Source organism: Pseudomonas sp. N2-3-1-14, from assembly GCF_041228395.1.
Lineage (GTDB): Bacteria > Pseudomonadota > Gammaproteobacteria > Pseudomonadales > Pseudomonadaceae > Aquipseudomonas.
In genome coordinates, this window is sequence record NZ_CP166199.1 from 4,505,985 (window position 1) to 4,619,489 (window position 113,505).

The 113,505-nt window shown below is 60.0% G+C and carries 99 protein-coding genes, 2 pseudogenes and 1 riboswitch (1 of these 102 cut by a window edge); of the genes and pseudogenes, 34 read left to right on the forward strand and 67 right to left on the reverse strand.

The window, feature by feature from the left end; all coding sequences use genetic code 11:
* The 8 genes from AB5I78_RS20790 to AB5I78_RS20825 all read right to left on the reverse strand — a co-directional run.
* Positions 1–1,388, reverse strand: the 5' portion of a protein-coding gene (locus tag AB5I78_RS20790) for a flagellar hook-associated protein 3 (protein ID WP_145158896.1). The gene continues 196 nt to the left of window position 1, outside the view; only the first 1,388 of its 1,584 coding nucleotides appear in the window; it begins with the start codon at positions 1,386–1,388; its stop codon lies beyond the left edge, outside the window.
* Between the two features lie 14 nt (positions 1,389–1,402).
* A complete protein-coding gene (gene flgK / locus AB5I78_RS20795; protein ID WP_242195637.1) occupies positions 1,403–3,439 on the reverse strand; it encodes a flagellar hook-associated protein FlgK in 2,037 nt (678 codons plus the stop codon).
* A gap of 10 nt (positions 3,440–3,449) precedes the next feature.
* A complete protein-coding gene (gene flgJ / locus AB5I78_RS20800; protein WP_242195639.1) occupies positions 3,450–4,718 on the reverse strand; it encodes a flagellar assembly peptidoglycan hydrolase FlgJ in 1,269 nt (422 codons plus the stop codon).
* A gap of 3 nt (positions 4,719–4,721) precedes the next feature.
* The gene (locus AB5I78_RS20805; protein ID WP_145159575.1) at positions 4,722–5,810 is read right to left on the reverse strand and encodes a flagellar basal body P-ring protein FlgI; all 1,089 of its coding nucleotides are present in this window, start codon (positions 5,808–5,810) and stop codon (positions 4,722–4,724) included.
* A gap of 27 nt (positions 5,811–5,837) precedes the next feature.
* The gene (flgH, locus tag AB5I78_RS20810) at positions 5,838–6,533 is read right to left on the reverse strand and encodes a flagellar basal body L-ring protein FlgH (protein ID WP_003214607.1); all 696 of its coding nucleotides are present in this window, start codon (positions 6,531–6,533) and stop codon (positions 5,838–5,840) included.
* Positions 6,534–6,586: 53 nt separating this feature from the next.
* Positions 6,587–7,372, reverse strand: coding sequence for a flagellar basal-body rod protein FlgG (gene flgG / locus AB5I78_RS20815; protein WP_005790105.1), 786 nt, complete (start codon positions 7,370–7,372; stop codon positions 6,587–6,589).
* Positions 7,373–7,443: 71 nt separating this feature from the next.
* Positions 7,444–8,184: a flagellar basal body rod protein FlgF gene (gene flgF, locus AB5I78_RS20820; protein WP_369301262.1), complete on the reverse strand. Its 741-nt coding sequence runs from the start codon at positions 8,182–8,184 to the stop codon at positions 7,444–7,446.
* A gap of 252 nt (positions 8,185–8,436) precedes the next feature.
* A complete protein-coding gene (locus AB5I78_RS20825) occupies positions 8,437–9,999 on the reverse strand; it encodes a sigma-54-dependent transcriptional regulator (RefSeq protein ID WP_369301263.1) in 1,563 nt (520 codons plus the stop codon).
* 257 nt (positions 10,000–10,256) lie between these two features.
* Here AB5I78_RS20825 and phhA point away from each other — a divergent pair, with 257 nt between their 5' ends.
* The 3 genes from phhA to AB5I78_RS20840 all read left to right on the forward strand — a co-directional run bounded on the left by phhA (position 10,257) and on the right by AB5I78_RS20840 (position 12,703).
* Complete coding sequence (phhA, locus tag AB5I78_RS20830; RefSeq protein WP_145158906.1) at positions 10,257–11,048, forward strand: phenylalanine 4-monooxygenase; 792 nt, start codon at positions 10,257–10,259, stop codon at positions 11,046–11,048.
* A 105-nt stretch (positions 11,049–11,153) separates the two neighbouring features.
* A complete protein-coding gene (locus AB5I78_RS20835; RefSeq protein ID WP_106576439.1) occupies positions 11,154–11,510 on the forward strand; it encodes a 4a-hydroxytetrahydrobiopterin dehydratase in 357 nt (118 codons plus the stop codon).
* Positions 11,510–12,703: an amino acid aminotransferase gene (locus tag AB5I78_RS20840; RefSeq protein ID WP_369301265.1), complete on the forward strand. Its 1,194-nt coding sequence runs from the start codon at positions 11,510–11,512 to the stop codon at positions 12,701–12,703. The genes AB5I78_RS20835 and AB5I78_RS20840 overlap by 1 nt, the downstream gene beginning before the upstream one ends.
* Before the next feature lie 125 nt (positions 12,704–12,828).
* On the opposite strand, the gene AB5I78_RS20845 is transcribed toward AB5I78_RS20840, so the two are convergent.
* Positions 12,829–13,638 (reverse strand): UDP-2,3-diacylglucosamine diphosphatase, encoded by an 810-nt coding sequence (locus AB5I78_RS20845; protein ID WP_145158911.1) that lies wholly within the window; start codon positions 13,636–13,638, stop codon positions 12,829–12,831.
* A 138-nt stretch (positions 13,639–13,776) separates the two neighbouring features.
* On the opposite strand from AB5I78_RS20845, the gene AB5I78_RS20850 reads away from it, so the two are divergent.
* Both AB5I78_RS20850 and AB5I78_RS20855 read left to right on the forward strand, forming a co-directional pair.
* Positions 13,777–14,526, forward strand: a complete 750-nt coding sequence (locus AB5I78_RS20850) for an AraC family transcriptional regulator (RefSeq protein WP_369301267.1) — start codon at positions 13,777–13,779, stop codon at positions 14,524–14,526.
* A 92-nt stretch (positions 14,527–14,618) separates the two neighbouring features.
* Complete coding sequence (locus AB5I78_RS20855; protein ID WP_145158915.1) at positions 14,619–15,503, forward strand: DMT family transporter; 885 nt, start codon at positions 14,619–14,621, stop codon at positions 15,501–15,503.
* A 3-nt stretch (positions 15,504–15,506) separates the two neighbouring features.
* Here the strand turns inward: AB5I78_RS20855 and AB5I78_RS20860 are convergent, their stop codons facing one another.
* On the reverse strand, positions 15,507–15,794 hold the full coding sequence (locus AB5I78_RS20860; protein WP_242195653.1) for a SelT/SelW/SelH family protein: 288 nt from the start codon (positions 15,792–15,794) through the stop codon (positions 15,507–15,509).
* A gap of 82 nt (positions 15,795–15,876) precedes the next feature.
* On the opposite strand from AB5I78_RS20860, the gene AB5I78_RS20865 reads away from it, so the two are divergent.
* Positions 15,877–18,066, forward strand: coding sequence for a patatin-like phospholipase family protein (locus AB5I78_RS20865; RefSeq protein WP_145159577.1), 2,190 nt, complete (start codon positions 15,877–15,879; stop codon positions 18,064–18,066).
* 67 nt (positions 18,067–18,133) lie between these two features.
* Here AB5I78_RS20865 and AB5I78_RS20870 read toward each other — a convergent pair whose 3' ends face one another.
* Entirely contained in the window at positions 18,134–18,568 is a 435-nt protein-coding gene (locus tag AB5I78_RS20870; protein WP_106576432.1) for a MarR family transcriptional regulator, read from the reverse strand.
* 121 nt (positions 18,569–18,689) lie between these two features.
* Complete coding sequence (recQ, locus tag AB5I78_RS20875; protein ID WP_053258024.1) at positions 18,690–20,816, reverse strand: DNA helicase RecQ; 2,127 nt, start codon at positions 20,814–20,816, stop codon at positions 18,690–18,692.
* A 274-nt stretch (positions 20,817–21,090) separates the two neighbouring features.
* Between recQ and AB5I78_RS20880 the strand changes: the two genes are divergently transcribed.
* From AB5I78_RS20880 to AB5I78_RS20890, 3 genes are all read left to right on the forward strand, one after another.
* Positions 21,091–21,678: a YecA family protein gene (locus AB5I78_RS20880; RefSeq protein WP_106576431.1), complete on the forward strand. Its 588-nt coding sequence runs from the start codon at positions 21,091–21,093 to the stop codon at positions 21,676–21,678.
* A gap of 20 nt (positions 21,679–21,698) precedes the next feature.
* The gene (locus tag AB5I78_RS20885) at positions 21,699–22,088 is read left to right on the forward strand and encodes a YbaN family protein (RefSeq protein WP_145158921.1); all 390 of its coding nucleotides are present in this window, start codon (positions 21,699–21,701) and stop codon (positions 22,086–22,088) included.
* Positions 22,089–22,312: 224 nt separating this feature from the next.
* A complete protein-coding gene (locus tag AB5I78_RS20890) occupies positions 22,313–25,783 on the forward strand; it encodes a PAS domain-containing hybrid sensor histidine kinase/response regulator (RefSeq protein WP_145158923.1) in 3,471 nt (1,156 codons plus the stop codon).
* 105 nt (positions 25,784–25,888) lie between these two features.
* On the opposite strand, the gene rmuC is transcribed toward AB5I78_RS20890, so the two are convergent.
* Positions 25,889–27,253 carry a DNA recombination protein RmuC gene (gene rmuC / locus AB5I78_RS20895; RefSeq protein ID WP_178119661.1) on the reverse strand — a complete coding sequence of 455 codons (1,365 nt, stop codon included), beginning with the start codon at positions 27,251–27,253 and terminating at the stop codon, positions 25,889–25,891.
* Positions 27,254–27,428: 175 nt separating this feature from the next.
* Complete coding sequence (locus tag AB5I78_RS20900; protein WP_043293316.1) at positions 27,429–27,752, reverse strand: hypothetical protein; 324 nt, start codon at positions 27,750–27,752, stop codon at positions 27,429–27,431.
* 458 nt (positions 27,753–28,210) lie between these two features.
* Between AB5I78_RS20900 and AB5I78_RS20905 the strand changes: the two genes are divergently transcribed.
* Positions 28,211–28,516 (forward strand): hypothetical protein, encoded by a 306-nt coding sequence (locus tag AB5I78_RS20905; RefSeq protein ID WP_145158927.1) that lies wholly within the window; start codon positions 28,211–28,213, stop codon positions 28,514–28,516.
* 114 nt (positions 28,517–28,630) lie between these two features.
* Here the strand turns inward: AB5I78_RS20905 and AB5I78_RS20910 are convergent.
* The 10 genes and pseudogenes from AB5I78_RS20910 to cobO form a co-directional block, all read right to left on the reverse strand.
* Positions 28,631–29,074, reverse strand: a pseudogene (locus tag AB5I78_RS20910) (adenosylcobinamide-GDP ribazoletransferase); the annotation flags it as partial.
* A gap of 2 nt (positions 29,075–29,076) precedes the next feature.
* Positions 29,077–29,652 (reverse strand): alpha-ribazole phosphatase family protein, encoded by a 576-nt coding sequence (gene cobC, locus AB5I78_RS20915; RefSeq protein ID WP_369301270.1) that lies wholly within the window; start codon positions 29,650–29,652, stop codon positions 29,077–29,079.
* On the reverse strand, positions 29,649–30,704 hold the full coding sequence (cobT, locus tag AB5I78_RS20920) for a nicotinate-nucleotide--dimethylbenzimidazole phosphoribosyltransferase (protein ID WP_369301271.1): 1,056 nt from the start codon (positions 30,702–30,704) through the stop codon (positions 29,649–29,651). The genes cobC and cobT overlap by 4 nt, the downstream gene beginning before the upstream one ends.
* On the reverse strand, positions 30,701–31,222 hold the full coding sequence (gene cobU / locus AB5I78_RS20925) for a bifunctional adenosylcobinamide kinase/adenosylcobinamide-phosphate guanylyltransferase (protein ID WP_369301272.1): 522 nt from the start codon (positions 31,220–31,222) through the stop codon (positions 30,701–30,703). Before cobU ends, cobT begins: the two co-directional genes overlap by 4 nt.
* Before the next feature lie 232 nt (positions 31,223–31,454).
* Positions 31,455–32,906: a cobyric acid synthase gene (locus tag AB5I78_RS20930; protein ID WP_369301273.1), complete on the reverse strand. Its 1,452-nt coding sequence runs from the start codon at positions 32,904–32,906 to the stop codon at positions 31,455–31,457.
* Positions 32,903–33,892, reverse strand: coding sequence for a threonine-phosphate decarboxylase CobD (gene cobD / locus AB5I78_RS20935; protein WP_145158945.1), 990 nt, complete (start codon positions 33,890–33,892; stop codon positions 32,903–32,905). Before cobD ends, AB5I78_RS20930 begins: the two co-directional genes overlap by 4 nt.
* Positions 33,885–34,793, reverse strand: coding sequence for an adenosylcobinamide-phosphate synthase CbiB (gene cbiB, locus AB5I78_RS20940; protein WP_369301274.1), 909 nt, complete (start codon positions 34,791–34,793; stop codon positions 33,885–33,887). The genes cobD and cbiB overlap by 8 nt, the downstream gene beginning before the upstream one ends.
* Positions 34,790–35,440, reverse strand: a complete 651-nt coding sequence (gene bluB / locus AB5I78_RS20945) for a 5,6-dimethylbenzimidazole synthase (protein WP_369301275.1) — start codon at positions 35,438–35,440, stop codon at positions 34,790–34,792. Before bluB ends, cbiB begins: the two co-directional genes overlap by 4 nt.
* Positions 35,437–36,828: a cobyrinate a,c-diamide synthase gene (locus tag AB5I78_RS20950; protein WP_369301277.1), complete on the reverse strand. Its 1,392-nt coding sequence runs from the start codon at positions 36,826–36,828 to the stop codon at positions 35,437–35,439. Before AB5I78_RS20950 ends, bluB begins: the two co-directional genes overlap by 4 nt.
* The gene (gene cobO / locus AB5I78_RS20955) at positions 36,825–37,436 is read right to left on the reverse strand and encodes a cob(I)yrinic acid a,c-diamide adenosyltransferase (RefSeq protein WP_369301279.1); all 612 of its coding nucleotides are present in this window, start codon (positions 37,434–37,436) and stop codon (positions 36,825–36,827) included. Before cobO ends, AB5I78_RS20950 begins: the two co-directional genes overlap by 4 nt.
* Positions 37,437–37,515: 79 nt before the next feature.
* A riboswitch (cobalamin riboswitch) is annotated at positions 37,516–37,766 on the reverse strand.
* A 99-nt stretch (positions 37,767–37,865) separates the two neighbouring features.
* Between cobO and AB5I78_RS20960 the strand changes: the two genes are divergently transcribed.
* Positions 37,866–39,179 (forward strand): sorbosone dehydrogenase family protein, encoded by a 1,314-nt coding sequence (locus AB5I78_RS20960; RefSeq protein WP_369301280.1) that lies wholly within the window; start codon positions 37,866–37,868, stop codon positions 39,177–39,179.
* Positions 39,180–39,252: 73 nt separating this feature from the next.
* Here the strand turns inward: AB5I78_RS20960 and AB5I78_RS20965 are convergent, their stop codons facing one another.
* The 5 genes from AB5I78_RS20965 to AB5I78_RS20985 form a co-directional block, all read right to left on the reverse strand.
* The gene (locus AB5I78_RS20965; protein WP_145158957.1) at positions 39,253–39,792 is read right to left on the reverse strand and encodes a C40 family peptidase; all 540 of its coding nucleotides are present in this window, start codon (positions 39,790–39,792) and stop codon (positions 39,253–39,255) included.
* 145 nt (positions 39,793–39,937) lie between these two features.
* Positions 39,938–40,567, reverse strand: coding sequence for a C40 family peptidase (locus AB5I78_RS20970; RefSeq protein WP_106576408.1), 630 nt, complete (start codon positions 40,565–40,567; stop codon positions 39,938–39,940).
* A 213-nt stretch (positions 40,568–40,780) separates the two neighbouring features.
* On the reverse strand, positions 40,781–41,485 hold the full coding sequence (hda, locus tag AB5I78_RS20975; RefSeq protein WP_017134884.1) for a DnaA regulatory inactivator Hda: 705 nt from the start codon (positions 41,483–41,485) through the stop codon (positions 40,781–40,783).
* Between the two features lie 202 nt (positions 41,486–41,687).
* Positions 41,688–42,761 (reverse strand): AI-2E family transporter, encoded by a 1,074-nt coding sequence (locus AB5I78_RS20980; RefSeq protein ID WP_242195687.1) that lies wholly within the window; start codon positions 42,759–42,761, stop codon positions 41,688–41,690.
* 42 nt (positions 42,762–42,803) lie between these two features.
* The gene (locus AB5I78_RS20985) at positions 42,804–43,844 is read right to left on the reverse strand and encodes a DUF2066 domain-containing protein (RefSeq protein WP_242195690.1); all 1,041 of its coding nucleotides are present in this window, start codon (positions 43,842–43,844) and stop codon (positions 42,804–42,806) included.
* 354 nt (positions 43,845–44,198) lie between these two features.
* Here AB5I78_RS20985 and purM point away from each other — a divergent pair, with 354 nt between their 5' ends.
* The 4 genes from purM to AB5I78_RS21005 all read left to right on the forward strand — a co-directional run bounded on the left by purM (position 44,199) and on the right by AB5I78_RS21005 (position 47,195).
* Positions 44,199–45,257 (forward strand): phosphoribosylformylglycinamidine cyclo-ligase, encoded by a 1,059-nt coding sequence (purM, locus tag AB5I78_RS20990; RefSeq protein ID WP_145158963.1) that lies wholly within the window; start codon positions 44,199–44,201, stop codon positions 45,255–45,257.
* Positions 45,257–45,907 (forward strand): phosphoribosylglycinamide formyltransferase, encoded by a 651-nt coding sequence (gene purN, locus AB5I78_RS20995; protein WP_145158965.1) that lies wholly within the window; start codon positions 45,257–45,259, stop codon positions 45,905–45,907. Before purM ends, purN begins: the two co-directional genes overlap by 1 nt.
* 8 nt (positions 45,908–45,915) lie before the next feature.
* Complete coding sequence (locus AB5I78_RS21000) at positions 45,916–46,629, forward strand: DUF3108 domain-containing protein (RefSeq protein WP_106576404.1); 714 nt, start codon at positions 45,916–45,918, stop codon at positions 46,627–46,629.
* Positions 46,630–47,006: 377 nt separating this feature from the next.
* The gene (locus AB5I78_RS21005) at positions 47,007–47,195 is read left to right on the forward strand and encodes a hypothetical protein (protein ID WP_145158967.1); all 189 of its coding nucleotides are present in this window, start codon (positions 47,007–47,009) and stop codon (positions 47,193–47,195) included.
* Between the two features lie 134 nt (positions 47,196–47,329).
* Here the strand turns inward: AB5I78_RS21005 and AB5I78_RS21010 are convergent, their stop codons facing one another.
* The 7 genes from AB5I78_RS21010 to AB5I78_RS21040 form a co-directional block, all read right to left on the reverse strand.
* The gene (locus AB5I78_RS21010) at positions 47,330–47,875 is read right to left on the reverse strand and encodes a DUF2058 domain-containing protein (protein WP_014719402.1); all 546 of its coding nucleotides are present in this window, start codon (positions 47,873–47,875) and stop codon (positions 47,330–47,332) included.
* Positions 47,876–47,900: 25 nt separating this feature from the next.
* Complete coding sequence (gene mazG / locus AB5I78_RS21015; RefSeq protein WP_369301283.1) at positions 47,901–48,734, reverse strand: nucleoside triphosphate pyrophosphohydrolase; 834 nt, start codon at positions 48,732–48,734, stop codon at positions 47,901–47,903.
* Between the two features lie 150 nt (positions 48,735–48,884).
* Entirely contained in the window at positions 48,885–51,128 is a 2,244-nt protein-coding gene (gene relA / locus AB5I78_RS21020) for a GTP diphosphokinase (protein WP_017134872.1), read from the reverse strand.
* A gap of 138 nt (positions 51,129–51,266) precedes the next feature.
* A complete protein-coding gene (gene rlmD, locus AB5I78_RS21025) occupies positions 51,267–52,619 on the reverse strand; it encodes a 23S rRNA (uracil(1939)-C(5))-methyltransferase RlmD (RefSeq protein ID WP_369301285.1) in 1,353 nt (450 codons plus the stop codon).
* Positions 52,619–53,521 carry a cysteine synthase CysM gene (gene cysM, locus AB5I78_RS21030; protein WP_369301286.1) on the reverse strand — a complete coding sequence of 301 codons (903 nt, stop codon included), beginning with the start codon at positions 53,519–53,521 and terminating at the stop codon, positions 52,619–52,621. The genes rlmD and cysM overlap by 1 nt, the downstream gene beginning before the upstream one ends.
* Positions 53,522–53,733: 212 nt before the next feature.
* On the reverse strand, positions 53,734–54,339 hold the full coding sequence (locus AB5I78_RS21035) for a tRNA-uridine aminocarboxypropyltransferase (RefSeq protein WP_369301288.1): 606 nt from the start codon (positions 54,337–54,339) through the stop codon (positions 53,734–53,736).
* Between the two features lie 4 nt (positions 54,340–54,343).
* Positions 54,344–55,237 carry a LysR family transcriptional regulator gene (locus AB5I78_RS21040; RefSeq protein ID WP_049712094.1) on the reverse strand — a complete coding sequence of 298 codons (894 nt, stop codon included), beginning with the start codon at positions 55,235–55,237 and terminating at the stop codon, positions 54,344–54,346.
* Between the two features lie 297 nt (positions 55,238–55,534).
* Here AB5I78_RS21040 and speB point away from each other — a divergent pair, with 297 nt between their 5' ends.
* The 4 genes from speB to AB5I78_RS21060 are packed head-to-tail and all read left to right on the forward strand — an operon-like array spanning position 55,535 to position 59,850.
* Positions 55,535–56,485 carry an agmatinase gene (gene speB / locus AB5I78_RS21045; RefSeq protein ID WP_064453522.1) on the forward strand — a complete coding sequence of 317 codons (951 nt, stop codon included), beginning with the start codon at positions 55,535–55,537 and terminating at the stop codon, positions 56,483–56,485.
* Complete coding sequence (locus tag AB5I78_RS21050; RefSeq protein ID WP_369301289.1) at positions 56,485–56,907, forward strand: nuclear transport factor 2 family protein; 423 nt, start codon at positions 56,485–56,487, stop codon at positions 56,905–56,907. The genes speB and AB5I78_RS21050 overlap by 1 nt, the downstream gene beginning before the upstream one ends.
* A gap of 21 nt (positions 56,908–56,928) precedes the next feature.
* Positions 56,929–58,443 (forward strand): cytosine permease, encoded by a 1,515-nt coding sequence (locus AB5I78_RS21055; RefSeq protein ID WP_369301290.1) that lies wholly within the window; start codon positions 56,929–56,931, stop codon positions 58,441–58,443.
* 24 nt (positions 58,444–58,467) lie between these two features.
* Positions 58,468–59,850: a sodium:solute symporter gene (locus AB5I78_RS21060; RefSeq protein ID WP_106576395.1), complete on the forward strand. Its 1,383-nt coding sequence runs from the start codon at positions 58,468–58,470 to the stop codon at positions 59,848–59,850.
* A gap of 197 nt (positions 59,851–60,047) precedes the next feature.
* Here AB5I78_RS21060 and AB5I78_RS21065 read toward each other — a convergent pair whose 3' ends face one another.
* A complete protein-coding gene (locus AB5I78_RS21065) occupies positions 60,048–60,170 on the reverse strand; it encodes a PA1414 family protein (RefSeq protein WP_256347311.1) in 123 nt (40 codons plus the stop codon).
* A 142-nt stretch (positions 60,171–60,312) separates the two neighbouring features.
* Complete coding sequence (locus AB5I78_RS21070) at positions 60,313–61,206, reverse strand: LysR family transcriptional regulator (RefSeq protein ID WP_119742222.1); 894 nt, start codon at positions 61,204–61,206, stop codon at positions 60,313–60,315.
* Between the two features lie 103 nt (positions 61,207–61,309).
* Between AB5I78_RS21070 and AB5I78_RS21075 the strand changes: the two genes are divergently transcribed.
* The gene (locus AB5I78_RS21075) at positions 61,310–62,527 is read left to right on the forward strand and encodes an MFS transporter (protein ID WP_369301292.1); all 1,218 of its coding nucleotides are present in this window, start codon (positions 61,310–61,312) and stop codon (positions 62,525–62,527) included.
* Here the strand turns inward: AB5I78_RS21075 and AB5I78_RS21080 are convergent.
* The 3 genes from AB5I78_RS21080 to AB5I78_RS21090 all read right to left on the reverse strand — a co-directional run bounded on the left by AB5I78_RS21080 (position 62,439) and on the right by AB5I78_RS21090 (position 65,427).
* Entirely contained in the window at positions 62,439–63,881 is a 1,443-nt protein-coding gene (locus tag AB5I78_RS21080; protein WP_369301294.1) for an NCS1 family nucleobase:cation symporter-1, read from the reverse strand. The two genes, AB5I78_RS21075 and AB5I78_RS21080, sit on opposite strands and share 89 nt — an antisense overlap.
* Positions 63,882–64,079: 198 nt before the next feature.
* Complete coding sequence (locus AB5I78_RS21085) at positions 64,080–64,478, reverse strand: DUF2177 family protein (protein WP_369301296.1); 399 nt, start codon at positions 64,476–64,478, stop codon at positions 64,080–64,082.
* 112 nt (positions 64,479–64,590) lie between these two features.
* On the reverse strand, positions 64,591–65,427 hold the full coding sequence (locus AB5I78_RS21090) for a S1 RNA-binding domain-containing protein (protein ID WP_017134857.1): 837 nt from the start codon (positions 65,425–65,427) through the stop codon (positions 64,591–64,593).
* 324 nt (positions 65,428–65,751) lie between these two features.
* On the opposite strand from AB5I78_RS21090, the gene AB5I78_RS21095 reads away from it, so the two are divergent.
* From AB5I78_RS21095 to AB5I78_RS21105, 3 genes are all read left to right on the forward strand, one after another.
* Positions 65,752–65,931 carry a hypothetical protein gene (locus AB5I78_RS21095; RefSeq protein WP_003193095.1) on the forward strand — a complete coding sequence of 60 codons (180 nt, stop codon included), beginning with the start codon at positions 65,752–65,754 and terminating at the stop codon, positions 65,929–65,931.
* Between the two features lie 221 nt (positions 65,932–66,152).
* A complete protein-coding gene (locus AB5I78_RS21100) occupies positions 66,153–66,875 on the forward strand; it encodes a TorF family putative porin (protein WP_369301297.1) in 723 nt (240 codons plus the stop codon).
* A gap of 66 nt (positions 66,876–66,941) precedes the next feature.
* On the forward strand, positions 66,942–67,808 hold the full coding sequence (locus AB5I78_RS21105; protein ID WP_369301298.1) for a DUF6279 family lipoprotein: 867 nt from the start codon (positions 66,942–66,944) through the stop codon (positions 67,806–67,808).
* 52 nt (positions 67,809–67,860) lie between these two features.
* Here AB5I78_RS21105 and AB5I78_RS21110 read toward each other — a convergent pair whose 3' ends face one another.
* On the reverse strand, positions 67,861–68,250 hold the full coding sequence (locus AB5I78_RS21110; RefSeq protein WP_145158993.1) for a transcriptional regulator: 390 nt from the start codon (positions 68,248–68,250) through the stop codon (positions 67,861–67,863).
* Positions 68,251–68,404: 154 nt separating this feature from the next.
* Between AB5I78_RS21110 and AB5I78_RS21115 the strand changes: the two genes are divergently transcribed.
* Positions 68,405–68,680 (forward strand): hypothetical protein, encoded by a 276-nt coding sequence (locus AB5I78_RS21115; RefSeq protein ID WP_262208326.1) that lies wholly within the window; start codon positions 68,405–68,407, stop codon positions 68,678–68,680.
* A gap of 49 nt (positions 68,681–68,729) precedes the next feature.
* Here the strand turns inward: AB5I78_RS21115 and AB5I78_RS21120 are convergent, their stop codons facing one another.
* Positions 68,730–70,076, reverse strand: a complete 1,347-nt coding sequence (locus AB5I78_RS21120) for a DEAD/DEAH box helicase (RefSeq protein ID WP_369301299.1) — start codon at positions 70,074–70,076, stop codon at positions 68,730–68,732.
* A gap of 193 nt (positions 70,077–70,269) precedes the next feature.
* On the opposite strand from AB5I78_RS21120, the gene AB5I78_RS21125 reads away from it, so the two are divergent.
* Positions 70,270–71,568: a mechanosensitive ion channel family protein gene (locus AB5I78_RS21125; protein WP_119742212.1), complete on the forward strand. Its 1,299-nt coding sequence runs from the start codon at positions 70,270–70,272 to the stop codon at positions 71,566–71,568.
* 110 nt (positions 71,569–71,678) lie between these two features.
* Here the strand turns inward: AB5I78_RS21125 and AB5I78_RS21130 are convergent, their stop codons facing one another.
* From AB5I78_RS21130 to AB5I78_RS21140, 3 genes are all read right to left on the reverse strand, one after another.
* On the reverse strand, positions 71,679–72,545 hold the full coding sequence (locus tag AB5I78_RS21130; RefSeq protein WP_369301300.1) for a carboxylate/amino acid/amine transporter: 867 nt from the start codon (positions 72,543–72,545) through the stop codon (positions 71,679–71,681).
* Positions 72,546–72,748: 203 nt separating this feature from the next.
* Positions 72,749–73,348 carry an FMN-dependent NADH-azoreductase gene (locus AB5I78_RS21135; protein ID WP_145158999.1) on the reverse strand — a complete coding sequence of 200 codons (600 nt, stop codon included), beginning with the start codon at positions 73,346–73,348 and terminating at the stop codon, positions 72,749–72,751.
* Positions 73,349–73,499: 151 nt separating this feature from the next.
* Positions 73,500–73,814 (reverse strand): 3-phosphoglycerate kinase, encoded by a 315-nt coding sequence (locus tag AB5I78_RS21140; RefSeq protein ID WP_145159001.1) that lies wholly within the window; start codon positions 73,812–73,814, stop codon positions 73,500–73,502.
* Positions 73,815–73,863: 49 nt separating this feature from the next.
* Here AB5I78_RS21140 and AB5I78_RS21145 point away from each other — a divergent pair, with 49 nt between their 5' ends.
* The 5 genes from AB5I78_RS21145 (at position 73,864) to aqpZ (ending at position 79,098) form a co-directional block, all read left to right on the forward strand.
* Entirely contained in the window at positions 73,864–74,787 is a 924-nt protein-coding gene (locus AB5I78_RS21145; RefSeq protein WP_145159004.1) for a LysR family transcriptional regulator, read from the forward strand.
* A 14-nt stretch (positions 74,788–74,801) separates the two neighbouring features.
* Complete coding sequence (locus AB5I78_RS21150) at positions 74,802–75,605, forward strand: alpha/beta fold hydrolase (RefSeq protein ID WP_369301302.1); 804 nt, start codon at positions 74,802–74,804, stop codon at positions 75,603–75,605.
* A gap of 3 nt (positions 75,606–75,608) precedes the next feature.
* Positions 75,609–76,172, forward strand: coding sequence for a peptidylprolyl isomerase (locus AB5I78_RS21155; protein WP_106576379.1), 564 nt, complete (start codon positions 75,609–75,611; stop codon positions 76,170–76,172).
* An 82-nt stretch (positions 76,173–76,254) separates the two neighbouring features.
* Entirely contained in the window at positions 76,255–78,087 is a 1,833-nt protein-coding gene (locus AB5I78_RS21160; protein ID WP_370003523.1) for an ABC transporter ATP-binding protein, read from the forward strand.
* A 309-nt stretch (positions 78,088–78,396) separates the two neighbouring features.
* A complete protein-coding gene (aqpZ, locus tag AB5I78_RS21165; RefSeq protein ID WP_369301304.1) occupies positions 78,397–79,098 on the forward strand; it encodes an aquaporin Z in 702 nt (233 codons plus the stop codon).
* 11 nt (positions 79,099–79,109) lie between these two features.
* On the opposite strand, the gene AB5I78_RS21170 is transcribed toward aqpZ, so the two are convergent.
* Positions 79,110–80,234 (reverse strand): GNAT family N-acetyltransferase, encoded by a 1,125-nt coding sequence (locus AB5I78_RS21170; protein WP_369301305.1) that lies wholly within the window; start codon positions 80,232–80,234, stop codon positions 79,110–79,112.
* 281 nt (positions 80,235–80,515) lie between these two features.
* Between AB5I78_RS21170 and AB5I78_RS21175 the strand changes: the two genes are divergently transcribed.
* The gene (locus AB5I78_RS21175) at positions 80,516–81,838 is read left to right on the forward strand and encodes a putative porin (protein ID WP_369301306.1); all 1,323 of its coding nucleotides are present in this window, start codon (positions 80,516–80,518) and stop codon (positions 81,836–81,838) included.
* Positions 81,839–81,957: 119 nt separating this feature from the next.
* Here AB5I78_RS21175 and AB5I78_RS21180 read toward each other — a convergent pair whose 3' ends face one another.
* The 5 genes and pseudogenes from AB5I78_RS21180 to aceK all read right to left on the reverse strand — a co-directional run bounded on the left by AB5I78_RS21180 (position 81,958) and on the right by aceK (position 90,088).
* Positions 81,958–82,191: an anti-sigma factor gene (locus AB5I78_RS21180; RefSeq protein WP_369301307.1), complete on the reverse strand. Its 234-nt coding sequence runs from the start codon at positions 82,189–82,191 to the stop codon at positions 81,958–81,960.
* A pseudogene (locus tag AB5I78_RS21185) lies at positions 82,185–82,798 on the reverse strand (RNA polymerase sigma factor). Before AB5I78_RS21185 ends, AB5I78_RS21180 begins: the two are co-directional and overlap by 7 nt.
* A 130-nt stretch (positions 82,799–82,928) precedes the next feature.
* Complete coding sequence (locus tag AB5I78_RS21190) at positions 82,929–84,050, reverse strand: beta-ketoacyl-ACP synthase III (RefSeq protein WP_262208335.1); 1,122 nt, start codon at positions 84,048–84,050, stop codon at positions 82,929–82,931.
* Positions 84,051–84,390: 340 nt separating this feature from the next.
* Positions 84,391–88,302 (reverse strand): ATP-dependent RNA helicase HrpA, encoded by a 3,912-nt coding sequence (gene hrpA, locus AB5I78_RS21195; protein ID WP_369301308.1) that lies wholly within the window; start codon positions 88,300–88,302, stop codon positions 84,391–84,393.
* Positions 88,303–88,372: 70 nt separating this feature from the next.
* A complete protein-coding gene (gene aceK, locus AB5I78_RS21200) occupies positions 88,373–90,088 on the reverse strand; it encodes a bifunctional isocitrate dehydrogenase kinase/phosphatase (protein ID WP_369301310.1) in 1,716 nt (571 codons plus the stop codon).
* Positions 90,089–90,540: 452 nt separating this feature from the next.
* Here aceK and AB5I78_RS21205 point away from each other — a divergent pair, with 452 nt between their 5' ends.
* From AB5I78_RS21205 to AB5I78_RS21215, 3 genes are all read left to right on the forward strand, one after another.
* Entirely contained in the window at positions 90,541–92,103 is a 1,563-nt protein-coding gene (locus tag AB5I78_RS21205) for a methyl-accepting chemotaxis protein (protein ID WP_370004795.1), read from the forward strand.
* A gap of 64 nt (positions 92,104–92,167) precedes the next feature.
* Positions 92,168–93,064: a DMT family transporter gene (locus AB5I78_RS21210; RefSeq protein WP_369301312.1), complete on the forward strand. Its 897-nt coding sequence runs from the start codon at positions 92,168–92,170 to the stop codon at positions 93,062–93,064.
* A 91-nt stretch (positions 93,065–93,155) separates the two neighbouring features.
* Entirely contained in the window at positions 93,156–94,724 is a 1,569-nt protein-coding gene (locus AB5I78_RS21215) for a hypothetical protein (protein ID WP_369301313.1), read from the forward strand.
* Positions 94,725–95,168: 444 nt separating this feature from the next.
* On the opposite strand, the gene AB5I78_RS21220 is transcribed toward AB5I78_RS21215, so the two are convergent.
* From AB5I78_RS21220 to AB5I78_RS21290, 15 genes are all read right to left on the reverse strand, one after another.
* Positions 95,169–95,588, reverse strand: a complete 420-nt coding sequence (locus tag AB5I78_RS21220; RefSeq protein WP_242196394.1) for a GtrA family protein — start codon at positions 95,586–95,588, stop codon at positions 95,169–95,171.
* On the reverse strand, positions 95,588–96,541 hold the full coding sequence (locus AB5I78_RS21225; protein WP_242195768.1) for a WxcM-like domain-containing protein: 954 nt from the start codon (positions 96,539–96,541) through the stop codon (positions 95,588–95,590). Before AB5I78_RS21225 ends, AB5I78_RS21220 begins: the two co-directional genes overlap by 1 nt.
* Positions 96,528–97,478, reverse strand: coding sequence for a glycosyltransferase family 2 protein (locus tag AB5I78_RS21230; protein ID WP_242196395.1), 951 nt, complete (start codon positions 97,476–97,478; stop codon positions 96,528–96,530). The genes AB5I78_RS21225 and AB5I78_RS21230 overlap by 14 nt, the downstream gene beginning before the upstream one ends.
* The gene (locus AB5I78_RS21235; RefSeq protein WP_369301315.1) at positions 97,475–98,572 is read right to left on the reverse strand and encodes a DegT/DnrJ/EryC1/StrS family aminotransferase; all 1,098 of its coding nucleotides are present in this window, start codon (positions 98,570–98,572) and stop codon (positions 97,475–97,477) included. The genes AB5I78_RS21230 and AB5I78_RS21235 overlap by 4 nt, the downstream gene beginning before the upstream one ends.
* Positions 98,573–98,585: 13 nt before the next feature.
* Positions 98,586–99,212 (reverse strand): hypothetical protein, encoded by a 627-nt coding sequence (locus AB5I78_RS21240; protein ID WP_369301316.1) that lies wholly within the window; start codon positions 99,210–99,212, stop codon positions 98,586–98,588.
* Positions 99,209–100,474, reverse strand: a complete 1,266-nt coding sequence (locus AB5I78_RS21245; protein ID WP_369301318.1) for a hypothetical protein — start codon at positions 100,472–100,474, stop codon at positions 99,209–99,211. Before AB5I78_RS21245 ends, AB5I78_RS21240 begins: the two co-directional genes overlap by 4 nt.
* A 51-nt stretch (positions 100,475–100,525) precedes the next feature.
* Positions 100,526–105,373 carry a glycosyltransferase gene (locus AB5I78_RS21250; protein WP_369301319.1) on the reverse strand — a complete coding sequence of 1,616 codons (4,848 nt, stop codon included), beginning with the start codon at positions 105,371–105,373 and terminating at the stop codon, positions 100,526–100,528.
* Positions 105,366–106,724, reverse strand: coding sequence for an ABC transporter ATP-binding protein (locus AB5I78_RS21255; RefSeq protein WP_262208346.1), 1,359 nt, complete (start codon positions 106,722–106,724; stop codon positions 105,366–105,368). Before AB5I78_RS21255 ends, AB5I78_RS21250 begins: the two co-directional genes overlap by 8 nt.
* Positions 106,714–107,541, reverse strand: coding sequence for an ABC transporter permease (locus AB5I78_RS21260; protein WP_262208347.1), 828 nt, complete (start codon positions 107,539–107,541; stop codon positions 106,714–106,716). The genes AB5I78_RS21255 and AB5I78_RS21260 overlap by 11 nt, the downstream gene beginning before the upstream one ends.
* Positions 107,541–108,086 (reverse strand): dTDP-4-dehydrorhamnose 3,5-epimerase, encoded by a 546-nt coding sequence (gene rfbC / locus AB5I78_RS21265; RefSeq protein ID WP_242195789.1) that lies wholly within the window; start codon positions 108,084–108,086, stop codon positions 107,541–107,543. The genes AB5I78_RS21260 and rfbC overlap by 1 nt, the downstream gene beginning before the upstream one ends.
* 103 nt (positions 108,087–108,189) lie before the next feature.
* Positions 108,190–109,074: a glucose-1-phosphate thymidylyltransferase RfbA gene (gene rfbA / locus AB5I78_RS21270; RefSeq protein WP_106576359.1), complete on the reverse strand. Its 885-nt coding sequence runs from the start codon at positions 109,072–109,074 to the stop codon at positions 108,190–108,192.
* Positions 109,075–109,076: 2 nt separating this feature from the next.
* The gene (gene rfbD / locus AB5I78_RS21275; RefSeq protein ID WP_242195795.1) at positions 109,077–109,973 is read right to left on the reverse strand and encodes a dTDP-4-dehydrorhamnose reductase; all 897 of its coding nucleotides are present in this window, start codon (positions 109,971–109,973) and stop codon (positions 109,077–109,079) included.
* Complete coding sequence (rfbB, locus tag AB5I78_RS21280) at positions 109,970–111,025, reverse strand: dTDP-glucose 4,6-dehydratase (RefSeq protein WP_370003539.1); 1,056 nt, start codon at positions 111,023–111,025, stop codon at positions 109,970–109,972. Before rfbB ends, rfbD begins: the two co-directional genes overlap by 4 nt.
* 4 nt (positions 111,026–111,029) lie before the next feature.
* Positions 111,030–112,004 (reverse strand): glycosyltransferase family 2 protein, encoded by a 975-nt coding sequence (locus tag AB5I78_RS21285; RefSeq protein ID WP_369301320.1) that lies wholly within the window; start codon positions 112,002–112,004, stop codon positions 111,030–111,032.
* Positions 112,005–112,306: 302 nt separating this feature from the next.
* On the reverse strand, positions 112,307–113,167 hold the full coding sequence (locus AB5I78_RS21290; RefSeq protein WP_369301321.1) for a DMT family transporter: 861 nt from the start codon (positions 113,165–113,167) through the stop codon (positions 112,307–112,309).
* Positions 113,168–113,505: the final 338 nt, after the last annotated feature.

Sequence of the window (113,505 nt, forward strand, 5' to 3'; positions counted from 1 at the left end):
GCGCCAATCGAGCCACGCACCTGGTCGATCTGCGCCGAAGCATTGGCCAGGTTACCGATGGAGGTATTGATCACGTCCTTGAGATTGTTCATGGCAACCGGGTCGCCATCGGCCGGGGTTTCCAGCGCCTTGCGCAGTTGGCCCAGCGTGTCCAGGGCGTTCATGTTCTTGTTGCTGGTGGCATTCACCGAAAACTGATCACCCGCCCCCGGCGCACCGCTCACATCGAAGGTCACCCCGGCAGCCGTGATCGACGTCGCGCCGGTGGCCATGGTGCCCGTGGCAATTGACTTGCTGTTCGCCGAGTACGGCTGGGCGTACACCTCATAGTCATTGCCGCTGGTGAACTTGATCACCGCGCCCGAGTTCGGAAAGGTGCTGGCGTAGGCCGCCTGGTCGGTGACCCGGCCACCGGTCAACTGCGCCGTAGACGGATTACTGGCTGTACGCGAACTGCTGAACGTGTCCGGCTTGCTCTCCAGCGTAAAGGCCTTGCCCGCCACCAGCGCGTCAGACGGCGCGCCCGAGGCCACATCAGACCCAAGGTTCAGGCTGATGTCGAACTTGACCCCGCGCAGGTTGACGCTGGACGCGCCTTCCTTGGTGGAATCAAATGTGCCGTTACCGGAGATCTCGGACGTAACGTCGTTGCCGTCCTTGTCGGTCACGCTGTATTGGGTACTGCTGGAGAAGGTCAGCTTGTACGGCTGGCCATCGGCAAAATTCTTCGTGTAAGCGGTGCCCGAGGTGACCAGGCCCGCCGAAATCGCGATTTTGCCGTCGTTGACCGCCGGCGGCAAAATCGTCGCCTGAGTGCGACCGGTGTTGCCGGAGCTTTCCAGCAGCGTCTTGCCGGTATCGCCCGCGGCAACCGTCAAGTTGCTCGACACTTGCAGGCTCAGCGGCGTCTCATCACCCTGGTAGGTGTAGGTGCCATCGTTGTTACGGCTGTAGGGCGGCGTGTCGGTCTTGGCCCCGGAAAACATGTAGTTGCCGCTGGAATCCTTGGTGTTGAGCAGGCCCAACACCTGGTCTTCGAGCGCGCCGACCTGAGCGGCGATAGCCTTGCGGTCGTCATTGCTGAGCTTGAGGTTACCCGCCTGCAACGCCAGGCCGCTGGCGGTTTGCATGGCCGTGTTGATGCTCGACAACACGCTTTCCTCGTTGGTCAGCGAGTTTTGCAGGCTGGTGATGTTGCCGTTGTACTGGCCCAGCATGTCTTTCTGCTGTTGCAGCATCAGCAATTGCGCGGCGGCTACCGGATCATCCGAAGCGGTCTGCACGCGCACGCCGGAGCTGGCCTGGTCCTGAGCCTTCACCACACCCGAATAGTTATCCTGATATTTGGCGGAGCTGGTGTCGAAATACTGCTGTGTAGAGATACGCATCGTTCCAGACTCCTTTAAAGGGCGTTGATCAGTGTGCTGAAGGTTTCTTGCGCGGCCTTGATGATCTGCGACGACGCGGTGTAGTACTGCTGGAACTTGATCATGTCGCCCGCCTCCTCATCCAGGTTGACCTGGGACACCGAGTCGCTGGCCGCCTTGTTCGCGGCCAGCAATGCGCCGGTGGCGGTGCTGTCGGTGTTGGCCTGAGCAGCCTTGGAACCGACTTGGGACACCAGCCGGCTGTTGGCGCTGACCAGGCTCACGCCCGCATTGCCATCTACCGCGCCGACCGTCGCCTTGGTCTGCAAACCCAGCAATTGCTGAGCGTTGCGGCCATCGGAGGTGGCGCCGCTGTTGAACGAGAAAGTCGTGCTGTCGCCGTTGGCGGGTGCGCCCGCCACCGTGGTGTCGAAACTGAAGCTCTTGCCTGGAATCAACGTGCCGCTGGCATCACGCATTGGCACACTGATAGAGACCTTGTTGCCCTGGCCCGGAATGATGCTGCCGGTGCCGATCGAGTTGCCCTGGGCATCGCTCACTGTGTAGGACTGGGTGCCGTCTGCCGCAGGCTTGCCAAACACCATCTTCACTGGCATCGAGTTTTCGATCCCGGTGCGCAATTGCGCGCTGGCGGCGCCGCCATTGATATCGATCGGCAGCGTCAATGTCGGTGGTGTGAACGTGCCGGTGCCGGTGTTGGTAGTACTGGAATTACCGGCCAGTGGCGCCGCGAACGCGAGCTTGTTCGGGTCCTTGAGGTCGACACTGATGTTGCTGGCCCCGGTCGCCGTCGGGCTGACCTTGAAGCTGTCACCGGCAGCCATCGGCCCCTTGCCATCCAGTGCCAGGGTGAAGCCGTCGATCACGGGCGGCGGCGTGGTGGTGGTGTCGAACGAGCCCATGGCTTTGCCGTCGGAGCGCACCACGTTGTACTGGTTGCCGCTGGTGAAGGTGACTTTGTAGTCGAAGGTCGAGAGCTTGCTGCTGTCGGCAATCGTCACATTCAGGTTGCCCGAGCCTGCGCTGTTGCCCGAGGCTGCCTGGCTACGCTGGGTGATGGCCGCGGCGCTGTTGATGTCGCTGAACAACGAAGAACCGAAATCGCTGTTCAGGTCCAGGCCCTGGCCCAACTGGCTGTTGACGCTGTCAGCGGTGGCAATGGCAATGCGGCCCAGGTCATTGATGGCCGGCATCAGCGCATCACTGCGATAACGCAACAGGCCGCCGATGCTGCCGCCGGACACCACGTTGCCGATGTCCATCGGCGTGTCGCCCATGTTGAGCTGAATGGTGTACTGGCTGTTGTCGGTTTTGCTCGGCACCGCCGAAATCGTGTTGGCCACACCGCCTTCGACCAGCGACTGGCCGGTGCCGGTGGTGATGCTGAACTGGCCGTTCTTCTCGGTGGCCGTTACGCCGATCAGCTCGTTGAGCGAACGCACTGCCTCGTTACGCGCATCCAGCAGGTTGGCCGGCGCACTGGTCGACGAGCCCTGGGCGGTTGAAATTTGCGTGTTCAGCGAGGCAATCGACGAGGTCAGCTTATTGACCTGATCACTCATGGTGCTCAGCTGACTGTTGATGCTTTCTTTTTGCTGGGTCAGTTGGGTGGAGATCGCGTTGAAGCGGTCGCTCAAGGTCTGGGCGCTGGTCACCAGCAGCTGGCGCGCGGACACGTCGCTGGGGGTCGCTGCCGCGGTCTGCAGGGACGCGAAAAACGCGCTGAGCACGGCAGACATGCCGGTGGACTTGTCAGACAGGGTCTTGTCAATCGCAGCCGCCTGGCCCGCGTAGGCGGTGGCGTCGCTGTTGAGGGCCGTGCTGCTCTGGTAAGCGGCGCCCAAGAAATCGTTATAGATGCGGCGCACATCCGCCAGGGTCGTGCCGCTGCCGATGTACACGCCACCGTACTGATTGCTGGCGCTGGCGTTCTGGGTGGTCTGCTGACGCGAGTATCCCGGGGTGTTGACGTTGGCAATGTTGTTACTCAGGACCGACAACGATCCTTGAGCGGCGTTGAGCCCCGACATCCCGATATTGAGCAAACTCATGATTCAGACCTTATAAATGAGTGGAGGCGCCCGCGGCAGCGTAATCCTGGTAACTGTTCATCGTTTTGGCGATCTGCGAAATCTTGCTGGCGTAGTCCGGGTCGGTTGCATATCCGGCTTTTTGCAACTCGCGCACAAACTGTTCCGGGTTGTCGGCTGATTTCACAACTTCTTTATAGCGATCATTGCTTTGCAGCAATGTGACCAGATCGTGGAAGCTGTCCTGATAGGAGTTGTAGGAACGGAACTGCGCCGTTTCCTTGACCATCGACCCATCACGAAACTCGCTGGTAATTGCACGCGCCTGGCCGCCCTGCCAACTCTGCCCGGCCTTGATGCCGAACAGGTTGTGACTGCTGCTGCCGTCCTCGGCGCGCATCACCGATTTGCCCCAACCGGTTTCCAGCGCGGCCTGGGCCACCAGGTACTTGGGGTCGACACCGATGCGCGCGGCGGCCGCCTTGGCCATCGGCAGCATGGTGGCGACAAATTCATCCTGCGAGCTGAAGGCTTTCTTCGCCGGCGCCAGCGGTGGCTGGGCGATGGCGCGGCCATACACCTGCATGCGCCCGCTCGGTACGGCAATGCTGCGCGCGCTGCTGTTGACCACGTTGTCGGCGGCGGCGCTGTTACGCAGCGGCGCGCTCTTGGCATCGATGGCGACCGGCGCGTTCGGCACGATACCGGCCAACAGACGGTCAGTCAGCTTGCTCGGCAAGGCGATACGGCGCTGGTTCATCAGCTCCATGTCGTTGGCGTGCGTACTCGCGCCTTCAGGCACGGCCACGCGATAAGCCCACAGCGGACGCTGACCGTTGGAGCGGCCCAACGGCCCTGCGGCCTGGGTGCCTGCGGCGATTTCCGTCGGCACATCGACCTTCTTCGCCGGCGCTTGCGCCGCCTCCGGGCCCTGCAACGTGGCCGCCTGGGCGTCCACCGGCTTGTTCTTCTGCATCTGGCGCATCAGCACGTCGGCCAGGCCAATGCCACCGCCTTCGCGAGACATCGAAACCGCCAACTGCTGGTCGTACATTTCCTGGTATTGCTTGGCCGCCGGCGTATTCAGCGGGTTGTCCTTGCCCAGCGCTTCCGTGGCCGAGCGCATGGACTTGAGCATCTCGCTGAGAAACAGCGACTCGAACTCCTGCGCGACTTTGCGCATGTTGCCTTCGCTGTTCTTGTCGGCGCCGACCTTGAGCTGGTTAAGCCGGTTCAGGTCGGAGTAAGACCCCGAATCTGCCGTGCTGCTGATCCCGCTCTGGCGCATATCCATGACCATGGCTCAGATCACTATCAGGTCGGCTTGCAAGGCGCCGGCCTGTTTCAGCGCTTCGAGGATCGCCATCAAGTCGCCTGGGGCTGCGCCCACCTGGTTCACCGCGCGGACAATCTCGTCCAGCGTGGTGCCGGGGCCGAACTTGAACATCGGCTTGGCTTCTTGCTGAGCATTCACCCGCGAACGCGGCACCACCGCCGTCTGGCCATTGGACAAGGGCCCAGGCTGACTGACGATCGGGTCTTCGGTGATGGTCACGGTCAGGCTGCCGTGGGTCACGGCCGCCGGCGATACCTTGACGTTCTGACCGATCACGATCGTGCCGGTACGCGAATTGATGATGACCTTGGCCACCGCCTGGCCTGGATCGACCTCAAGGTTTTCCAGGATCGACAGGTAATCGACGCGCTGGCTTGGGTCCAGTGGCGCGGTGACGCGGATCGAGCCGCCGTCAATGGCCTGGGCGACGCCAGGGCCGAGCATGTCGTTGATCTTGTCGACCACGCGCTTGGCGGTGGTGAAGTCCGAACGGTTGAGGTTCAAGGTCAGGCTGTTGCCCTGGTTGAAGCCGCTGGGCACGGTGCGTTCCACCATGGCGCCACCTGGAATTCGTCCGGCAGACGGCACGTTAACGGTGATCTTCGAACCGTCACGGCCCTCGGCGTCAAAACCACCGACCACCAGGTTGCCCTGGGCGATGGCGTAGACATTGCCGTCGATACCCTTGAGCGGCGTCATCAGCAACGTGCCGCCGCGCAGGCTTTTGGAGTTACCGATGGACGAGACGGTGATGTCCACCACCTGACCCGGCTTGGCGAACGCCGGCAAGTCGGCACTGATGGACACGGCCGCAACGTTTTTCAGCTGCACGTTGCCCGAGCCCGCGGGCACCTTGATGCCGAACTGCGAGAGCATGTTGTTGAAGGTCTGCAGGGTGAACGGGGTTTGGGTGGTCTGGTCACCCGTGCCGTTAAGCCCCACCACCAGGCCGTAGCCGATCAGTTGGTTGGAGCGCACGCCGGAAATACTGGCGATGTCTTTCAACCGCTCAGCAAAGGCCCCTGTGCTCAAGGCCAGCAACAACGCGGCAGCCATCAGCTGTTTGAGTTTCAAAGTGGCCACCTAGAAAGGGAACAGCGGGCTAAGGAAGAAACGGTCGAACCAGCCCGGCTGACTCGCATCAGCAAACGAACCCGTACCCGAGTAGGTAATGCGCGCATCGGCAATCCGCGTCGACGGCACGGTGTTGTCGGTGGAAATATCATCGGCGCGGACCATGCCCGCAATGCGCACCAGCTCGTCGCCGGTGTTGAGGGTCATCCACTTTTCACCGCGTACGGCGATGATGCCGTTGGGCAATACATCGGCGACGGTCACGGTGATCGAACCGGTCAGGCTGTTGCCCTGCCCCGCCGCACTTTTGCCGTTGGTGGCGCGGTCGCCGCTGTAGCCGGCGTCCAGGCTCAGGTCGCCACTGCCCAGCGGGTTGTTGGTGTTAGGCACGCCACCGAACAGCGACGTCAGACCAATGCTGGTCTTGCTGGTCTTGCCGATCTGCGAGTTGGCGTTTTTGCTGGCCTGGGTTTTCTCGTTCAGGGTGATGGTGATGATGTCACCCACGCGGAACGCCTTGCGGTCGCTGTACAGGTTCTGTTCGAAACCGGCCTGGTAGATCGAGCCATTGTTGGCCGCCGCCGGCAACGGCGTGCGCGGCAACACCGGCGCGTAGTACGGGTCATTGGGTTTTGGCGTCGGGGCGACACAGCCCGCGAGCACGGCGATCCCACTCAATGCCAGAACAGAAACATAGCGATTCATGACCCTTACCTCACGGTGTTGCAGGCGCCGTCGATGGCGCCCCATAGACTTGATTACAGATTCTGCGTTACGAACGAAAGCATCTGGTCGGCGGTGGAAATCACCTTGGAGTTCATCTCATAGGCGCGCTGAGTGGTGATCATGTTGACCATCTCCTCAACCGTGCTGACGTTGGAAGTTTCCAGGGTGCTTTGCAGCGTGGTGCCAAAACCGTTCAGGCCAGGGGTGCCGATTTGCGGCGCGCCGCTGGAGGCGGTTTCCAGGAACAGGTTGTTACCCATCGCTTGCAGGCCGGCCGGGTTGATGAAGTCGGCGGTTTGCAGGTTGCCGATCACTTGCGACGCCGGGTTGCCGGCCACGGTGATCGACACAGTGCCGTCGTTGCCGACGGTGAAGGTCTTGGCGTCCGCTGGAACCACAACAGCCGGCTCCAGGGCGAAACCGTTGGCCGTGACGATCTGGCCATTGGAGTCGAGGTGGAACGTGCCGTCACGGGTGTAGGACGTGGTGCCATCGGGTTGCAGGATCTGGAAGAAGCCGCGCCCGTTGATGGCCATGTCCAATGGCTGACCGGTTTGCTGCAGGTTACCGGCGCTGAAGTTCTTCTGCGTGCCAACGATCTGCACACCGGTACCCAGTTGCAGGCCCGACGGCAATTCGCTGTCCTGGGTCGATTGGGCGCCCGGCTGCTTCTTGATCTGATAGAGCAAATCCTGGAACTCGGCGCGGTCACGTTTAAAGCCCGTGGTCGACACGTTCGCCAAGTTGTTGGAAATGGTGGTCAGGTTGGTGTCCTGGGCGGACAAACCGGTTTTGGCAACCCATAGAGCCGGAAGCATGCTGTTCTCCTTCGTGCGCCTGTTTGTTGGCGCTGCGCTGCAAAATTAGTAGTCGGTCAGTAACGCGCCAATCAGCTCATCGCCAGAACGCGGGTCATGGCCTGGTCGTCTTCCTTGGCGCTGTTCATCATCTTGATGTGCAGCTCGAACTGCTTGGAAAGCGACAGCACCGCGGTCATTTCTTCAACGGCGTTGACGTTGCTTGCCTGCAGGAAGCCCGACGTCAGCGTGACGTTGGCGTTCGCCTGGGCCGGCAGGCCATCCTTGGTGTGGATGGTGCCGTCCAGGCCCTTGGTCATGTTCTTGAGGTCCGGCTGGACCAGCTTGATGCGGTCCACTTCAGCCATGACCCGCGGGCCTTCACCCATGGCGCGGATGCTGATGGTGCCGTCGGCACCCACTTCGATTTTCTGCTGCGGCGGCACCGCAATCGGGCCACCGTTGCCCATGATCGGCATGCCGTTGCCGGCCCGCAGCACGCCCAGCGCATCCACATTCATGCTGGCGCTGCGCACGTAGGCTTCACTGCCATCGGGGGTTTGCACGGCCATCCAACCGTCGCCGCTGACCGCTACATCGAGGTCACGACCGGTTTCGATCATGGCGCCCGGGGAGAAGTCGGTGCCCGGACGCTCGGTCATGGCAAACGCGCGCGCCGGAAAGCTGTCACCAAACACCGGCATCGAACGCGCCTGCTCCAGGTCACGCTGAAAACCGTTGGTGGAGATGTTCGCCAGATTGTTGGCATGGGCCTTCTGCGCCAGTGCATTCTGGCTGGCGCCGGTCATTGCCACATAAAGGTACTTGTCCACGCTCTATCCTCTTTCTGACGGACGCTTGCCGCCCACCGCTGTACTGATGAGGCTTAAGCAATTTGCGAACCAACTTTTAAAAACGAGGAAAAGTCCAGGCAGTACGGGGGTTTGCGGGGAGGCACGGAGATTATGAGGCTGGACGAGAGTCGAAAAAACGGCGGACTACTGCCGCCTGCGGCAAGCACAGGTCTTGAAGATGACAAATAACAAATGTGGGAGCTGGCTTGCCAGCTCCCACAGGGGATGCGTTCACTTGTCGCCCTTGAGGATTTCGTAATCACGCAGCTTATTGGCGATGGTGGTGTGCGACACGCCCAAGCGTTTGCCCAGTTGCCGGCTGCTGGAATGCTCGGCATATAAAGCCTCCAGCACTGCCTTCTCGAACCGGCCGACGATCTGCTCCAACCCGCCCTCCAACGAGAAATCGCCAAGCGGCTGACGCACGCCGTAATCCGGCAAGCGAATATGCTCAGCCTTGACCGTCCCGCCTTCGCACAACGACACCGCCTGAAACAGCACGTTTTCCAGCTGGCGCACATTGCCCGGCCAGTGATAGTGGCTGAGCCGATCCATCGCAGCCGGTGCCAGCTTGCGCAGCGGGCAGCCGATCTGCCGGCTGGCTTGATCGAGGAAATGCTCAACCAACGGCGCCAACCCATCCAGGCATTCGCGCAGCGGCGGGATATGCAGCGACAGCACATTGAGGCGGTGATAAAGGTCCTGGCGGAATTCGCCGCGGGCGCAAAGCTCAGACAAGTCCACCTGCGTCGCACAGATCACCCGTACATCCAGGTAAACCTCTTCATCACTGCCCACCCGGCGAAAGCATCCGTCCTGCAGAAAACGCAGCAATTTCACCTGCAGACGCGCGCTCATTTCGCCGACGCCATCGAGAAACAACGTACCGCCTGCCGTCAGCTCCAACAGACCCAGCTTGCCTTCGGCCCGCGCGCCTTCAAATGCACCAGGCCCGTAGCCAAACAGCTCAGTCTCGGCCATTGACTCCGGCAAGCCTGCGCAATTGAGCGCCATCAATGGCGACTGCCCACGCGGGCTGGCCAGGTGACAAGCGCGGGCCAACAGCTCTTTGCCGGTGCCGGTTTCGCCTTCTATTAATAGAGGCGCATCCAAAGGCGCCATGCGCCGCGCCTCGCGCACCACGGCCGCCATGACCCTGGAGCTCTGGAAGATGCTGTCGAAACCACGCAGTTCCTGCTTGCGCACGTTGTAGATGCGTTCCCCGACGCGGTCGGCGCGGTGCAGGGTCAGCACGGCCCCCGCCATGGCTTCGCTGTCATCGTGTTCGGAGGATTGCAGCGGCGCGATGTCCGCCAGGAATACGTCACCCTTGACCTTGACCCGCAAGCCATTGATGCGCGACTTGCTCGCCCGCACCAGTTCCGGCAGATCGAAGTCTTCGGCGTAGCGCGACAGTGGAATGCCCGGCACCTCGTCCACGCGCACCCCGAGCAACTGCGCCGCCGCGCGGTTGGCGGCAACGATGGAGCCGCCCATGTCGATCGACAGCACCGGAAATTCCAGGGCGCCAAGCAGCGCATTGAGCTCCATATGCCGACGCTCGCTGGGCATCAGCCCTACCCGCTTGACGCCAAACACCCCGGCAATGGCTTCAAATTGCGGGCGCAGCGCCTGAAATTGCATGTTCACCAGGTTGGGGCAAAACAGGTAAATCGCATTGCCATGTTCGCCGCCGACCTCGCCCTTCGCGACGTTGACGCCGTACTCCACCAACAGGTTGAGGATGTCCCGCAGGATGCCGATGCGGTTCTGGCAGTGCACTTTAATACGCATGAAAAAGCCCGAAAGGTGGGAAGGCGCCGCGTCTTTTTGCCGCTGGGCGCAGATAGTCGTCAAGATTATGTGACAGCCCGTGAGCATTTCACAGCCCAAGACAAGGATGAGACGGACTATCGTAACGAATACTTTACAAAAAACGGTAACATTTCCTACAGCATTAAGCCGCAGCCCGATGGAATCCGGCGCCTCAAGGGTTATCAATAGGCTCATCGCAGGACATAACAAGAACGAATGCCTAGCAGGAGAGCCGTATGAAGCAAACGCACTACGTGGCCCGCGAGCCCGATGCGCAAGGTTTTATCCACTACCCGCCGGAAGAACACGCGGTGTGGAACACCCTGATCACGCGCCAGTTGAAAGTGATCGAGGGCCGCGCCTGCCAGGAATACCTGGACGGCATCGACAAGCTCGGCCTGCCGCTGGACCGCATTCCGCAACTGGGTGAAATCAACCAGGTGCTGGCCGAGACCACCGGCTGGCAAGTCGCCCGCGTGCCGGCACTGATCCCCTTCCAGACCTTCTTCGAATTACTCGCCAGCAAGCAGTTTCCGGTGGCGACCTTTATTCGTACCCGCGAAGAACTGGACTACCTGCAAGAGCCGGATATTTTCCACGAGATCTTCGGCCACTGCCCGCTGCTGACCAACCCCTGGTTCGCCGAATTCACCCACACCTACGGCAAGCTCGGCCTGGCCGCGACCAAGGAACAGCGCGTGTACCTGGCGCGCCTGTACTGGATGACCATCGAGTTCGGCCTGGTGGACACCCCGCAAGGCCGGCGCATCTACGGTGGCGGCATTCTGTCGTCGCCCAAGGAGAGCGTGTACTGCCTGTCGGATGAGCCCGAGCACCAAGCCTTCGACCCGCTCGAAGCGATGCGCACGCCGTATCGGATCGACATCCTGCAACCGCTGTATTTCGTCCTGCCTGAGCTCAAGCGCCTGTTCGACGTGGCACAGGAAGACATCATGGGCATGGTCGAGCGCGGTATGCAGTTGGGTCTGCACGCGCCGAAATTTCCGCCCAAACCCAAAGCAGCTTGAACCTTACGTTTTCAGGCCAGGTGAGTCTGTTCCCTGGCCGCGCGTTGCTTTAGGGTGACGCCACTGACGACCGTTTTTCAAACACTCGAATTCAGGACACTTCCCATGACCACCTTGAACCAAGCCCACTGCGAAGCCTGCCGTGCCGACGCCCCGCAAGTCAGCGATGAAGAGTTGCCGGTACTGATCAAGCAGATTCCCGACTGGAACATCGAAGTCCGCGACGGCGTGATGCAGCTGGAAAAGGTTTTTCTGTTCAAGAACTTCAAATTTGCCCTGGCCTTTACCAACGCCGTGGGCGAAATCTCTGAAGCCGAAGGCCACCACCCAGGCCTGCTCACCGAGTGGGGCAAAGTCACCGTGACCTGGTGGAGCCACTCGATCAAAGGCTTGCACCGCAACGACTTCATCATGGCCGCGCGCACGGACGAAGTGGCCAAGGACGCCGAGGGCCGCAAGTAATGCATTTCGATGCCATTGGCCGCGTGCCCGGCGACCCGATCCTCGGGCTGATGGACCTGTATGCCCAGGACAGCAACCCGAACAAGTTCGACCTGGGTGTCGGCGTCTATAAAGACGACCAGGGCCTCACGCCGATTCCGCATTCGGTAAAACTCGCCGAACAGCGGCTGGTAGACGCCCAGACCACCAAGACCTACATCGGCGGCCACGGCGATGCGGCATTCGGTGCGCTGATCAGCGAACTGGTGCTCGGCGCCGACTCGGCCTTGATCCGCGACCGCCGCGCCGGCGCAACGCAAACCCCTGGCGGCACCGGCGCCCTGCGCCTGAGCGCGGACTTTATCGCCCATAACCTGCCGGGGCGTGGCGTGTGGCTGAGCAACCCGACCTGGCCGATCCACGAAACCATCTTCGCCAAGGCCGGGCTCAAGGTCAGTCACTACCCCTATGTGGGCGCCGACAACCGCCTGGATGTGGCCGCGATGTTGGCAACACTTGCCACGGTGCCCGAGGGCGACGTGGTGTTGCTGCATGCGTGCTGCCACAACCCGACTGGTTTTGACCTGTCCCAGGACGACTGGCGCCAGGTGTTGCAGATCGTGCGCGAGCGCCAATTGCTGCCGCTGATCGACTTCGCCTATCAAGGCTTCGGCGACGGTCTGGAGCAAGACGCCTGGGCCGTGCGATTGTTTGCCGCCGAGCTGCCGGAAGTGCTGATCACCAGCTCCTGCTCGAAAAACTTTGGCCTGTACCGCGACCGTGTCGGCGCGTTGATCGTGTGCGCGGCGGATGCTGAAAAGCTCACGGATGTGCGCAGCCAGCTGGCAAACACCGCGCGCAATCTGTGGTCGACGCCGCCGGATCATGGCGCCGCCGTGGTCGCGACCATCCTTGGGGATGCCGAGCTGAAAAAGCGCTGGAGCGACGAAGTCGAAGCCATGCGCTCACGGATCGCGCAGCTGCGTTCCGGCCTGGTGGAGGCGTTGGCGCCCCACGGGCTGGCCGAACGCTTTGCGCATATCGGTGCGCAGCGCGGGATGTTTTCCTACACCGGCTTGAGTGCCGAACAGGTCAAGCAACTGCGCGAGAAGCACAGCGTGTATATGGTCAGTTCGGGGCGGGCTAACGTGGCCGGGATTGATGCGACGCGCCTGACCCTGCTGGCCGAGGCCATCGCCGACGTCTGCAACTGAAGAAACGGGGAATAAATGTGGGAGCGGGCTTGCCCGCGAATGCAGTGTGACAGTCACCCAATATATTGACTGACACTCCGCATTCGCAGGCAAGCCAGCTCCCACATTTGAACGGAGTGAGGCCTTTAGCCCGCAACCATCTCGGCTTTGAGCTGCGCCTCTTTCGCCTGCGCATCCGCCAACCGATACAACTCGATCTGCCCGTCCCAGTGCTCGATCAGCGCCGTGCACGACTCCACCCAGTCCCCGCAGTTGAGGTAATCCACCTCGCCCACCTTGCGAATTTCCGCGTGGTGAATATGCCCGCAGACCACGCCATGCAGCTCGCGCCTGGTGACTTCGTGGGCGATCGCCTCCTCAAAGTCGCTGATAAAGCTCACTGCCGTCTTGACCTTGTGCTTGAGGTACGCCGACAGCGACCAGTAGCCGTAGCCATACCGTGCCCGCCAGTGATTGAGCCAGCGGTTCAGCGTGAGGGTGAACTCGTAGGCCGAGTCGCCGAGAAACGCCAGCCAGCGATGGTAACGGGTGATCACATCAAACTGGTCGCCGTGAATTACCAGCAAGTGACGGCCATCGGCGGTGACGTGCACCGCTTCGTCCACCAGTTGGATATTGCCCAGGATCAGCTTGGAATAGCGCCGCAGGAACTCGTCATGGTTGCCGGTGACATAGATCACCTCGGTGCCGCGCTTGGCCATGGTCAGCAAGCGGCGGATCACGTTGGTATGGGCCTGGGGCCAATACATGCCGCCGCGCATTTTCCAGCCGTCAATGATGTCGCCCACCAGGTACACCTTGTCGGCGTGGTAGCCCTTGAGAAACCGCGACAAGTGTTCGGCCTGGCAGTCCCGCGTGCCCAGGTGCACGTCGGAAATCCACAAGGTACGAACCCGTTGTTTAGGACCGGGTTTGGCGAATTCGGCACGGGTCATGGGCATCCCTCGACGCTGTTTTAGCGAGCTTGCGCCCTGGTGGTTAACAGCCCATGACAGCGGTGCGTCAGTCTGATGACAGCGCCTGATGCCCGTGAAGCGTTGTAGACTGGCGCCCTGCACCCTCAGGAGACCGCGATGAGACCGACGCTCACGCTGCGCCACTACCTCGAAGAGCCTCTTGCCCACAGCCATGACCATGCGCAGTTGGTGTTCGGCCTGTCCGGGCACCTGGACCTGGAAGTCGATGGCCGGGGCAGCCAGGTGCGCGAAAGCAGCGTGATGGTGCTGCCCTTTTCCGCTCACCACGCCTGCGGCAGCCGCGATGGCAGCCGGTGCCTGGTGCTGGATGTGCCCACCGAACACTGGGTGCTGCACTCCTTGGGCGAGCATGCCGAGGCTAGCCGCCGCCTGCTCGATCAACCGGCGCGCCTGACTCTGGATTCGCGGCAAAGCCAGCTGGTGCAATGGCTGGCGCACAGCCCGGTGGATGACCCGTTGATCGTGCAGCAAGGCGCGGTGCTGTTATTGGCCAGCCTCAATCACCCGCTGGCCCAACCGATGCCGGGGCGGCGCCTGCCGTATGCGGCGTTTGATGCGCATATCGAACGACACGTTGCGCATCCGTTGCAGGTCGCGGACCTTGCGCGCATTGCCGGCCTGTCGGTCGCGCGCCTGCACGCGCGCTTTATCGCCGAGTGCGGGCAGACGCCGATGGACTACATTCGCGGGCGCCGCCTGCAGATGGCCTTGAACCTGTTGCGCAACACGCCGCTGCCCATTGGCGACATTGCCGAGCGCGTCGGCTACAGCTCGCAAAGTGCGTTTGCCGCCGCGATGTTGCGTGAATTTAGCGCATCACCGGGCGCATTGCGGCGCTCATCATAGTCTTGCGACAAAAAACGCGAGCCGGACGACAGACGCCCACACCTCCAACCTCTAGACTGCGATTCTGTCACCCCGTTGATTCAAGGATCGCAATGACTCCCCGCTCAGCCCTCGGCGCCCTGCATATCGGCGCACTGATGTTTGGCCTCACCGGCGTATTCGGCAAGCTGGCGGCGGCCTCGCCCGCCATCATCGTCTTCGGCCGGGCGGCCTTCGCCGTGGTGGCGCTCGCCGTGTTTGCGCGATTCGCCAGCAACACCACCTGGAAAACACTCCAGATGCGCGACTGGCGCCGCCTGCTGATCAGCGGCGTACTGCTCGCGGCGCATTGGGTGACCTTCTTCATCGCGGTCAAAGTCGCCGGCGTGGCCGTCGCCACGCTTGGGTTTACCGCGTTCCCGGCATTTACCGTGATTCTCGAAGGGCTGATCTTCCGCGAGCGCATTCGCGCCAATGAAGTGCTGCTGGTGGTACTGGTCAGTGTCGGCCTGATCCTGGTGACGCCAGACTTCAACCTCGCCAGCGCAGCCACCGGCGGCCTGCTCTGGGGCATTGCCTCGGGTTTGCTGTTCTCGTTGCTGTCGCTGAACAACCGCGCCAGTTCCGGGCGCATCCCCGCGGTGCAGGCGGCGCTGTGTCAGAACCTGGTGGTCGCGGCTTGTCTGCTGCCGGTGGCGGCACCCGGACTGGCGGATGTGCGGGCAATTGACTGGTTGTGGATCGGGCTGCTCGGGGTGTTCTGTACCGGCCTGGCCCACAGCCTGTTTGTCGCCAGCCTGGCGGTGATCAAGGCGCGCACCGCCTCGGTGGTGTTTGCCATGGAGCCGGTCTACGGCATCACCGCGGCCTGGGTGCTGTTTGCCGAAACCCCAACCTTGCGCATGCTGCTGGGCGGCGCGCTGATCATCGTCGCCATCGTGCTTTCCGGGCTGATGGGCAGCACCAGCCAGGCCAAAGCGCCTGCGGCGACGGCCTGATGCTCAGGCTTTGCGGTCGTTGTGGCCCAGATCGCGCTGCGGGTCGATCTGGTCACGCACGCGCTGCTTGAGCACCTTGGCTTCGGGGAAGCCGCCGTCGGCCTTGCGCTCCCAGATCTGCACGCCATCGCAGGTGATGCGAAACGCGCCGCCGGTGGCCGGCTCCAGCGCCACACGACCCAGGTCATCGGCAAACGTACTCAACAACTCCTGGGCCAGCCACGCGGCGCGCAACAGCCACTGGCACTGGGTGCAATAGGTGATGACGATCTCGGGTTTGCTCAGCGACATAATTTGAGAGGTTCCTGGCATAACGGGCTGGGTGGATCGGGTGGCTATAATACCGGCCTTTCGCCCAGCCTCGAGATTCATGATGCGCCGCCTGTTGTCTTGCCTGTTTCTGTGTTTGCTTCCACTGCTCGCCGACGCCGTTGAAACACCCCGCCCCAAAATCGGCCTCGTGCTGTCCGGCGGCGCCGCGCGTGGCCTGGCGCACATTGGTGTGCTCAAGGCTCTGGAAGAGCAAGGGATCCAGATCGATGCGATTGCCGGCACCAGCATGGGCGCGGTGATTGGCGGGCTGTACGCCTCGGGCTACAAGATTGATGAGCTGGAAAAGCTCGCGCTGAATATCGACTGGCAACAAGCGCTGTCCGACGCACCGCCGCGCGAAGACGTGCCGTTTCGACGCAAACAGGATGACCGCGACTTTTTGGTCAAACAGAAGCTCAGTTTCCGCGACGACGGCAGCCTCGGCCTGCCACTCGGCGTGATTCAGGGTCAGAACCTGGCACTGCTGCTGGAAAGCATGTTCGCCCACAGCAGCAACACGCGTAACTTCGACAAGCTGCCGATCCCGTTCCGCGCAGTGGCCACCGACATCACCACCGGCGAAAAAGTCGTGTTCAACAAAGGCCACCTGCCCCAGGTGATCCGCGCGAGCATGTCGATCCCGGCGGTGTTCGCCCCGGTGGAAATCGACGGCCGGCTGCTGGTGGACGGCGGCATGACCGACAACATCCCGCTGGACGTGGCCCGCGAGATGGGCGTCGACATCGCCATCGTGGTCGACATCGGCACCCCGCTGCGTTCGCGCAAGCAACTTGCCACTGTGGTCGATGTGCTCAACCAGTCGATCACCCTGATGACCCGGCGCAACTCCGAAGAGCAACTCAAGGCGCTGCACCCCAAGGATGTGCTGATCCAACCGCCGCTGGCGGCCTACGGCGTGACGGACTTCGGCCGCGCCAAGGACATGATCGACGCCGGCTACCGCGCCACCCGCGCGCTTGATGTACGCCTGGCGCACCTGCGCCCTGCTGAGCCTGTCGACCCGCAACTGATCGCGGCCCGCACACCCGGCGAGCGCACCCCCGTGATCACCGCCATCAAAGTGGAGAACGACTCGAAGGTCAGCGATGACGTGATCCGCTACTACATCCGCCAAAACCTGGGCGAGCCGCTGAACCTGGGCCGTCTGCAAACCGACATGGGCACCCTGTACGGCCTGGACTACTTTGAGCAGGTGCAATACCGCGTAGTGAAAAAGGGCCAGGACAACACCCTGGTGATCAGCGCACGCGGCAAACGCAGCGGCACCGACTACTTGCGCCTGGGCCTGAATCTGTCGGATGACATGCGCGGCGACAGCGCCTTCAACCTCGGCGCCAGTTACCGCATGAATGGCATCAACCGCCTCGGCGCCGAATGGCTGACGCGGGTGCAGATCGGTGATCGCCAAGAGCTGTACAGCGAGTTCTACCAGCCACTGGATGTCGGCTCACGCTACTTCGTCGCGCCCTATATCAGTGCCCAGGCGCAGAACGTTGAACTGATTCTGGACAACGACCCCATCTCCGAATACCGCCTGGAGCGTTATGGCTTTGGCTTGAACGTCGGCCGCCAGATCGGCAACAGCGGCGAGATCCGCTTCGGCGTCGGCGAAGCCTGGGGCAAGGCGGACGTGCGCATCGGCGACCGCGACCTGCCGAGCGTGAGCTTCAGCGAGGGCTTCTATGAACTGAAGTACTCGTTCGACTCGCTCGATAACGTGTACTTCCCGCACACCGGCGAAGACATCGGCCTGGCGTTCCGCGAATTCGAGCCCGGGTTAGGCTCGGACCAGCGCTATCGACAGTGGGAGTTCAAACTGGACAAGGCCATGAGCCGCGGCCCGGACACGCTTATACTGGGCGGCCGTTACGGGCGCACGCTGGATAAATCCGACGTAGTGGTGTCCAGCTTCCTGCTGGGCGGTGCGCGGCAATTGTCGGGCTTTCGCGAAGATGCAATCTCGGGGCAGAACATCGCCCTGATGCGCGCGGTGTACTACCGCCGCCTGACGCCGCGCTCGTACCTGCCGTTGGACTTCCCGCTGTACCTGGGTGCCTCGGTGGAACGCGGCCGCGCGTGGAACAACGACAACCAATTCGACAGCGGTTACATCAACGCTGCGAGTGTTTTCCTGGGGTTTGATACGCCGTTGGGGCCGCTGAATTTCAGCTATGGGTTCAATGATGACAATCAGCAGGCGGTGTACCTGAACCTCGGCCAGACGTTCTAGGCAGCGCACAAAAAAAGTGGGAGCTGGCACGCCAGCTCCCACTTTTTAATTTCTGGTGAATCCCGGATCAGGACTTTTCCAGGTTCGCCAGGATGTGCCCATGCACACGCATGCACACGCGCAAATCCTCTTCATCCACGCCCACAAACAGCTCATGGCGCAACGCTGTGGCAATGGTTTCGATCTGGTCGATCAATGGGCGGGCGGTGTCGCACAGCAATATGCGTTTGGCACGACGGTCTTCAAGCACCGCCTGGCGTTGCACCAGACCCTGGCCTTCAAGGCTGTCGAGCAGGCGGGCCAGCGTCGGCCCTTCGACGCCAACACTTTGAGCCAGCTCGCGCTGAGTGGGCGCTTCCGCAAAACGGGCCAGGTGCAACAGCACCAGCCAACGCGCCTGGGACAAACCCAGCCCCGCCAAGCGGCGGTCCAGTTCGGCGCGCCAACCTCGGGACATTTGCGCCAACTGCATGCCAAAGCGGTGTTGATCGGTTAAAGGCATAAAAAACTCATGGTTTAGACTGAAAATAAAGTGTGGCTAATTATTAGTCAGCTAAGCATGAGCCATGCCAGGAGGCAAGGGCCGCTATGTACTGATTCGTTACATTGGCGCAATTGGCACACTAAATTTCGAATTCCGACTGCAAAGCAGCCCGCACGCAATACAAAACACCCTCAGGCACACGCCCGGTAAACAGCGGCGCGATCTCCGCAACTGGTGGCAATTCGCCCTCTCCGTCGAGGAATGCATCCTGGATTTCACCGAGCAGATCTTCCGGCAAATCAAGGGCTTGCTCCAACGACAACTGCTGCTTGCCGATGGATTCGGCCAGCAGGGTATAGACGTTTTTTTCCGAACATTGCAGTTGGCCGGCAATCTGGATCGGGGTCATGCCGGCACGCGCCAGGCTGATCAGTTCGTGGCGAATATCGGCGACTTCCTTCGGCGCCTCGGCCTGGCCGCCGAGCACTTCGAGGAAGGCTTGCCCGTAGCGTTCCAGCTTGCGCGCGCCGACGCCGCTGACCCGGGCCATTTCGGCCATGGTGGTCGGCTGCTCGCGCAGCATCTCCAGCAACGTGGAGTCGGGGAAAATAACGTAAGGCGGCACACTGTGTTCCTGCGCAAGTTTGCGTCGCAGGGTGCGCAAGGCTTCCCATTGCTCGCGCTCTTCGCCACGGACCAACTGGCTGGCCTGGCTGGTGCTGCTCTTGGCCGTGGTCTGCGGTTTGAGGTCGCGACGCAGCTCCAGGCTCACTTCGCCCTTGAGCAATGGCCGGCAACTGTCGTTCAAGCGCAGGCCGCCATAGCCCTCGAGGTCGATGTCCACCAGGCCGCGGGCGACCATCTGACGGAACAATGAGCGCCACTCGCCTTCAGCGCGGGCTTTGCCGACGCCATAGACCGAGAGTTTTTCGTGGCCGAAGCTGCGCACTTTTTCGTTGTCCTTGCCCAGCAACACGTCCACCAGATGGCCCACGCCATAACGCTGGCCGGTGCGATAAATAGCCGACAACGCCTGGCGCGCCGGCTCAGTGGCATCCCAGGTCTGCACGCCGTCCACGCAGTTGTCGCAGTGGCCGCACGGCTCGGGCATGTCTTCGTCGAAGTACGCCAGCAGCGTTTGGCGGCGGCAGCGCGTCTCCTCACACAGCGACAGCATCGCGTCGAGCTTGTGTTGCTCCAAACGCTTGTGACGCTCGTCGCCCTCGGAGTTCTGCAGCATCTGCTTGAGCATCACTACGTCTTGCAGGCCATAGACCATCCAGGCATCCGCCGGCAGGCCATCACGGCCGGCGCGACCGGTTTCCTGGTAATACGCCTCGAGGGACTTGGGCAGGTCCATGTGCGCGACAAAGCGCACGTTGGATTTGTCGATGCCCATGCCGAACGCGATGGTCGCCACCATGATCAGGCCTTCCTCGTTGAGAAAGCGCTTCTGGTGGGCAGAGCGGGTTTCATTGGGCAGGCCCGCGTGGTACGGCAGCGCCGGATAGCCTTGCTCGCAGAGGAACGCGGCCACTTCATCGACCTTCTTGCGCGACAGGCAATAGACGATGCCCGCATCGCTGCGCCGCTCGGACAGGAACGCCAGCAACTGCTTGCGCGGCTGCTCCTTGGGCACGATGCGGTAGAAGATGTTCGGCCGGTCGAAACTCGACAGGAAGCGCTCGGCGTTCTGCAAATGCAGGCGCTCGACGATTTCTTCACGGGTGCGTTTGTCGGCAGTGGCCGTCAACGCGATGCGCGGGACGTCGGGGAACAATTCCGCCAACTGGCCCAGCTGCAAATATTCGCGACGAAAATCGTGGCCCCATTGCGATACGCAGTGGGCTTCATCGATGGCGAACAGGGCGATTTCCAGGCTCTGCAAAAACGCCAGCATGCGCGGCTGCACCAGACGCTCAGGGGCCAGGTAAAGCATCTTCACTTCACCGCGCTTGATGCGCGCGGCCAGGTCGCGCTGCTGCTCGGCGCTGAGGGTGGAGTTCAAGGACGCGGCGGCGACACCAAGCTCTTCAAGGGTGGCGACCTGGTCGTCCATCAACGCGATCAGCGGCGACACCACCACGGCCAGGCCATTACGCAACAGCGCCGGCACCTGGAAGCACAACGACTTGCCGCCGCCGGTAGGCATCAGCACCAGGGCATCACCGCCACTGGCCACGCGCTCAATGATCGCACCCTGGCGGCCACGAAAACTGTCGTAGCCGAAGATGTCCTTGAGGACGCGTTGAGCCTGCTCGAGCATGTAAAACTCCAAAATGGTGCCGAAATCCCTCTGTACAGGCTGGCCGAAAAACCCCGGCTTCACGGGAAATAATCCGTAAGCGAAGTTTTCGCGGGTGGGCGCTGGGCCTGCAGGGGCATCACAAAACGCGGCAGTATACCCGAGCGTCGGTCCGCAAAGGGCGCCACTGACGAACAGCGACTGCTATCTAAACCTGGCAAATATGCCTTGCAGCTGGCCTGGGGGCTCAAGAAAGCCTAGAATTGCGCATCGTTTATTCCCAAGGTATGCCGTAATGTCCTTCGCTGAGCAACTAACCCGCCTGCAAGCCTTCCTCGACGCCGATGAGCTGCATGACGAGGCGCTGGACTACGTGGCCGCCCACGGCTACCTGACCGCCCTGTCGATCTCTTCCGACATCGTGCCGGACCGTGAGTGGATCGACGCCTTGTTCGCCGAAGAGCCGCACTACGCCGATGCCGCCCAACGCGAAGAAATCGAATCCACCCTGCTGGCCCTCAAGGCCCACATCGGTCGCCAACTGGCTTCCGACGAGGAATTCGAGCTGCCTTGCGAGCTGGACCTGGGCGAAGACCCGGATGACTCCGACCTGCGCGGCTGGTGCATCGGTTTCATGGAAGGTGTGTTCCTGCGCGAAGCGGCCTGGTTCGAAACCGCCGAGGAAGAAGTCAGCGAAATGCTGCTGCCGATCATGGTCGGTTCGGGTCTGTTCGACGACCAGCCGGAATTCTCCGACATCGCTTCCGACGCCAACCTGATGGACGACATGATCGTACAGATCCCGGAAGCCCTGACCGCCCTGTACCTGTTGTGCAACGCCCCTGACGAAAAACCGGCGATCCTCAAGCCACGTCACCACTGAGTCGTTTGCCCGTGTCCCCCATGGGCAATCGCTCGCTGCTCCTGCGTTACGCACTGCTGGCCATCGGCTGGTTGAGCGTGGCGCTGGGAGTGATCGGCATCTTCCTTCCCGTATTGCCGACCACGCCCTTCCTGCTACTCGCCGCTGCCTGCTTCGCTCGAAGCTCCCCGCGTTTCTACCACTGGCTGGTGGAACACCCGCGCCTGGGCCCGTGGATCAAAGACTACCTGGACGGCAATGGCATTCCGCTCAAGGGCAAGGTCTACGCACTCGGCCTGATGTGGTTGAGCATTGGTTTCTCCTGCTACCTGGTGCCGCTGCCGTGGGCACGCGGTTTCATGCTGACCAGTGCCGTGCTGGTGACGATCTATATCCTGCGCCAAAAAACCCTGCCGCCCCGCGAACGGTAGGCGCGGCTTGAGTGGGAGCCGGGCTTGCCCGCGATAGCATCGCCACGGTGCAACGTTCACACCGCAGCGCCTGAATTGCAGGCAAGCCAGCTCCCACACCAGCCAGCAGCTACATAAGCCAGATCCTGCACACGACCTTGGTCGACACTGACTAACCCCAAGCATCATGCGAGACTGTCCCACCGGGCCTGGAATGCCTGGGTGTTCTTATGCTCGGAGTTACCATGACGCTGTCCAGCGGGCTGATCGCCGCCGTTGCCCTGGCCTATATGGCCATTATGTTTGCCATCGCCTTTTACGGTGACCGCCGCCATGCGCCGTTACCGCCGAAGGTGCGCGCCTGGGTGTATAGCCTGTCGCTGGCCGTCTACTGCACCAGCTGGACCTTCTTCGGCGCGGTAGGCCAGGCCGCCGAACAGCTGTGGGCATTTTTACCGATCTATCTAGGACCGGTGCTGCTACTGGTGTTGGCACCCTGGGTGCTGCAGAAGATGATTCTGATCAGCAAGCAGGAAAACATTACCTCCATCGCCGACTTCATCGCCGCGCGCTACGGCAAATCCCAGTCGCTGGCGGTGGTAGTGGCGCTGATTTGCCTGGTCGGCGTGCTGCCCTACATCGCCCTGCAACTCAAAGGCATCGTGCTGGGCGTGAACCTGTTGATCGGCTCCGGCCCCGACACCACCGGCACGCGCGCCCAGGACACGGCCCTTATCGTGTCGCTGGTGCTGGCGCTGTTCACCATCGTGTTTGGTACGCGCAACCTCGACGCCACCGAGCACCACCGTGGCATGGTGCTGGCGATTGCCTTTGAATCGTTGGTCAAGCTGTTCGCCTTTCTCGCTGTCGGCGCGTTTGTGACCTACGGCTTGTACGACGGATTCGGCGACCTGTTCAGCCAGGCGATGCTGGCGCCGCGCCTTGAGGAATACTGGAAAGAAACCATCAACTGGCCGTCAATGGTGGTGCAAACCGGCGTGGCGATGATGGCGATTATCTGCCTGCCCCGGCAGTTTCACGTCACCGTCGTGGAAAACATCGACCCGCAAGACTTACGCCTGGCCAAGTGGGTGTTCCCGGCCTACCTGATCCTCGCCGCGCTGTTCGTCATCCCCATCGCCCTTGGCGGCAAAATGCTGCTGCCCGGCTCGGTATTGCCGGACTCCTACGTGATCAGCCTGCCCATGGCCGAGGCGCACCCGGCCCTCGCTGTGCTGGCGTTTATTGGCGGTGCGTCGGCAGCGACCGGCATGGTGATCGTGGCCAGCATCGCCCTGTCGACCATGGTGTCCAACGACATGTTGCTGCCGTGGCTGCTGCGACGCTCCAGTGCCGAGCGGCCCTTCGAAGTGTTCCGCCACTGGATGCTCTCGGTGCGCCGGGTCAGCATTGTGATCATCCTGCTGCTGGCCTACGTGAGTTACCGGCTGCTCGGCTCCACCGCGAGCCTGGCGACCATCGGCCAGATCGCCTTCGCGGCAGTCACCCAACTGGCCCCGGCGATGCTGGGCGCGCTGTACTGGAAGCAGGCGAACCGGCGCGGCGTGTTCGCTGGGTTGGCGGCGGGCACGTTTTTGTGGTTCTACACCTTGGTCCTACCGGTCACGGCGAAAAGTCTTGGCTGGTCGCTGAGCCTTTTCCCCGGGCTGACGTGGATGCATTCACACCCGTTTGGCTTCTCCGTGACCTCGCTGACCTTGGGCACCGTGTTTTCGCTGGCGGGTAACTTCACGCTGTTTGTGTGGGTCTCGATGCTGTCGCGCACACGGGTCTCGGAGCATTGGCAGGCCGGACGCTTTATCGGCCAGGAAATCAGCCAACGCGCCAGCGCGCGCTCGATGTTGTCGGTGCAGATCAGCGACCTGCTCAGCCTGGCGGCGCGCTTTGTCGGTGAAGAACGTGCCCAGCAGAGTTTTATCCGCTTCGCCTATCGCCAGGGCAAAGGTTTCAACCCCAACCAGAATGCCGACAACGATTGGATTGCCCATACCGAACGCCTGTTGGCGGGCGTGCTCGGCGCCTCTTCGACACGCGCCGTCGTAAAAGCCGCAATTGAAGGGCGGGAAATGCAACTGGAGGACGTCGTACGTATCGCCGACGAAGCCTCCGAAGTGCTGCAGTTCAACCGCGCGCTGCTGCAGGGCGCCATCGAAAACATCACCCAGGGCATCAGCGTGGTCGACCAGTCGCTGAAGCTGGTGGCCTGGAACCGGCGCTATCTGGAGCTGTTCAACTACCCCGACGGTTTGATCAGTGTGGGCCGGCCGATTGCCGACATCATTCGCTACAACGCCGAGCGCGGCTTATGCGGGCCAGGGGAAGCCGAAGTGCACGTCGCGCGGCGTCTGCACTGGATGCGCCAGGGCCGTGCGCATACGTCCGAGCGCCTGTTTCCGAATGGGCGCGTGATCGAGCTGATCGGCAACCCGATGCCCGGCGGCGGGTTCGTCATGAGCTTCACCGACATCACCGCGTTCCGTGAGGCCGAACAAGCCCTGACCGAGGCCAACGAGGGCCTGGAACAACGGGTGACCGAACGCACCCATGAACTGTCGCAACTGAATGTGGCGCTCACCGACGCCAAAGGCGTGGCCGAATCCGCCAGCCAATCGAAGACGCGCTTTCTGGCGGCAGTGAGCCACGACCTGATGCAGCCGTTGAACGCGGCACGATTGTTCTCCGCCGCCCTCTCCCACCAGAACGACGGCCTGTCTGCCGAAGCCCGCCAGTTGGTGCAGCACCTGGACAGCTCGCTGCGCTCTGCCGAAGACCTGATCAGCGACCTGCTGGATATCTCGCGCCTGGAAAACGGCAAGATCAATCCCCAGCGACAGCCCTTCGTCCTCAACGAGTTGTTCGACACCCTGGGAGCAGAATTCAAGGCACTGGCCCACGAGCAAGGCCTGCGTTTTCGCCTGCGTGGCAGCCGCCTGCGGGTGGACAGCGACATCAAGTTACTGCGACGGATCCTGCAGAACTTTCTTACTAACGCATTCCGCTATGCCGACGGCCCGGTACTACTTGGCGTACGCCGACGCAAGGGTGAACTGTGCCTGGAAGTGTGGGATCGCGGCCCTGGCATCCCGCTGGATAAACAACAGGTGATCTTCGAAGAGTTCAAGCGCCTGGACAGCCACCAGACCCGCGCCGAAAAGGGCCTGGGCCTGGGCCTGGCAATCGCCGACGGCCTGTGCCGAGTGCTCGGCCATCGTTTGAGCGTGCGTTCGTGGCCAGGTAAAGGCAGCGTGTTCAGCGTGCGTGTGCCGTTGGCGCGTAACCAGGCCAGCCCCAAGGTCAAGACCACGCAGGATAACGGGCTGCCGTTGAGCGGTGCCCAGGTGCTGTGTGTGGACAATGAAGAAAGCATCCTGATCGGCATGCGCAGCCTGCTCACGCGCTGGGGTTGCGAGGTGTGGACCGCTACCGATCAGGCGCAATGTGCGGCGTTGCTGGCCGAGGGCGTGCGCCCGCAACTGGCGCTGGTGGACTACCACCTGGACCACGGCGAGACAGGCACGGAGTTGATGGGCTGGCTGCGCGCGCAACTGGCGGAGCCGATTCCCGGGGTAGTGATCAGCGCCGATGGGCGCCCGGAAATGGTGGCCGAGGTGCATGCCGCAGGGTTGGATTATTTGGCCAAGCCGGTGAAGCCTGCGGCGTTGCGCGCGTTGTTGAGTCGGCATTTGCCATTGTAGGAATGACTGAACTCAATCCCCCTGTGGGAGCTGGCTTGCCTGCGATAGCAGTGGAGCAGTCACCACCGCTATCGCAGGCGGGCCAGCTCCCACATTGACCGTGTGCTACTCCGGTAAGTGTGCGACGCCGTCGGAGTCGGTCATCGCCCGTTCGAGCAAATCCGCTGGCAGGCTCTTGCTCGCACGCGCACCCAGCAACCTTAACTGCTCGGTTCGGCTGACCAGATTTCCACGGCCATCCGTCAGCTTGTTTCGCGCCGCGCTGTAGGCCTTATCCAGCTGCTGCAGGCGGTTGCCGACTTCATCCAGGTCCTGAATAAACAGTACGAACTTGTCATACAGCCAGCCGGCGCGCTCGGCAATTTCCCGCGCGTTCTGGCTCTGGCGTTCCTGCTTCCACAGGCTGTCGATCACCCGCAGGGTGGCCAGCAAGGTGGTGGGGCTGACGATCACGATATGGCGGTCGAACGCTTCCTGGAAGAGGTTCGGCTCAGCCTGCAACGCGGCGGAGAACGCGGCCTCTATCGGCACGAACAACAGCACGAAATCCAGGCTGTGCAGACCTTCGAGGCGCTTGTAATCCTTGCCGGCCAAGCCTTTGACGTGATTGCGCAGGGACAGCACGTGCTGTTTCAGCGCCGCCTGGCCGATCACATCGTCATCCGCTGCAACGTACTGCTGATAGGCGGTGAGGCTGACCTTGGAATCGACCACCACCTGCTTGTCGCCGGGCAGCATGATCAACACGTCCGGCTGGAAGCGCTCGCCGTCCGGGCCTTTGAGGCTGACCTGGGTCTGATACTCGCGGCCCTTCTCCAGCCCGGCATGTTCAAGCACGCGCTCAAGAATCAGCTCGCCCCAGTTGCCCTGGGTTTTCTGGCCCTTGAGCGCGCGCGTGAGGTTGGTGGCCTCGTCCGACAGTCGCAGGTTCAGTTGCTGCAGGCGCTCAAGCTCCTTGGCCAGGGAAAAGCGCTCGCGCGCCTCATTCTGGTAGCTTTCTTCCACGCGCTTTTCAAACGACTGGATGCGTTCCTTGAGCGGGTCGAGCAATTGGCCCAGGCGTTCCTGGCTGGTTTCGGCAAATCGTTGCTCACGTTCGTCGAAGATCTTGCCGGCAAGCTCGGCGAACTGCGCACGCAGCTCGTCCCGCGAGCCTTGCAGGTCAGCAAGGCGTTGTTGATGGCTTTCCTGTTGTTCGCGCAGTTCGGCGCGCAACGCCGAGGACAGCGCATCGAGGCGGCGCAGCTCGGTTTCCTTGGCGCTGCGGTCGAGGTTCCAGGCGTGGGCGGCGTCGCGGGCGTTATCGCGGTCGATCTGGAGCAATTCGACTTCACGGCGAACGGCGGCCAGGTCAGCTTGTTTGGCGGCGTTGGCCTGGCTCAGGTCACTGATCTCGTCGCGGCTGGCGTCGAGTTGCGCGGCCAGCCCTTCCTGGGCCAGTTGCGCGGTGGCCAGGCGCTCTTCGAGCAGTTCCCAGCCGGTCATGCGCGCGCTCAGCCGCCGTTGGAGCTGCCAGCACAGGGCCAATAAAGGCACTGCAGCGCCAGCCAGGCCCAAGGCAACACTGGTCCAGTCAAAAGCCATCGCCATTTCTGCCATCACCGAAAAAGAGCAAGGTTAACCAAGCGTGGGGCTTGAGGACAGCTCAGTCTTCGACCTGCCCCAGTTCGCGCTGGGCGCGGCGGTCGCCGGCACGGGCAGCCAGGCGCAACAGGTCATGGCCGATGCGGCGGTCGCGGGCGTTGCCGCACTCACGGCACATCAGCTGGCCCAGGCGGCTCTGCGCGGCAACCACACCTTCACGGGCCGGCTGCTTGAGCAAGCGCCCGGCGAAGTGCTTGACGTTGGTGCTGTGCCCCAGGCGCGGGCTGTCGAGCAGCCACAAGGCGACTTTCAAGGAGAAACGCTTGGGTGCGGTAACAGTCTGAGGGGTGTCGGTAACAGATGGTGATACTGAGCGAAACTTCATAAAGCACTGCGGGACAGAACGGAAGGCGCGCCACTCTACTCTTTTTTTCCTACAGGTAAAGCTGAAAAATCCCTGCACGCCCGTTCTAGAGCAAGCGCTTGGGACAATCCACAGAAGCTGTGGATAACTCAGTGGACAACCCACCTTTAACGCGCGCAAAGGCCCATGGAACGGGGGCCGCAGTCAAACTGACGATTTTTTCACCAATAAAAAAAAGCGATATTTTTCATTGACTTAAATTTTCATTGCAGGCAAATGGCGGCGCTTCCAGGCCGTTGACAGACGGGTTACATACCTCGCAACTAATGTGCACAAGTACCCACCCACTGGCTATATGGCGCCGGTTTTTTGCTTCGACACGTCCTAAAAATGTTACCGACAGGCCAAACCAGGCACTTTTCAAATCCTCGCCGGCTCGCCACACTGGCCCACTCCCACACGCAACCTACCAAGGCTCGATGAAAGGAATCCTCTTATTCGCCGTGTTGCTGCTGGCCATCTGTGTAACTTCATTGGCGGTCAATGCCGCGCTGCCCTCCCCCGACGGCGCGCTGTTTGCCATCGCCATCCTGGTATCAGCGGCGTTTACTGCCGTAATGCTGTGCATAGAGTTGAGTGAAGGCCGAATCAACGACATGCGCGAGGTGATGAATGTGATCGAGACCGGCCGGTCCTGGCGCTTGACCCTGGCGGCCTACGGACTCGGCTGCTCATTGGCCGCGACGGCCACCGTGCTGGTCTATCACGGGTTGTTGGGCGGCTGAATTAAGTTTTTTGGCTAGCACACTTCCCTTCCGTGTTTCAATCCGTTACTATCCGCGGCGTTAGTACCAAGCTGAAAGTCAATTCTGGTCGAACAACTCCCCTGAACAACACGGGATCGAAGCGCGCCCGATCAGCGGCGCCAGAATCACCGCCGCGCCGTTGTGCTGCTCGATCAAGGCCACCAGTGCGGTGAATTTGAGCAACAACACCAGCCCCAGAATGACCACGGCAATCGGCCCGCTGCGCGGGTCTTTCATGATAGTCAGCGTGCGCTCGCGGTCGCCAAAGCCGCCGAGCCAGGCATCGGCGCTGTCCGCCAGCCCGTCTAGATGCAAGCCGCCACTGAGCAACACCCAGGCTGTCAGCACCAGCGCCGCATGCAGCAATAACGGTGCGCCCATCAGGGCGGTGTTCAGGGCCCACAACAGCAGCCCGAACAGCAACCCCACCACCGGGTAAAACAGCAACGAACGCCCCAATTCCTGAGGCTGCGGCATGCCGGGCAGACGAATCGGCAGGCTGCTGAGAAATTGCAGGGCGATCCAGAACGCCAGCATCCTCAGACTCCTTCCTTCAGCAGACCGTCGGCCATCACCTGCAGGCTGAACAGCCCACCGTGGCCGACCTCGACATTCAGTAGCTGCTCACGCGGCAAACCGCGCGCCTGCGCCAGCAGCAGCCGCATCACGCCACCGTGGCTGATCAACAGCACGCGCTGTGCGGCATATGCCTGATGCAAGCGTGAGACGGCGCCGAGAACGCGTGCAGAAAAATCGCTGACGCGCTCGCCTTCAGGCGGTGTAAAGCTGTAAGGATCGGCCCAGAACCGGCCCAGTCCTTCGGCATCGGTTTGCATCAGCGCCGCCGCGCTCTGCCCTTCCCAGGCGCCGAAGTGCAGCTCCTGCAGATCCTTTTCCAGGCTCACCGGCACCCCAAGCCGTGCGCCCAGCTCGTGGGCGAACAGCGCGCAGCGTTGCAGTGGCGAACTGACCAACCGGTCCCACGGCCCCTGCTCCGCCACGGCGGCGCGCATCTGCTCCCAGCCTTTGGCGGTGAGCGCGTCGTCCAAGCTGCCGCGCAGGCCGCCGCCCAGCTCGGTTTCGCCGTGGCGCAGCAGGTCCAGGTGCAAGGTCATGCCGGGCGGTCTGCCACGGCGGCTTCGGCGAACGTCGCCATCTGCCCGTGCAGCGCGCACGCCAGGCGCAACAACGGCACCGCCAGCGCCGCACCGCTGCCCTCACCCAGGCGCAGGCCCAGTTCCAGCAGCGGTTGCGCGTCGAGGCTGTGCAGCACATGACGATGACCGGGCTCAGCGCCGCGGTGGCCGAACACCAACCACTCACGGCACGCCGGATTCAGGCGTGTAGCCACCAGCGCCGCGACCGTGCAGATAAACCCGTCCACCAGCACCACGATGCCTTCCTGGGCGCAGGCCAGATAAGCCCCCACCAACGCGGCAATTTCGAAACCACCCAGGTTGAACAACGTGTTCAACGCGTCGTCACGTTGCGCCGCATGCAAGGCCAGCGCGCGTTCAATCACCGCCACTTTGTGGCTGACGCCCTGGGCGTTCAAGCCGGTGCCCGGGCCGGTCAGGTCGCTCACCTGGCAATCGAGCAACGCGCACGCCAAGGCACTGGCAGCGGTGGTATTGCCGATGCCCATCTCGCCGCCGATAAACAGCTGTGCGCCGTTTTGCAACGCACGGTGCGCACTGTCACGCCCGGCTTGCAGGGCAAGTCGCCCTTGCGCTGCGGTCATCGCCGGGCCGTTGACGAAATTGGCCGTGCCGGCGCCGATATTCAGATGACGCACACCCGGCAGATCCAACGACGGCGTGACGGTGCCGAGGTCGACCACTTCCAGCTGCGCATTCAACTGCCGCGCCAATACGCCGATGGCCGCACCCCCGGTGACAAAGTTGTGCAACATCTGGCCGGTCACTTCCTGTGGAAATGCCGATACGCCTTCTGCGACCACGCCATGGTCACCGGCGAAGATGGCGATCCACACCTGATCCACCGCAGGTTTGACCTGGCCTTGCAAGCCGGCCAATTGCACCGCGATGGCTTCGAGCTGGCCGAGCGAGCCGGCTGGCTTGGTCAATTGCTGCTGGCGAGCCAGCGCGTGTTCATGCGCCGAAGTGTCGACGGCCTTGCAGGGGTTGAGCCACCAGGAGTCAGTCATAACGCAGTACCTTTCAAAGTCAGGGGCAGGCCGGCGACGGTCAGGACCACACGCTGACACCGCTCGGCCAAGGCTTGATGCAGCCAACCGGCTTCATCCACATAGCGGCGAGTCAATTCGCCCAGCGGCACGACACCCATTCCGGTTTCGTTGCTGACAAAAATGATTTCACCCGGCAGCGAGGCCAGGGTTTGCAGCAGTTGATCGCGCTCGAACGCCAGGCGTGCGGGGTTCTCCAGCATCAGCAAGTTGGTGAGCCACAGGGTCAGGCAATCCACCAGCAGGCAGCGGTCGGCGGCGGCGCTTTCGCGCAGTACACGCGCCAGCTCGATGGGTTCTTCGATCAGCCCCCAATGATCGGGACGGCGCTGGCGATGCAGTGCGACACGCTCGTTCATCTCGCCGTCCAGCGGCTGACTGGTGGCGATGTAGGTGACATGCAAGCCACACTCACTCGCCAGCTTTTCGGCGAGGCGGCTCTTGCCGGAACGGGCGCCACCGAGGATCAGTTGATACATGGGAAGGCACCTGTGTCGGCCGGCTGATAGGGTGAGGCGGGCACTGCCCCGTGTGGGAGCGGGCTTGCTCGCGAACGCGGCGTGTCAGTCAGCCGATTTGTCACTGAAGCACCCCATTGGCGAGCAAGCCCGCTCCCGCTGCTGAGGTGAGGTGCATCAGTTGAACCGGGGTTGGCTGGCCGGGCGCCACCGCAGGCGGGCCGGCGCCTGCTGGGGGATCGGGTGTACACCGTCAGATCCCGCATAGCTTGCGCAACAGTTCGGTGTCCAGATGGTGCTCCACCAGGTCCGCCAGGCGCTCAATATCGCGCTCGCGCAGGGCGTGGTAATCCACCTCTTGCACATCCTGCAGCCCGGCCCAGCGCAGTAACGCGCTGCACGCCGCCGGGGTTTCGAACACGCCGTGCAGATACGTGCCAAGAATCTGGCCGTCTTCACTCAGGGCGCCGTCACAGCGGCCGTCATCCAACAGCACGGCGGCGTTCGCCAGGGCACTGCCGGCGGTCACGCCCGCATGGATTTCATAACCACTGACTTCGGCATCTTCCAGCAGCAACCGTCCGCGCACATTGCGCAATTGTTTCTCTTGTTCCAGCGTGGTGCTGAACGCCAGCAACCCCAGGGCCTTGCTGGAACCGGCCAACCCTTCCAGGCCGAGCGGGTCGTGCACCTGCTCGCCGAGCATCTGCAACCCGCCGCAAATCCCCAGCACCTTGCCGCCATAGCGCAAGTGCCGCGCAACGGCAGTGTCCCAGCCGTTGGCGCGCAAATAGGCCAGATCGCTGCGCACGCTTTTCGAGCCCGGCAGGATGATCAGGTCGGCAGCCGGAATGGCCTGGCCAGGGCCGATAAACTGTAAATCCACCTGGGGATGCAAACGCAGCGGGTCAAAATCCGTGTGATTGCTGATGCGCGGCAACACCGGCACCACCACCTTGAGTACTTGGGCGGCCTTGTCGATCTGGCGCTGGTCGATGCCGTCTTCGGCTTCCAGGTGCAGGTCCATCACGTAGGGCAGCACGCCCACTACCGGCTTGCCGGTATGCGCTTCGAGCCAATCGAGCCCCGGCTGCAACAGCGCGATATCACCGCGAAAGCGATTGATAATGAAGCCTTTGACCCGCGCCTGCTCGGTCGGCGACAGCAATTGGAGGGTGCCGACCAGATGCGCAAACACGCCGCCGCGATTGATATCGGCGATCAGCAGCACCGGGCAATCCACGGCCTCGGCGAAGCCCATATTGGCGATGTCATTGGCGCGCAGGTTGATCTCCGCCGGGGAGCCCGCGCCTTCCACCATCACCACAGGGTAGGCCTCGCTCAACCGTGCATGGGAGGCGAGCACCGCCTGCATCGCAATGGCTTTGTAGTCGTGATAGGCCACGGCGTTCATGCTGGTCACGGCACGGCCATGGATAATCACTTGGGAGCCGGTGTCACTGTTGGGCTTGAGCAGCACCGGGTTCATGTCGGTGTGCGGCGCCAGGTTGGCGGCCTGGGCCTGCACGGCCTGGGCGCGGCCGATCTCGCCGCCCTCAGCGGTGACGGCGCTGTTGAGCGCCATGTTCTGCGGTTTGAACGGCACCACGCCAATGCCTTGGCGTACCAGCCAACGGCACAGCGCGGTCACCAGCGTACTTTTACCGGCGTCAGACGTGGTGCCTTGCACCATCAACGTACTCATGCGGCGTCCTTGTAAGCGGCCAGGGCCTCATCGAGTCGCAACCAATCGGCCTCAGTGTCGGGCAGACCGAAGCGCAGGCTGCTGTCATGGACAAACAGGCGCAGCAGGATGCCGCGCTGGGCCATGAATTCGTGCAGGCGTTCGGCGTGTGGGGTGATCAGCCATTGGAACAACGCGCAACCGCCCTTAGGCTCAAAGCCGTGGCGCTCAAGCAGCGCAAACAAGCGCTGGCCAGCCTCGATACAGCGATGACGCTGTTCGGCATGCCCGGCCGTATCGCGCAGGCACACCTGGCCAAGCACCCGTGTCGGCCCACTGACTGCCCACGGGCCGAGCTGTTCGGCCAACAACTTGAGCAGCTTGCGTTCCGCCAGCACAAAGCCCAGGCGCACACCGGCCAGGCCGAAGAACTTGCCGAATGAGCGCAACACAATCAGGCCGACTTGATGGGCCTGGCTGGCGAGGCTCAATTGCGGGGTCACGTCCATAAACGCTTCGTCCACCACCAGCCAGCCGCCGCGCTGGGCCAGCCGTGAGTGCCAGTCGAGCAGGCGCTGCGGCGGCAGACTCAGGCCGGTGGGGTTATTTGGATTGACCACCACCAGCACGTCGAGGCCGTCGAGAAAAAAGTCGACTTCCTGCTCCTGCACTTCGCGCACCACGTAACCGGCACGGCGCCAGGCTTCGGCGTGTTCGGCATAACACGGCGACAACACGCCGACCTTGCCGGAACGGCGCAAGCGCGGCAGCAACTGAATCGCCGCCTGGGAACCCGCCACCGGCAACACGTGGGCGGCGCCGTAGTACTCGCTGGCGGCCTTTTCCAGGCCGTCGTCGGTTTCCGGCAATCGCGCCCAGGCCCGCAGCGGAATCTCGGGAATCGGCCACGGCCAGGGCGCCAGGCCGCTGGACAGGTCGAGCCAGTCCGCCTCGGCAATCCCGTACTGAATCACTGCCCTGCGCAGCCGGCCACCGTGCTCAAGCATAAAATTGCGCCCCCGCGCACAGGATCAACAGCCATAACCATACGCCGCGCTGCACCAGTTGCCAGCCACGGTCGATGGCGTCGGCATCGGCCGCCGGGCCTTCGCCCAACTGCGCACGCTGATGCAGCTCGCCGTGATAAATCGCCGCGCCGCCCAATTCAACACCCAAAGCGCCCGCACCCGCCGCCATCACCGGCCCGGCGTTGGGGCTGTCCCAGGTCGGCGCCTGGGTGCGCCAGCATTTAAGCGCCAGGCAGGTTTTGCCGAGTACCGCGTAGGTCAACGCCACCAGACGCGCAGGAATGTAGTTGAGCACATCGTCGATTTTTGCCGCCGCCCAGCCGAAACGCTCAAAGCGCTCGTTGCGATAACCCCACATGGCATCGAGGGTGTTGCTCAAGCGATAAAGCACCACGCCGGGCACGCCGGCCACGACAAACCAGAACAGCGCGGCGAACACCGCATCGCTGCCGTTCTCGAGCACCGATTCAGTCGCGGCGCGCGCGACTTCAGTGCTGTCCAGTTCGCTGGTCTGACGGCTGACGAGGTAGCTCACGCGTTTACGCGCTTCATCCAGGTCACCGCTGCGCAACGCCTGGGCGACGGGAATCACGTGCTCGCCAAGGCTGCGCATGCCCAGCGCCATGTACAGCGCCAGAATCTCCAGCACCCAGCCGATATACGGCGCCCACGACAACAGGGTGGCCAGCAACGTCAGCGGCACCACCGCGATAAACCATGCGGTCACGCCGTGGCTGCGCCACCCGCGGCCGCCGCTGTTGAAACGTTTTTCGATACGCCCGGCAAAGTTGCCGAACGCCACCAGCGGATGCCAGCGCCTGGGCTCGCCCAGCAGCGCATCCAGCGCCACCGCAGCGACACACAGCAAGGCCACACTCATTGACTCACTCCCCACACATTCTCATACACCATTTCACTCAGCGGCCGTGGTTCGGTCCAGCCTTCGAGTTGCAACATCGGTGCCGGGTAGAACTCGGCCACCGGGCCCAGGCACAACACGGCCAGGGGCTTTGCACCCGCCGGCAACCCCAGCAGGTCGGCCAGGGCCTGGGGTTCGAACAACGAAACCCAGCCCATCCCAAGGCCTTCGACGCGGGCGGCCAGCCACAGGTTCTGGATTGCACAGGATAACGAGGCCATGTCCATTTCCGGCAAGGTGCGCCGGCCAAAGATGTGGCGTTCGCGATCATCCATCAGCGCAGCCACCAGCACTTCGGCGCAGTCGTGGATGCCTTCGACCTTGAGCTTCATGAATTCGTCGGAGCGCTGGCCCAGGGCCTCGGCGGTGCGCACGCGCTCTTCTTCCACCAGTTGCTGGATTTGGCCGCGCAGGGCGCGGTCGCTGATGCGGATGAATCGCCACGGTTGCATCAAGCCGACGCTGGGTGCCTGGTGTGCGGCCTGGAGCAGGCGTTGCAGCAACTCGGGGGCCACGCTGCCGCCGGTGAAGTGGCGCATGTCACGGCGTTCGGCGATGGCGCGGTAGACGGCCTGGCGTTCGGCTTCGGGGAAGGCGTTGTCAGTCATGGCCCTATCGCGGGCAAGCCCGCTCCCACATTGGATTGAGTTTCAACTTGGTCAGTTGTGGGAGCGGGCTTGCCCGCGATAGCGATCTCAGGGCCAGGCGCAAACAATGCAGCCACCGCCGCCGGGTTGGAGGGGAAGTAAAAGTGCACGTAGGAAGCCGTCATCCGCCCCTGCCTGTAAACCGCCTCGGCGCCACGCCCGCCGTTAGGGCTCAAGCCTCGGGCGATCGGCTGCCACTCGGTGCTGGTCAGCGAATGGTGATAGGTATGGCCGCGCAGCACGCCTTCCGGCAACTCGACACTTTGCAAAGCCAGCGCCGCCAGCTTCTTTTGCATCACCGCGTCGCCCTGCAGCAGGCCAACCAATTCGGCACGGGTGCCGTCGACATCGGTCAGCGAGTCCAGCAGGTAGAGCATGCCGCCGCACTCGGCGAGCAAGGGTTTGCCCGCCGCGTGATGCGCGCGAATGGCGTTAAGCATCGGGGTGTTTTCCGACAGCGCCTGGTGGTGCAATTCCGGGTAACCACCGGGCAGATAGAGGCTGTCGGCCTCAGGCAATTGGCTATCGTGAATCGGCGAGAAGAAGCGCAACTCAGCGCCCATCGCACGCAGCAGGTCAAGGCTTGCACCGTAGGTAAACGCAAAGGCTTCGTCGCGGGCCACGGCGATGCGCACGCCCGCCAGCAGCGGCTCGGCCTCGATCACTTCGGGCGCGGCGAACGTTACCGGTGGCGGCACGGCGACTTCGCAGCTGCTGCCCAGGGCTTGGGCGGCGGCGTCCAGGCGCATATCGAGGTCATTCAATTCGCTGGCTTGCACCAGGCCCAGGTGGCGGCTGGGCAACTCGATGCCGGTTTCACGCGACAACGCGCCGTACCAGCGCAGGCCTTCAGTGAGGCTGCCTTCAAGCAATTGCGCATGGCGCAGGGTGCCAACGCGGTTGGCCAGCACGCCGGCGAACGGCAGGTCCGGCTGATAGCGCGCCAGGCCCAAGGCCAGCGCGCCGAAGGTCTGGGCCATAGCGGTGCCGTCGATCACGCCCAGCACCGGCACACCAAAGTGCCGCGCCAGGTCGGCGCTGGAAGGCGTACCGTCGAACAGGCCCATCACGCCTTCGATCAGGATCAGGTCAGCCTCGCCCGCCGCTTCCCACAGCAAACGGCGACTTTCCTGCTCGCCGACCATCCACATGTCCAACTGGTACACCGGCGCACCGCTGGCGCGCTCGTGAATCATCGGGTCGAGGAAGTCCGGCCCGCACTTGAACACGCGCACCTTGCGCCCCAGGTTGCGGTGCAAACGGGCGAGCGCGGCGGTGACGGTGGTTTTGCCCTGGCCGGATGCCGGTGCGGCGATCAGTACGGCCGGGCAATGACGGGGCTGATTCAAAGTTCGACGCCCTTCTGTGCCTTGATACCGGCCTGGAACGCGTGCTTGAGCATGCCCATTTCGGTGACGGTGTCGCCCATTTCGATCAACTCGGGCTTGGCGCCACGGCCGGTGACCACCACGTGCTGCATCGGCGGGCGGGCTTGCAGGTCGCTGAGTACCTGGTCCAGGTCGAGGTAGCCGTGCTTGAGGGCGATGTTCAGTTCATCCAGCACCACAAGGCCGATGGAAGGGTCTTGCAGCATTGCGCGGGACACCGCCCAGGCGGCTTCAGCGGCGGCGATGTCGCGCTGACGGTCCTGGGTTTCCCAGGTAAAGCCTTCGCCCATCACGTGAAAGCGCACTTGCTCGGGGAAGCGGCGGAAGAACAGCTCCTCGCCGGTGCTGTTGCGCCCCTTGATGAATTGCACCACGCCGCACTGCATGCCGTGGCCCATGGCGCGGGCAAGCATGCCAAACGCCGAGCTGCTTTTGCCTTTACCGTTGCCGGTCAATACCAGCAGCAAGCCGCATTCGTTCGGGGAGTTGGCGATGCGCTCGTCGATCACGGCTTTTTTGCGCAGCATGCGCGCCAGGTGGTGTTCGTCGCGGTCGGGGGAATCGGTCATGGCAGCTCTCCGTTGGGGCTGGACAAAAAACGGCGGGCAGGAAAATAGACAAACAGACAGCCAAGCATCGCCCACCGTGATGCTGTTGGATGATCCAGGCCGGTCTCCGGACTCATGAGTGGCGCTTGCTCAGCGAGCGAGCAGGCCGACGGCGCGCCTTCCCATATCACGCGGATACAGTGGCAAAAGGCACCGTTTTGACTCATTTACCGTTGCGGGGGCAGCGCCGGAATCGCGGCAGCACTGTGTACAAGTGCGCTCACTCACCGGCTTCCCTGTTTCACTCTGTCGACCCACAGGTCACAGAGCACCTGGAACAAGCCGCGAAGGTTAGTGGGTTGGGGGTGGAGCGTCAATTAAAGCCGGCCTTGCACTTGAACGATCGGACCGGCAAACGCCTCTACCCTTACAGGTATCAAGGAGAAAACCATGCATAAAACCAGACTTGCCTTACTGATCATGCTCGCAGGCACCCTCGCCGCCTGCGGTGAAAGCTCTACCCTGCAGGTGTCCGACGGCACCGGACCTTCGCCCAAGCTGCCGGAGCCGAACAAAACCCTGATCCCCACCGTAAACATTGCCCCGGCGATTGGCTGGCCAGACGGCGCGAAGCCTACGGCCGCCGCCGGCACTCAGGTCGCGGCGTTTGCAGACGGCCTGGATCACCCGCGCTGGTTGTATGTATTGCCCAACGGCGACGTGCTGGTGGCAGAAACCAACGCGCCGCCCAAGCCGGATGATGCCAAGGGCATTCGCGGCTGGGTGATGGAGAAGGTCATGGGGCGCGCCGGTGCGGCCGTGCCGAGCCCGAACCGCATCACCCTGCTGCGCGATGCCGATCACGATGGCGTGGCGGAGACCCGCACCGTGTTCCTGGAGAACCTCAACTCGCCGTTCGGCATGACCCTGGTCGGCAACGACCTGTACGTGGCGGACTCGGACAAACTGCTGCGCTTCCCCTATCAACCGGGCGAAACCGCGATCAAGGCTGCCGGCACCACGGTGGTTGACCTGCCGGGCGGCAGCATCAACCACCACTGGACGAAAAACGTGGTGGCCAGCAAGGACGGCAGCAAGCTGTACGTGAGTGTTGGCTCCAACAGCAACGTCGGCGAAAACGGCCTGGCAGCCGAGGAAGGCCGCGCGGCGATCTGGGAAGTCGACCGCGCCACAGGCCAGCACCGGATTTTCGCCTCCGGCCTGCGCAACCCCAACGGCATGGCCTGGGAACCGCAGAGCGGCAAGCTGTGGACGGCGGTGAATGAGCGCGACGAGATCGGCAGCGACCTGGTGCCGGACTACATCACGTCGGTCAAGGATGGCGCGTTTTATGGCTGGCCATTCAGCTACTACGGGCAACACGTGGATGTGCGCGTCACACCGCAGAACCTGGACCTGGTCGCCAAGGCCATCGCTCCGGACTATGCCGTGGGGCCACACACCGCGTCCTTGGGACTGACCTTCGCCGAGGGCAGCAAACTGCCGGCGCAGTTCAGCAACGGCGCGTTTATCGGCCAGCACGGTTCGTGGAACCGCAAACCGCACAGTGGCTACAAGGTGATCTTCGTGCCGTTCGAAGGCGGCCAACCCAAAGGCCAGCCGGTGGATGTGCTGACCGGGTTTCTCAACAGCGATGAGAAAGCCATGGGCCGACCGGTCGGCGTGGTGATTGATCAGCAGGGAGATTTGCTGGTGGCCGATGACGTGGGGAATAAGGTGTGGCGGGTGTCGGCAGCCAAATAGCCGATCCCGGGTACAGCCTAAAACCAATGTGGGAGCGGGTTTGCCCGCTCCCACATTGGGATCTGCACTCGCCTTACGGGTTACGCGCCAGACTCGCCGGCAACACGCGCTTGGCGCTCAGGTAGGCATTTTGCCAATAGGCTTTGGACAGCGTATCCAGCTTCACCGTGCCGCCGGTCTGCGGTGCATGCACGAATCGCCCTTCGCCCACGTAGATGCCCGCGTGGCTCACCTTTGAGCCGCCGCCAGTGGCGAAGAAGATCAGGTCGCCGGTCTGCAGGTTATTTTCGCTCACGTCCTGGGCACGCATCACGATCAATTCACGGGTGGTGCGCGGCAGGCTGATGCCCGCGGCGTCACGGTAGACAAACCCGATCAGGCCGCTGCAATCAAACCCGGAGTCCGGCGTGTTGCCGCCCCAGCGATAAGGCGTGCCGACCAGGCCCAGCGCACGAAAGAGCACGTCTTCGGCTGCCGGCGAAAAATTCTGCGTGGAGTAATTGAACACCGGCTTGGGCTTAACCGCTACGGGAGCGGGCGGCGGTGGACGGCTTGCGCAGGCGCTGAGGAGCGCGGCGCAAACAAGAAGAATGAGGCGGGCTGAGGTCGACATGGGCAGAACAATCCTGGTCTGGATGCGGCTTTTCGCTGCCGAACGCTGAAAACCAGAACGCGCAAGCAAAGCTCGCGCGAACGGATTACAACAATATCCAGGGATTCTAGCGCTTACACGTCAAACTTCAAGTATCACTTTAACTTTACTTACTAGCGGTAACCGTCGTCGGGGCCATGGCGAGTGCGCGCTTGGCTTCGATGAAGGTTTTGCTCCAGTAGCTGTCACCCAGGTTGTCGACGCGCACACCACCACTGCGACGGCTGCTGGAGTGAATAAACTGGTTATCGCCCAAGTAGATACCGGCGTGACTCACACGACCACGGCCCGCCGTACTAAAGAAAAGCAGATCACCGGGCTTGAGGTTATTGCGTGCGACCAACGGTGCATCCACGTTGATCATTTCGCGGGTCGAGCGAGGCAGGTTCATGCCGGCTTCTTCACGAAACAGGTAGCCGATGAAGCCGCTGCAGTCGAAACCGGCCTCAGAGGTACCGCCGAAACGGTAACGGGTACCGATCAGGGACATGCCGCGTTCAAGAATGCTGTCGGCCAGAACTGGAAGCTGGTAAGGCTTGCTGCCGGCGAAGTCGGCGAGTTCTTTTTCAGTTGCAACTTCTTCCTCGTAAACAGTGGAAGACTGCGTTGCAACGAATTTTGCCTGGGACTGTTGTGCTGGTTTTTGCTGCTCAGCCACGTTTTGAGTGTGGGTGGCGCAACCGAACAACAGGGTAACGAGTGCGAGAGGCACGAGGGGTGCGAAGCGATTTAGCATGGGCACGACCGTGGCTGGTATGTAAAGAAGTCGAGACTATGCCCACTATCACATCGATTTGCAAATTCAATCGTGATCTATGTGACTTCTTGTTTGAACGATGACATCTAACCGCTTAACACCCATTACATGCCTTTTGCGTGGCCAAAGCGGCCCAAACGCAGGTTTTCTGGCGCCTGAAATTTGCCGAAAGCCGCGCACTACAAGGGCTGGCTACCAGCCGAGGGTTTCCTTGAGGAAGGGGATGGTCAGCTTGCGCTGGGCCTGCAACGAGGCCTGATCGAGCTGTTCGAGCAAATCGAACAATGCACTCATGCTGCGGGTGCCGCGAGTGAGAATAAAATGCCCGACTTCGTCGGTAAGGTGCAGGCCGCGACGGGATGCACGCAATTGCAGGGCACGCAATTTGTCCTCGTCGGACAATGGGCGCATCTGGAAAATCAGCGCCAGGGTCAGGCGCGACTTGAGGTCGGCCAGCTTCACCGGCAATTCACGCGGCGAGGTAGACGCGGCGATCAACAGGCGCCGGCCGCTGTCACGCAGCCGATTGAACAGGTGGAACAGCGCCTCTTCCCAATCCGCCTTGCCAGCAATCGCCTGCAGATCATCCAGGCACACCAGTTCGTATTGCTCCAGGTGGTCGAAGATGCCGATACCACGGTCCATCAACTCCGCCAACGGCAGGTAAACCGCCGGTTCGCCCATTTGCTCGAAGCGCAGGCACGCCGCCTGCAACAGGTGGGTACGCCCCACGCCGTGCTTGCCCCACAGATAGATCAGGCTTTCAGTCCACCCGGCGTCGGCTTCGCAAAGCCGCTCGACATAGCCGAGTGCAGCGGCATTGGCGCCTGGGTAGTAATTGATAAAGGTGGCGTCGTCACGCAGACGCACACCCAAGGGCAGCTGAATCGGTTTCATGCTGACTGAACGGCTCCAAACGAACCGTTAGTGGCCTCTGTGTAAAGTTTGCAAAGTTTATACCCGTGACGCCGGGCGCACAATGCAGCAGACCACAAGCAAAATCAAAGGTTTGCGTTAACTTGGGCGATTTGCGCAATTGTTTGACGCCCTGCCCGTAGAAACAACAAACCCGGCCTGGGCCGGGTTTGTGACGAAGCGGTTACAGGTCGGGGTCTTCAACCCCGGTGTACACATCCGAATCCTTGTACAGATCATGCACATGGCGCACCAGCACCATGATCACCGCCGCCACCGGCAGCGCCAACAGGATGCCCGTAAAACCAAACAGCTCACCGCCAGCCAGGATCGCGAAGATCACCGCCACCGGGTGCAGGCCGATCCGGTCGCCCACCAGCAAGGGCGTCAACACCATCCCTTCAAGGGCCTGGCCGACCATAAACACCGCAACAATCCCGAGCATCGGGTACAGGTCGCCGCCAAACTGGAACAACCCCGCCACCAGCGCCGCGCCAATCCCGATCACAAAGCCCATGTACGGCACGATGGCAGCCAGACCGGCAATCAAGCCGATCAACAGGCCCAGCTCCAGGCCGATCGCCATCAACCCCGCGGCGTAGATGATCCCCAGCGCGAGCATCACCAGCAACTGGCCCCGCACAAACGCGCCCAGCACCTCATGGCACTCTTCCGCCAGGGAGACGATGCGCTCCTCGTTGTTGCGCGGCAGCAGGCCGCGGATCTTGGCCATCATGATGTCCCAGTCACGCAGCAGGTAGAACGCCACCACCGGGATCAGCACCAGGTTGGTCAACCAACCGATCAATGCCAAACTGGACGCCGTGGCCTGACTGAGCACGACACCGACAATATCGGTGGTCTGCCCCATGTGCTCACTGATCGCCGCCTTGACCTTGTCGAACTTCCAGAAACCGTCCGCCAGCCCCAGCTTGGCCTGCGCCCACGGCATTGCCGTGTGCTGCAGCCAGTCAAGCATCTGCGGCGCCAGTTCATACAGGCGAAACAGCTGCTTGGCCAGCATCGGCACCAGCACCAATACCAGCGCGGTGATGATCAACGTGAACAAGGCAAACACCGCTACCACACCCAAGGTGCGCGACAGGCCGGCCTTCTCCAGGCGATCCACCACGGGATCGAACAGGTAAGCCAGCAGCAGCGCGACCAGGAACGGCGTCAGGATCGAATGTAGCAAGAACACAAAAACGCACAGCAGGACAATCCCGCCAAGCCACACCCAACGACGCGTATCCGCCATAAACCACTCCATTATTTGCTTCTATCTATAGAGGAAGAACACTTACCACCGAAAACGCAGCTGAGCCTGAGGTTCAGGTGCTGCGGGTGCCTGGGCACCCTCTGCCACCGGCGGCTGAACAGCAGCTTCGCCCGCAGGCACTTCCTGCAACTTGGCCAGGCTCAACTGAGTACGCAACTGATCAGCACTGCCGTTGACGCGGTACACAATGCGAGTGCCGTCGACCAACTGCGGCTGACCACCAAAAGGTTCGAGCAGATGGCCCAGTGCAGCGTAGCGTTCCAGGTTCATGCCCTGCACTTCGAGCAATTGCTCACTGCTCACACCGGGCTTGACCGCAAAACGTGGCGCCAGCTTTTGGCTGACAGCGAGCAATACGGCGTCGGCCACGGCAGCGGTGTCGGCGCCTTGGGCGGTGCCCTGCTCAGTTTTGTCGCCCAGCCACAGGCGCCATTTGGCCTGCCACTGATTGCCTTCCTGACGGGCGTGCACCGCGAGCAACGCGTCGGCCCCGTAGCGCTCGGAGGCTGCACGCAGTGGCGTGGCATCGGCGCTTTCCAGATTCGGCGCAGTGGCGACGACCTGTTCATCCAGATCACCCAACGGCAGGCGCAACGGCAAACCCCGGTGTTGCGCCGCACGGCGCAGGGCACCGGCAATGGCTTGACCATCACCCACCAGGCTGCTGCCTTCGGTGGAGTCGTTCAGCCACCAGCCGAGAATCGACGGCCGATTACTGCCCCAGATAGACAGGCCCGCTGCACGCAGGGCGCGATCGGTGCTCACCGGGTCGAAATCCACCTGCAGGCTCTCGGGTGGGCCAGCGTCGTAGCCATATTGGCTGATGATTTGCTGCGGATCTTTGCGAATTGCCGCCAGGCCCGGGCCTTCGGCGGCCTTGGCGTCGCCGGTCAGGCGGATCACCAGGGTTTGCACGGCTCGCTGGGTCGCTTGGTCGCGCTCTTGGGGCGACTGGCTGCTGACCGGTTCAAGCACTTGATACAGGCCATTGAGGGTTTCGGCATGACTCGCCAGGCTGACCAACGACAAGCAGCCTACAAAGAAGAATTTACACAGACGCATGGAAGATTCCCGAACGACAAATTTAGCGGCTGGAACAGACCGCGTGAACCCGGCTTGCCAGGCTGTGACCACAGCAGCCGGTAAAACATTCACAGGGTCGCGGTAAGTTTTCGTACTGTCATAACGATAGCGGGTTAAAGGCTATACCTTAATACGCGCCATCACAGAGACGATTAGCAATTTTTTAACCGCGCTTTTTAACCTTTATGGCCCTGCCCGTCGGCCCGAGGATGGCCGCTGCCCCTCAAGCCTGATAAAATCGCGCGCCTTCGCAGACCGTCAACGGCTGGGCCTCTTCACGAAAGCCTTCGCCAGCTCGGTCGTTACCCAGAAATCCCCCTAAAGGCCTGGATCATGAGCAAGCAACCCTCCCTGAGCTACAAGGACGCCGGTGTAGACATCGACGCCGGTGAAGCATTGGTCGAACGCATCAAGAGCGTCGCCAAGCGCACTGCGCGCCCCGAAGTCATGGGCGGCCTGGGCGGTTTTGGCGCCCTCTGCGAAATCCCGGCCGGCTACAAGCAGCCTGTGCTGGTCTCCGGCACCGACGGCGTGGGCACCAAGCTGCGCCTGGCCTTGAACCTGAACAAGCACGACAGCATCGGCATCGACCTGGTTGCCATGTGCGTCAACGACCTGGTGGTGTGCGGCGCCGAGCCTCTGTTCTTCCTCGACTACTACGCCACCGGCAAGCTCAACGTCGAGACCGCGACTCAGGTTGTGACCGGCATTGGCGCGGGCTGCGAACTGTCGGGTTGCTCCCTGGTCGGCGGCGAAACCGCTGAAATGCCAGGCATGTACGAAGGCGAAGACTACGACCTGGCCGGTTTCTGCGTCGGCGTTGTCGAAAAATCCGAAATCATCGACGGCTCCAAAGTCGCTGCCGGTGACGCCCTGCTCGCGCTGCCATCCTCGGGCCCGCACTCCAACGGCTACTCACTGATCCGCAAGATCATCGAAGTGTCCGGCGCCGACATCGAGAACATCCAACTCGACGGCAAGCCGCTGACCGACCTGCTGATGGCCCCGACACGCATCTACGTCAAACCACTGCTCAAGCTGATCAAGGACACTGGCGCCGTCAAAGCCATGGCCCACATCACTGGCGGTGGCCTGCTGGACAACATCCCGCGCGTCCTGCCAAAAGGCGCCCAGGCGATTGTCGACGTGGCCAGCTGGCAGCGTCCTGCGGTATTCGACTGGCTGCAAGAGAAAGGCAACGTCAACGAGACCGAGATGCACCGCGTGCTGAACTGCGGCGTCGGCATGGTCATCTGCGTGGCTCAAGAGCATGTTGAAGCGGCGCTGAACGTTCTGCGTGAAGCGGGCGAGCAGCCATGGGTCATCGGCCAGATCGCGACTGCCCCGGAAGGCGCAGCTCAGGTTGAACTGAAGAACCTCAAGGCTCATTGATGTCTCAGACCTGTGATGTCGTGGTGCTGCTTTCCGGCACCGGCAGTAACTTGCAGGCCCTGATCGACAGCACGCGCACCGGCGATAGCCCGGTGCGCATCGCTGCGGTGATCTCCAATCGCAGCGACGCCTACGGCCTGCAACGCGCCAGGGACGCGGGCATTGAAACCCGCTCCCTGGATCACAAGGCTTTCGAAGGCCGCGAGGCCTTCGACAGCGCCTTGATCGAACTGATCGACGCCTTCAACCCCAAACTCGTGGTCCTCGCCGGCTTCATGCGCATTCTGAGCGCCAATTTCGTGCGGCACTACGAAGGGCGCCTGCTCAATATCCACCCCTCCCTGCTCCCCAAGTACAAAGGCATGCACACGCACCAGCGTGCGCTTGAGGCTGGCGACAGCGAGCACGGCTGCAGCGTGCACTTTGTGACCGAGGAACTCGATGGCGGCCCTCTGGTCGTACAGGCAGTGGTTCCGGTAGAGTCTGCAGATTCAGCGCAGACACTTGCGCAACGGGTTCACACCCAGGAACACAGGATTTACCCGCTGGCTGTTCGCTGGTTTGCCGAGGGGCGGTTGATTCTTGGCGATCACGGTGCATTATTGGACGGCCAATTACTTGCGGCCAGCGGCCACTTGATTCGAACCTAGGAGATTTTATGCGTCGCGCCTTGCTCTTCGCTTTTGCGCTGTTCGCCTTGCCTGCCGTGCAAGCAGCAGACCTTCACCCTTTCTCCGCCAGCTACACCGCCGACTGGAAACAGTTGCCCATGAGTGGTTCGGCCGAACGCAGCCTGACCAAGAATGACAATGGCACCTGGACCTTGAACTTCAAGGCTTCCATGATGATCGCCAGCCTCACCGAAACCAGCGTGATCCTGTTCGACAAGGACGCACTGCAACCCAAGAGCTACAGCTTCGAACGCGGCGGCCTGGGCAAGGCGAAGAAGATCAACCTGGATTTCGACCACGCGGCCAACAAGGTCACCGGTTTCGAAAACAAGGACCCGGTCAACGTCACGCTCGAAAGTGGCATGCTCGACAAATCGACTTATCAGCTTGCCCTGCAGCGCGACGTCGCCGCCGGCAAAAAAAGCATGAGCTACCGCGTGGTCGAAGGCACCGACGTCGATACTTATGACTTTCGCGTGATCGGCCCGGAAAAGGTCCAGACCAAAGCCGGCGCCATCGATGCGATCAAGGTTGAGCGCGTGCGCGACCCTTCCCAGAGCAAGCGCATCACCCAGATGTGGTTTGCCAAGGACTGGGGCGGCATCCTGGTTGCCCTGCGTCAGGTGGAAACCGACGGCAAGGAATACAACATCATGCTGCTGGACGGCACCGTTGACGGCAAGGCTGTCAAAGGGAGCTGATCGGCTGATGAGCTGAAAAACGAGCCTCGCTGAATGCGGGGCTTTTTTTCGCCTGCAGGTTGTGTGTTGGAGCGTCTACCGCTATCGCAGGCAAGCCAGCTCCCACACTGGAATGCATTTCAACGGTGGGAGCTGGCTTGCCTGCGATGGCGTTGGAGTGGGCAGAACAAGGCTAAAGACCAAGAAGAACATGAAACTTTTGTCATAAAACTCAGCCCCCTGCGACGCAATGTCGCGGATTACGGGGCCTGCGGGACAGTTGCAGTTTGTGCAATGAATTGTTGCGTGCAAAATCGGTTTACTTAGCAAGCTAACAAAACATATAAAAGAGGCCTGCGACGACTTGCCGCAGATCAACCAGAGATTGGAGCAAGCAGATGACTGTAAAAGTAACTGAACGCGACGATGCACACATGTCTCACGAAGCACTGGGCCATGGGATTCATATCTGGGATGTCCATCAACAAGACCAGCTGGTCGGCATGTTCCACAACGAGAACGAAGCCCACAATTATAAAAACGAGCTCGAATCTCTAGAGATGAAACGCCAGGCACAAAGCTCCTGAATACTGAAATCCGCTAGGCCCCCAGCCCCACGCAGCCAGGGTGCCTATAAACACAAACCCCGCCTTTTGAGCGGGGTTTGTGTTTATAGGCTTTGGCGTTGGGCGCGCCTGGCACGCCCGATTGTTTTAACGCCTTACCACATCAAGTCATCCGGGATCTGGTACGCGGCGTATGGATCATCCTCATCCGGCACCTGGCTTTCGGTGAGGATATTGAGCTGCACGATACGCTCCGGCGCACGCTCCTGAATCTTCAGCGCCGCCTCACGCGGGATCACCTCGTAACCGCCGCCATGGTGCACGATTGCCAGGGAGCCGTTGCTCAGCTTGTTGCGCATCAGCGTGTTGACCGACAGGCGCTTGACCTTCTTGTCATCCACGAAGTTGTAGTAGTCCTCGGTGGTCAGCTTAGGCAGGCGCGAGGTCTCGATCAATTGTTTGACCTGGGCCGTACGGGCCTTGGCCTCGGCTTTTTCCTGCTGCTGGCGGTTCAGCTCCTGGTCGCGCTTGACCTTCTCGGCGTGCGCCTCGGCGGCCAGGCGTGCCTGGGTGTCGTCCACTTCGGCTTGGCCCTTGTGGACCAGGCGCTGCTGCTTCTGTTTCTCTTTGCCGACCTGCTTGGCCTGCTTTTGGTTAACCAGACCTGCTTTAAGCAACTGGTCGCGAAGGGAAAGGCTCATGGTGCTTACTCACTTAGGCAACTGCTTAACCGCAGCTGGACAGATTCTTTTCCTGGCGTTTGGCTTCACCCCACAGGGCGTCCAACTCTTCGAGGGTGCAATCTTCTATGGATTGATGCGTATCGCGCAATGCCTGTTCGATAAATCGGAAACGTCGTTCGAACTTGGCATTGGCGCCACGCAACGCAGCTTCCGGGTCAACCTTCAGATGCCGGGCCAGGTTGACCGCTGCAAACAGCAGGTCACCGACTTCATCGGCAATCGCCACCGGGTCGTTATCGGCCATGGCTTCGAGCACTTCATCCAGCTCTTCGCGCACGTTGTCCACCACCGGCAAGGCGGCGGGCCAGTCAAAGCCGACCTGGCTGGCGCGCTTTTGCAATTTGGCGGCGCGCGACAGCGACGGCAATGCCGTGGGCACGTCATCGAGCAGGGACAGCTGCAGTGGCGCGTCGGACTTTTCCGCGCGCTCCTCAGCCTTGATCTGCTCCCAACGCTCCTTGACCTGCTCTTCGCTCAGCTGAGGAATATCCAGCGGCGCATACAGATCACCCGTCGGGAACACGTGAGGATGGCGGCGAATCAACTTGCGGGTAATGCTGTCGATCACCCCGGCAAATTCAAAACGCCCCTCCTCCCGCGCCAACTGGCTGTAATACACCACCTGAAACAACAGGTCGCCCAGTTCGCCTTGCAGGTGATCAAAGTCGCCGCGCTCGATGGCATCAGCGACTTCGTAGGCTTCTTCCAGGGTGTGCGGGACGATGGTTGCGTAGGTTTGCTTGATGTCCCACGGGCACCCGTACTTTGGGTCTCGCAGGCGGTTCATCAGGTGCAGCAGGTCTTCAAGTGAATACATCAGTCAATCTCTGTCCGCGTTCAGTGGGAGCTGGCTTGCCTGCGATGCAGGCGACTGGGTGTAGCTGGCAGACCCAGGCGATGCTATCGCAGGCAAGCCAGCTCCCACATAAAACTGCCCCACATTTTCAGTCCGCGCTCATCCAGCTGCTCATGGTGTGCGATTACGCCGCGTCTCAATGATGTTCGGCAACTGGGAAATCCGCCCCAGCAACCGACCCAACGCGTCCAGGCCCGGAATCTCGATGGTCAGAGACATCAACGCCGTGTTGTCCTCTTTGTTCGAGCGGGTATTGACCGCCAGCACGTTGATCCGCTCATTGAGCAGCACTTGCGACACGTCACGCAGCAAGCCGGAACGGTCGTAGGCGCGAATGATGATGTCCACCGGGTAAGTGAGCACCGGCACCGGACCCCAGCTGACCTGGATGATGCGCTCCGGCTCGCGCCCGCCCAGTTGCAGCACTGAGGCGCAATCCTGGCGGTGAATGCTTACGCCACGGCCCTGGGTGATGTAGCCGACGATGGCGTCGCCCGGCAACGGCTGGCAGCAGCCGGCCATTTGCGTCATCAGGTTGCCCACGCCCTGAATCTGGATATCGCCGCGCTTGCCCGGTTTGTAGCCGGTGGCTTTGCGCGGGATCAGCTCCAACTGCTCGCTGCCGCGCTCCGGCTCGACCAGTTGCTGCGCCAGGTTGACCAGTTGCGCCAGGCGCAAGTCGCCGGCGCCAAGGGCTGCGAACATGTCCTCGGCAATCTTCATGTTGGCTTTTTCGGCCAACTTGTCGAAGTCCACCTGCGGCAGGCCCAGGCGCGCCAGCTCGCGTTCGAGCAAGGTTTTACCGGCCGCGACGTTCTGGTCGCGCGCCTGCAATTTGAACCAGTGGACGATCTTCGCCCGTGCCCGCGATGTGGTGATGTAACCCAGGTTCGGGTTCAACCAGTCGCGGCTCGGCGTGCCGTGCTTGCTGGTGATGATCTCGACCTGTTCACCGGTCTGCAGGCTGTAGTTGAGCGGCACGATGCGCCCGTTGATCTTGGCGCCCCGGCAGTTGTGACCGATTTCGGTGTGCACGCGGTAGGCAAAGTCCAACGGCGTGGCGCCCTTGGGCAAGTCGATGGCGTGGCCGTCGGGGGTGAAGATATAAACGCGGTCGGGCTCGATATCCACCCGCAGCTGTTCGGCAAGGCCGCCGATGTCGCCGAGTTCTTCGTGCCACTCGAGCACTTGGCGCAACCAGGAGATTTTCTCTTCGTACTGGTTGGACCCGGCCTTGACGTCGGTGCCCTTGTAGCGCCAGTGCGCGCACACCCCAAGTTCAGCCTCTTCGTGCATGGCGTGGGTGCGGATCTGCACCTCCAGCACCTTGCCCTCAGGGCCGATCACCGCAGTGTGCAGGGAGCGATAGCCGTTTTCCTTGGGGTTGGCGATGTAGTCGTCGAACTCCTTGGGAATGTGCCGCCACAAGGTGTGGACGATACCCAGCGCGGTGTAGCAGTCGCGCATTTCCGGCACCAGCACGCGCACGGCGCGCACGTCGTAGATCTGGCTGAAGGCCAGGCCCTTGCGCTGCATTTTGCGCCAGATCGAATAGATGTGTTTGGCGCGGCCGCTGATGTCGGCGTCAACGCCGGTGGCCTGCAACTCGGAACGCAGCTGGCCCATCACGTCGGTGATAAAGCGCTCACGGTCGAGCCGCCGCTCATGCAGCAGCGTCGCAATCTGTTTGTATTGATCGGGCTCGAGGTAGCGAAAGGACAAGTCCTCCAGCTCCCACTTGATATGGCCGATGCCCAAGCGATGCGCCAGCGGCGCGTAGATGTCGAAGACTTCGCGCGCCACCCGGTTGCGCTTTTCGTCGTCGGCGGTCTTCACCGCACGGATCGCGCAGGTGCGTTCAGCCAGCTTGATCAGCGCAACGCGTACGTCGTCGACCATCGCCACCAGCATTTTGCGCAGGTTCTCGACCTGGCCCTGGGTGCCCAGCACCATCGACTGGCGCGGGCTGAGGCTGGCACTGATAGCCGCCATGCGCAGCACGCCGTCGATCAGTTTGGCCACGACCGCGCCGAAACGCTGGCTGACCGTCGGCAACGGGATGTGCCCTTCACGCACGCCGCGATAGAGCACGGCGGCGATCAGCGAATCCTGGTCGAGCTTGAGATCGGCGAGGATCTCGGCGATTTCCAACCCGGTGCGAAAGCTTGACGTGCCCTCCGCCCAGAGGTTTTTGGCCGCGTTGTCTTGTTGTTCAGACTCACGAGCGAACTCGCAGGCTGCTTTCAAGGCTTCACGGTCCAGTGCCGGGTCGACACTGACGGCATGATCCAGCCATGCCTCGAGATTGATACTGCCGTCGGTGTTGATCGGCTGGTGTGCTCTCACCTGTACCATCTTGCTTACCTTCCCTACGACGCACCTTTAATGCGCCAAAAATCATCGCTGACCTGCTTTACCTGAATAAAGCTTACACACACTCCCTGGCAGGTCACGGCCTTGGAGAATGCAGGCCAGTCGGATTAAACGGGCATCCTAGCCCGCTTCAAATAACGCCATGGCCTCGACATGCGCGGTTTGCGGAAACATGTCGAGGATCCCGGCACGTTTTAGCCGGTAGCCCTGCTTGACCAACTCAACCGTGTCCCGCGCCAGCGTGGCCGGGTTGCAGGACACATACACCAGACGCTTGGCCTTAAGGGTCGCGAGCTTGCGCACAACCTCCAGGGCACCATCACGGGGTGGGTCCAAGAGTACCGCAGAAAAGCCCTGTTTGGCCCACTCCGCGTCAGTCAAAGGCTGGGATAAATCGGCCTGAAAAAACTGCACATTATGCAAATTGTTGCTGACGGCATTCTGCGCCGCCCGGTCCACCATGGTCTGCACGCCTTCTACCGCGACCACTTCACGCACTTGCCGGGCCAGTGGCAAAGCGAAGTTGCCCAGCCCGCAGAACAAATCCAGTACCCGCTCGTCGGGCTGTGGCGCCAGCCATTCCAGGGCCTGGGCGACCATCGCGGCGTTGACGCCGGCGTTGACCTGCACAAAATCCCCGGGCCGATAAGCCAGCTCCAAATCCCACTGTTCCAACCGATAACCCAACGCCGAATCCGTCTCGACCGGCTCCGGCTGGCCCTCGCCATGCAGCCACAACTGCGCGTCATGGAAGGTGCAAAATTCCTGCAGGATCAGCAGGTCTGCCTCGGACAACGGCGCCATATGCCGCAGCAGCACGGCAATCGACGAGCCGCTGAACAACTCCACATGCCCCAGCGCCTGCGGTTTGCTAAGGCGGCGCAGCATGTTCGGCAAACGCTGCATGATCGGTTGCAAGGCTTGTACCAGCACGGGGCAATCATCGATGGCGACGATGTCCTGGCTGGCCACGGCGCGAAAACCCACTTCAAGTTTTTTCGCCTTGGCATCCCAGCGTACCGCCACGCGGGCGCGTCGGCGGTAGCCGAATTCCGGGCCACTCAAAGGTTCGGCCCACACCTGCGGTTCGACACCGGCGACGCGAGACAGTTGTTCGGCGAGCATGCGCTGTTTCAGGGCAAGTTGTTCGGCATGGGGCAAGTGCTGCACGCTGCAACCGCCGCAGCGGCCAAAATGGGCGCAGGGTGCCGGACGGCGCAGTTCGCTGGCCGTGAACACGCGCTCGGTGCGGGCTTCGACCACTTTGCCGTGGGCGCCCAATACCCGTGCTTCGACCTCTTCGCCGGCGAGCGCGCCATTTACAAACCAGGTGCGGCCTTCAAAGAACACAATGCCGCGGCCGTCGTTGGCCAGGCGCTCGATGGTCAGGCGCTGCTTCTTGCCTACCGGAATTTGCGGGGCCCGGCTGCCGCCCGTCGGTTGAAAGCGCAGGCCTCTCTCGTGCTTGGCCATCAGTTGGGTTCGTCGAAAATGCCGGTCGACAAGTAACGGTCGCCTCGGTCACAGATGATCGCGACGATCACTGCGTTTTCCACTTCCTTGGACAAACGCAACATACCGGCCACGGCGCCACCGGAGGACACGCCGCAGAAAATGCCTTCTTCACGCGCCAGGCGGCGGGTGGTGTCTTCGGCTTCGCGCTGGGCCATATCGATGATGCGGTCCACACGCGTCGCGTTGTAGATCTTCGGCAGGTACTCTTCGGGCCAACGGCGAATGCCGGGGATAGCCGCGCCTTCCATCGGTTGCAGGCCAACGATCTGGATCGCCGGGTTCTGCTCCTTGAGGTAGCGCGAGTTGCCCATGATGGTGCCGGTGGTGCCCATCGAGCTGACGAAATGGGTGATGGTGCCCTGGGTCTGACGCCAGATTTCCGGACCGGTGGTGGTGTAGTGCGCCTCCGGGTTATCACCGTTGGCAAATTGGTCGAGCACCACGCCACGGCCTTCGGTGGCCATGCGCTCGGCGAGGTCGCGGGCGCCTTCCATGCCTTCTTCCTGGGTGACCAGGATCAGCTGGGCGCCGTAGGCGGTCATTGCCGCCTTGCGTTCGGCGCTGCCGTTGTCGGGCATGATCAATACCATCTTGTAACCCTTGATGGCCGCGGCCATGGCCAGGGCGATGCCGGTGTTACCCGAGGTGGCTTCGATCAGGGTGTCGCCGGGCTTGATCTGCCCGCGCAGTTCCGCGCGGGCAATCATCGACAGCGCCGGGCGGTCCTTGACGGACCCGGCCGGGTTGTTTCCTTCGAGCTTGAGCAACAGGGTATTGCTGGTTTCACCCGCCATGCGTTGCAAGCGGACCAGGGGCGTGTTGCCGACGCAATCGGCGATTGTAGGGTACTGCAAGGTCATGGCGTATTCGCAATCCAGACTGCGGGGGCGAACATCATACCGGGAAAGGCTGGCGGGCCATATCACGCAAAGTATGGTGCTTATGGCTTATAGGAATAAGCGAGTGGTGTGTGGCCTGCAACGGCGCTATCGCGGGCAAGCCCGCTCCCACAGGTATCCGGGATCAATGTGGGAGCGGGCTTGCCTGCGAAGGCCGCACCTCGGTGAACCGGCTACCCCAACTGCCCGTCGCCATGATTTTTACGAAACACCTCTTCTCCCATCGCAGCAATCTGCCCCTCAATAAGCGCCTCAAACGGTTTGAGCAATGCGTCAAAAGACGCCGGCGCCTCCAGCACCTGCAATGCCTGCACAATCGCCTCCACCGTCGACAACGCACCTGGCCCGGGCGCCTTGCGCAGCCGGTAGCGGGACACCGCACCCTCGGCCAGGGCCACTCGAGGCAAGGCCGCCAGTAACGGATTGAGGTGCAACAATTTGCGCGCCTTGCGCCAGGTACCGTCAGGCACCACCAGCAGCATAGGTTCGTCAGTCGGGGTATAGGCCTGTAAAGGCTGCGCATCCTCAGCGGGAAACAACAACCGCGCCTGGTAGCCGGGCGGGTTCAATAAGGTCGGCAAATCCTCAAACACCTCGCCCACCACCAATTGCGCATTGTTCAACCCCAACGCTGCCAGCCGCGCGGTATTGAGCGCATGGTTGACCTCACTCGGGTGCTGCAACAGCAACACGCGGGTGCGGCTGTCGAGGCTGGGGATCAGCGCGCACAGGCAATGGGTGACAGGCCGCAGGCAGCGGGAGCATTGGGGTCGGGACATGGTTTCAGGCCTGGTTGAGCTGTGCTTTGAGTAAATCGCGGAAGGTCTGGATCAGCGGCTCGCGGCTACGGCCCCGGCGCATGATCATCGAAAATGGCGCCTGATAGCCGAAGGTCGCCGGCAACAATACGCGCAGGTCGCCCTTGTCGGCCCAGGCCTGGGCGTAATGCTCGGGCAGGTAGCCGATGTAGGCGCCGGACAGCACCAGAATCAACTGAGCTTCCATACTTTCCACCGTTGCCGCGCTGTGTTTGAAGCCGTGGCGCGCCAGTTCAGCCTGGCTCCAGTAGCCGCGCCCGACCATGCGCTGTTGGGTGATCACTTGTTCGGGGATGCGCCGTTCGTTGAACAACGGATGGCGGGTGCTGCAATACAACCAGTGTTGCTCGCGGTACAGCGGCATGTAGATCAGCCCGCTCATGCGGTTGGAAAAGGCGCCAATGGCCAAATCCAGACGATTGTCCTGCACACCCAGTTGCAGTTCGTAAGGGCTCATCACCGAGAGGTGCAAATGCACGGCCGGGTGTTCCTGGCTGTAGGCGCCAATCACCTCAGCGAACGGCAGCGCCTTGTCGCTGACGGTGGAGTCGAGCACGCCCAGCTTCAGTGTGCCGCGCAACTCGCCTTTGAGCGCTGCAGCGTATTGCTCGAAGCCTTCCAATTCGCCCAGGAGCCGCAGGGTTTCCTGATGGAACAGCTCGCCCTTGCTGGTCAGGCTGAACCCGCCGCGCCCGCGATGGCACAGCACCAGGCCCAACGCCGACTCCAGCTGGCTCATATAAGTGCTGATGGCCGACGTCGACAGGTTGAGTTCGTGCTGGGCGTTGGCAAACCCCTGGTGGCGCACGACGCTGACGAAGATGCGCAGGAGTTTCAGGTCGGGCAAGGCGTTGGCCATGGGTTCTCCAGATTCAGCGAATGCACGCGATCCCATTGTGGGAGCTGGCTTGCCTGCGATGGCGGCGTATCAAAAAAAGCTATGTGGCTGACCCTCCGCTATCGCAGGCAAGCCAGCTCCCACACTGGGCAGGGGCTCGACAGAAAGGATCGGTTGCGCCCAACACAGGCCGGGGAGTTTACCCCAGGCATTAGTTTAGAAAAATCTGAACTAAGTATTTGCCCCTGCCGATTCTTCCCGCCCTGGGCTTTTCGCAGAATCGGCCCCTAATAAACAAAACAACGATGAGGCAATCCCGTGGACAAGATTTTTCACCAACCACTGGGCGGCAACGAAATGCCGCGCTTCGCCGGCATCGCCACCATGATGCGACTTCCCCACCTGCAAACGGCCAAAGGCCTGGATGCCGCCTTTGTCGGCGTGCCCCTGGACATCGGCACCTCGCTGCGCGCCGGCACCCGTTTCGGGCCGCGGGAAATCCGCGCCGAATCGGTGATGATCCGCCCTTACAACATGGCCACCGGCGCCGCACCGTTCGACTCCCTGTCGGTTGCCGACATCGGCGACGTGGCGATCAACACCTTCAACCTGCTCGACGCTGTGCGCATCATCGAAGAAGCCTACGATGAGATCCTCGAGCACAACGTGATCCCGATGACCCTGGGCGGCGACCACACCATCACCCTGCCGATCCTGCGGGCGATCCACAAGAAACACGGCAAGGTCGGGCTGGTGCACATCGATGCCCACGCCGACGTCAACGATCACATGTTCGGCGAGAAAATCGCCCACGGCACCACCTTCCGCCGCGCGGTGGAAGAAGGCTTGCTCGATTGCGATCGCGTCGTACAAATCGGCCTGCGCGCCCAGGGCTACACCGCCGAAGACTTCAACTGGAGCCGCAAACAGGGCTTCCGCGTGGTCCAGGCTGAAGAATGCTGGCACCACTCGCTCGCGCCATTGATGGCTGAAGTGCGTGAAAAAGTCGGCGGCGGCCCGGTGTATTTGAGCTTCGACATCGACGGCATCGATCCAGCCTGGGCACCGGGCACCGGCACGCCGGAAATCGGCGGGCTGACCACCATCCAGGCGATCGAGATCATCCGTGGTTGCCAGGGCCTCGACCTGATTGGTTGCGATCTGGTAGAAGTTTCGCCGCCTTACGACACCACCGGCAACACCTCGCTGCTCGGCGCTAACCTGCTGTACGAGATGCTGTGTGTACTGCCCGGCGTGGCGCATCGCTGATGAGCACGCACGAGGTGCTGCAAGCCGCGGCCGACCTGGTCTCGGCCTTCGCCCGCAATGACCGCGCCGCCTACTTCGGCGCGTTCACGGCCGATGCCAGCTTTGTGTTTTACACCCTCCCCCAGCCGCTGCTCAGCCGCGATGCCTACCAGGCGTTGTGGGACAGCTGGCGCCGGGACGAGGGGTTTGAGGTGCTGTCCTGCACTTCAAGCAACGCCTTTGTCAGCCTGCAAGGTGACGTGGCGATTTTTATGCATGACGTGGCCACCGAGCTGCGCATGAAAGGGGAGCAATTTTTTAGCCAGGAACGCGAGACCATTGTCTTCACACGGCAAGGGTCTGGCACACAACAAAAACAAGGCCTGTGGCTGGCCTGTCACGAACATTTGTCCGCTATGCCGGAAGGGCTGCCGCCCCCTTAGCCAATGTGATCGGAGCTGATCATGAATAATAAAAACAACGATAAAAGTATTCGAACGATAGAAACCAACGGGGTCGAACAGATCCCGGACCACGAACGTACTGCCGGGCCCAAGGATCTGTTCCGACTGATCTTTGGCGGTGCCAACACCTTTGCCACCGCCGTGCTGGGTTCGTTTCCGGTGCTGTTCGGTTTGTCGTTCCAGGCCGGCGTCTGGGCGATTGTGCTGGGCGTGCTGGTGGGCGCGCTGATCCTGGCGCCGATGGGCCTGTTCGGGCCGATCAATGGCACCAACAATGCCGTGTCGTCCGGTGCGCACTTTGGTGTGCACGGGCGCATAGTCGGCTCGTTTCTTTCGCTGCTGACGGCGATTGCCTTCTTCTCACTGTCGGTGTGGAGTTCAGGCGATGCGTTGGTCGGCGGTGCGAAACGGCTGATCGGCCTGCCGGAAACCGACCTGACGCTGGGCCTGGCCTACGGCCTGTTCGCCCTGCTTGTGCTCACCGTGTGCATTTATGGCTTTCGCTTCATGCTGTGGGTCAACCGCATCGCGGTGTGGGCGGCGAGCCTGCTGTTCCTGCTGGGCATCTTCGCGTTTGCGCCGGCCTTCGACAGCCACTTCGCCGGCACCGTCGGGCTCGGCCAGACCGGCTTTTGGGCGGCCTTTATCGGTGCTGCGCTGGTGGCCATGAGCAATCCGATTTCCTTCGGTGCATTCCTCGGTGACTGGTCGCGCTACATCCCGCGTGAGACGCCGAAAATACGCATCATGCTGGCGGTCGTGCTGGCTCAGATCGCTACGTTGATCCCGTTTCTGTTCGGCCTGGCCACCGCGACCATCGTGGCGATCAAGGCACCGGACTACATTGCGACGAACAACTACGTCGGCGGTTTGCTGGCGGTGGCGCCCACCTGGTTTTTCTTGCCGGTGTGCCTGATCGCGGTGATCGGCGGCATGTCCACTGGCACCACCTCGCTGTATGGCACCGGCCTGGACATGTCCAGCGTGTTTCCGCGCCTGCTGTCACGGGTCAAGGCCACGCTGCTGATCGGCGTGATGTCGATTGCCTTCATCTTTATCGGACGTTTCGCCGCCAACCTGGTGCAGAGCGTGTCGACTTTCGCCGTGCTGATCATCACCTGCACCACGCCCTGGATGGTGATGATGATCATCGGCCTGATTGTGCGCCGCGGCTTCTACTGCCCGGACGACTTGCAGGTATTCACTCGCGGTGAAACCGGCGGGCGCTACTGGTTCAGCCATGGCTGGAACTGGCGCGGGCTGGGGGCCTGGATCCCGAGCGCGCTGGTGGGTTTGTGCTTCGTCAATTTGCCGGGGCAGTTTGTCGGGCCGCTGGGCAACCTGGCCGACGGCATCGATATCAGCCTGCCGGTGACGCTGGGGCTGGCCTCGGTGGTGTACCTGAGTTTGCTTCGCCTGTTCCCGGAACCAGCGGCTGTTTATGGCCCCCAGGGGCCGCTTCGCAGCCCAACGGGAGCAAGTTCCCTCGCCACAAAAAGCGCCTCAATAGCCTAAAAAAATAATCGGAGACCCGCCGTCATGGCTTTGGATTTATTCGTCGTACTCATCTACGCCGCCGGCATGCTCGTGCTCGGCTATTACGGCATGCGCCGCGCCAAGACCCACGAAGACTATCTGGTGGCCGGCCGCAACCTGGGCCCGTCGCTGTACATGGGCACCATGGCCGCCACGGTATTGGGCGGTGCATCCACCGTCGGCACCGTGCGCCTGGGTTATGTGCACGGCATCTCCGGCTTCTGGCTGTGTGCTGCGCTGGGGGCCGGGATCATCGCGTTGAACCTGTTCCTGGCCAAACCGCTGCTGAAGTTGAAGATCTTCACCGTCACCCAGGTGCTGGAAAAACGCTACAACCCGATGGCCCGCCAAGCGAGCGCGGTGATCATGCTGGCCTACGCGTTGATGATCGGCGTGACCTCGATTCTGGCCATCGGCACCGTGCTGCAAGTGCTGTTCGGCCTGCCGTTCTGGGTCTCGGTGCTGCTGGGCGGTGGCGTGGTGGTGGTGTATTCGACCATCGGCGGCATGTGGTCGCTGACGCTTACCGATATTGTGCAATTTGTGATCAAGACCGTCGGCCTGATGTTCATCCTGCTGCCGATCTGCCTGTACCGCGTCGGCGGCTGGGACCAACTGGTGGCCAAGCTGCCGGCGTCGAACTTCAGCTTCACCGAAATCGGCTGGGACACGATCATCACCTACTTCATGATCTACTTTTTCGGCATCCTCATCGGTCAAGACATCTGGCAACGGGTGTTCACTGCCCGCGACGAAAAGGTCGCGCAGTACGCAGGCACCTTCGCCGGCTTCTACTGCATCCTCTACGGCCTGGCCTGCGCGCTGATCGGCATGGCCGCTCATGTACTGCTGCCGAATCTGGATAACGTCAACAATGCCTTCGCCGCGATCGTCAAAGCGTCGTTGCCGGACGGCATTCGCGGGCTGGTGATCGCCGCCGCACTGGCCGCGATGATGTCCACCGCCAGCGCCGGTTTGCTCGCCGCCTCCACCGTATTGACCGAAGACCTGCTGCCGCGTTTGCGCGGTGGCAAGCAATCGAGCCTGAACATCAACCGCTTGTTCACGATGCTGACGGGCATTGCCGTGCTGGGTATCGCCCTGGTGGTCAACGATGTGATCAGCGCCCTGACCCTCGCCTACAACTTGTTGGTGGGTGGCATGCTGATCCCGCTGATGGGGGCGATTTTCTGGAAGCGGGCGACGACCTCGGGGGCGATCGCGTCCATGGCCCTGGGCTTTGTGACGGCACTGGTGTTCATGTTCAAGGATGGCTTGGACGCGAACACGCCGATCTACTACAGCCTGGCGGTTGGATTGGTGAGTTTTGTAGGCGTGAGTCTGTTGTCGCGGCGCCCGCAGGCTGCGGCGGCCAGGGCAATTTAAGGCAGCACAGGCATCAGAGCGGTTTCTTCAGCGGGTGCGACGTCGGATGTCGTACCCGTTTTTTTTGCCTGCCACACACAACTGTGGGAGCGAGCTTGCTTACGAAGGTGGTGTATCAGCCAACATTTACGTTGACTGACAGACCGCCTTCGCGAGCAAGCTCGCTCCCACCTGTTGAATCCTGTTGGAACCCGGGCTTATCTGCGACGGGGCCGGCGCTGCTCGTCATCCGTGCGAATCGGCACCGGTTGCAGCGGAGGCTCGATCAGTCCGAGCGCGACGCCAACGTCATGGAGCCAGTTTTGGATTTTCTCTTTCATGGTTGCCCCCTTTGCGGGTAATGCGGGTCGGCGCGAGTTTTGTCGCCTTTTCCTACAGTGATAGTAGTACTAAGTCCTACGTAATGCTTGAACGAAACCACAACGAACTATTACTGAATTGATTCAAATCCTGACGGATCGTTCAAGCAATCGCGCGCGTGTCCTGCAATAACTCGGCTTTGCCTTCCTGCTGCAGGTCAATCCATGCATTGAGGTTAGCGCCGAGCATACCCTTTCGCCACATCAGCCAGGTCGTTGCAGTAGCAAAAGGCCCCGTCAGGGGATGAACGGACACGCTGTCCTTGCCTGGCAGGCTTTCCAGCATGGATTCAGACATCAATGCCACACCGGAACCGGCAATCACGCAGGCGAGCATGCCCTGATAGGACTCAATCTCGATGGCCCGGCCCATGGCCACGCGCTCGTGGGAAAACCAGGTTTCCAGCCGCGTGCGGTACGCGCAACTGCGGCGAAAGGTGAACACCGAGCGCCCCGCTACATCCTGCGGCCCGCGCACGGGCGGGTGATCAGCCTCGCAGATCAACACCAGACGCTCTTCGCACAGTGGCACACCGTCCAGGGTGGCGATGGTCAGCGGGCCATCGACCAATGCCGCATCCAGACGCCCAGTGATCAAGCCTTCCAACAGTTCACCGCTGGGCGCCGACTGCACCTGCAGGTTCACCATCGGATAAGCCTTGTGATAGCGCGCCAACAACCTCGGCAAATGAATCGCGGCAGTGCTGTACATGCTGCCCAACACAAAATCGCCGGCCGGTTGCCCGCCCTGAACGGCGCCGTGGGCTTCATCGTGCAGCGCGATCAGACGGGTGCTGTAGTCCAGCAGCACTTTGCCGGCGGGAGAAAGCTGCAAGCGTTGACGCTCGCGCACAAACAGCTCCACGCCCAGCTGCTCTTCCATTTGCTTGAGCCGTGTCGACAGGTTCGACGGCACACGGTGCAGGCGCTCAGCCGCGCGGGTGATGGAGCCCTCTTCTGCCACGGCCTGGAAAATCCGCAATTGACTGAACTCCATACCTTTCTCCAAAACTGAACAAGTTACTCACTATTATTCATTTTTACAGAAAGTCAATTCGCTTTAGCCTGAAGGTCTTCGCGTGCTTGCAGGAAACCAGAACATGTCGCCGCTGATTCGCTTACTCGCCAGCTTTGTCGCCCTGATGATGGCCATGGGCATTGGACGCTTCGCCCTCACACCACAGATGCCGCATCTGCTGAGCGAAGGGCAGATCGACCTGACCGGCGCAGGCCTGATCGCTGCCGCCAATTACCTGGGCTACTTTGTTGGCGCGGTGGATTCGATCTTCGCCCGCAGCCACCACCACGTGCGGGGGCGGATGTACGGCGGGTTGTGGCTGTGCGTACTGCTAACGCTGGCGTCGTATTGGGCGCAAGGGTTTTGGCCGCACCTGCTGCTGCGCTTCGGCACGGGTGTCGCGAGTGCCTGGGCGTTGGTGATGATCACCAGTTTGAGCCAACCGCTGGCAATTGCCGCCGGCCGTCCACGCTTGGGAGCCCTGGTATTCGCCGGGCCAGGGCTGGGGATTTTGCTCACCGGTCTACTGGCTTTGGGCTCGAACCTGCTGGGACAAAGTTCGGCCTCACTGTGGCTGGTGTATGGCGTGGTGGCGTTGGTCATGCTGCTGGCTATCCTGCCGTTCTTGCCTCAGCCGATGCCCGCCGTCGCACACACCGCCAGTGCAGGCAGCAATCAAAGCATTGCGCACCTGTGCTGGATCTACTTTCTGTACGGTCTGGGCTACATCATTCCGGCGACCTTCCTGTCGCAGATGGCCAGCGCGCAATTCAACGGCGCCTGGCAGGCGGATCTGTTCTGGCCATGCTTTGGTCTGGCGGCTGCCGTTGGCGTGGTCGGGGTGAGCTTGCGCCGCAATAACACGCACACCACCCGCCGCTGGCTGATGACCACCTTGTGGCTGCAAGCGACCGGCGTGTTTGCCTGCTTGCTGGGCAACGGCTGGGGCCTGGCGCTGGGCGTTTTGCTGTGCGGTACGCCGTTCCTGGCGTGCATGATGCTGGTGATGCAACGCCTGCGTGAGGTCGCGCCCCACCGCTATCAGCGCAGCACCGGGCTGCTGACCGCCAGCTTCGCCATCGGTCAATTGAGCGGCCCGCTGCTGGCCTCGGTGAGCAGCCACCTGAGTGGCGGCCTGCAACCGGCTCTGGTGATTGCCGGCGCAGGCCTGCTGGTGGCCGGCGCGCTGCTGCTGCGCCCTACTGTCTCACTCAGCCAGCCACCAGTGGCGCCGGTACGCGAACCTGTTCTCGGCGCGCCAGCACCAGGAAAAACAGCCCACCCAGCAAGCACCCGGTAAACCAGGCGAAGTTGGCCATGCCCTGCAACGCCGGGGTGAAGGTGATCGCAACGCCCGCCAGCGTCGCGGGCACCAAGGCTTTGACCGCGGTCCAGTTCACGCCGCCGTCGAAGTAATAGCGCCCGCTGGGGCTGTCATCGAACAACGCGTCCACATCGATCTTCTGTTTTTTGATCAGGTAGAAGTCCACCAACAGGATGCCGAACAACGGCCCGATACACGCCGCGAGGATGTCCAGCGTGTAGTGAATCATCAGCGGGTTGTTGAACAGGTTCCACGGGGTGATGAAGATCGACGCCACCGCCGCAATCATCCCACCGGCGCGCCAGCTGATTTTGCTCGGCGCGACGTTGGCAAAATCAAACGCCGGCGAGACGAAGTTGGCGACGATATTGATGCCGATGGTGGCGGTCACGAAGGCAAACGCGCCGAGCAGCACGGCCATGCTGTTGTCGATACGCGAAACGGTGGCAATCGGGTCATGCAGCATTTCGCCAAACACCGGCAAGGTGCCCGAAACGATAACGACGGTGACCAGTGAGAACGCCAGGAAATTCACCGGCAGCCCCCAGAAATTACCGCGACGCACGTCGTGCATGCTGCGGCAGTAGCGGCTGAAATCGCCGAAATTCAGCGTTGGCCCGGAGAAGTAGGACACCACCAGCGCAGTCGCCACGATCACCTGCCCAAAAGTCTGCCAGCCCGAGAGGGATTTTTCCGCCAGGGTAAAGCTGATATTCGCCCAGCCGGCCTTCCACACAATCCAGCCGGCCAGGGCAAACATCACCGCGTAGACCACCGGCCCCGCCCAGTCGATAAAGCGCCGGATGGATTCCATCCCAGCCCAGAATACGGCGGCTTGCAATACCCATAAGGTGAGGAAACTGAACCAGCCCAAGTAGGACAGGCCTGCAAAATGCGGCTCTGCATATATCGCCATCTGCGGGAAAAAACGCAGCACCACGATGATCAGGGCACTTGAGGCCAGATACGTTTGAATCCCGTACCAGGCCACCGCGATCAGGCCGCGAATCACCGCCGGAATATTTGCTCCGAACACGCCAAAGGCCAGCCGGCAGATGACCGGATACGGCACCGCCGCTTGCTGGCTCGGCTTGGCGACAAGGTTGGCAATCAACTGCACGATACAAATACCCGCCAGCAAGGCGATCAGCACCTGCCAACTGGCCAGCCCAAGCGCGAACAAGCTGGCGGCAAACACGTAGCCGCCGACGCTGTGCACGTCACTCATCCAGAAGGCAAAGATGTTGTACCAGGTCCACTTTTGCGGCAGCGGGCCCAGGTCCTGGTTGTACAGGCGCGGGCTGTAGCCTTTGGGCAATTGTTCGGTCATCGCTTGGCTCCTCGAAATACCGGCCTGCGCTGCCGTAACGGTGTGCATACGGGAGGCGGCGAGGTTTGTATACGAGGTGTTCAGCAGAATGCGTGCCAATGGCACACAATCCCTCTGGAACGGTGCTCCAAAGGGATTTAGGAAGCGCTAGAGGATGGGGCTCCGCTCAGCAACGGTGCACGTGGATCCTGTACACAATCAGCGTTGCACCCGATGTGCACACAGGTACCCGACCGTGCAGCAAATGGCAGTCAGGACGGTACCCCAAGCGATATCCATGAGCGCCAATTCAGCGGACCAGCCCTGCAGCGTCGCCCAGTTGCTCAGGTCATACGTGCCGTAGGCCACCAGACCAAGCAGGGCTCCCAACCGCGCTGCGCGCTGCCAACTGCCGCTCGGCAGGACCACAAACACCACACACCCGATGGCATACAGCAGGTAGAACACCACGGCGGGGAACAGGCGCGGCTGATCGAGCATCAGCGAGCCAAGCAGGGATTTGTAGGTCGGGCCCATGAGGACGCCGAGCCAGAGGCCGTCGAGCACCAGAAACGCAAGCAAGGTGCCGAGGTAAGCGAACAGGGTTTTCTTGGACATTGAAGCGACCTCTGCTGGAGCTGGCTTGCCAGTGCTGGCCTCCCTCAGGACACCACGAAAACCACTGGCCTCGTCGCCGGCGAGCCGGCTCCTACAGAAGAACAAAGCGCACTCAGCTTAGTTCAATGCGATCCGCGTGAATCACAATCTGACCTTGCTTGTAGAGCGCACCAATGGCCTTTTTGAAGTTGCCTTTGCTGACACCGAACAAGTTGCTGATCACCGCCGGGTCGCTTTTGTCGCTGACCGGCAGAGTGCCGTTGTTTTCACGCAACTTGGCGAGAATCTTCGAGTTCAGGCTGGAGGCCGCTTCCTGCCCAACCGGCTGCAGGCTCAGGCTGATGTTGCCATCGGCGCGAATCTCTTTGATGAAGCCTTTCTCTTCCTTGCCCGGGCGCAGGAACTTGAACACTTCGTTTTTGTGGATCAGGCCCCAGTGCTTGTTGTTGATGATTGCCTTGAAGCCCATGTCGGTGGCTTCGGCCACCAGCAAGTCGACTTCCTGGCCCACCTGGTAGTTGGCCGGTGTCTTGTCCAGGTAGCGATCCAGCCGCGCGGTGGCGGTGATGCGCTTGGTGTGCTTGTCGAGGTAGACGTGCACCACGCAGTATTCGCCGGCGGTCAGCTGACGTTTTTCTTCTGAATACGGAAGTAACAGATCCTTGGGCAAACCCCAATCGAGGAATACACCAATGCTGTTGACTTCGACGACTTTCAAACTGGCGAATTCGCCGACTTGAACTTTCGGCTTTTCAGTCGTTGCGATAAGTTTGTCGTCGCTGTCCAAGTAAATGAAAACGTTAAGCCAGTCTTCATCTTCACTGGGAATATCTTTCGGGATATACCGATTGGGCAAGAGGATTTCGCCATCTTGCGCACCGTCCAGGTACAAACCAAAGTTAGTGTGTTTTACCACTTGCAAGCTGTTGTAGCGCCCGACTAAAGCCATTTCCAAATACCCTCGTTACGTGGGCGGCATTCTACCCGAGTTGCGCCCGGCACGCGCGCGCACCTGAAAAATCGCGGGCTGGCGTGGCGTTCCAGTGGCACCGCCCCACTCGTCAGATCAGATCCTTGAATTTTGCCGCCAGCCAGGCACTGATTCCTCAAGTGGTTTCGAATTAAAACAGTAAGTTAGGCGACTATTTCACCGACAAACTTCGATAATTACGGCCTGACTCAACAACTCCCGGGGGGATATTTGCCAAGCAATTGTCAAGTATTTCCTGTACGATGCCTGGCCAAGTTAATTTTCTACAGGTTAGTGGCCGCCATGCGCGTAAAAGCATCCAACAGCAAAGCAAAGCCAGCTCCAGCCGTTGAAACCAGCGAATCGATCAACAGCCAGATTGCTGCGTTCCTCAAGTCCGGCGGCGAAATCCAGCAAATTGCCAAGGGCGTCAGCGGCCAGACTTTCGGCCCGTCCAAGCAAATCAGCCTGGGCAAAAAGTAAAACCCGCGCAACATCCGCCCGCGTTGCACCTAGTCCCTAAGCGTCTTGCCCTCAAGGCGCCAGGACTAGAGCTCGAAATACCCTCTGTGCATCACCCTGCAGTGCGCTAATCGACGAACGGGCCTCACCTTCAGGCGTTCGCCGGTATGCTTGCACACGTCTAGTACGGGCATCTGCCCGATTTCCTCTGTCACTGCTCCTCGCTTTTCATGGAGTGAAGCATGCTCAAGCCCTGCTTTTTTCTGATAACTGCCCTTGGGGCAACCCCTTTAGCGCAAGCGCAGGTTTTCCAGCGTGAACTGGGCGATTTCGACCTAAAACTGGGCACGACGCCAAGCCGCAGCATGGCCCAAGGCCTGGTAAAGCCGACTGCCCCCGGCAGCGACTCATTTCACGGCGGGCTGGACCTGAGCCATGACAGCGGCCTGTATATCGGCCAGTTCTCACCGAATATGGGGCTGTCGTCGGCCAATAACCTTGAAGTCGATTCCTACCTGGGGTTCAAACGTCCCTTCGACAAAACACTGGGCTATGAAGTCGGCTTGATTCACTACAGCTACCCCAAGCTCAGCCCTCTGGACAGCCAGGAGTTCTACGGCGGCCTGAACCTGCTGGGCAATCGCTTCGGCGTCTCCTTCAGCAACGACCCTGATCGCCAGGACAGCACGTTGTTCGCCGACCTCGGCGGCACGCAGCCTTTCGGCATCGGCGTCAGCGTGAAGTACACCACCCATCAGTTGGGCACCCCTGCCTCGGTGGAAGGCGGCTCGATCAGCAGCTTCAGCGATTGGTCGGTGCAGTTCTCCCGTGCGTGGAAAGGCATCGACCTGGACCTGATCTACAGCGATTCGAGCCTCAGCGGTGGCGATTGCTCGGCCTACTCCGGACACAATTCGCAATGCGACGGCCTGTTGACCTTGAAGGCGGCGCGGTCGTTTTATTGACGGGCTGAACTGTCGCACCTCGCTCAGGTTCACATGCATTAACCCTCTCTGCGCAAGGACTCGCCCATGCTGCGTCGGCTCAAATTACTGGTGGTATTGCTGACCCTGAGCCTGGTGCTCGCCGGCTGCAATCGCGTGGGCCTTGCCTACCGCAATCTGGACGTCATTATCCCCTGGACCCTCAACGACTACCTGGACATGAACGCCGGGCAGAAGAGCTGGTTCAACGACACACTCAAGGACCACCTGGCCTGGCATTGCACCACACAATTGCCGGGCTACCTGGACTGGCTTGATCGCCTGCAACAGATGGTCGACAACAATCAGGTCACCGACGCCGCACTGCAGACCCGTACCGTCGAAGCCAAACAGGCGATAGCCGAGGTGGCGCGGGAAATAACGCCGTCAGCCATCCAATTGCTGCAAGGGCTGGATGACCAGCAGGTCAAGGAAATGAGTGACGCCCTGGCCAAGGACCTGCGCAAGCGCCAGGACGAATACCTCAAGCCGCCCTTGGCGCAGCAGATCAAGGAGCGCGCGCAACGCATGAGCAAACGCCTGGACGCCTGGATCGGCCCGCTCAGTGACAGCCAGCAGAACCGTGTGACGGCCTGGTCTACCGCTTTGGGCGAACAGAATCAGGAATGGATCGGCAACCGCGCCCGCTGGCAGGCGCAATTCATCGCCGCGGTGCAGCAGCGCCAAAGCGCGGACTTCCCGCAGAAGATGCAGCAGTTATTGGTGGATCGCGAAAGTCTGTGGACCCCGGAATACAAGACTGCCTATGCCCGAACGGAAACGGCGGCGCGCAGCCTGATTGTCGACCTGATGGCGGAAAGTACGCCGCAGCAGCGCATGAAACTGACGCAAAAAATTGACGGTGTGCGCAGCGATTTCAAAGCCCTCAAATGCCTGAAGGCTACCGCCAACTGATGTTGGCAAGGGGGACAAGTCCCCCTCGCTCAATTGATCGGCGGATTGCCTGTCAGGCAATTTGCGCCTTCGACGCCACTTCATCAAACGTCGCCGGCTCCAGCGCATCCGACTGGTCATCGAGCACCTGACGCGGGTGGTCATTGCCGGGGATAGAGCTGTCAATCAGCGCCAGCAGTTGCGCGCCGCGCGCGGTCAGGATGAAGTTCTCACCGTTTCCGCCCTCTTCTTCTGGCCGTGACTCAATAAACCCACGCTTGAACAGCAGCGCCTCATAATCCGCGGCGGTCTTTTTCAGCGTGTCCAGGTTACCGGTGGCTTCACCCGCCGTGGCCTTCTCGGCAGCTTCCTGCTCGGCATACTTGCGCGGGGCAAAGCTGCCTTCGCCGTTCTGCACTTCATGCAGCAGACGTTCGATCAAATCCCAATTGTAAGTCGTCATCCTGATTCCTCCTGCAGGCCGGTAGGAAAGTAGCCCGTCTACAGGTGTGACATGCCCCGTCACTGGCCGTTCAGCTGGATAGACCGCCGTCATTTCTCTGAACTTTCCAGACGTTCGCCACCTCAACTGAACACACTGCCAAGGAGGTCCGACCATGAAAACCCTGATGAACCTGGCCATCGCCGCCACGCTGCTGACTGCCCTGCCCGCTTGGGCCTGTACGCCTGAAGAAGCCACGGCAAAACGTGAGCAACTGGCGCAGGAGGTGACCAGGCTCACCCAGCAAAACCCCGCCAAAGCCAAGGAAATGAATGCAGAGCTGCAGAAGATGGATATGGACACGACCTCTGCCGACCTGCCAGACAAATGCCAATTGATCGATCAGCGCCTTAAAGACCTGGATAAAGCAGCCGCCGAGACAAAAAACTGAAGCCCAAAAAAAACCGGACATCGCCCGGTTTTTTTATATCGGTGCAGCCTTACTCGGCAGCCGGCGCTTCTGGCTTGCGGCGCTTGAGCGGCGCCATGCCGTCCTTGCTGACGAGCGACAGGTTGTCGGTCTTCGGCCGGTTGGCAATCTTGCGCTTGGTCGGCGACTTGGCACCGGCTCTCTTCTTGTCGCCCTTGGCGTCGACTTTTTTCTTCTTCACGCCAACCGCCTTGCCCGACGCCTTGACCTTCTTCGGCCCGGTGTAGGTGCCTTTGACTTCCTTGATGGTGCGGCGCTCGAACGACTGCTTGAGGTAGCGCTCGATGCTCGACATCAGGTTCCAGTCGCCATGGCAGATCAGCGAGATTGCCAGGCCATCATTGCCGGCACGCCCGGTACGACCGATACGGTGCACGTATTCGTCGCCGCTGCGCGGCATGTCGAAGTTGATGACCATGTCCAGGCCGTCCACGTCCAGACCGCGCGCAGCCACGTCAGTGGCCACCAGGATCTTCACGCCGCCAGCCTTCAGGCGGTCGATGGCCAGCTTGCGGTCCTTCTGGTCTTTCTCACCGTGCAGCACGAACGCTTTGTAATCCTGTGCCACCAGGCGACCGTAGATACGGTCCGCTGCAGCGCGGGTGTTGGTGAACACGATGGCCTTCTGATAGGTCTCGTTGGCCAACAGCCAGTTGAGGATCTGCTCTTTGTGCACGTTGTGATCGGCGGTAACGATCTGCTGACGCGTGGTGGCGTTCAGGTCGCTGACGTTGTTGACCTGCAAGTGCTCAGGGTTGTTCAAGACCTTGGCGACCATGTCACGCAGGGTCGAGCCGCCAGTGGTGGCGGAGAACAGCATGGTCTGCTGGCGATTGACGCATTCGGCCACCAGGCGCTGCACGTCATCGGCAAAGCCCATGTCGAGCATACGGTCGGCTTCGTCGAGCACCAGCACTTCGACTTCCTTGAGGTCGAGGTTGCCGGCGTTGAGCTGCTCGATCATGCGGCCTGGGGTGCCGATCAGAATGTCCGGGACCTTGCGCAGCATGGCGGCCTGAACCTTGAAGTCTTCGCCACCGGTGATCAGGCCGGATTTGATGAAGGTGAACTGCGAAAAGCGCTCGACTTCCTTCAAGGTCTGCTGGGCCAGCTCGCGGGTCGGCAGCAGGATCAGGGTCTTGATGCTGACGCGGACTTTGGCCGGGCCAATCAGTCGGTGCAGAATCGGCAGGACGAAAGCGGCGGTTTTGCCACTCCCGGTTTGAGCCGTCACCCGCAGGTCACGCCCTTGGAGCGCGAGCGGGATGGCCGCTGCTTGCACAGGCGTAGGCTCGACAAATTTAAGCTCGGCCACGGCTTTGAGCAGGCGTTCGTGCAGGGCGAATTGGGAAAACACGGGTGCTACCTCGAAGAAATACAAAATATCAGCTGCATAGGGTAACGGTTTCGGGCGTCCAAACCGAGTTTCTTTACGCGAACGGGGCTAATCAGCTGCTTTTTTGTCAGCTCATTTGTCTACAACGTCAACTTTGTCGCACTTAAATGCTCTAATCGGCCCGTGTTGTCTTACAGAAGAATCGGTTTCACCCATGGATATCAAACAGTTCTGGCTCAACGTCCAAGACCTTTGGGGCGCCCTCGATCAACACCCGCTGCTGCATGCGAGCCTGGGTTTGCTGGTGTTGCTGGTAGTCGCCCTGCTGCTCGGCCGGGTCGCGCGCTACCTCATCCTCCACGCCGTCAAATTGCTTGGCCGGCAACCGGCGCTGCACTGGCTCAATGACCTGCGGCACAACAAAGTCTTCCACCGCCTGGCACAGATGACGCCGTCCCTGGTGATTCAGTTCGGCCTGTATCTGGTGCCGGACCTGAGCAAAACCGCCACGCTGTTTATTGGCAATGTCGCCCTGGCATTCACCATCCTGTTCATGACGCTGGCCGTGAGCGCCCTGCTCAATGCGCTGCTGGATATCTACGCACGTACCGAACATGCCCGCACTCGCTCAATCAAGGGCTATGTGCAATTGGCGAAAATGGTGCTGTTCGTGTTCGCCGCAATCATTATTGTCGCCACGTTGATCGACCGTTCGCCGCTGTTGCTGCTGTCGGGGTTGGGTGCGATGTCGGCGGTGATTCTGTTGGTGTACAAGGACACGCTGCTCTCGTTCGTCGCCAGTGTGCAATTGACCAGCAACGACATGCTGCGGGTCGGCGACTGGATCGAGATGCCTCAGGTCGGCGCCGACGGTGATGTAGTGGACATCACGCTGCACACGGTCAAGGTGCAGAATTTCGACAAGACCATCGTCTCCATTCCTACCTGGCGCTTGATGTCAGAGTCGTTCAAGAACTGGCGCGGCATGCAGGCGTCCGGCGGTCGCCGCATCAAGCGCAGCCTGTACATCGACGCCAGCGGCGTGCGTTTTTTGCGTGACGATGAAGAAGTGCGCATGACCCAGGTGCACTTGCTCACCGACTACATCAGCCGCAAGCAGGCTGAACTCAAGGCGTGGAACGAGGCCCAGGGCAATAGCGCGCAACTCTCTGCCAACCGCCGCCGCATGACCAACCTGGGCACCTTCCGCGCCTATGCCCTGGCCTACCTGAAAAGCCACCCGGACATTCAGCCGAACATGACCTGCATGGTGCGCCAGATGCAAACCACCGCTCAGGGCGTGCCGCTGGAAATCTACTGCTTCACGCGCACCACGGCGTGGGCGGATTACGAGCGCATCCAAGGGGATATTTTTGATTACCTGCTGGCGGTGCTGCCGGAGTTCGGTTTGAGCCTGTACCAGCAGCCAAGTGGCAATGACTTGCGCGCGGGCATGTTGCCGGCGGTGCTGGGGGCCAGTCATTTACCGACCTTGGAACACAGCGCGGTATAACACCAACGACCTTCTGTGGGAGCGGGCTTGCTCGCGAAAGCGGAGAATCAGTCAACCGATCACTGACTGACCTACCGCCTTCGCGAGCAAGCCCGCTCCCACAAAGGGGTTCAAGATTGGGCTAACCCTTTACGTACGCCCAACCGGCTGATCCACACCGCCGCCAAAATCACCAACCCGCCCAACGCCAGCCGCCCCAGCGGTTCATGCTGGTTCCAGATCAGCAAGTTCAGCAGCAACCCCACCGGCACATGCAGGTTGTTCATCACCGCCAGGGTGCCGCCGTTGACCAGGCAAGCGCCCTTGTTCCACCAGTACATGCCCAACGCGGTGCTGACCAACCCGAGGAACACCAGCACGCACCATTGCAGGGGCGCTTGTGGCAGGAAGTCGGCCTTGCCGAACAACAGGAATGCCGGCAACACCACGATCAAGGCGCCCAGGTAGAAGTAGCCGAAACGTCGGTAATGCGGCAGGTCGCTTGGATAACGCGCCACCAGATGTTTGTACATCACCTGCCCGGCGGCGTAGGTGAAGTTGGCCAGTTGCAACAGCAAAAAGCCGCCGAGGAAGTGCGGCGTGATCTGGTCAAAGCGAATCACTGCCGCGCCGCCCACCGCCACCAGCGCCGCGATCAGCGCCCAAGGATTGAAGCGACGGTTAAGCGCGTCTTCGATCAGCGTCACGTGCAACGGCGTGAGGATGGTGAACAGCAACACTTCCGGCACCGTGAGCACCCGAAAGCTCAGGTACAGGCACACGTAGGTCACACCAAACTGCAGCGCGCCGATCACCAGCATGCCGCGCATGAACCTTGGCTCTACCGAGCGCCAGCGGGTCAGCGGGATGAACACCAGCCCGGCCAGCACCACGCGCACCAGCACGGCGAAATAGCTGTCGACGTGACCGGCGAGGTATTCGCCGATCAAGCTGAAGGAAAAAGCCTGAATCAGGGTGACAACCAGTAAATAGCCCATGCGCGCCTCGTTTCGAATGGGCGCGACTTTAAGGGTTTTCGGTGTTTGAAGAAACTCGAGGCAAAAAAAACCCGACCTCGCTAAAGCGGCAGTCGGGCAGGAGCACTCAGGAGCAACAAGTGCAAAGGGAGGTTCGATACGCGTACTTGAAGGGTTTGCGTGGAGCGATATAAACACCGCGCGATTATGTGACGATTAAACGATCAAGCCACCTGTGCCAACAGCGCCTTGGCGTGGTTAATGCCTTTTTCCTGGAAGTCCCCGCTCAGGTTCACCCCTTCAGCATGAATGAAGGTCACGTCGTGAATACCGATAAAGGCCATGACCTGACGCAGGTACGGTTCCTGATGATCGGAGCTGGCGCCGGTGTGGATGCCGCCGCGCGCGGTCAACACAATCGCGCGCTTGCCAATGAGCAAACCCTGAGGGCCGGTGGCGGTGTACTTGAAGGTCACACCGGCGCGCAACACGTGGTCCAGCCAGGCTTTGAGGGTGCTGGGGATCGCGAAGTTGTACATCGGCGCAGCCATCACCAGCACATCGGCGGCAAGCAGTTCGTCGGTCAATTCGTTGGAGCGGTCCAGGGAGGCTTGTTCGATGCCGCTGCGCTGTTCGGCGGGTTTCATCCAGCCGCCGAGCAGGTTGGCGTCCAGGTGCGGAACCGGGTTAAGCGCCACGTCACGCAGGGTGATCTGATCCGTCGGATGAGCGACCTTCCATTGGCTGATGAATTGCTGGGTCAGCTGACGGGAGATCGAATCCTGTTGGCGTGCGCTGCTTTCGATGATCAGAACATTGGACATGGCTGGGTAGGCTCCATCTGTAAATGCTGTAAGGCGATGGAGAAAAGATTAACCAGGGCTCATTCGATAAAAAAGCGCAAAAAACTGCTACAACCCATCTAGAAATTTGTTTATAAGCGGAGTATTGCTGTGAGCATGCTCCGCTGCTGCTTTATTTTGGGGCACATGCCAGCGCGATACGCATCTTGATAATGGCGCGACTGAACTTGACCGTGGTGTTGGTGCTTTTGCCCGCCGCCACCGTGACCTTGCGATTACGCGGCGATTCCGGGCCGTTGGTGAAGGTTACCGAACACACCGCGTCGTTGGTGCCGTAGTTGTTTAGCCGGATCGAACTGATGTCGCCGTCCACGTCGGTCGCGGTGTAGTCCACTTGCACGCCGTCGATCTTTTTCGTGACGTCGATGGGGTAGGCAAATGCGCTCATCGGCAGCAGCGCCAGCAACACACAACAGAATTTTCTCATTCGGCAGTCTCCAATAAGGACCGCCAGCTTAGGACAAGAGGAGCTCATCTTGAAAGCGCCCCGCGTTACCCTCGATCAATGGCGCACGCTGCAAGCCGTGGTCGACCACGGCGGCTTCGCCCAGGCGGCTGAAGCGTTGCACCGTTCGCAGTCTTCGGTGAGTTACACCGTCGCTCGCATGCAAGACCAACTCGGCGTGCCGCTGCTGCGCATCGACGGGCGCAAGGCGGTGCTCACCGACGCCGGTGAAGTGTTGTTGCGCCGCTCGCGGCAACTGGTGAAAAACGCCAGTCAACTGGAAGACCTTGCCCACCACATGGAACAGGGATGGGAAGCTGAAGTGCGGTTGGTCGTGGACGCCGCCTACCCCAATGCACGCCTGGTGCGCGCCCTTACCGCCTTTATGCCGCAAAGCCGTGGCTGCCGCGTGCGCCTGCGTGAAGAAGTGCTGTCGGGCGTTGAAGAGTTGCTGATGGATGGCATGGCCGACCTGGCGATCAGCGGGTTCATTATCCCCGGCTACCTGGGCACGGAAATGAGCGATGTGGAATTTATCGCCGTGGCCCACCCGGACCATTCGCTGCATCGCTTGAACCGTGAGCTGAGCTTCCAGGACCTGGAAAGCCAGATGCAGGTGGTGATCCGCGACTCCGGCCGCCAGCAGCCGCGAGACGTGGGCTGGCTTGGCGCCGAACAGCGCTGGACCGTCGGCAGCCTGCCCACCGCCGCGACATTCGTCAGCAGCGGCCTGGGCTTTGCCTGGCTGCCCCGGCACATGATCGAGCGCGAACTCAACGATGGCCTGCTCAAGCAGCTACCCTTGGAAAAAGGCGGCAGCCGCAACCCGACGTTTTATCTGTACGCGAACAAGGACAAACCCCTTGGCCCAGCCACACAGATCCTCGTGGAACTGCTGCGCACCTTTGACACCGCCCCCCTGGACGCGCCTTACGCCGCTCCCCAGCAAGCCTGAAACGGAGTTCATGCATGGCCTGGTTCGACCATGAAGGCTGCAGCCTGCACTACGAGGAATACGGCCACGGCAGCCCCTTGATCCTGATCCACGGCCTGGGCTCCAGCAGCCAGGATTGGGAACTGCAGATTCCGGTGCTGGCCCGGCATTACCGCCTGATCGTGGTGGATGTGCGCGGTCACGGGCGCTCCGACAAGCCTCGCGAGCGCTACAGCATCAAGGGTTTCACCGTCGACCTGCTCGCCTTGATCGAACACCTGAACCTGCCGCCCGCTCATGTCGTGGGCCTGTCCATGGGCGGCATGATCGCCTTCCAGCTGGCGGTGGACGAACCTGGCCGGGTCAAGAGCCTGTGTATCGTCAACAGTGCGCCCGAGGTCAAAGTGCGCAGCGCCGATGATTATTGGCAGTGGGCCAAGCGCTGGAGCCTGGCGCGAGTGCTCAGCCTGGCCACCATCGGCAAGGCCTTGGGTGATCGGCTGTTCCCCAAACCGCACCAGGGCGACCTGCGGCGCAAGATGGCCGAACGCTGGGCAAAAAACGACAAACGTGCTTATCTCGCCAGTTTCGACGCGATTGTGGGCTGGGGCGTACAGGAACAACTTTCCAGGATCACCTGTCCAACCCTGGTCATCAGCGCCGACCACGACTACACACCCGTGGCGCAAAAAGAAATCTATGTAAAACTGCTGCCCGATGCGCGACTGGTGGTGATTGAAGATTCCCGCCATGCCACGCCTTTGGATCAACCCGAAGTCTTTAACGCTACCCTGCTCGATTTTCTAAAGACAGTCGAAACCACTACCCAGGATCACTGACCCATGTTGAAAAAAATCGCCTTCTTTGCCGGTTCTGTTTTGTTCGCCGCCAACCTGATGGCCGCCGAGCCCGCCAAGGCGCCTCACGTCCTGATTACCACCACCAATGGCGACATTGAAATCGAACTGGACCCGGTCAAGGCGCCGATCAGCACCAAGAACTTCCTGGCCTATGTCGACAAAGGCTTCTACACCAACACGATTTTCCACCGCGTGATCCCGGGCTTCATGGTCCAGGGCGGCGGATTCACCGCGCAGATGTCGCAAAAACCAACCGAAGCACCGATCAAGAACGAAGCCAGCAACGGCCTGCATAACGTACGCGGCACCCTGTCGATGGCCCGCACCAATGACCCGAACTCGGCCACCAGCCAGTTCTTCATCAACGTGGCCGACAATGCCTTCCTCGATCCGGGCCGTGACGCCGGTTACGCCGTGTTCGCCAAAGTGGTCAAAGGCATGGACGTGGTCGATATCATCGTCAACTCGCAGACCACCACCAAGCAGGGCATGCAGAACGTGCCTATCGATCCTGTTCTGATCAAGTCAGCCAAGCGCATCGACTGAGGTCTGCAGGTAGCTCCGCGCATGGCCCACAAGGCCACGCGCGCATTTGAACAGGAGAGCCCGCCAGGCGGGCGTCAACCTAATGCTCTATCGTCGTTTTGAACAACTGATCGATATTTTCCGCGCTGCCCCCAGCGACGCCCCGCCCGACAAAGTCCTGCCCTTCTACCTCTATTACCTGCGCCAGGTGTGGCCAAGCTTTGCCGCCTTGCTGGTGGTAGGCCTGATCGGTGCGTTGATCGAAGTGGCGTTGTTCAGCTACCTGAGCCGCATCATCGATCTGGCCCAAGGCACACCGCCCGCCAACTTCTTCCAGGTTCACAGCGCCGAGCTGATCTGGATGGCCGTGGTCGCCCTGCTATTGCGCCCGATCTTCAACGGCTTGCACGACTTGCTGGTGCACCAGACCATCAACCCCGGCATGACCAGCCTGATTCGCTGGCAGAACCACAGCTACGTGCTCAAGCAGAGCCTGAATTTCTTTCAAAACGATTTCGCCGGGCGTATTGCCCAGCGCATCATGCAAACCGGCAACTCCTTGCGTGACTCGGCGGTGGCGACGGCGGAAGCCATCTGGCACGTGTCGATCTATGCGGTCAGCGCCCTGGTGCTGTTTGCCGAGGCCGACTGGCGGCTGATGATCCCGCTGATCACCTGGATCATCTGCTACAGCCTGGCCTTGCGTTACTTCGTGCCGCGCGTGAAAGAGCGCTCGGTGATCTCCTCTGAAGCGCGCTCCAAACTGATGGGCCGCATCGTCGACGGCTACACCAACATCACCACCTTGAAGCTGTTCGCCCATACGCAGAATGAGCAGGAATACGCCAAGGAAGCGATCATCGAACAGACCGAAAAAACCCAGCTGGCCGCCCGCGTGCTGACCAGCATGGACGTGACGATTGCCATCTTGAACGGCCTGCTGATCGTCACCACCACCGGCCTGGCTCTGTGGCTGTGGACCCAGTCGCTGATTTCCGTGGGCGCGATTGCCCTGGCCACCGGCCTGGTGATTCGTATCGTCAACATGTCCGGCTGGATCATGTGGGTGGTCAACGGCATTTTCGAAAACATCGGCATGGTGCAGGACGGGCTGAAAACCATCGCAGCGCCGCTGGCGGTCACCGACCGCGAGAATGCCCCACGCCTGAACGTGCCCCATGGCGAAGTGCGCTTTGAGCAGGTGGATTTTCACTACGGCAAAAAGAGCGGAATCATTGGCGGCTTGAACCTGTCGATCAAGGCCGGGGAAAAGATCGGCCTGATCGGCCCGTCCGGCGCGGGCAAGTCGACCCTGGTCAACCTGCTGCTGCGCCTGTACGACCTGCAAGGCGGGCGCATCCTGATCGACGGGCAGAACATCGCCGAGGTTGCCCAGGAAAGCCTGCGCGCGCAGATCGGCATGATCACCCAGGACACCTCGCTGCTGCACCGTTCGATCCGTGACAACCTGCTGTACGGCAAGCCGGATGCGACCGATGAAGAACTGACGGCCGCCATCCACAAGGCCCGCGCCGATGAATTCATTCCGCTGCTGTCGGACGCCGAAGGGCGTACCGGGCTGGACGCCCATGTGGGTGAGCGCGGGGTCAAACTCTCCGGTGGGCAGCGCCAGCGCATCGCCATTGCGCGGGTACTGCTCAAGGACGCGCCGATTCTGATCATGGACGAGGCCACCTCGGCGCTGGACTCGGAAGTGGAAGCAGCGATCCAGGAGAGCCTGGAAACCTTGATGCAAGGCAAGACGGTGATAGCGATTGCGCACCGGTTGTCGACCATCGCGCGAATGGACCGATTGGTGGTGCTGGAGAAAGGCCAGATTGCCGAGACCGGCAGCCATGCCGAGCTGCTCGCCCATGGCGGGTTGTATGCCAGGTTGTGGCAGCATCAAACCGGAGGCTTCGTCGGCATCGACTGATAGTTTGAGGGCACACACAATCCAAACTGTGGGAGCGGGCTTGCTCGCGAAAGCGGTGTACCCGTCGCCCTATAAGCTGACTGACACTGCGCCTTCGCGAGCAAGCCCGCTCCCACAGTTGATCGCATTGCATAGCAGCATTGGCCTATCGCGCCAGCGCCCAAAGGGTTCTGGCGCTTTTTTATGGCCTGGACTTGCCCACAAACCCTGCTTCAATCAAAGCAGTGCCCAGACGGGCGCTGAAGTAAATCTGCAGGGAGCATCATTGATTTACTGATTGGGTAGAGCGATCTATCAAGGACGTGTTGCATGTCTTTGTTCAAACGTTCAATCACAGAGGGGTTGGGTACGTTTTGGCTGGTGTTGGGCGGTTGCGGGAGTGCGGTGTTGGCCGCAGCGTTTCCCGCCGTCGGGATCGGGCTGTTGGGTGTGGCCCTGGCATTCGGGCTCACGGTGTTGACCATGGCGTTTGCCATCGGGCACATCAGCGGCTGCCATCTCAACCCTGCCGTATCAGTAGGCTTGGTAGTGGGCGGGAGGTTCCCGGCCAGGGAGTTACCGGCTTATATACTCTCGCAGGTTATCGGCGGCACGGTCGCCGCTGCGCTGCTGTACTTCATTGCCAGCGGCAAACCCGGGTTCGAACTGGCATCGGGCCTGGCTGCCAATGGCTATGGCGAGCATTCGCCGGGCAGTTACTCAACGGCAACGGGGTTTGTCTGTGAGCTGGTGATGACGGCGATGTTCGTGCTGATCATCCTTGGCGCCACAGACCGTCGTGCCCCAGCGGGCCTCGCGCCCATCGCCATCGGCCTGGCTTTGACCCTGATCCACTTGATCTCCATCCCCGTGACCAACACCTCGGTCAACCCGGCCCGCAGTACCGGCCCGGCGCTGATTGTCGGCGGGTGGGCGCTTCAGCAGTTGTGGATGTTCTGGCTGGCGCCCATTTTGGGTGCGGTGATCGGCGGCGCGACCTATCGATGGCTGGGCGAGGAGGACCCAGCCTGAGGTCAAGGGGTTCAGCCCTGCCGATAAGGCAGGGCTGTCCTCGCTTCTTCGGCATACGCCAGAATCCCCACGCGCTCGCGCTCGAGGAAATCTTCCACGGCATTCTTCAGGCCCGGATGGCGCAGGTAGTGCCACGACCGGGTGATCACTGGTTCAAACCCGCGAATCAATTTGTGCTCGCCTTGGGCGCCGGCGTCGAAGCGCTGCAAGCCGTGAGCAATGGCGTAATCCATGCCCTGGTAGAAGCAGGTTTCGAAATGCAGACGATCGAATTCCGCCAGGCAGCCCCAATAACGCCCGTAGAAGCTGTCGCCACCGATCAGGCTGAAGGCCATCGCAACCGGGCGCGCGCCCTGTTTAGCCAGCACCACGCGAATCGCTTCGGGCATGCGCTCGGCCAGCAGGCTGAAAAACGCCCGCGTCAGGTACGGCGACTGGCGGCGCACGGCGTAGGTGTTGGCGTAACAGGCGTAGACAAAATCCCACTGCGCTTCGCTCAACTCATGGCCTTGCAGCCATTCGAACTCGATGCCCTGCCCCGCCACTTGCTCGCGCTCTTTGCGCATTTGTTTGCGCTTGCGCGAACTCAAGGCGTCGAGGAAATCCTGGAAGTCGCGATAACCGCGGTTTTGCCAATGAAACTGGCAGCCCAAGCGCTGTAACCAACCTGAATGCTGCGCCAAGGCTTGGTCGGCCAAAGGGTCAGTGAAGTTGATATGGGCGCTGGAGAGCCCTTCGATTTCCAGGTAGCCCGGCAGGCTGTTCAGCAGCTCGAAGCCATCTTCGGCGCTCCTGGCCAGCAAGCGCGGCCCGCTGACCGGGCTGAACGGCACTGCGGTCAGCAACTTTGGGTAGTAATCAATGCCTGCCCGCTCACACGCATCGGCCCAACCGTGATCGAACACGTACTCACCGTAGGAATGCCATTTGCGGTAGCTGGGCATTGCCGCCACCAGGCGATCGCCTTCCCAGTGCAGCAAATGCTCAGGTTGCCAGCCCGATTGCGGGCCCAGGCTGGCGCTGTCTTCCAGCGCACTCAGGAATGCATGCCGCACAAAGGGTTGGGCCTGCGGCACGAGGGCATCCCACACCTGCGGGGCGATTTCGGACAGGGCGTCCAGGCGTTGCAACGGCATCGGCATCCTCACTACTTCAGGGCGTGAAAGCCTGGCGAGTATCGCTTATCGCTGGCCTTCGCACACGCTCAAATGGCACGACAAAGGCCGAATCAAATAGTTCCTTCTTAAATATTTTGTCATCTACATGACATCACTTAGCCACTGCCCCGTCATAAGTGATCGTGATACTGACGCCTGTTTTTAGAGCGCCTGGTTCTAGCAGGCGGCTATTTTCCGTCCGTCATCGGTCGGTTGTGTCCTGGGTGGTTTGCCATCCCTCCTCACTTTCGGAGATTGATATGCGTCTTGCTTCCACTAAAACTGCGGCGGCCCTGTGTGGCGGCCTGTTGCTGGCCCTGAGCGTTCCGGCCAGCGCTGCAGTCGACGCTAAATTGCTCGACATGCTCAAGGCCAACGGCCAGATCACCGCTGCGCAGTACACCGAACTGCAAGCGGAATTGGCCAAGGACCAGAAAGAAAAGCAGATCGCACAGCAAGCTCAACAAGAGACCAACGAGCAGATCGCGGCCACCGCGAAAAAAACCAACGACCTGAGCATGTTCGACCAGAAACTGGCCTGGGCCGCGCGCACTCAGCTCAAGGGTGACGTGCGCTTCCGTCAGGAAACCGTGAAGATCCAGGGCGAATCCAACAACGGCGGGCGTGACAAGGACCGTCAGCGCATCCGTGCCCGCCTGGGCGCCTACACCGAGGTCAACTCGCAGGTCGACACCGGCATTCGCATTGCGACCGGCAGCAGCGACGACGCGCGCTCCACCAACCAGGACCAGGACAACTACTTCGACAAGAAGTCGATCTGGCTGGACCTGGGCTACATCGACTACCACCCGGACCAGATCAAAAACCTGCACGTGATCGGCGGCAAGATGTTGCAACCGTGGGTCAACATGGGCGACGTGATCTGGGACAGCGACATCAACCCGGAAGGCCTGGCCCTGACCTACAAATACCCATTGGGCAGCAGCGCCGAGTTGTTCGGCAGCATCGGCAACTACAACCTCAAGGACAACGTCGACGGCGACGGCGTGCAATTTCGTCACGACCTGCGCCTGACGTCCGGCCAGCTGGGCACGCGGTTCTCGGTGACTGACAACTTGAAAATGACTCTGGGCGGCAGCGTCTACGCCTACCAGAACGACAAGGACAGCCGCTGCACGACCACCACCACGCCTTGCGCATTGGCGGTCAACGGCAACTCGGCCGACAACCAGTTCCGCCTGTACGAAGGCTTCGCCCAGGCCGACATCGGCGGCCTGGCAGTGCCGTTGGCGTTCTATGGCCAGTACGTGAAAAACAACGACGCCGTGACCGACCAGGACACTGCCTGGTTGATCGGTGCCAAATCCAAAGTGTTCGGCTTGAACCTGGACTACAACTACCGCGATATCCAGCGTAACGCCGTGGTGGGTGCCTTCACCGACTCGGACTTCGCCAACGGCACCACCGGCTCGCGCGGTCACAAGATGAAGGTCAGCTACGACATCGACAAGAACTTCGCCCTCGGCGCCACGTACTTCCTGACCAAGGCTGACTATGCCAGCCGCACGCAGCGTGATGCCAACACCAACACCCTGCAGTTGGATGCTGAAGCCAAGTTCTAATGGGTGTGCAATAAACCTTGGGCCAGGACGGCCCGAGGTGGTTTCAACAGCCTTGCGTGGGTGGATCGCCCCTCATCATCCGTTCGCCCCGCCCACGCGAGTCTGCATTGTTCGCGCTTTTACTGATCTTTCAGCCGCTCGGCCACCAGCCGGTCAGCCAATGCATCCACGTCCTTTACCGGTTCTTCCGGCAGGATTTTCAAAGTCGCCTGCATCAGGCGCATCTGACGGATAAATCGCCGGCAGTTAGGGCAAAACATCAAGTGATGACGCACCAGCAGACGCTCGCGAAAGGTCAATTGCCCATCGAGGTAGTCACTGGAACGTGCCACTTGTTCTTTGCAGGTCAACATTCGCCCGTTTCCTCAAAATGCTCCACCGTGGCGAAGACTTTAAGCCGTGCCCGATGCAACAGCACACGGACATTGGAGAGCGAGAGCGTCAGAAGATTACAAATCTCTTCCAACTCCAGGCCTTGGCGCTCACGCAGTACCAGCACGCTGCTTTGCAGCTCCGACAAACTCAGCAACGTATGCTCCAGGCACTTGCGCAATTCATCCTCGGTCAGCAACGCCTCCGGAGTGTCCTGGTGCCAGGCGTACGGGGCGACGGCCAGTGGCCATCGTCGGGGACGAAGCGATCGTCACCGATGGTGCCGTGAGGTGAGGGCAAATCGTCGAGCAACACTTCCCGGCGATTTTGTTTATAACGGCCCTTGGCGGAGTTGGCGGTGATGGTCAGCAGCCAGGTCTTGAGGCTGGAACGCCCTTCGAACTTGGCCAGGTTGCGCACCACCGACAACCACGCGTCCTGCACCACTTCGTCGGCGTGGCGCTGGCCGACGATGGCGTAGGCCACTGCGCGCATGGCGCTCTGGTAGGTGGTGACCAATTCCTTATAGGCGCGCTGCTCGCCCTTGAGCAGCCGTTCCAGCAGGTGCGCGTCGTCGGCGGCTGCCATCGTTTACCTCAATCCTGCTGTGGAAATCCGATACCTGTGGGAGCTGGCTTGCCTGCGATAGCGGCGGTGGCTCCACTATCGTCATCGCAGGCAAGCCAGCTCCCACATTAAATCTGGCCAAATCCAACGATTAGCGTTTACGCAGGATCACGCTGCCGATCGAGTAACCCGCACCGAACGAACTGAGCACCGCCACGGCTCCTTTTGGCAAGTCGTCCTGGTAGGTGTGAAACGCAATCACCGAACCTGCCGAACTGGTGTTGGCGTAGGTGTCGAGAATCACCGGCGCTTCTTCCACCGAGGCTTCGCGGCCCAGCAGCTTTTTCACGATCAGGTGGTTCATGCTCAGGTTGGCCTGGTGCAGCCAGAAACGCTTCACATCGGTCACATTCAGCTGGTTTTCGTCCAGATGCACACCGATCAGTTCGGCAACCATCGGGCAGACGTCACGGAAGACCTTGCGACCTTCCTGTACGAACAGCTTGTCCGGCGCGCCGATGCCCTCTTCCGCCGTGCGGTTGAGGAAGCCGAAGTTGTTGCGGATGTTGTTGGAAAACTTGGTCAGCAGTTTGGTGCTCACCACGTCGAACTGATGCTCGGAAGTCGCCAGGTCGGCGCGCTCGAGAATCACGGCCGTGGCCGCATCACCGAAGATGAAGTGGCTGTCGCGATCACGGAAATTCAGGTGGCCGGTGCAGACTTCCGGATTGACCATCAGGATCGCCCGCGCCTGGCCCAGCTGGATGCTGTTGGCGGCGTTCTGGATACCAAAGGTCGCCGACGAGCACGCCACGTTCATGTCGAAACCGAAACCTTCGATACCCAGCGCTTCCTGGACTTCGATGGCGATGGCCGGGTAGGCGCGCTGCAGGTTGGAGCAGGCGACGATCACGCCGTCGATGTCGGCGGCAGTCTTGCCGGCGCGCTGCAGGGCCTGTTCGGCCGCGCCAACCGCCATCTGGCAAAGCACCGACCACTCGTCATTGCTGCGCTCAGGCAAACGCGGGGCCATGCGCTGCGGGTCGAGAATACCGTCCTTGTCCATGACAAAACGGCTCTTGATGCCCGATGCTTTCTCGATAAAGGCCGCGCTGGACTCAGTCAGTGCCTGGACTTCACCGCGCTCGATGGCGGCGGCGTTGTCAGTGTTGAACTGCTGAACATAGGCATTGAAAGACTGCACCAGCTCTTCGTTGGAAATGCTGTTGGCCGGGGTGTACAGGCCAGTGCCGCTGATGACGACGTTATGCACGGTCGTTCCTCTAAATCTGTCAGGCAGAAGATATTGGTACCGTCGTACCAAACTTTAAGTCGTTCGATTCCGTCCAGCGGGCATCAAACTGGCAACGCTTTATTCCATCGCGCCGCGGCTGCACACCAGCCCATCACGACGATCCCGGCATTTATGACCGCGAAGTTTGCCACAACTTCGGGGATTTGGCGCCATTTCCCGGATAAACCCGGTGCTGACTGTGGGCGCTGGCTTGCCTGCGATGGCATCCCAGTGTCTTGACTGATACACCGCGGTGCCTGCATCGCAGGCAAGCCAGCTCCCACATGAGATCGGTTTTGCTCTGGAAGCCAAGAAAGCCTCAGGCTTCCACCTGGCTCCACTGCTTGCTCAAACGCTTGTCGGAGATCGGCACTTTGGTGCCCAACTGCTGGGCAAACAACGACACGCGATATTCCTCCAACCACCAGCGATACAGCTCCAGCTGAGGGTCGCGCTTGCCTTCCTGGGCGTGTTTGTTCAGGCGGTTCTGGTATTGGGCCCACAGGCCGCTCAGCTCGGTGCTCCACACCCGGTCTTTTTGCACCTGGCTGGGCAGTTTCTCCAGGCGCAGCTCAATGGCCTTGAGGAAACGCGGCAGTTCCTTGAACCACTGCGCCGGGGTTTCCCGCACAAAGCCCGGATACACCAGGTTGCTCAACTGCTGCTTGATGTCATTCAAGGCCACTGCCTGGGCCAGGTCGATCTTGCCCTTGAAGCGCTTTTGCAAGCCATGCCACAGCTTCAGCACTTCCAGCGTCAGGCGGGCCAGGCGCTCGGCGTGCTCGGTCCAGCTGCCGCGCTTGCGTTCGGCCAAGGCCGCCAAACCTGCACCGTCACGCGGCAAGCTGGCTTCGCCTTCCAGTACGCAGGTGTCGAGGCTGGCCAACAGAATGTCTTCCACCAGTGCGTCGATGCGCCCCAGTTCGCGGTACATCAGGCCCAATTCGGTCAGGCCGGGCAATTTGCCGCGCAGGAATTTCGCCGGCTCGGCCAATTGCTGCAGCAGCAGACGCTGCAACGCGCGACGATGCTGGAACTCCGCCTCGGCGGCCGTCGAGAACCGCCCTTCCTTGACCGTGCCATTCTCTTCAACCAGCGCCGGGTAGACCGTCATCGACAGGCCGGCGATCTTTTGCTGAGTCTTCTCGGCCACCGCCGCAAACACCTTGGCTTGCACCGGCTCCTGGCTTTTCGCGGTTTGCGGCACGGCCAACGCGGCCTGGCTGGCCTCGGCAAAACGTGCCGTCAGCTCGGCCAGGTCGCGACCTTCGCCGAGGAACTTGCCCTGGCCGTCGACCACTTCCAGGTTCATCTTCAGGTGGTTTTCCACCTGCTGCGCCGCCTCGGCCCAGGCTTCATCGCTGACCCGTGCGCCGGTCATGCGCAGCAGTTCGCGCCCCAGCGCCTGGGGCAGCGAGCCCTGGCCGAATTCGATGCGTTGCAGCGCCGCCTTGACGAAATCCGGCACCGGTACAAAGTTTTTGCGCAGCGCCTTGGGCAGGTTGCGCACCAGCGCGATGCACTTGGCTTCGATCACTCCCGGCACCAGCCATTCCAGGCGTTCCGGCGGCAACGCCGGCAGCAGCGGCGCCGGCACGCGCAGGGTCACGCCGTCGCGTGGGTGATTGGGCTCGAAGTGGTAACTCAAGGCCAACTCCAGATCGCCCAGGTGCAAGGTGTCGGGATAATGCAGGGCCGTGACTTCACTGGCCTCGCGAGCCAGCACGTCTTCCTCGCGCATGATCAGCAGTTGCGGGTCTTTCTGGCTGTTGACCTTGTACCAGCTGTCGAACGTCGCGGTCTGGTGGATCTCCGCCGGCAAGCGCGCATCGTAGAAGGCGTACAGGGTTTCTTCGTCCGCCAGGATGTCGCGGCGGCGCGCCTTGGCCTCCAGTTCGTCGAGCTGCTCCAGCAGTTGCTGGTTGGCCGTCAGGCACTTGGCCCGCGACTGAATCTCGCCGCGCACCAGGCCTTCGCGGATAAACAGCTCGCGCGACACCACCGGGTCGATCGGCCCGTAATGCACCGGCCGGCGCCCAACCACAATCAGCCCGAACAGGGTGATCTGCTCAAAGGCCACCACTTGGCCGCGCTTCTTCTCCCAATGCGGTTCAAAGTGGTTTTTCTTGATCAAGTGGCCGGCCAGCGGCTCGATCCAGTCGGCATCGATCTTCGCCACCATGCGCGCATACAGCTTGGTGGTTTCCACCAGTTCGGCGGTCATCAGCCATTGCGGGCGCTTCTTGCCGATGCCCGAGGACGGGTGAATCCAGAAGCGCCGCTGACGCGCGCCGAGGTAATCGCCGTCTTCGGTCTTCTGGCCGATCTGGCTCAACAGGCCAGACAACACGGCCTTGTGCAGCTTGGCAAAGTCCGCCGGCTCCTTATTGACGGTCAGCTGCATGTCGCGGCAAATCAGGCTGAGCTGGCGATGGGAGTCGCGCCACTCGCGCAGGCGCAGGTAATTCAGGAAGTTCTTGCGGCACCAGTTGCGCAACGGGCTGGCGGTCAGTTCCTGGCGCTGTTCCTCAAAACCGCGCCACAGGTTCACCAACCCGGCGAAGTCCGAATCCGGGTCCTTCCACTGTGCGTGAGCCTGGTCGGCCGCTTGCTGGCGTTCCGGCGGACGCTCGCGCGGGTCCTGAATCGACATGGCACTGGCGACGATCAGCACTTCCTGCAAACTGCCCAGCTTGGCGGCTTCGAGCAGCATGCGGCCCATGCGCGGGTCCACTGGCAGGCGCGCCAGTTGACGGCCCAGCGGCGTGAGCTGGCTGTTGCGGTCGACCGCCGAAAGCTCTTGCAGCAGGTTGAAACCGTCGCTGATGGCCTTGCCGTCCGGCGGCTCGATGAACGGGAAATCGGTGATTTCGCCGAGGCGCAGGTGCAGCATCTGAAGGATTACGGCGGCAAGGTTGGTGCGCAGAATTTCCGGGTCGGTGAATTCCGGGCGGCCAATAAAATCCTCTTCACTGTACAAGCGGATGCAAATACCCGGCTCGACTCGCCCGCAACGGCCTTTACGCTGGTTGGCGCTGGCCTGGGAAATCGCTTCGATCGGCAGGCGCTGCACCTTGGCGCGGTAGCTGTAACGGCTGATGCGCGCGGTGCCGCTGTCGATCACATACCGAATGCCCGGCACGGTCAGCGAGGTTTCCGCGACGTTGGTCGCCAGCACCACACGGCGGCCCGGGTGGGACTGGAAAATGCGCTGTTGTTCAGCCGGTGACAGGCGCGCATACAGCGGCAGAATTTCGGTGTGCTTGAGCTGGGCCTTGCGCAGCATCTCGGCGGCGTCACGAATCTCGCGCTCGCCCGGCAAGAACACCAGCACATCGCCAGGGCTGCGCCGTTCGCTGCGCTCATAGGCGGCAATTTCATCCAGGGTGGCGAGGATCGCCTGGTCGACGGTCAAGTCGTCCTCGACGCGGTTGCCCTCCTCGTCCTGCTCCAGGGTCAGCGGGCGATACCAGGTGTCCACCGGGAAGGTACGGCCCGAGACCTCAACAATCGGCGCATCGTCAAAGTGCTTGGAAAAACGCTCCAGGTCGATGGTCGCCGAGGTGATGATGACTTTCAGGTCGGGGCGACGCGGCAACAGGGTTTTCAGGTAGCCGAGCAGGAAGTCGATGTTCAGGCTGCGTTCGTGGGCTTCGTCGACGATGATCGTGTCGTAGCGTTCCAGGTAGCGGTCGTTCTGGGTTTCCGCCAGCAGGATGCCGTCGGTCATCAACTTGATCAGGCTATTGGCGTCACTCTGGTCTTCGAAACGCACCTGATAGCCGACCAGCGCGCCCAACGGCGTGGCCAGTTCTTCGGCGACGCGGCTGGCGACGCTGCGCGCGGCGATTCGGCGCGGCTGGGTGTGGCCGATCAGGCCGTATTGGCCACGGCCGATTTCCAGGCAGATTTTCGGCAGTTGGGTGGTTTTACCCGAGCCGGTTTCACCGGCGATGATCAGCACCTGATGCTTTTGCAGCGCTTCTTTGATCTCGTCGCGCTTGGCGGCAATCGGCAGGCTATCGTCGTAGCGAATCACCGGCAGGCTGGCGCGCCGCGCCGTGACCTGTGCGCAGGACGACTGCATGCGCGTGACCCACTGCGCCAGCTTGTCCTCGTCGGGCTTCTTGCGCAGCTCGAGCAACTGGCGCCGCAAGCGGTGGCGGTCGGCGAGCATGGCGTGATCGAGGTTTTTCAGCAGTTGGTCGATAGCGGGCGCTTGGTCAGTCATCAGATGCGTTTGGGTCGTCTATTTATGCAGGGGCCGGATTGTCGCAGAAAACCGCCAACGCGCGCGCCCCTCATTCGTTATCACGGCCTTTGCGCCGGTACGGGAACACGTCGATGACCTTGCCGGCGCGAATCGCGTCCTGCAGGCCTTTCCAGTAGTCGGCGTTGTACAGCTCACCATGCAGCTCATCGAACAGCTTGCGCTGGCCGGCGTCGGCAAACAGGAACGGCGGGAATTCTTCGGGGAACACATCCAGCGGACCGATGGAGTACCAGGGCTCCGAGGCCATTTCGTCCTCGGGCGTGCGCGGTGCCGGGATGTGGCGAAAGTTGGCTTCGGTGAGAAAGCAGATTTCGTCGTAGTCATAAAACACCACACGACCGTGGCGGGTGACGCCGAAGTTTTTCAGCAGCATGTCGCCGGGAAAGATGTTCGCCGCCGCCAGTTGCTTGATGGCCAGGCCGTAGTCCTCCAGGGCTTCACGCACCTGGGCGTCGTTGGCGTTGTCGAGGTAGAGGTTGAGTGGGGTCATGCGCCGTTCGGTCCAGCAGTGGCGGATCAGCACGGTGTCGCCTTCCACTTCCACGGTGCCCGCAGCGACTTCCAACAGCTCGGCCAGGCATTCAGGCTCGAACTTGCTCAAGGGGAAGCGGAAATCGGCGAACTCCTGAGTGTCGGCCATGCGCCCCACGCGGTCGACGCTTTTGACCAGGCGATACTTCTCGATCACCGTGGCGCGATTGACGTTTTTCGACGGTGAAAAACGGTCCTTGATGATCTTGAACACGGTGTTGAAACCCGGCAGCGTAAACACGCTCATGACCATGCCGCGCACGCCGGGCGCCATGATGAAGCGGTCATCGGTGGTGGCCAGGTGGTTGATCAGCGCGCGATAGAACTCCGACTTGCCGTGTTTGTAGAAACCGATTGAGGTGTACAGCTCGGCGATGTGCTTGCCAGGCAGGATGCGTTTGAGAAACCCGATGAATTCCGCGGGCACCGGCACATCGACCATGAAATACGAGCGCGTGAACGAGAAGATGATCGACACGTCGGCTTCGTCCGTGATCAGCGCGTCGATCTGAATGCCGCGCCCTTCGCGGTGCAGCAGCGGAATCACCAACGGCCATTGTTCGTCACGGGTGTAGATGCGTCCTACAAGGTAGGCGCCTTTATTGCGGTAGAGCACCGAGGAAAACAGCTCGACATTGAGGTCAGGATCTTTGCACACCCAGTCCGGCAAGTTCTCGCGCAGTTGCGCTTCGAGCCGGCGCAGGTCGTTCGCAAGGTCTGCGTAGGGTTCGCTGAACGCGTAATCGGCGAAGACCTGCGCCAACATCGCCGTCAGGTCGCCCGCCGGCTGATAAACGCGGGTTTGCGCCGCACGCGCACGGCGCAGGCTCGGCCGCGTGGTGTGGATGAACATGCAGGCGTCGCTGATCAGGTCATGACTGAACAGGCCGCAGAAGATCGAGTTGTACCAGGTCTCGGACAGCTCATCGTCAAAGCGCAGGTCGATCAGGCCGATGTAGGCACGCTTCACCAGCGGCCACGCGTCCACTTCCAGCAGCGTGGCCTCGTCGAACTGGGCGCGCAGGCGCGCCGTTACTTCAGCGACTTTTTCTTCGTACAAGTTGATCCGCGCCGCCGAAGCCGCCTGCCCTTGCTGCCACTGGGCCTTCTCGAAACGTTCACGGGCGCCGTCAGTGATCTGGCGAAAGTGCTCACGGTAATCGTCGAAGCCCTCGAGGATCATGCGGGCGATGGCGAGGGCGGATGGCGACATGCGGGAAACCTCGAACGGGCATCTGGAAGCCCTGAGCTTAGCCAGTGAAACGAAGCAGGAGAAGGATGATTTTCCGGGCTTATCTGTACCCCTTCGCGCAGTTTGTACATTTACTTTCAATTTTCCCAACTCGACCAAGCGGTCAATAAACGCACCGAAAAGTCTCACCGCGCACGCCTGTAGCCCCACAACCGCATGGCTTGGCGCTGGCGCGAGAGAAAACCAGTGCTGTCGCCGATTCTCAGCACAGGTCACCGCCTCGATGCACCGTAAGGGAAACCCTGATTACTACCTTGATGGCACTTTGATATATAGCGCGCCCTTTCCCACCCAAATCAGGTCCGAAGACCGGTCCGGGAACAGAAGCTAATCGCCTAAGGAGCACCAAGATGTCATTGAGGAATATGCGAATCGGTCTGCGCGCCAGTCTGAGTTTCGGGGTTTTGGCCGCCATGCTGGTGATTGTCGGCCTGTTTGGCCTGGGCCAGATGGCCAAGCTGCGGGAAAGCGCGCTGGTCATCGAAGCGTCATGGATGCCGAGCATCGAGAATATTCACGACAGTGCCGCCTATGTGGCCAATATTCGCCTTGAGGCCTTGCGCCTGGCGACCACCGACGAATCGCGGATTCGCGACAACAGCAAAAGCCTGATCACCCGCCAGAGCACTGAGCTGCAAACGCTGCTGACCCATCACGAAACCCTGACCAGCGGCGACGAAGAAACCGCTCTGCTGAAAAAACTCAAAGGCGATGTGGCGACCTATCTCAGCATCGTCGGGCAGATGGTTGCCCTGGTGGACAAGGATCAACAGCAAGACGCCATCGACCTGCTGACCAGCCGGCTGGCACCCCAAGGTGCGGTCCTCAACAAGAGCCTGGAGGACATGATCACCTTCAATCAGAAAGGCGTCGAAGACGCGGCCGACGCGGCCGCGCAGATGTATTCCAGCGCACAGTGGGTGGTTGGCCTGATCATCGTTTGCGCGTTGATCGCCACCTTGTTACTCGCCTGGCTGCTGACCCGCAGTATCACCGCCCCCCTCGGCCAGGCCCTGGTCGTGGCACGCACCATCGCCGGCGGCGATTTGAGCCAGCCTGTGGTGGTGAAAGGCACCGACGAACCGGCGCAATTGCTGACGGCCCTGGCCACCATGCAGGGCCAGTTGCGAACCACTATCCATGGCATCAGCGAATCGGCGCAGCAACTGGCCTCCGCCGCCGAGGAGATGAGCTCGGTGATGGAACAGAGCACCCGTGGTCTGCAGGCGCAAAACGATGAAATCGAACAGGCTGCGACCGCCGTCAACGAGATGAGCGCGGCCGTGGACGAAGTGGCGGGCAACGCGGTGTCCAGCGCTGAAGCGTCCAAGGCCTCCGATGAAGACAGCAAGCACGGCCACTACCAGATCAGCGAAACCATCAGCTCGATCCAGAACCTGGTGGACGAAGTGCTTGGCGCCTCGAACAAAGCCGAAGGCCTGGCCGTGCAGGCTCAGGACATCAGCAAAGTGCTTGAAGTGATCCGCGGCATCGCCGGGCAAACCAACCTGCTGGCCCTCAATGCCGCCATCGAAGCGGCGCGCGCAGGCGAAGCCGGCCGAGGCTTTGCGGTAGTGGCCGATGAGGTGCGCTCGCTGGCGCAACGCACCCAGGATTCCACCGAAGAAATCGAACAGATGATCACCGGTATCCAGCAAGGCACCCAGGACACCGTCGACGCCCTCAACAGCAGCGCCGAACACGCCGGCCAAACCCTGCAACGCGCCAACAGCGCCGGCAGTGCGCTGGAGAAAATAACCGCGGCGATCTCGCAGATCAGCGAGCGCAACCTGGTGATCGCCAGCGCCGCTGAGCAGCAGGCACTGGTGGCCCGTGACGTCGACCGTAGCCTGGTGAACATTCGCGACCTGTCCACCCAAACCGCCGCCGGCGCCACCCAGACTTCAGCCGCCAGCCAGGAACTGTCGCGCCTGGCCGTGGACCTCAACGGCATGGTGACGCGGTTTGTCCTGTAATTAGCGATTGTGTCGGCCAGGCCTCTAGGCAACACTCGCCGCCTTATTTAGGTAGGAGTGTTCCGTGAGACCTGTCGACACCCTGTATTTGCTGGGGCTGGCTGCCATCTGGGGCGCGAGCTTCCTGTTCATGCGCATCATCGCGCCGGAAATCGGCACCGTGCCGACCGCTTTTTTTCGCGTGTCGATTGCCGCCGCCGGCTTGCTGGTGATACTCGCAGCGATGCGCGTCAACTGGGACTTCCAGGGCAAGTTCAAGACCGTGCTGCTGCTGGGCGTGATCAACTCCGGCATCCCCGCGACCATGTACTCGGTGGCGGCGCAGGTGCTGCCGGCCGGCTACTCGGCGATCTTCAACGCCACCACGCCATTGATGGGCGTGTTGATTGGCGGGTTGTTCTTCAGTGAACGGCTGACACCGTCGAAAATCGCCGGCGTCAGCCTGGGCCTGCTCGGCGTGGCCGTGCTGACTCGCGCCGGGCCGGTGGCGTTTGACCTGGAATTATTGATGGGCGCGCTGGCCTGTCTGTTGGCCACTACCTGCTACGGCTTCGCCGGGTTCCTCGCACGGCGTTGGCTGGACCAACGCGGCGGCCTGGACAGCCGACTCGCGGCGCTGGGCAGCATGCTCGGCGCCACTCTGTTTTTACTGCCGTTTTTTGCCTACAGCGCGATCAGCCATCCGCCGGCGAGCTGGGGTGGCTGGCAGGTGTGGGCGTCACTGTTAGGTCTGGGCCTTGTGTGCACGGCGTTTGCCTACATCCTGTACTTCCGCTTGCTGTCGTCCATTGGGCCGGTCAAGTCGATGACCGTGACCTTCATGATTCCGCCATTCGGGGTTTTGTGGGGGGCGTTGTTATTGGATGAGCCGTTGTCGATGGCGCATGTGTATGGCGGGGTGTTGATTGGGGGGGCGTTGTGGTTGGTGTTGCGGGTGGGGAAGTTGAGTAAGTCGCCTTAGTCTAATCCGAGCATTTATAAGTGCCGCACCTACCCTGAGCCTCTTGGAAAAGGCATAGTGCATGCCAAAATGAAATGACGCGGAATGAACCATGTACCTTGCTACAAAAGAGCGGCCGGTAGGCTACCTCATTCTCTTAGCTATATCGGCCGTCTTCGTTGCAGGCAACTTCCTATGGCAAGGCCATGACGGCTTTAATCTCTGGGATGAAGGCTATCTCTGGTACGGCGCCAGACAAATAGTTACCGGTGAGATTCCGATTCGAGACTTCATGGCGTATGACCCAGGCCGTTATTACTGGGCTGCAGCCTATTTTTCTATTATTGGCGACAACGGGATCATAGCGCTGCGCGCAGCCGTGGCTTTATTCCAGGTGATAGGTCTGTATGCAGGACTTTGGACTGTGTCCATTGCCCTAAGACACACCACAGCAAAAAACATCGCCTATTTGTGCATCGTCGCGGTCACGCTGATGACCTGGATGTACCCGCGGCATAAAATTTTCGACATATCCATCTCAATGATTCTTGTCGCAGGCCTGACTTATCTGCTGCTGAATCCATCGACTATTCGGTATTTTTTTCTGGGTGCCTTAGTCGGGCTCGCGGCGGTCTTTGGTCGCAATCATGGTTTTTATGGCGCAGTGGCCAGTTTGCTAGCTATCGGCTGGCTAAGGATCAAAGCACCGCAATCAAGTACGGGATGGACGGATATCGCGGCCTGGGTTGCAGGCGTCGTCATAGGCTATCTGCCCGTGATCGGCATGTGCCTTTTCATTCCTGGGTACTTCACAGCGTTCTTAGACACTATTGTCTTCATGCTGCAGCAAGGGAACACGAATTTACCTCTGCCTATTCCCTGGCCTTGGAAAGTCGGCTTCGGCACCATCGGCCTGATCATCGAGACCCGGTGGTTTCTCGTCGGAATTTGCTTCATTGCATTGATAGCTTTCGGCGCGGGAGCACTAGGGTGGGTATTTAGAGAGCGGTTCAAAGGCCGTTTTGTGCGTCCTGAACTGGTAGCCGTGTCCTGCGCTGCGCTCCCTTATGCACACTTTGCCTTCGCTCGTGCAGACGTAGGCCATCTCGCACAGGGTATCTACCCGCTACTGATGGGGTGTTTCATCCTGTTCGCCTATCTTCAATCGTGGGCTTCAAAGCTAACACTGGGTGTACTTACAGCGTCGGTCAGCCTATTCATACTCGCCGCATGGCAACCGGGCGTGCTTGCTCGCACGCAGGATGGCTGGCAACGGATCGAGGTTTCTAGCTCGGTGTTGTCTATGGACGCTGGGACTGCTGAAGCAGTGAACCTCTTGAGAGATCTCACCGAGAAATATGCGCCAGCCGGCAGACCCGTCCTGGTTCTGCCCTTCTGGCCTGGTGCCTATCCTTTATTAGATCGGCATGCGCCGCTTTGGGAAATCTACGCCTTGTCGCCACGCTCTGAGGAATTCCAGCGGACCGAAATCGAACGGATAAAAAAGGCTGATCCCGGCTTTGCATTGGTCTTCAACATGGCAATGGATGGGCGAGAGGAATTGAGATTCTCGAACTCTCATCGTTTGATCGACGAATACATTCGCTCTCATTTTGACCTGATCCAGACTGCCGCCAACCCGGCGTTCCAAATTTATAAAGCACCGAGCACCAGGAATTAGGGCAAATGTGGCGACGATTCAGCCTTCATGATCAATAGTCATTTGATCTGATAGTGATATCGCGCCACTAAAATTCAAGGCAGGTAGCAGAATTAAAGCAAAGGAGCGGACGAGTAGATTTCTTGGATTTTATGTGAGTGTTTGCATGTTCGAGTGACGTCGTTGCGCATTTTTCACACTGCGCTATAGGCCATGTCTGCAATGGGCATGAGTTACGTCCAACGATGGCAGCGCAAGATTTCTTGACGTTTCATGAACGCCACAAGCATGGTCCCGCTCGCAGATTGCGCAAGCGCAACACCAGGCTGGCGAACCGGTCAAGCGACACCAGGCGCCGCAATGAATGCAAAAAAAAACCGCTAATGCGGTTTTTAGGTTTTTCAGTACAAGCGCCAGACAGTCGTTTCGCGTCAGCAAGCGCTCAAGCAGTATCAGGCTGGAAACTCACTCTTGAGGATGCTCCGGCTTCGGCCGACTCAAAAATAAGAACTTGGAAAAGATGAAGGTCAGCGGCACGGTGATAAGTATCGCCAACAGCGGGCCTACTCGCTCGTCAAATCCAAGTTTATCGACCCAGACCCATAGAATCAAAAGGCTGGTGAGGTATTGCGCCAGATAGACCAACGGGAACAACGCGACCGACTTGATGCCCTGATGACTCTTGAAAACAAAGAATCGGTTGAGGCTGTACGCAAGCACAATCCCGGCCACGTAGGCGATCGTATAACTTGTCCGGTAAGACAAAACATTCAGCAGCAGCAAATAAAGTCCGTAGGTGACGAGGGTATTAAAACCGCCCGACACCAGGAACCTGGCAAAGTCCACCTGCAGGATTTTAGCCGCTACGCGCTTAATCCCCCGCATCATTGAGCGTTGGCAATCAGCGATTTGAATTCGTCGTAATTGCGGATGTAATCGGCCGAATCGTAGTAATGCGACGCAAACACCATCAGCACTGCATCATGGGAATAGCGATACTGGATGCCCCATGTCATGGGCGGCAGGTAAATGCCCTTGTTCGGTTTATCCAGCACGAACTCTTCTCGGTTCCTGCCGTCATCCGCGACCACGTGAACCGAGCCCTTAACGGCAACCAGGAACTGATGGCAGACCTTGTGCGCATGTTCGCCGCGCGTTTCTGCGGTAGGCACGTCATACACCAGGAAGTAACGTTCCGACTTGAACGGGATGGTGCGCTCGAATTCACCCGCCGACAGGCTGCCGCGAATGTCAGCGACTTCAGTCATGGTGTGCAATGTCACACCACTGACCGTGGTTTGGACCACGCCGGGCTTGCTGTCGACCTTTTCAGCCACATCCTGGGATGTGCTGGCAGGCTTGGCATCAACGTAGCCGATAATTTTGGCGGGGTTGCCGACAACAATGGCATTGGGCGGAATGGAACGCGTAACCACCGCACCTGCGCCGATCATTGCGTTGATGCCAATGGTCAGACCCGGAAGGATGGTGCAGTTAGCACCCAGTGAGGCGCCCTTGCGGATGATGGTGCGATCGAAGGCTTGCGGGTAAACCTTGCTGCGCGGAAACAGATCATTCGTGAAGGTTGCATTCGGACCAATGAAGACGTCGTCTTCAATGGTGATGCCGTCCCAGACCTGCACGCCGCATTTGAGTGTGACGCGGTCGCCGATGATCACATCGTTTTCAATGAAAACGTTATCGCATACGTTGCACTCACTGCCCAAGGTCGCCCCAGGCAGAATATGCGCGAACGCCCAGACTCGCGTGTCTTTGCCAATATTCTCGGATTCGCACAGTGCATGACTGTGAACGAAGAATTGCTTAGTGCTGCTCATTCTTGTCTCCAAAATCCTCAACACGCATTGGGATTGCCAAGGGTCGATTCTTTGTATTTTCGTAGGTACGCCATGCATAGGAGCCCACGATTCCCAGCCCCAGAAGATTCAGGCAGCCAAGGAAGGTGATCGTCAGCATGATCATTGCGTAGCCCGGCACTTCAATCATGCCGTGCAACTTCGCCGCCAATGTGAAAACGCCGAATAGTGCCGCCAGAAACGAACCGAACGCGCCGACACGCGTGAGCAGCCTAATGGGCAGGTCCGTAAAGGAAAACACACTGTCCATCAGGTAATTGACTTTCTTGCGCAGGGTCCAGGCCGAGGTGCCGTGGACTCTTTCCTGACGGGTGTAGGTCACGACTTTCCTGCGATAACCCAGCCAGAAAATCTGGGCGATCAGCGAGCTGTGCCGCTCATCCAGCGTCAACAGTGTGTCCCTGAACGCGCGATTGCAGGCAAACATATCGACGCCACCCGGCGGAATCTCCGGGATGACGTATCGGCGATAAAGCCCCCAGAAGAGGTTGGATGCCATGCGACTGCCCCACGGGTCCTGCCGCCCCTCTCGAACACCGACGACAACATCGGTGTCCTGGCCCAACAGCACGCGGTTCATTTCAAGAACCAGTTCAGGCGGCTCCTGCAAGTCCGCGGCCATTACCGCAAATCGGTCGCCACTGCCATTTTGCAGCCCCGTACGAATAGCCATGAACGAGCCAAAGTTCTTCGACAGCAAAATGAGCTTGGAGCGGAAAGGCTGCGAAGGCAGCTTCTCTCGCAAAATCTCATAGCAGCGGTCCGGACTGCCGTCCACAACGAAGACAACCTCAAGGTTGTTATCAAGCTGCGTATTCAGGCCAGCTATGGCGACGAGCAGATCGGGAAGATTGCCCTCGTTGCGATATACGGGGATGACCAACGTCAGCAAGGTTATTTCCCCTCAGAGAAGTAAGCAGTGACGGCCTCGATCACACGATCGACTTCTTCGTCGGTCAGGCCAGGGTAGCAAGGCAGCGAAATAACTGTTTCACATGCATGCTCGGTCACGCTCAACGCGGCTGGCTTGGCAGCGTAGGCCGGTTGCTTGTGGTCAGCGATTGGGTAATGGATATCGGTGCTGACGCTCTTTTCTTTCAATGCAGCAGCAAACTGCGCCCTCGCCTTCACGCGCACGACGTAGAGGTGGCCTACGTAATCTTCGCCGGTGGAGCATGGCAATTGCATGTCCAGTGCCGCGAACGCCGCGTTGTAGCGCTTGGCGATCGCACGACGTTGCTCGTTCCAGGTGTCCAGGTGCGGGAGTTTTACACGGAGGATCGCGGCCTGCATTTCGTCAAGGCGGCTGTTACGGCCGCCCGGGACAGACACTTGGTACTTTTGAGTCCAGCCGTATTGGCGCAACTGACGGATGCGAGTCGCGAGTTCGTCATCATCGGTGACCACTGCGCCACCATCACCCAGAGCACCGAGATTTTTGGTGGGGTAAAAGCTGAAGCACGCAATCGTGCCAAAACTGCCGGCCTGCTTGCCATTGCGTCGCGCACCGTGGGATTGGGCGCAATCCTCCAGCACCGGGACGCCCGCCGCCGAAGCGATACGCACGATTTCCTCGATGTTGGCCAGCTGACCGTAAAGGTGCGTCACGATCACCGCCGCGGGCTTGCTGTCCAGTACCTGCGCGAGCGCTTTCGGGCAGATGGTCAGGCTGGCCGGATCCACATCAACGTACAGAGGCTCTGCGCCGACTGCATGAATCGCCGTGCTGCCGTAGAAGCCAGCGTTCGCAACCGCAACAACATGGTCGCCGGGGTTAACGCCCAGCCCCTTCAGAGCCAGCTCAAGAGCATCTGAGCCATTGGCAACGCTGACGCAGTGTTTGATGCCGACATAACCTGCGAATTCCTCCTCGAACAACTTCACTTCGTTCCCAAGAACGTACCAGTGGCTGTCCAATACAGCTTTCAGAGGTGTGACGAAATCCAGGCCAGCATTTGCCTTTACGGCCGAGAAAAGAACGATATTTTCCATAAAAGTCCAAAAGTCACTGAGCAGATTGGTTGGCCTTGTCACAAAGGCTTGGCATTGCGAAAAGCTTAAAAGATGAAGTAAGGGTGTAAAGAATTAGCTTGCACCCCCCTGCGTTAGGCTGGAGGGTGATCTGGCCTGAATAGCCTGTGCGCAAGGCCTTTGGGGTATTGAGTGCTTTTGCGACATCAGGCCGCTCCAAGTCCACCGGCAATACACCAACGACCTTCTCATTTTCGACGACAATCACGAATTCCGGAGTGCCGGCGCTCTCAGGAACATAAGTCCACCCCCTGAGTTTCCAGGTGTTATCGGACGTGTAACCTTCATCTATATTCCCTGCCGCTATCGAGTCAGCAGCGCGAGGCAGGGTGAGATACGCCTGTGCTTTTTCGGGGACAAACAGGCGGCTGGATAACTCATTTTGAGCCAACGAGAACTTGCTCGACGTTTCTTTGCCGCGATTTTGATCAACAACGCCCTGAATCGCAGCGCCGATAGCTGAGCCCTTCAAATTCCCAGCAGCCGTAATATTTGCTTTCCAACTCAACACATTACTCAGCACCATGAAGACTAGCAATATGCCCAAGGCTACGCTGAGCTTGCTGGCAGCGTTGCTGTTTTTTGGCTCGTACGCGCTCATTTAGCCGTCCTTTCTACCAGCCGCTTTGCGATCAAGGAGAGAAGAAGCCCCAGAAAGGGAATGGTCACAAACAAATACCTGCCCTGCGGCTGAGGAAGTGAATTTTGAGAGGCGATCAGACTGAATAACGTCATGGAGGGAAACAAACCAACGATCATGACAAGTGGCAAAATGTAGTCCAGCACAATTTCACGCTTAGGCTCTCTGACGCTCAGAGGTTTGACCTGGGCAATGGCTACGCAAATGATACCGATCAACGCAAATGCAGCTAATTGGTAATAGACAGTGGGTATGAATAAATTCATCCAGCCCGTCACAGAGAAATAGCTTTTATAGGTCAACCCCAGCCACGGCCAGAGATTAGCTGTGTTCAAGAAATCGTGCCCGCACCGAAAGTAGCAAGTACCAAAACCCGCGGCCGGATTCAGCCTGTGCAGATTCACGAATTCGATTTGACCCGATATCCCCGATATTTCGCCATATTTGTGATAGACCAGTATCAGCATGGGGGCAGCCAATACAGCGGCGGCCACGATCATTGTCGGCAGGTGCTCAAATAAACGCTTGTTTCTGAACATACGCGTCGACAACAACATCACGAAGGCAAACACCAGCGCTGGAATAAAATACAGCTTGGCCATCAACATAAGACCGACTGCCAATCCGAAATACAAGGCTCGCTTTCGAGTGGGCGACTGTATGAAACTCATCAGCGTGCTTATCAATAGTGCGATACTGGTCAGCCCATAAGCGTCGCTGTTGAAATATGAGAATACAAACGTAACTTGTGGAATCAGGGCAATAATGCCGGCAATGAGCGCAGACATTACTGGCGACAACCCAATAAGGCGGGAAGTACGGAAAAGCGCGCAGATGAACACGCCTCCCAACATCCAATCGAAGCTGCGAGCCCCCAGATAAAGGAAGTCAGGCGACACGATCCAACTGCTCACATATGTGGTTACCAAAGCGCCCAATATGTGAGGAAAAGGAAGCCCGTGGTACCAGAACTCGCCTTTTTGCCAAGTGTGCCCAGAGATGGTTCCCACGAAAACCTCATGCGGCTCAGTAGCGAGCGGCAGGGCATGAGAGCCTCTCAAAAACTCCAACAAGTAAAAATGGGTCGACTCGTCGGGCGCACCATTAAAGGCAATGCCCAACGACCAACTCGCAACCAACAAAAAGTAACCGATTGCCAATAACCACTGCCAGCTGAAGTCAGATAGGCCTGTAGCGCTACGGGTTTGAATTTCACTACTCACTGCCAGGCCTCTGTGCATAATCAAAAATTGGTCATCGCTCGTGCAAACTGATTACAGTTTTACCCTCGGTGGCCACGCCAAACTGAAATCTTCATGTTCCAAAGTAAGATTCGGATTGTACGTATAGTCTTCATGAATCTTCGGCCAGCGCGCCTGAACATGAAGAACCTCTTTGGAAAACCGCTCCTTCTTCTCAGGTGTATCCTCAAGGCCCCGTGTCGCGGACTCATGGTGATACAGCTCGGCAAAAGGCGTCCAGACATTGATGTAGCCTGCTTCCTGAACCCTCAGGCAGAAGTCGACATCATTGAACGCGATTTTGAGATTCTCTTCGTCCAAGCCATCCACTTGCTCAAAGATGGACTTCTTGATTATCAAGCACGCTGCAGTGACGGCTGAAAACTCTTGGATCAACCCAGCCCGGCAGAAGTAACCGTAGTCACCTTTAGGCAGGTATTTATGGGAGTGGCCCGCGACGCCGCCGACACCGAGCACTACACCGCCGTGCTGTAAGCGGTCGTCTGGATACCAGAGGCGAGCGCCTACCGCGCCGACATTAGGCTGCAACGCGATTGACACCATCTCATCCAGCCATTGCGGCGTGATCACTTCAATGTCGTTGTTAATCAGGCCGATCAGTTCGCCGCGTGCCATTCTCACTGCGCGATTATTCAACGCAGAATAGTTGAATGGACCATCGTCACGTAAGACTCGAATGTTGTCTTGCTGATCAAGTGATGCGAAATACTCGAGAGAAACAGGATCATCCGACCCGTTATCGATCAAGATAATTTCGTAATTTTTGTAGGTGGTTAGACGCTCAATGCTGTCGATGCATTGCTTGACCAGCGCGTAAGCGTTACGCGTCGGAATAACCAGCGTGACCAACGGAGCTTTAGCTGGGAGCGTGTAGTGGACCCGGTACAAGCCCATAGGCAGCAGCTCTGTACGGCCTATGTCACCTTTGCGTAGCAAATGTTCGTCCAGCGCCTTAACACCAGCGAGGGCGGCATAGGGCTTTTCATCCCCTGCCATGGCTGTGCTGCCAGCGTGCATGCGCCAGTGGTAGAGAACCCGAGGAATGTGCACGATTTGTGCGCGCTCGAGTTTTTCGGCGCAGCGCAGCGCGAGATCGTAATCTTGCGAGCCTTCAAAGCCAACGCGGAAACCGCCGACTTCTTTGACCAGGTCGGAGCGATAGACACCCAGGTGACAAACCATATTCTGCGAACGGAACAGAAACTCGTTCCAGTCCGATTTAAAGTAAGGCGAGCTGCGTTTCCCCGAGGAATCAATCTTGTCCTCGTCGGAATAGATCATACCGGCGTCCGGGTTGTCGTGGATGGCGCGGGCAACCCAATACAGTGCGTGTTCCGGAATGAGGTCGTCATTATCCATCAGCGCAATGTACTGCCCCGAGGCCAGTTCCAGCGCCGAGTTACTGGCCTTGGAAATATGGCCGTTTTCTTTGCGGAACATGACTTTGAAACGCTTGTCCTGACCCGACAGCGTCTTGAGATACGCGATGACCTCTTTATCCGTGGAAGCATCGTCGGCGATGCACAACTCCCAATTCTTGTAGAGTTGGGATTTAACACTGTCAATGGCTTCACGCAGCAAATCGAGCGGTGGATTGTAGACAGGCATGATGATCGAAATCAGCGGCTTGCTTTTCCACGTGCGAATTTCTTCACTCATCTTCCAACGGCCATTGTCATCCAAGGTGTCGTAATACTCGACCCACTTGGAATAATCAAAGCGATCAGATACTTCTCGAGCTTCCTGACCGATGGAGTTAAGACTGCTCGAGGTGGCCACATACACAACGCGTGCTCTTAAACCGGCCAATCCTTGCTGCCGAGCAACCGTAATGGCTTTGCCCACGGTGCTGCTAAGGCCGCCGCCACGACGAATCACCGCCGGCAGCAGACGCACACCCTTTTTGACTTGCCCAACACGTTTCACAAGCTTGCGAAAAGGCGCAGTCACCTTCCAGCTGGACGTGGATTGCATGGCAATTATGTGCAGGTTCAAATTATGGATATGAGTATCTTTTTGAACTTGCTGAACACGCATTTGCTCTTCGAGGTTGGCGATGTGAACATCTTTATCCCTCAACGATTCCTGCCAAGTGGCCAGCGTGTTGTGCAACGCTTCATCTTTAAGCGTGATCTGCTGATGCAGCGTTTCGATTATCTTGAGACGCTCGGCTTCGGAATGTGCATTTTCCAGCGCTACCGCGGCGATAAACTCACTGATCTGAATGTCCTTCTCATCCAACTCGAGATTTTTCTGTTCTGTCAGTAGCTGAAGGGCGGACTGATGCTCTTCGGCCGCCAACTGCAACTGCTCAACCACCGCCTGAACTTCTTTATCTTTCTCGCGAACAGCTTGAGCGATCATCTCAGCATGAGTGGAGGTGATCGATGCCTTCAACAGTCCAAGCACATCGCTGATTTCTCTGTTCGAATCAACGAGTTGCTCCAGCTTGACGCTCGAATCAAGTATCTGGTCGAGCTTGCTGTTCGAATCGATAATCTGATCCAGCTTGCTGTTCGAATCGAGAAGTTGATCCAACTTGCTGTTTGAATCAAGAATCTGGTCCAGCTTGCTGTTCGCGTCAAGAATCTGATCCAATTTAGCATTCGAATCGAGAAGTTGATCCAGCTTGCTATTTGAATCGAGAATCTGGTCCAGCTTGCTGTTTGAATCGAGAAGCTGATCCAGCTTGTCTTGCAGTTCGGAGTTGGGGCGTGTCAGCCCGGATTGATTCAGCACATTAATCTCTTGAGCGAGTTGCTCTTCCGTGAATAAAGTAAGGCTTACTTCCAGCTCAAGCAGGTCGGCGCCACTAAGCATGTCGTCTTTTAAAGGAATCGTTACGCTTGGGTCGTCACTCAGCGCTAGATAAAGCGTGTTGCGACCGATCTGGGAAATCCGCATGGCGGAGGCGATGACCAGCGGGTCACTGATGTCATCCTGCCACTCCCAAATCGTTTCGGCGCTAGAGTACACCTTGATAGTGTCAATCGAGAAGCTTTGGCGACGATTGATGGGGTCGAAACGCAACACCACGCCATCGGGCAACCCATCGGGCAGGCGGAACTTGATTACCTGGTGCCCGTCATTGACCACCTGGAGCAACGTTGATTCTTCAGAAAAATTTCCCGCCGCGTCACTCATATAGAGTTTGGCGTGCGTGGAAGGCAGGTGCACCGCGCCTATCTTGTGAATCATGGCTTCAGGAGACCAGTTGAGAAACTGGCCTGCATCGGCACCGGTTACCCGCTCTTGAAAGGCCGCTTCAGTCGCAATGTAGCGCGTCAGGTCATCTGCGCTGATATCCATGCCTGCGCTAGCCAACAGCTGAGTCACGAATTCTTGGCGGCTCACCGATGAGCTGCTTGGATAGAACGGGTTCGCAGCCGCCATAAGCAGCAGCAGGGCTCGCATCATCAGATAACCGAGCTCCACACCCTCATTCATCTCCCACTCGACATCGATAAACTTGGGGATGTTGCTGGCGTCGACGACGATATTTTGCGGAACGGCGTCAATGTAACGGCCGGGGAGCAGTGTTTTGGCTGAAAGAAGCTTGGTGCCAGCGCCCTCCTCGTCCAACAGGCTCTGCAAACACGCCAGGTACTTCTGCAAAAACGGCGTAAAGCCCTCAATACTCCAATCGCGGCGGGCCGCAACATCGAGGAACTCAAGGCTCAGCACGCTACCTTTCGCGTAGGCATCCACACGCGGAAGCACGTATTTGAAACCGTCGTCAGCAATGGCACTCGACTCATCGACAGCCACATTGCCCAGCTTTCTGTACTGAACCTGAATCCCTTGCGCGGTGTTAACGAACAACGATTCCTTACAGTACCGAGTCTTTCTGCCTGTGCTGTAGTGATACGCCAATACATCACTGTCCAGCGGTTGATCATCGGCGCAAGAAGCCACGATCAAAAACGAGTTGGCCAGTTCCATACCCAGGCTGTTGTTGATAACCACCGACCAGGCCTTCTCCAGATTGAAGGTTGTCTGCTCAGGAAGTTGCGGGTCTTTCTTGACGTTCTGCCAAGCCAGCGCGGCGGCGTCAAAACCGTCGCACGCAAAGCCGCTCTCGGTAATGATCGAATTGGGAAGTTTGTAATCCGGGCTCGGCGCCAGAAAGCTGGACGAGGTGAAACCTGCGCGCGCTATGAGGTCTTCGAGCTCTTTCTTGCCGTAGGTCTTGGGCTGTCCGCGCTCGTACCGGCCTTCGATACCGTACATGGTGATGCCGACGTGATCTTCCGGCGCGCCGGCGAAGTACTTCAGACCCAACTGGTTTTCGATGGCGATAAAAAGATGGCCATCGGGCTTCAACAATTGGCGAACGCGCATGAGCATCGCTAAGGCGGGGTCGGGTGCGCTGCTAAACATACTGGCGTATTCGAGGACGCCAATCAGCGTGACAACGTCGAACTGCTCCTCGATTTTGAAGTCATCGAAGCGCTCGGCCAACACCGTCACGTTATCCAGATCCCGCGTACGGCTCGCAGCCATGGCTGCTCGGCGCGGGCTTCCTTCCAGACACAATAAATCAGCGCCACATTCGCCGAGGTAGCGGCTGATAGCGCCACAGCCGGCGCCAATTTCCAGCACTCGGGATTTGAACAGGTGCTCAAAGGGACGCAGGATGTTCGCGCGCGTCGCGCTCAAGTGGTAGAGCTTGGCCCAGTCGGTGCAGTATTGCGGCAGCTCGTCTGATAACACAGACACGTCGCTGGCATTACTGATGATCTGGGCGAGTTCGTTTTCTGCATTATCTCCGTCGCTGTACGCGATGCCTTGGAAGTCGGCGCGCACCCAAACACCCGTATCGCTATCCTTGGAATAACCATATTGATCAAGTTTAAACATTAAGGTCTACCGGATCGATGCTCATAGTCGCGGCGAGGTCAATCAACCCCAATAGCTTTGGCGTGGGTTCGACAACAAAGTGAATGGAGTCATAACGCCTGTCATGGGGAATGATGTGCTCGCCCTCTCTGGACGCGATCCCTAGGGATATAAAGTAATCGCCAGTGGCCAATTTGTTAGTGAATTTCACACTGGCAGTGGCAACAGTCCCGGATTCGCCCATCGAACGGGTCTCAACACAATCCAGTAAATAGGAGTTTGTGCCGTATACCGTGACACCTTCCTTGGTTTTGATAGTGAACCCAAGAATGGGGTTTATGACCGAACGGTTAAATTTAAGCGACAAACCCAGTACGATTTCCTCACCTGGTTCCAGGCTGGTTGGGTACTCTCGACCGCTTGCGCTCAGATGAAAATCCATCAACGTTGCAGCACCGTCACCCCATCGATACTCGTGCGGGTTATAGCCCACACGCGACGCGTAAACATCGCTATCCAGCGACAGTTGCACGGTTGGTACCAGGGGCTCGGCCGCTTTATCCGACTGCACCGGAATGTCTTGTTCTTCAGTGCTTGCGTCGGAATTGCGGCCAAACAGGATGTCGGTGTAACGATTTATAACCGGACGTGACTCTCCGATCATTTCTATTCGACTTTGTTCCAACAGGATCGCGCGCGAGCAATGGGTAACCACCTGCTCACTGGAATGGGTCACTAACAGAATGCTGGTGCCATTTTCCTTCAGCTGACGCAGGCGTTCGAAGCACTTGGCTTGAAAGCGTGCATCGCCCACCGAAAGCGCTTCGTCCACCACAAGGATTTCAGGATCGACTTGGGCCTGTACCGCAAATGCGAGCCTTACCGCCATGCCACTGGAGTAGGTCTTGACCGGGTGATCCAGGAACTCACCGATATCGGCGAAGCTTGCGATTGCATCAAAGCGATCATTCACCTCGTCGTGCGTCAGCCCGAGGACCGCCGCGTTCAGATAGACATTCTCCCGACCGGTAAACTCCGGGTTAAAACCCGAGCCCAACTCAAGCAGCGCGGCGATGCGGCCGCGCGTCTCGATCTCGCCGATGGTCGGTGTCAGCGTGCCGCAGATAATTTGCAGCAGCGTGGACTTACCCGAGCCATTGCGACCGACAATTCCGACGGTTTCACCTTTATTGACTTCAAAGCTGACGTCGCGCAGCGCCCAGAACTCCTTGCCGTAGGTGGTGACTTTGTCACCCGCCCATCGCTGGAAACGCGGCACGATTGCCTGCTTTAAACGGTCTCTAGGCTTGTCGTAGGTGTAAAAACATTTGGAGACATTCCGAACGCTGATTACGGCTTGATCAGATGACATCAGCGAACCCTTTACGTGTTTTTTGGAAGAACCAATAGCCGACGGAGGCAATGATTGCTCCAACGATGACAGCGACGCCGAGACTCTCCCAATTTGGTAGATGGCCGAAAAGCAGAACGCTTCGACTCTCTTCAATAATGTAGGTCAGCGGGTTGAGCTTTAACCAAGGCTTATAAACATCCGGCAGCGCCGCTACCGGGTAAAGCACGGGCGAAAGAAAGAGCAGTACGGTGGTGAGCACCGTGATTACGTGTCCCACGTCCCGCAGGTAAACCCCCAGCGACGCCAAAAACCAACTGACCCCCAGCGTGGCCAGAATCAATGGCACGAGAATCAAGGGGAACAGCAGCGCCGTCCAATGCAGTTCTCCCAGGATAAGAAACTGGGCGCCCAACAATACGACCAGGCTAATGCAACTGTGGAACAGGGCAGAACCCAAGGTAATTACCGGCAGGATCTCAAGCGGGAACACAACCTTTTTGACATAGTTGCTGTTGGCCATGACAAGCGTCGGTGCACGATTGGCGCACTCGGCAAATAGCCCATGGACGATCATGCCGACAAACAGCAGGATCGCGAACCCACCCTTGCCTGTATCGACACCGATCCATCGGGATTTGAAAATTTCTGAAAACACGAAGGTGTAGACCGCGAGCATCAGAATCGGGTTGAAGAAAGACCATGTCAGGCCCATCACCGATCCGCGGTAACGCCCAATGACTTCACGTTTGGTCATTTGTGAAATCAATGAACGGTATTTCCAGAGATTGACCACAAGACTGATTGGACCTGCTGAAGGTCTGCTATGAGGATCCACTAGGCGAACTTCTCAGCGTTGACCAGACTTACGGCATTCGCATCTTTGGCAGAGAGCGTAGGCGGCTCGGTAATCGGCCATTCGATTGCCACGTCAGCGTCATCCCACGCAAGACTGCGCTCATGCTCAGGTGCCCAATAATCGGTGGTCTTGTAGAGGAACTCGGCACTTTCCGAGAGCACCACGAAACCGTGGGCAAATCCTGGCGGAATCCAGAGCTGCGCTCGGTTGCTGGCACTAAGGTGTACGCCGACCCATTTACCGAATGTCGACGAGCTTTCACGCAGGTCCACGGCGACGTCAAAGACCTCACCGTGTGTGACGCGCACCAGCTTGCCCTGGGCCTGTTTGATCTGATAATGCAGCCCGCGAAGCACGCCCTTGACTGATTTGGAGTGGTTGTCTTGCACGAAATGAACAGGTCTTCCAACGGCCTCCTCGAAAACTTTCTGATTGAAGCTTTCGTAGAAAAAACCGCGTTCATCCCCGAACACCTTCGGCTCAAACAGAATTACGTCCGGGATGGCAAGTGAGCTGGATCGCATTATTACAATATCTCCAAAGTGTTATCAGGGCCGGCTTCGCGGCGCTACAGATCAAATTATTCTTCAGGCAACAGCTCCGAATACCGCGCCGGGCATCGCACTATCAAAAAATCTTTTCGTGCAGCAAACGCTTGAGATACTGACCGTAGCCATTCTTGGAAAGCGGCGCGGCGAGTTTCTCCAGCTGCTGCGCATCAATCCACTTTTGTCGAAACGCGATCTCTTCAGGGCAGGCCACTTTAAGCCCCTGACGGTGCTCAAGCGTAGCGATGAAACTACTGGCTTCCAGCAGCGAGTCGTGGGTGCCGGTATCCAACCACGCATAGCCTCGGCCCATGATCTCTACCGACAGCTTGCCCCGCTCCATGTAGATACGGTTAAGGTCGGTAATCTCAAGCTCGCCTCGTGGCGACGGCTTGATGCTTTTGGCGATGTCCACTACGTCCTGGTCATAGAAATAAAGACCGGTCACCGCGTAGTTCGACTTGGGCTCAAGAGGCTTTTCTTCGAGGCTGATCGCCTTGCCCTGTGCATCGAACTCTACAACGCCGTAACGCTCAGGATCGTTCACGTGATAGGCGAAAACACTCGCGCCATCCTGACGCAGCATCGCGCTTGCCAGCAGTTCATTGAAATGATGGCCGTGATAAATGTTATCGCCCAGCACCAAGGCCGACAGGTCGTTGCCGATGAACTCTTCGCCGATGATGAATGCCTGCGCCAGGCCATCCGGGGACGCCTGCACGGCATACGAAATATTCAAACCCCAGCTACTGCCATCGCCCAACAGCTGCTCGAAACGCGGGGTGTCCTGCGGCGTTGAAATGATCAGGATGTCGCGAATACCCGCCAGCATCAGCGTGGTCAGCGGGTAGTAGATCATTGGCTTATCGTAAACCGGCAGCAATTGCTTGGAGATAGCCAAGGTTGCAGGGTGCAGGCGCGTGCCTGAGCCGCCAGCCAGGATGATTCCTTTACGTTTGAGCATGTTCATTTCTCTAGTGTTTCTATGAGCATCCGTGCCACACCGTCTTGCCATTCAGGCAAGCGCAATGAGAAGGCATTCTGCAGTTTTTGGGTGTTGAGTCGGGAGTTGCCGGGGCGCTTGGCCGGTGTTGGGTAAGCGGCGGTAGTCAGCGCACCCACGGCGTCCGGGGCAACCTTGAGTTGCACACCGGCAGTCTGAGCGTGTTCAAGCACGAAGCGGGCATAGCGATACCATGTGGTCTCGCCAGCTGCCGCCAGGTGATAAACCCCACTCAGTTGGGGGTTCGAATGCATTGTGCGGATGGCATGTGCGGTAACGTCGGCCAACAGATCCGCCCCGGTGGGCGTACCAAACTGGTCGTCGATCACGTTAAGGCTGTCGCGCTCTTGCGCCAGACGCAGCATGGTCTTGGCGAAGTTATTACCTCGCGCTGCATAGACCCAGCTGGTGCGCAGGATCAGATGCGCGCAGCCGCTGGCCTGGATCGCTTGCTCGCCCTGGAGTTTGGTCGCGCCGTAAACGCTCAGCGGCCCAACCGGGTCGCTTTCCTGCCAAGGCGTCTGGCCATCACCGGCGAACACGTAGTCAGTGGAGTAGTGAACCAACAGGGCATTGAGCTTCTGCGCCTCTGCCGCCAGCACTGCCGGGGCCTGCGCATTCACACGCAGGGCCTGGTCCGGCTCGCTTTCGGCTTTGTCGACGGCCGTATAGGCCGCCGCATTGACGATGACGTCAGGCGCAAAGCGCTGCACGGTGGCCGCCAACCCTTGCAGGTCGTTCAGATCACCGCAGTAGTCCTGGCTTTTCGAGTCGAGCGCAAGCAATTGGCCCAGCGGGGCCAAACTGCGTTGCAACTCCCACCCCACTTGGCCATTTTTGCCAAGTAGAAGGATCTTCATGCGGAACGCTCGGCGTAGTTCTTTTCTACCCACTCGCGGTAAGCGCCCGATTGGATATTGCTGACCCAATCCTGGTTATCCAGGTACCACTCCACGGTCTTGCGGATGCCGGTCTCGAAGGTTTCGGCCGGCTTCCACCCCAACTCGCGCTCCAGTTTGCGCGCGTCGATGGCGTAACGGCGGTCATGGCCAGGGCGATCGGTGACGTATGCAATCTGGTCGCTGTACGGCGTGCCATTCGCCTGAGGGCGCAGCTCATCGAGCAGGGCGCACACGGTGTGGACGATGTCCAGATTTGGCTTCTCGTTCCAGCCGCCGACGTTGTAGACCTCGCCCACGGTGCCGGCTTCCAGCACACGACGAATCGCACTGCAGTGGTCTTTTACGTACAGCCAGTCACGAATTTGCTGACCGTCGCCATACACCGGCAGTGCCTTGCCTGCCAACGCGTTGACGATCATCAACGGGATCAGTTTTTCCGGGAAATGGTACGGCCCGTAGTTGTTCGAGCAGTTGGTGGTCAGTACCGGCAAGCCGTAGGTGTGATGGTAGGCACGCACCAAATGGTCGCTGGCCGCCTTACTGGCCGAGTACGGGCTGTTAGGCTCGTACTGATGGTGTTCGGTGAACGCAGGATCGTCCTTGGCCAAGGAGCCGTAGACTTCGTCAGTCGACACATGCAGGAAACGGAAGGATTGCTGAGCATCGGCGTCCAGCCCTTTCCAGTAGGCACGCACCGCCTCCAATAGGCGGAAGGTACCGACGACGTTAGTCTCGATGAAGTCTTCCGGGCCGTGGATAGAACGGTCTACGTGCGACTCGGCAGCGAAGTTCAAGATAGCGCGCGGCTGATGTTCAGCGAGCAAACGCTGGACCAGCTGGGTATCTGCGATGTCGCCCTGTACGAATACGTGGCGCTTGTTGCCTTCCAGCGAGCTGAGGTTCTCCAGGTTGCCGGCATACGTCAGCTTATCCAGATTAATGTTGGCTACCCAGTCCAATACAAAGTTTGCACCGATAAAGCCAGCACCGCCGGTTACTAAGATAGTCATTGAGTCAGATCTTTTTCAGTAGTGTTGCAAGAATTAGCCCGAGGTTCCCCATTAAAGTCTGCCGATACAAACCGGCCGACCGGAACCCCAACACTCGTCTAAGTAACGTTTGCCTGCGCGCATGCTTGAAACGCATAAGAGTCAGTCGTTGCTCTTCGCAAAGACGGTGGGACATCGCTTCGAGGGCACAGATATTCTGTTCGTTCCATTCGAAGAAGCGTCCCTGGAAAATCATTTTCAGCCGTACGACGCGAGCGGCCCAACTGGAGTTGCTGCCAATGAGGTTTTCATCGTGCTGGCGGTACAACATTCTCGGCTCGTGATCATAGTGCACGGCGCCGCCCGCCCCAGTCACAAGCTGGTAAATCCACCAGTCGTGAGAGGGAACCTTGACGTTCAAACCCGCCTCGATGATCAATTCACGTGCAGCGCGATTAAAAACCATCGTGTTGCCACCCGCAATACTTTGAACGAGCGCGTTTGAGAAGTGCGGAGGGCGTGGGAAAAGCGGAGAAAAGCCAAGCTTTGCACCAGACTCACTGACTAACTGAGTACGGCCACAGTATAGAGCAGGGATGTGCTCAGGAATGGTCTGCAACCAGGACTGCGCCACCGCCAGCTTATCGTCGTTCCAGATATCGTCCTGATCACACCAGGCGAAATAATCCGCAACGACGTCAGGACGGCAGGTTAACGAGAGAAAATTGGCAACAAACCCTCTTCCGGGGCCGGCCACAACCTTCAAACGGTCGCGCCCCCAACGCTGAGCATAGTCTTGGAGAATCGCTGGCGTACCATCTCGAGAGCCGTCATCGGAAACGACTAATGACCAGTTGCGATGGCTCTGTCGCTCAATGGAGTCGAGTTGATCCCTAAGGAACGCCTCACCATTGTACGAGCACATCAAAACCGCAACCTTTGCTAAGCAAACGTCGTGCGGTTGGACATTGGATAGACTGCGCGATGCGAAAATAGACACAACATCCCTTTGCGAGCAAACTGCATACCCTATAAATACGTAGGATATAGGCCACAATAAGGTCGGAATTATTACAGCATTACTCTGTAAGCACAATCGTACTGAATGCCAGCGGTCGGCTAACATGAGTGTGCTGAGCGCTCTGCAATGCGGCATCGGGCCACTATCTGAGCGTTTGCCCTTAATAGCGCGAGTATGGCGCAGACTCTGAATCTTGCGCGTAACACAATAAACAATGCTTTGACTGGAGCACCTTCTTGCGCGTGCTCCAGTCAGCATTGACTCAACGGCTCGCCACGCACTCAGCTTTTACGAAACACAAACCCCAAGCCAACAACGATCAACCCCATCCCCAACACGCTCAACAACGCCAGCCGATTACCAAAAATCAGGTAATCCATCACCGCCGTCACTGCCGGCACCAGATAGAACAAACTGGTGACGTTCACCAGGTTGCCCCGCGCGATAAGCCGGTACAGCAACAGGGTCGCCAGCAACGACACCACCAACCCCATCCACACCACCGGCAGGTAAAAGCTGGCGCTGTGTTCAAAATGGAACGGCTGGAACGGCACGAATACCGAGCACAGCAGCAACCCGGCGAGGTATTGCACCGGCAGCGTACCCAACGGGTTATCGGTGATGCGCTTCTGCATGATCGAGCCAAGCGTCATGCTCGCCAGTGCCAACAGGCCATAGAGCATGCCCGCCATCGACATGCCGGACAGACCGATGCCCTGGTAGACCACCATGATCAACCCCGCCAATCCCAGGCCCAGGCCAAACAGCCGGCGCCAGGAACGCTGGCGCTCCATGAGTACCACCGTGAGTATCGGCTGCACCCCCATGATGGTGGCCATCACGCCGGGAGTGACTTTAAGGTCCAGCGCCAGCAGATAGAAAATCTGATACGCGCCTAACAACACCAGCCCCGTCGCCGCCGCATACAGCATGGGCTTGCCGGGGCGTGGCAGTTTCAACCTGAGGATCGGCACCAGAACCACCAGCCCCGCCAGGGCGATGGCGAAGCGAATCAGCAGAAAGGCAAAAGGCGAAGCATGGGCCAGGCCCAACTTGGAGAAAATCGCCCCGCTGCTCCACAACAGAACAAACAGGCTCGTCGAGGCCGCCGCGGCCACGGATTGTTTCGAAAGAACAGACATGGATACCACCTGTAATTAGGCAAAAAAGCCGATTCAGCCAAAGCTGAAACTCAATAGGTTTTTTTCAGGTAGGCAAAAGGGAACAGCGATTCGCTGATCAGCCCGAAATGCCGACACCCGGCGGTGATACGACTGCGTACACCGGCGCGCTACTGACAGGTGGGGGGGTAGTGACTGATCTGCGCAGGCTGTTTCTTCCCGCACGGCACGACCACAGCGCTGACCGCTGAATCGACTACCGCTATGCGCTGGGAAGCTGGCATGTGCTGATCTTTTTTGAAGGGATAACGACGCGCCGACTATAACCAGCCGCCTTCCTGTTTTGCAATCACTTAACC

What these genes read in the sequence shown, in the direction of transcription:
- flgK (WP_242195637.1), bottom strand. Translation starts at nt 3,439, where the DNA reads ATGAGTTTGCTCAATATCGGGATGTCGGGGCTCAACGCCGCTCAAGGA.
- flgJ (WP_242195639.1), bottom strand. Translation starts at nt 4,718, where the DNA reads ATGGTCATGGATATGCGCCAGAGCGGGATCAGCAGCACGGCAGATTCG.
- AB5I78_RS20805 (WP_145159575.1), bottom strand. Translation starts at nt 5,810, where the DNA reads ATGGCTGCCGCGTTGTTGCTGGCCTTGAGCACAGGGGCCTTTGCTGAG.
- flgH (WP_003214607.1), bottom strand. Translation starts at nt 6,533, where the DNA reads ATGAATCGCTATGTTTCTGTTCTGGCATTGAGTGGGATCGCCGTGCTC.
- flgG (WP_005790105.1), bottom strand. Translation starts at nt 7,372, where the DNA reads ATGCTTCCGGCTCTATGGGTTGCCAAAACCGGTTTGTCCGCCCAGGAC.
- AB5I78_RS20825 (WP_369301263.1), bottom strand. Translation starts at nt 9,999, where the DNA reads ATGCGTATTAAAGTGCACTGCCAGAACCGCATCGGCATCCTGCGGGAC.
- phhA (WP_145158906.1), top strand. Translation starts at nt 10,257, where the DNA reads ATGAAGCAAACGCACTACGTGGCCCGCGAGCCCGATGCGCAAGGTTTT.
- AB5I78_RS20835 (WP_106576439.1), top strand. Translation starts at nt 11,154, where the DNA reads ATGACCACCTTGAACCAAGCCCACTGCGAAGCCTGCCGTGCCGACGCC.
- AB5I78_RS20840 (WP_369301265.1), top strand. Translation starts at nt 11,510, where the DNA reads ATGCATTTCGATGCCATTGGCCGCGTGCCCGGCGACCCGATCCTCGGG.
- AB5I78_RS20845 (WP_145158911.1), bottom strand. Translation starts at nt 13,638, where the DNA reads ATGACCCGTGCCGAATTCGCCAAACCCGGTCCTAAACAACGGGTTCGT.
- AB5I78_RS20850 (WP_369301267.1), top strand. Translation starts at nt 13,777, where the DNA reads ATGAGACCGACGCTCACGCTGCGCCACTACCTCGAAGAGCCTCTTGCC.
- AB5I78_RS20855 (WP_145158915.1), top strand. Translation starts at nt 14,619, where the DNA reads ATGACTCCCCGCTCAGCCCTCGGCGCCCTGCATATCGGCGCACTGATG.
- AB5I78_RS20860 (WP_242195653.1), bottom strand. Translation starts at nt 15,794, where the DNA reads ATGTCGCTGAGCAAACCCGAGATCGTCATCACCTATTGCACCCAGTGC.
- AB5I78_RS20865 (WP_145159577.1), top strand. Translation starts at nt 15,877, where the DNA reads ATGCGCCGCCTGTTGTCTTGCCTGTTTCTGTGTTTGCTTCCACTGCTC.
- AB5I78_RS20870 (WP_106576432.1), bottom strand. Translation starts at nt 18,568, where the DNA reads ATGCCTTTAACCGATCAACACCGCTTTGGCATGCAGTTGGCGCAAATG.
- recQ (WP_053258024.1), bottom strand. Translation starts at nt 20,816, where the DNA reads ATGCTCGAGCAGGCTCAACGCGTCCTCAAGGACATCTTCGGCTACGAC.
- AB5I78_RS20880 (WP_106576431.1), top strand. Translation starts at nt 21,091, where the DNA reads ATGTCCTTCGCTGAGCAACTAACCCGCCTGCAAGCCTTCCTCGACGCC.
- AB5I78_RS20885 (WP_145158921.1), top strand. Translation starts at nt 21,699, where the DNA reads ATGGGCAATCGCTCGCTGCTCCTGCGTTACGCACTGCTGGCCATCGGC.
- AB5I78_RS20890 (WP_145158923.1), top strand. Translation starts at nt 22,313, where the DNA reads ATGACGCTGTCCAGCGGGCTGATCGCCGCCGTTGCCCTGGCCTATATG.
- AB5I78_RS20900 (WP_043293316.1), bottom strand. Translation starts at nt 27,752, where the DNA reads ATGAAGTTTCGCTCAGTATCACCATCTGTTACCGACACCCCTCAGACT.
- AB5I78_RS20905 (WP_145158927.1), top strand. Translation starts at nt 28,211, where the DNA reads ATGAAAGGAATCCTCTTATTCGCCGTGTTGCTGCTGGCCATCTGTGTA.
- cobC (WP_369301270.1), bottom strand. Translation starts at nt 29,652, where the DNA reads ATGACCTTGCACCTGGACCTGCTGCGCCACGGCGAAACCGAGCTGGGC.
- cobT (WP_369301271.1), bottom strand. Translation starts at nt 30,704, where the DNA reads ATGACTGACTCCTGGTGGCTCAACCCCTGCAAGGCCGTCGACACTTCG.
- cobU (WP_369301272.1), bottom strand. Translation starts at nt 31,222, where the DNA reads ATGTATCAACTGATCCTCGGTGGCGCCCGTTCCGGCAAGAGCCGCCTC.
- AB5I78_RS20930 (WP_369301273.1), bottom strand. Translation starts at nt 32,906, where the DNA reads ATGAGTACGTTGATGGTGCAAGGCACCACGTCTGACGCCGGTAAAAGT.
- cobD (WP_145158945.1), bottom strand. Translation starts at nt 33,892, where the DNA reads ATGCTTGAGCACGGTGGCCGGCTGCGCAGGGCAGTGATTCAGTACGGG.
- cbiB (WP_369301274.1), bottom strand. Translation starts at nt 34,793, where the DNA reads ATGAGTGTGGCCTTGCTGTGTGTCGCTGCGGTGGCGCTGGATGCGCTG.
- bluB (WP_369301275.1), bottom strand. Translation starts at nt 35,440, where the DNA reads ATGACTGACAACGCCTTCCCCGAAGCCGAACGCCAGGCCGTCTACCGC.
- cobO (WP_369301279.1), bottom strand. Translation starts at nt 37,436, where the DNA reads ATGACCGATTCCCCCGACCGCGACGAACACCACCTGGCGCGCATGCTG.
- AB5I78_RS20960 (WP_369301280.1), top strand. Translation starts at nt 37,866, where the DNA reads ATGCATAAAACCAGACTTGCCTTACTGATCATGCTCGCAGGCACCCTC.
- AB5I78_RS20965 (WP_145158957.1), bottom strand. Translation starts at nt 39,792, where the DNA reads ATGTCGACCTCAGCCCGCCTCATTCTTCTTGTTTGCGCCGCGCTCCTC.
- AB5I78_RS20970 (WP_106576408.1), bottom strand. Translation starts at nt 40,567, where the DNA reads ATGCTAAATCGCTTCGCACCCCTCGTGCCTCTCGCACTCGTTACCCTG.
- hda (WP_017134884.1), bottom strand. Translation starts at nt 41,485, where the DNA reads ATGAAACCGATTCAGCTGCCCTTGGGTGTGCGTCTGCGTGACGACGCC.
- AB5I78_RS20980 (WP_242195687.1), bottom strand. Translation starts at nt 42,761, where the DNA reads ATGGCGGATACGCGTCGTTGGGTGTGGCTTGGCGGGATTGTCCTGCTG.
- AB5I78_RS20985 (WP_242195690.1), bottom strand. Translation starts at nt 43,844, where the DNA reads ATGCGTCTGTGTAAATTCTTCTTTGTAGGCTGCTTGTCGTTGGTCAGC.
- purM (WP_145158963.1), top strand. Translation starts at nt 44,199, where the DNA reads ATGAGCAAGCAACCCTCCCTGAGCTACAAGGACGCCGGTGTAGACATC.
- purN (WP_145158965.1), top strand. Translation starts at nt 45,257, where the DNA reads ATGTCTCAGACCTGTGATGTCGTGGTGCTGCTTTCCGGCACCGGCAGT.
- AB5I78_RS21000 (WP_106576404.1), top strand. Translation starts at nt 45,916, where the DNA reads ATGCGTCGCGCCTTGCTCTTCGCTTTTGCGCTGTTCGCCTTGCCTGCC.
- AB5I78_RS21005 (WP_145158967.1), top strand. Translation starts at nt 47,007, where the DNA reads ATGACTGTAAAAGTAACTGAACGCGACGATGCACACATGTCTCACGAA.
- AB5I78_RS21010 (WP_014719402.1), bottom strand. Translation starts at nt 47,875, where the DNA reads ATGAGCCTTTCCCTTCGCGACCAGTTGCTTAAAGCAGGTCTGGTTAAC.
- mazG (WP_369301283.1), bottom strand. Translation starts at nt 48,734, where the DNA reads ATGTATTCACTTGAAGACCTGCTGCACCTGATGAACCGCCTGCGAGAC.
- relA (WP_017134872.1), bottom strand. Translation starts at nt 51,128, where the DNA reads ATGGTACAGGTGAGAGCACACCAGCCGATCAACACCGACGGCAGTATC.
- rlmD (WP_369301285.1), bottom strand. Translation starts at nt 52,619, where the DNA reads ATGGCCAAGCACGAGAGAGGCCTGCGCTTTCAACCGACGGGCGGCAGC.
- cysM (WP_369301286.1), bottom strand. Translation starts at nt 53,521, where the DNA reads ATGACCTTGCAGTACCCTACAATCGCCGATTGCGTCGGCAACACGCCC.
- AB5I78_RS21035 (WP_369301288.1), bottom strand. Translation starts at nt 54,339, where the DNA reads ATGTCCCGACCCCAATGCTCCCGCTGCCTGCGGCCTGTCACCCATTGC.
- AB5I78_RS21040 (WP_049712094.1), bottom strand. Translation starts at nt 55,237, where the DNA reads ATGGCCAACGCCTTGCCCGACCTGAAACTCCTGCGCATCTTCGTCAGC.
- AB5I78_RS21050 (WP_369301289.1), top strand. Translation starts at nt 56,485, where the DNA reads ATGAGCACGCACGAGGTGCTGCAAGCCGCGGCCGACCTGGTCTCGGCC.
- AB5I78_RS21055 (WP_369301290.1), top strand. Translation starts at nt 56,929, where the DNA reads ATGAATAATAAAAACAACGATAAAAGTATTCGAACGATAGAAACCAAC.
- AB5I78_RS21060 (WP_106576395.1), top strand. Translation starts at nt 58,468, where the DNA reads ATGGCTTTGGATTTATTCGTCGTACTCATCTACGCCGCCGGCATGCTC.
- AB5I78_RS21065 (WP_256347311.1), bottom strand. Translation starts at nt 60,170, where the DNA reads ATGAAAGAGAAAATCCAAAACTGGCTCCATGACGTTGGCGTCGCGCTC.
- AB5I78_RS21070 (WP_119742222.1), bottom strand. Translation starts at nt 61,206, where the DNA reads ATGGAGTTCAGTCAATTGCGGATTTTCCAGGCCGTGGCAGAAGAGGGC.
- AB5I78_RS21075 (WP_369301292.1), top strand. Translation starts at nt 61,310, where the DNA reads ATGTCGCCGCTGATTCGCTTACTCGCCAGCTTTGTCGCCCTGATGATG.
- AB5I78_RS21080 (WP_369301294.1), bottom strand. Translation starts at nt 63,881, where the DNA reads ATGACCGAACAATTGCCCAAAGGCTACAGCCCGCGCCTGTACAACCAG.
- AB5I78_RS21085 (WP_369301296.1), bottom strand. Translation starts at nt 64,478, where the DNA reads ATGTCCAAGAAAACCCTGTTCGCTTACCTCGGCACCTTGCTTGCGTTT.
- AB5I78_RS21090 (WP_017134857.1), bottom strand. Translation starts at nt 65,427, where the DNA reads ATGGCTTTAGTCGGGCGCTACAACAGCTTGCAAGTGGTAAAACACACT.
- AB5I78_RS21095 (WP_003193095.1), top strand. Translation starts at nt 65,752, where the DNA reads ATGCGCGTAAAAGCATCCAACAGCAAAGCAAAGCCAGCTCCAGCCGTT.
- AB5I78_RS21100 (WP_369301297.1), top strand. Translation starts at nt 66,153, where the DNA reads ATGCTCAAGCCCTGCTTTTTTCTGATAACTGCCCTTGGGGCAACCCCT.
- AB5I78_RS21105 (WP_369301298.1), top strand. Translation starts at nt 66,942, where the DNA reads ATGCTGCGTCGGCTCAAATTACTGGTGGTATTGCTGACCCTGAGCCTG.
- AB5I78_RS21110 (WP_145158993.1), bottom strand. Translation starts at nt 68,250, where the DNA reads ATGACGACTTACAATTGGGATTTGATCGAACGTCTGCTGCATGAAGTG.
- AB5I78_RS21115 (WP_262208326.1), top strand. Translation starts at nt 68,405, where the DNA reads ATGAAAACCCTGATGAACCTGGCCATCGCCGCCACGCTGCTGACTGCC.
- AB5I78_RS21125 (WP_119742212.1), top strand. Translation starts at nt 70,270, where the DNA reads ATGGATATCAAACAGTTCTGGCTCAACGTCCAAGACCTTTGGGGCGCC.
- AB5I78_RS21130 (WP_369301300.1), bottom strand. Translation starts at nt 72,545, where the DNA reads ATGGGCTATTTACTGGTTGTCACCCTGATTCAGGCTTTTTCCTTCAGC.
- AB5I78_RS21135 (WP_145158999.1), bottom strand. Translation starts at nt 73,348, where the DNA reads ATGTCCAATGTTCTGATCATCGAAAGCAGCGCACGCCAACAGGATTCG.
- AB5I78_RS21140 (WP_145159001.1), bottom strand. Translation starts at nt 73,814, where the DNA reads ATGAGAAAATTCTGTTGTGTGTTGCTGGCGCTGCTGCCGATGAGCGCA.
- AB5I78_RS21150 (WP_369301302.1), top strand. Translation starts at nt 74,802, where the DNA reads ATGGCCTGGTTCGACCATGAAGGCTGCAGCCTGCACTACGAGGAATAC.
- AB5I78_RS21155 (WP_106576379.1), top strand. Translation starts at nt 75,609, where the DNA reads ATGTTGAAAAAAATCGCCTTCTTTGCCGGTTCTGTTTTGTTCGCCGCC.
- AB5I78_RS21160 (WP_370003523.1), top strand. Translation starts at nt 76,255, where the DNA reads ATGCTCTATCGTCGTTTTGAACAACTGATCGATATTTTCCGCGCTGCC.
- aqpZ (WP_369301304.1), top strand. Translation starts at nt 78,397, where the DNA reads ATGTCTTTGTTCAAACGTTCAATCACAGAGGGGTTGGGTACGTTTTGG.
- AB5I78_RS21170 (WP_369301305.1), bottom strand. Translation starts at nt 80,234, where the DNA reads ATGCCGTTGCAACGCCTGGACGCCCTGTCCGAAATCGCCCCGCAGGTG.
- AB5I78_RS21175 (WP_369301306.1), top strand. Translation starts at nt 80,516, where the DNA reads ATGCGTCTTGCTTCCACTAAAACTGCGGCGGCCCTGTGTGGCGGCCTG.
- AB5I78_RS21180 (WP_369301307.1), bottom strand. Translation starts at nt 82,191, where the DNA reads ATGTTGACCTGCAAAGAACAAGTGGCACGTTCCAGTGACTACCTCGAT.
- hrpA (WP_369301308.1), bottom strand. Translation starts at nt 88,302, where the DNA reads ATGACTGACCAAGCGCCCGCTATCGACCAACTGCTGAAAAACCTCGAT.
- aceK (WP_369301310.1), bottom strand. Translation starts at nt 90,088, where the DNA reads ATGTCGCCATCCGCCCTCGCCATCGCCCGCATGATCCTCGAGGGCTTC.
- AB5I78_RS21205 (WP_370004795.1), top strand. Translation starts at nt 90,541, where the DNA reads ATGCTGGTGATTGTCGGCCTGTTTGGCCTGGGCCAGATGGCCAAGCTG.
- AB5I78_RS21215 (WP_369301313.1), top strand. Translation starts at nt 93,156, where the DNA reads ATGTACCTTGCTACAAAAGAGCGGCCGGTAGGCTACCTCATTCTCTTA.
- AB5I78_RS21220 (WP_242196394.1), bottom strand. Translation starts at nt 95,588, where the DNA reads ATGCGGGGGATTAAGCGCGTAGCGGCTAAAATCCTGCAGGTGGACTTT.
- AB5I78_RS21225 (WP_242195768.1), bottom strand. Translation starts at nt 96,541, where the DNA reads ATGAGCAGCACTAAGCAATTCTTCGTTCACAGTCATGCACTGTGCGAA.
- AB5I78_RS21235 (WP_369301315.1), bottom strand. Translation starts at nt 98,572, where the DNA reads ATGGAAAATATCGTTCTTTTCTCGGCCGTAAAGGCAAATGCTGGCCTG.
- AB5I78_RS21240 (WP_369301316.1), bottom strand. Translation starts at nt 99,212, where the DNA reads ATGAGCGCGTACGAGCCAAAAAACAGCAACGCTGCCAGCAAGCTCAGC.
- AB5I78_RS21250 (WP_369301319.1), bottom strand. Translation starts at nt 105,373, where the DNA reads ATGTTTAAACTTGATCAATATGGTTATTCCAAGGATAGCGATACGGGT.
- AB5I78_RS21255 (WP_262208346.1), bottom strand. Translation starts at nt 106,724, where the DNA reads ATGTCATCTGATCAAGCCGTAATCAGCGTTCGGAATGTCTCCAAATGT.
- rfbC (WP_242195789.1), bottom strand. Translation starts at nt 108,086, where the DNA reads ATGCGATCCAGCTCACTTGCCATCCCGGACGTAATTCTGTTTGAGCCG.
- rfbA (WP_106576359.1), bottom strand. Translation starts at nt 109,074, where the DNA reads ATGCTCAAACGTAAAGGAATCATCCTGGCTGGCGGCTCAGGCACGCGC.
- rfbD (WP_242195795.1), bottom strand. Translation starts at nt 109,973, where the DNA reads ATGAAGATCCTTCTACTTGGCAAAAATGGCCAAGTGGGGTGGGAGTTG.
- rfbB (WP_370003539.1), bottom strand. Translation starts at nt 111,025, where the DNA reads ATGACTATCTTAGTAACCGGCGGTGCTGGCTTTATCGGTGCAAACTTT.
- AB5I78_RS21290 (WP_369301321.1), bottom strand. Translation starts at nt 113,167, where the DNA reads ATGTCTGTTCTTTCGAAACAATCCGTGGCCGCGGCGGCCTCGACGAGC.